This window comes from Paenibacillus farraposensis, assembly GCF_020736845.1.
Taxonomy (GTDB): domain Bacteria; phylum Bacillota; class Bacilli; order Paenibacillales; family Paenibacillaceae; genus Paenibacillus; species Paenibacillus farraposensis.
In genome coordinates this window covers 1-115,343 of record NZ_JAFFQR010000063.1, presented here as the reverse complement: position 1 = coordinate 115,343, position 115,343 = coordinate 1, and the positions used below count along the sequence as shown (strand labels likewise).

General features: G+C 46.1%; 105 protein-coding genes, 12 pseudogenes and 2 riboswitches (1 of these 119 running past the window's edge). Of the genes and pseudogenes, 45 read left to right on the top strand and 72 right to left on the bottom strand.

Annotated features, from left to right (window positions below; translation table 11 throughout):
• Positions 1-793, bottom strand: a pseudogene (locus JO375_RS09345) (helix-turn-helix domain-containing protein) (it extends 605 nt beyond the left edge of the window).
• A 220-nt stretch (positions 794-1,013) separates the two neighbouring features.
• On the opposite strand from JO375_RS09345, the gene JO375_RS09340 reads away from it, so the two are divergent.
• Entirely contained in the window at positions 1,014-1,463 is a 450-nt protein-coding gene (locus JO375_RS09340) for an AbrB/MazE/SpoVT family DNA-binding domain-containing protein (protein ID WP_229524202.1), read from the top strand.
• A 173-nt stretch (positions 1,464-1,636) separates the two neighbouring features.
• On the opposite strand, the gene JO375_RS09335 is transcribed toward JO375_RS09340, so the two are convergent.
• The 3 genes from JO375_RS09335 to JO375_RS09325 form a co-directional block, all read right to left on the bottom strand.
• Positions 1,637-2,149 (bottom strand): hypothetical protein, encoded by a 513-nt coding sequence (locus JO375_RS09335; RefSeq protein WP_229524201.1) that lies wholly within the window; start codon positions 2,147-2,149, stop codon positions 1,637-1,639.
• A gap of 137 nt (positions 2,150-2,286) precedes the next feature.
• Positions 2,287-4,050: a sensor histidine kinase gene (locus JO375_RS09330; protein WP_229524200.1), complete on the bottom strand. Its 1,764-nt coding sequence runs from the start codon at positions 4,048-4,050 to the stop codon at positions 2,287-2,289.
• Positions 4,047-5,678: a response regulator transcription factor gene (locus JO375_RS09325; RefSeq protein WP_229524199.1), complete on the bottom strand. Its 1,632-nt coding sequence runs from the start codon at positions 5,676-5,678 to the stop codon at positions 4,047-4,049. The genes JO375_RS09330 and JO375_RS09325 overlap by 4 nt, the downstream gene beginning before the upstream one ends.
• A gap of 143 nt (positions 5,679-5,821) precedes the next feature.
• Here JO375_RS09325 and JO375_RS09320 point away from each other — a divergent pair.
• Positions 5,822-5,974 (top strand): annotated as a pseudogene (locus tag JO375_RS09320) (mannonate dehydratase); the annotation flags it as partial.
• Between the two features lie 558 nt (positions 5,975-6,532).
• Here the strand turns inward: JO375_RS09320 and JO375_RS09315 are convergent.
• A complete protein-coding gene (locus JO375_RS09315) occupies positions 6,533-6,874 on the bottom strand; it encodes a cupin domain-containing protein (RefSeq protein WP_229524198.1) in 342 nt (113 codons plus the stop codon).
• Between the two features lie 261 nt (positions 6,875-7,135).
• On the opposite strand from JO375_RS09315, the gene JO375_RS09310 reads away from it, so the two are divergent.
• The 4 genes from JO375_RS09310 to JO375_RS09295 all read left to right on the top strand — a co-directional run bounded on the left by JO375_RS09310 (position 7,136) and on the right by JO375_RS09295 (position 10,541).
• On the top strand, positions 7,136-8,371 hold the full coding sequence (locus tag JO375_RS09310; protein ID WP_229524197.1) for an FprA family A-type flavoprotein: 1,236 nt from the start codon (positions 7,136-7,138) through the stop codon (positions 8,369-8,371).
• A 36-nt stretch (positions 8,372-8,407) separates the two neighbouring features.
• Positions 8,408-9,589: an NAD(P)/FAD-dependent oxidoreductase gene (locus JO375_RS09305; protein ID WP_229524196.1), complete on the top strand. Its 1,182-nt coding sequence runs from the start codon at positions 8,408-8,410 to the stop codon at positions 9,587-9,589.
• A gap of 15 nt (positions 9,590-9,604) precedes the next feature.
• On the top strand, positions 9,605-9,775 hold the full coding sequence (gene rd, locus JO375_RS09300) for a rubredoxin (protein ID WP_014278705.1): 171 nt from the start codon (positions 9,605-9,607) through the stop codon (positions 9,773-9,775).
• Positions 9,776-9,836: 61 nt separating this feature from the next.
• Positions 9,837-10,541, top strand: a complete 705-nt coding sequence (locus JO375_RS09295) for a Crp/Fnr family transcriptional regulator (protein ID WP_229524251.1) — start codon at positions 9,837-9,839, stop codon at positions 10,539-10,541.
• Positions 10,542-10,671: 130 nt separating this feature from the next.
• Here the strand turns inward: JO375_RS09295 and JO375_RS24765 are convergent.
• From JO375_RS24765 to JO375_RS09285, 3 genes and pseudogenes are all read right to left on the bottom strand, one after another.
• Positions 10,672-11,037, bottom strand: a pseudogene (locus tag JO375_RS24765) (glycosyltransferase 87 family protein); the annotation flags it as partial.
• 76 nt (positions 11,038-11,113) lie between these two features.
• Positions 11,114-11,827: an MBL fold metallo-hydrolase gene (locus JO375_RS09290; RefSeq protein ID WP_229524195.1), complete on the bottom strand. Its 714-nt coding sequence runs from the start codon at positions 11,825-11,827 to the stop codon at positions 11,114-11,116.
• A 313-nt stretch (positions 11,828-12,140) separates the two neighbouring features.
• Complete coding sequence (locus JO375_RS09285) at positions 12,141-12,740, bottom strand: TetR/AcrR family transcriptional regulator (RefSeq protein WP_229524194.1); 600 nt, start codon at positions 12,738-12,740, stop codon at positions 12,141-12,143.
• 259 nt (positions 12,741-12,999) lie between these two features.
• Here JO375_RS09285 and JO375_RS09280 point away from each other — a divergent pair, with 259 nt between their 5' ends.
• From JO375_RS09280 to JO375_RS09270, 3 genes are all read left to right on the top strand, one after another.
• Complete coding sequence (locus tag JO375_RS09280) at positions 13,000-13,740, top strand: ABC transporter ATP-binding protein (RefSeq protein WP_229524193.1); 741 nt, start codon at positions 13,000-13,002, stop codon at positions 13,738-13,740.
• Positions 13,737-14,498: an ABC transporter permease gene (locus tag JO375_RS09275; RefSeq protein WP_229524192.1), complete on the top strand. Its 762-nt coding sequence runs from the start codon at positions 13,737-13,739 to the stop codon at positions 14,496-14,498. Before JO375_RS09280 ends, JO375_RS09275 begins: the two co-directional genes overlap by 4 nt.
• Before the next feature lie 208 nt (positions 14,499-14,706).
• On the top strand, positions 14,707-16,068 hold the full coding sequence (locus JO375_RS09270) for an amidohydrolase family protein (RefSeq protein WP_229524191.1): 1,362 nt from the start codon (positions 14,707-14,709) through the stop codon (positions 16,066-16,068).
• Between the two features lie 3 nt (positions 16,069-16,071).
• Here the strand turns inward: JO375_RS09270 and JO375_RS09265 are convergent, their stop codons facing one another.
• The 3 genes from JO375_RS09265 to JO375_RS24760 all read right to left on the bottom strand — a co-directional run bounded on the left by JO375_RS09265 (position 16,072) and on the right by JO375_RS24760 (position 17,909).
• Positions 16,072-16,248, bottom strand: a complete 177-nt coding sequence (locus tag JO375_RS09265; RefSeq protein WP_229524190.1) for an SGNH/GDSL hydrolase family protein — start codon at positions 16,246-16,248, stop codon at positions 16,072-16,074.
• A gap of 812 nt (positions 16,249-17,060) precedes the next feature.
• Positions 17,061-17,204, bottom strand: a complete 144-nt coding sequence (locus JO375_RS09260) for a hypothetical protein (RefSeq protein ID WP_229524189.1) — start codon at positions 17,202-17,204, stop codon at positions 17,061-17,063.
• 126 nt (positions 17,205-17,330) lie between these two features.
• Positions 17,331-17,909, bottom strand: a complete 579-nt coding sequence (locus JO375_RS24760) for a TetR/AcrR family transcriptional regulator (protein WP_322098717.1) — start codon at positions 17,907-17,909, stop codon at positions 17,331-17,333.
• Positions 17,910-18,352: 443 nt separating this feature from the next.
• Between JO375_RS24760 and JO375_RS09245 the strand changes: the two genes are divergently transcribed.
• Positions 18,353-19,096 carry an EthD domain-containing protein gene (locus tag JO375_RS09245; RefSeq protein ID WP_229524188.1) on the top strand — a complete coding sequence of 248 codons (744 nt, stop codon included), beginning with the start codon at positions 18,353-18,355 and terminating at the stop codon, positions 19,094-19,096.
• 43 nt (positions 19,097-19,139) lie between these two features.
• Here the strand turns inward: JO375_RS09245 and JO375_RS09240 are convergent, their stop codons facing one another.
• On the bottom strand, positions 19,140-20,084 hold the full coding sequence (locus JO375_RS09240) for a helix-turn-helix domain-containing protein (protein WP_229524187.1): 945 nt from the start codon (positions 20,082-20,084) through the stop codon (positions 19,140-19,142).
• Between the two features lie 215 nt (positions 20,085-20,299).
• Between JO375_RS09240 and JO375_RS09235 the strand changes: the two genes are divergently transcribed.
• From JO375_RS09235 to JO375_RS09220, 4 genes and pseudogenes are all read left to right on the top strand, one after another.
• Complete coding sequence (locus tag JO375_RS09235) at positions 20,300-22,495, top strand: glycoside hydrolase family 52 protein (RefSeq protein WP_229524186.1); 2,196 nt, start codon at positions 20,300-20,302, stop codon at positions 22,493-22,495.
• 36 nt (positions 22,496-22,531) lie between these two features.
• Positions 22,532-24,781 carry an alpha-glucuronidase family glycosyl hydrolase gene (locus tag JO375_RS09230; RefSeq protein WP_377570868.1) on the top strand — a complete coding sequence of 750 codons (2,250 nt, stop codon included), beginning with the start codon at positions 22,532-22,534 and terminating at the stop codon, positions 24,779-24,781.
• A 235-nt stretch (positions 24,782-25,016) separates the two neighbouring features.
• A pseudogene (locus JO375_RS09225) lies at positions 25,017-25,579 on the top strand (family 14 glycosylhydrolase); the annotation flags it as partial.
• Positions 25,509-25,874, top strand: a complete 366-nt coding sequence (locus JO375_RS09220) for an alpha-amylase family glycosyl hydrolase (protein ID WP_229524184.1) — start codon at positions 25,509-25,511, stop codon at positions 25,872-25,874. The pseudogene JO375_RS09225 and the gene JO375_RS09220, both read left to right, overlap by 71 nt.
• Before the next feature lie 131 nt (positions 25,875-26,005).
• Here the strand turns inward: JO375_RS09220 and lepB are convergent, their stop codons facing one another.
• A complete protein-coding gene (gene lepB / locus JO375_RS09215) occupies positions 26,006-26,626 on the bottom strand; it encodes a signal peptidase I (protein ID WP_229524183.1) in 621 nt (206 codons plus the stop codon).
• A 331-nt stretch (positions 26,627-26,957) separates the two neighbouring features.
• On the opposite strand from lepB, the gene JO375_RS09210 reads away from it, so the two are divergent.
• From JO375_RS09210 to JO375_RS09200, 3 genes are all read left to right on the top strand, one after another.
• On the top strand, positions 26,958-28,307 hold the full coding sequence (locus tag JO375_RS09210; RefSeq protein WP_229524182.1) for a right-handed parallel beta-helix repeat-containing protein: 1,350 nt from the start codon (positions 26,958-26,960) through the stop codon (positions 28,305-28,307).
• 111 nt (positions 28,308-28,418) lie between these two features.
• Entirely contained in the window at positions 28,419-29,951 is a 1,533-nt protein-coding gene (locus JO375_RS09205; protein ID WP_322098719.1) for an MFS transporter, read from the top strand.
• Between the two features lie 49 nt (positions 29,952-30,000).
• Complete coding sequence (locus JO375_RS09200; protein ID WP_229524180.1) at positions 30,001-31,128, top strand: glycoside hydrolase family 88/105 protein; 1,128 nt, start codon at positions 30,001-30,003, stop codon at positions 31,126-31,128.
• Between the two features lie 105 nt (positions 31,129-31,233).
• On the opposite strand, the gene JO375_RS09195 is transcribed toward JO375_RS09200, so the two are convergent.
• The 4 genes from JO375_RS09195 to JO375_RS09180 all read right to left on the bottom strand — a co-directional run bounded on the left by JO375_RS09195 (position 31,234) and on the right by JO375_RS09180 (position 38,569).
• Complete coding sequence (locus tag JO375_RS09195; RefSeq protein ID WP_229524179.1) at positions 31,234-32,193, bottom strand: polysaccharide deacetylase family protein; 960 nt, start codon at positions 32,191-32,193, stop codon at positions 31,234-31,236.
• Positions 32,194-32,336: 143 nt separating this feature from the next.
• A complete protein-coding gene (locus JO375_RS09190; RefSeq protein ID WP_229524178.1) occupies positions 32,337-34,229 on the bottom strand; it encodes an acyltransferase family protein in 1,893 nt (630 codons plus the stop codon).
• A 270-nt stretch (positions 34,230-34,499) separates the two neighbouring features.
• A complete protein-coding gene (locus tag JO375_RS09185) occupies positions 34,500-35,849 on the bottom strand; it encodes a sodium-dependent transporter (protein WP_229524177.1) in 1,350 nt (449 codons plus the stop codon).
• Between the two features lie 167 nt (positions 35,850-36,016).
• Positions 36,017-38,569 carry a DUF2339 domain-containing protein gene (locus tag JO375_RS09180; RefSeq protein ID WP_229524176.1) on the bottom strand — a complete coding sequence of 851 codons (2,553 nt, stop codon included), beginning with the start codon at positions 38,567-38,569 and terminating at the stop codon, positions 36,017-36,019.
• 674 nt (positions 38,570-39,243) lie between these two features.
• On the opposite strand from JO375_RS09180, the pseudogene JO375_RS24985 reads away from it, so the two are divergent.
• Both JO375_RS24985 and JO375_RS09165 read left to right on the top strand, forming a co-directional pair.
• Positions 39,244-39,795 (top strand): annotated as a pseudogene (locus JO375_RS24985) (IS3 family transposase); the annotation flags it as partial.
• An 842-nt stretch (positions 39,796-40,637) separates the two neighbouring features.
• Positions 40,638-40,754 (top strand): YjcZ family sporulation protein, encoded by a 117-nt coding sequence (locus JO375_RS09165; protein ID WP_229524173.1) that lies wholly within the window; start codon positions 40,638-40,640, stop codon positions 40,752-40,754.
• 144 nt (positions 40,755-40,898) lie between these two features.
• Here the strand turns inward: JO375_RS09165 and JO375_RS24510 are convergent, their stop codons facing one another.
• Both JO375_RS24510 and JO375_RS09160 read right to left on the bottom strand, forming a co-directional pair.
• On the bottom strand, positions 40,899-41,033 hold the full coding sequence (locus JO375_RS24510) for a hypothetical protein (RefSeq protein ID WP_267497679.1): 135 nt from the start codon (positions 41,031-41,033) through the stop codon (positions 40,899-40,901).
• Positions 41,034-41,075: 42 nt separating this feature from the next.
• Positions 41,076-41,237 (bottom strand): hypothetical protein, encoded by a 162-nt coding sequence (locus tag JO375_RS09160; RefSeq protein ID WP_197029894.1) that lies wholly within the window; start codon positions 41,235-41,237, stop codon positions 41,076-41,078.
• Positions 41,238-41,373: 136 nt separating this feature from the next.
• Between JO375_RS09160 and JO375_RS09155 the strand changes: the two genes are divergently transcribed.
• Together JO375_RS09155 and JO375_RS09145 are read left to right on the top strand one after the other, a co-directional pair.
• Entirely contained in the window at positions 41,374-41,589 is a 216-nt protein-coding gene (locus tag JO375_RS09155; protein ID WP_229524172.1) for a hypothetical protein, read from the top strand.
• Positions 41,590-41,885: 296 nt separating this feature from the next.
• A pseudogene (locus JO375_RS09145) lies at positions 41,886-42,032 on the top strand (fibronectin type III domain-containing protein); the annotation flags it as partial.
• Positions 42,033-42,179: 147 nt separating this feature from the next.
• Here the strand turns inward: JO375_RS09145 and JO375_RS09140 are convergent.
• On the bottom strand, positions 42,180-42,518 hold the full coding sequence (locus tag JO375_RS09140; protein WP_229524171.1) for a hypothetical protein: 339 nt from the start codon (positions 42,516-42,518) through the stop codon (positions 42,180-42,182).
• 63 nt (positions 42,519-42,581) lie between these two features.
• Here JO375_RS09140 and JO375_RS09135 point away from each other — a divergent pair, with 63 nt between their 5' ends.
• A complete protein-coding gene (locus JO375_RS09135) occupies positions 42,582-42,719 on the top strand; it encodes a hypothetical protein (RefSeq protein ID WP_229524170.1) in 138 nt (45 codons plus the stop codon).
• A gap of 1,799 nt (positions 42,720-44,518) precedes the next feature.
• Here JO375_RS09135 and JO375_RS09130 read toward each other — a convergent pair.
• The 3 genes and pseudogenes from JO375_RS09130 to JO375_RS09120 all read right to left on the bottom strand — a co-directional run.
• Entirely contained in the window at positions 44,519-44,719 is a 201-nt protein-coding gene (locus JO375_RS09130) for a hypothetical protein (RefSeq protein WP_229524169.1), read from the bottom strand.
• Between the two features lie 1,139 nt (positions 44,720-45,858).
• Positions 45,859-46,026, bottom strand: a complete 168-nt coding sequence (locus tag JO375_RS09125; RefSeq protein WP_229524168.1) for an aspartyl-phosphate phosphatase Spo0E family protein — start codon at positions 46,024-46,026, stop codon at positions 45,859-45,861.
• Between the two features lie 239 nt (positions 46,027-46,265).
• Positions 46,266-47,640: pseudogene (locus JO375_RS09120) on the bottom strand (helix-turn-helix domain-containing protein); the annotation flags it as partial.
• Between the two features lie 175 nt (positions 47,641-47,815).
• Between JO375_RS09120 and JO375_RS24755 the strand changes: the two are divergent.
• Positions 47,816-47,977 (top strand): annotated as a pseudogene (locus JO375_RS24755) (AbrB/MazE/SpoVT family DNA-binding domain-containing protein); the annotation flags it as partial.
• 230 nt (positions 47,978-48,207) lie between these two features.
• Here the strand turns inward: JO375_RS24755 and hmpA are convergent.
• Positions 48,208-49,434 carry an NO-inducible flavohemoprotein gene (gene hmpA, locus JO375_RS09110; RefSeq protein WP_229524166.1) on the bottom strand — a complete coding sequence of 409 codons (1,227 nt, stop codon included), beginning with the start codon at positions 49,432-49,434 and terminating at the stop codon, positions 48,208-48,210.
• 397 nt (positions 49,435-49,831) lie between these two features.
• Between hmpA and JO375_RS09105 the strand changes: the two genes are divergently transcribed.
• Entirely contained in the window at positions 49,832-51,373 is a 1,542-nt protein-coding gene (locus tag JO375_RS09105; RefSeq protein WP_229524165.1) for a family 43 glycosylhydrolase, read from the top strand.
• Between the two features lie 93 nt (positions 51,374-51,466).
• Here the strand turns inward: JO375_RS09105 and JO375_RS09100 are convergent, their stop codons facing one another.
• From JO375_RS09100 to JO375_RS09080, 5 genes are all read right to left on the bottom strand, one after another.
• Positions 51,467-52,177, bottom strand: coding sequence for a GntR family transcriptional regulator (locus JO375_RS09100; RefSeq protein ID WP_229524164.1), 711 nt, complete (start codon positions 52,175-52,177; stop codon positions 51,467-51,469).
• Positions 52,178-52,380: 203 nt separating this feature from the next.
• A complete protein-coding gene (locus JO375_RS09095; protein WP_229524249.1) occupies positions 52,381-53,790 on the bottom strand; it encodes a glycoside hydrolase family 1 protein in 1,410 nt (469 codons plus the stop codon).
• Between the two features lie 73 nt (positions 53,791-53,863).
• Positions 53,864-55,192: a PTS cellobiose transporter subunit IIC gene (gene celB / locus JO375_RS09090; RefSeq protein WP_229524163.1), complete on the bottom strand. Its 1,329-nt coding sequence runs from the start codon at positions 55,190-55,192 to the stop codon at positions 53,864-53,866.
• A gap of 83 nt (positions 55,193-55,275) precedes the next feature.
• Complete coding sequence (locus JO375_RS09085; RefSeq protein WP_229524162.1) at positions 55,276-55,608, bottom strand: PTS lactose/cellobiose transporter subunit IIA; 333 nt, start codon at positions 55,606-55,608, stop codon at positions 55,276-55,278.
• Positions 55,601-55,918, bottom strand: a complete 318-nt coding sequence (locus JO375_RS09080) for a PTS sugar transporter subunit IIB (RefSeq protein ID WP_229524161.1) — start codon at positions 55,916-55,918, stop codon at positions 55,601-55,603. Before JO375_RS09080 ends, JO375_RS09085 begins: the two co-directional genes overlap by 8 nt.
• A gap of 350 nt (positions 55,919-56,268) precedes the next feature.
• Between JO375_RS09080 and JO375_RS09075 the strand changes: the two genes are divergently transcribed.
• The 5 genes and pseudogenes from JO375_RS09075 to JO375_RS09055 all read left to right on the top strand — a co-directional run.
• Complete coding sequence (locus JO375_RS09075; protein ID WP_229524160.1) at positions 56,269-56,502, top strand: hypothetical protein; 234 nt, start codon at positions 56,269-56,271, stop codon at positions 56,500-56,502.
• A gap of 3 nt (positions 56,503-56,505) precedes the next feature.
• A complete protein-coding gene (locus JO375_RS09070) occupies positions 56,506-56,649 on the top strand; it encodes a hypothetical protein (RefSeq protein ID WP_229524159.1) in 144 nt (47 codons plus the stop codon).
• Positions 56,650-56,720: 71 nt separating this feature from the next.
• Positions 56,721-56,888: a hypothetical protein gene (locus JO375_RS09065; RefSeq protein WP_229524158.1), complete on the top strand. Its 168-nt coding sequence runs from the start codon at positions 56,721-56,723 to the stop codon at positions 56,886-56,888.
• A gap of 13 nt (positions 56,889-56,901) precedes the next feature.
• Positions 56,902-57,159: a hypothetical protein gene (locus tag JO375_RS09060; RefSeq protein WP_229524157.1), complete on the top strand. Its 258-nt coding sequence runs from the start codon at positions 56,902-56,904 to the stop codon at positions 57,157-57,159.
• Positions 57,160-57,479: 320 nt separating this feature from the next.
• Positions 57,480-57,715: pseudogene (locus tag JO375_RS09055) on the top strand (tyrosine-type recombinase/integrase); the annotation flags it as partial.
• Between the two features lie 296 nt (positions 57,716-58,011).
• On the opposite strand, the gene JO375_RS09050 reads toward JO375_RS09055, so the two are convergent.
• The 5 genes from JO375_RS09050 to JO375_RS09030 all read right to left on the bottom strand — a co-directional run bounded on the left by JO375_RS09050 (position 58,012) and on the right by JO375_RS09030 (position 62,926).
• Positions 58,012-59,331 (bottom strand): aromatic amino acid transport family protein, encoded by a 1,320-nt coding sequence (locus JO375_RS09050; protein ID WP_229524156.1) that lies wholly within the window; start codon positions 59,329-59,331, stop codon positions 58,012-58,014.
• Positions 59,332-59,593: 262 nt separating this feature from the next.
• On the bottom strand, positions 59,594-60,487 hold the full coding sequence (gene sdaAA / locus JO375_RS09045; protein ID WP_229524155.1) for an L-serine ammonia-lyase, iron-sulfur-dependent, subunit alpha: 894 nt from the start codon (positions 60,485-60,487) through the stop codon (positions 59,594-59,596).
• 21 nt (positions 60,488-60,508) lie between these two features.
• Positions 60,509-61,207: an L-serine ammonia-lyase, iron-sulfur-dependent subunit beta gene (gene sdaAB / locus JO375_RS09040; protein ID WP_229524154.1), complete on the bottom strand. Its 699-nt coding sequence runs from the start codon at positions 61,205-61,207 to the stop codon at positions 60,509-60,511.
• 343 nt (positions 61,208-61,550) lie between these two features.
• Complete coding sequence (locus JO375_RS09035) at positions 61,551-62,225, bottom strand: helix-turn-helix transcriptional regulator (RefSeq protein WP_229524153.1); 675 nt, start codon at positions 62,223-62,225, stop codon at positions 61,551-61,553.
• Between the two features lie 563 nt (positions 62,226-62,788).
• Positions 62,789-62,926, bottom strand: a complete 138-nt coding sequence (locus JO375_RS09030; protein ID WP_229524152.1) for a hypothetical protein — start codon at positions 62,924-62,926, stop codon at positions 62,789-62,791.
• Positions 62,927-62,993: 67 nt separating this feature from the next.
• Here JO375_RS09030 and JO375_RS09025 point away from each other — a divergent pair, with 67 nt between their 5' ends.
• Positions 62,994-63,230 (top strand): DDE-type integrase/transposase/recombinase, encoded by a 237-nt coding sequence (locus JO375_RS09025; protein WP_229524151.1) that lies wholly within the window; start codon positions 62,994-62,996, stop codon positions 63,228-63,230.
• Between the two features lie 381 nt (positions 63,231-63,611).
• On the opposite strand, the gene JO375_RS09020 is transcribed toward JO375_RS09025, so the two are convergent.
• Entirely contained in the window at positions 63,612-63,989 is a 378-nt protein-coding gene (locus JO375_RS09020) for a hypothetical protein (protein WP_229524150.1), read from the bottom strand.
• A 677-nt stretch (positions 63,990-64,666) separates the two neighbouring features.
• Here JO375_RS09020 and JO375_RS09015 point away from each other — a divergent pair.
• Positions 64,667-64,903: an aspartyl-phosphate phosphatase Spo0E family protein gene (locus tag JO375_RS09015; protein ID WP_229524149.1), complete on the top strand. Its 237-nt coding sequence runs from the start codon at positions 64,667-64,669 to the stop codon at positions 64,901-64,903.
• 438 nt (positions 64,904-65,341) lie between these two features.
• Here the strand turns inward: JO375_RS09015 and JO375_RS09010 are convergent, their stop codons facing one another.
• Positions 65,342-65,908 (bottom strand): hypothetical protein, encoded by a 567-nt coding sequence (locus tag JO375_RS09010; protein ID WP_229524148.1) that lies wholly within the window; start codon positions 65,906-65,908, stop codon positions 65,342-65,344.
• A gap of 13 nt (positions 65,909-65,921) precedes the next feature.
• Positions 65,922-67,430 (bottom strand): DUF4153 domain-containing protein, encoded by a 1,509-nt coding sequence (locus tag JO375_RS09005; protein ID WP_229524147.1) that lies wholly within the window; start codon positions 67,428-67,430, stop codon positions 65,922-65,924.
• A 148-nt stretch (positions 67,431-67,578) separates the two neighbouring features.
• Here JO375_RS09005 and JO375_RS09000 point away from each other — a divergent pair, with 148 nt between their 5' ends.
• The gene (locus JO375_RS09000; protein ID WP_229524146.1) at positions 67,579-69,321 is read left to right on the top strand and encodes an ABC transporter substrate-binding protein; all 1,743 of its coding nucleotides are present in this window, start codon (positions 67,579-67,581) and stop codon (positions 69,319-69,321) included.
• Between the two features lie 211 nt (positions 69,322-69,532).
• Here JO375_RS09000 and JO375_RS08995 read toward each other — a convergent pair whose 3' ends face one another.
• Both JO375_RS08995 and JO375_RS08990 read right to left on the bottom strand, forming a co-directional pair.
• On the bottom strand, positions 69,533-70,933 hold the full coding sequence (locus JO375_RS08995) for a helix-turn-helix domain-containing protein (RefSeq protein WP_229524145.1): 1,401 nt from the start codon (positions 70,931-70,933) through the stop codon (positions 69,533-69,535).
• 205 nt (positions 70,934-71,138) lie between these two features.
• Complete coding sequence (locus JO375_RS08990) at positions 71,139-72,098, bottom strand: helix-turn-helix transcriptional regulator (RefSeq protein WP_455430490.1); 960 nt, start codon at positions 72,096-72,098, stop codon at positions 71,139-71,141.
• A gap of 108 nt (positions 72,099-72,206) precedes the next feature.
• Between JO375_RS08990 and JO375_RS24750 the strand changes: the two are divergent.
• A pseudogene (locus JO375_RS24750) lies at positions 72,207-72,525 on the top strand (Gfo/Idh/MocA family protein); the annotation flags it as partial.
• Between the two features lie 162 nt (positions 72,526-72,687).
• Here the strand turns inward: JO375_RS24750 and JO375_RS08975 are convergent.
• The 14 genes from JO375_RS08975 to JO375_RS08910 form a co-directional block, all read right to left on the bottom strand.
• Positions 72,688-73,704 carry an asparaginase gene (locus tag JO375_RS08975; RefSeq protein WP_229524143.1) on the bottom strand — a complete coding sequence of 339 codons (1,017 nt, stop codon included), beginning with the start codon at positions 73,702-73,704 and terminating at the stop codon, positions 72,688-72,690.
• Positions 73,705-74,027: 323 nt separating this feature from the next.
• Positions 74,028-74,792, bottom strand: a complete 765-nt coding sequence (locus JO375_RS08970; RefSeq protein ID WP_229524142.1) for an amino acid ABC transporter ATP-binding protein — start codon at positions 74,790-74,792, stop codon at positions 74,028-74,030.
• Positions 74,793-74,798: 6 nt separating this feature from the next.
• On the bottom strand, positions 74,799-75,515 hold the full coding sequence (locus JO375_RS08965) for an amino acid ABC transporter permease (RefSeq protein WP_229524141.1): 717 nt from the start codon (positions 75,513-75,515) through the stop codon (positions 74,799-74,801).
• A gap of 30 nt (positions 75,516-75,545) precedes the next feature.
• Positions 75,546-76,355: a transporter substrate-binding domain-containing protein gene (locus tag JO375_RS08960; RefSeq protein WP_229524140.1), complete on the bottom strand. Its 810-nt coding sequence runs from the start codon at positions 76,353-76,355 to the stop codon at positions 75,546-75,548.
• Positions 76,356-76,498: 143 nt separating this feature from the next.
• Positions 76,499-77,302 carry a nickel import ATP-binding protein NikE gene (nikE, locus tag JO375_RS08955; protein WP_229524139.1) on the bottom strand — a complete coding sequence of 268 codons (804 nt, stop codon included), beginning with the start codon at positions 77,300-77,302 and terminating at the stop codon, positions 76,499-76,501.
• A gap of 36 nt (positions 77,303-77,338) precedes the next feature.
• Positions 77,339-78,169, bottom strand: coding sequence for a nickel import ATP-binding protein NikD (gene nikD, locus JO375_RS08950; protein ID WP_229524138.1), 831 nt, complete (start codon positions 78,167-78,169; stop codon positions 77,339-77,341).
• A gap of 19 nt (positions 78,170-78,188) precedes the next feature.
• Complete coding sequence (nikC, locus tag JO375_RS08945) at positions 78,189-79,019, bottom strand: nickel ABC transporter permease subunit NikC (RefSeq protein WP_229524137.1); 831 nt, start codon at positions 79,017-79,019, stop codon at positions 78,189-78,191.
• A complete protein-coding gene (gene nikB, locus JO375_RS08940) occupies positions 79,019-79,963 on the bottom strand; it encodes a nickel ABC transporter permease subunit NikB (protein ID WP_229524136.1) in 945 nt (314 codons plus the stop codon). The genes nikC (JO375_RS08945) and nikB (JO375_RS08940) overlap by 1 nt, the downstream gene beginning before the upstream one ends.
• A 46-nt stretch (positions 79,964-80,009) precedes the next feature.
• Complete coding sequence (gene nikA / locus JO375_RS08935; RefSeq protein ID WP_229524135.1) at positions 80,010-81,635, bottom strand: nickel ABC transporter substrate-binding protein; 1,626 nt, start codon at positions 81,633-81,635, stop codon at positions 80,010-80,012.
• A 144-nt stretch (positions 81,636-81,779) separates the two neighbouring features.
• Complete coding sequence (locus tag JO375_RS08930; RefSeq protein ID WP_229524134.1) at positions 81,780-82,559, bottom strand: ABC transporter ATP-binding protein; 780 nt, start codon at positions 82,557-82,559, stop codon at positions 81,780-81,782.
• Positions 82,556-83,464: an ATP-binding cassette domain-containing protein gene (locus JO375_RS08925; RefSeq protein WP_229524133.1), complete on the bottom strand. Its 909-nt coding sequence runs from the start codon at positions 83,462-83,464 to the stop codon at positions 82,556-82,558. The genes JO375_RS08930 and JO375_RS08925 overlap by 4 nt, the downstream gene beginning before the upstream one ends.
• Positions 83,464-84,279, bottom strand: coding sequence for a nickel transporter permease (gene nikC, locus JO375_RS08920; protein WP_229524132.1), 816 nt, complete (start codon positions 84,277-84,279; stop codon positions 83,464-83,466). The genes JO375_RS08925 and nikC (JO375_RS08920) overlap by 1 nt, the downstream gene beginning before the upstream one ends.
• Positions 84,280-84,295: 16 nt before the next feature.
• Positions 84,296-85,225, bottom strand: a complete 930-nt coding sequence (gene nikB, locus JO375_RS08915) for a nickel ABC transporter permease (protein WP_229524131.1) — start codon at positions 85,223-85,225, stop codon at positions 84,296-84,298.
• Positions 85,226-85,240: 15 nt separating this feature from the next.
• The gene (locus JO375_RS08910; protein ID WP_229524130.1) at positions 85,241-86,821 is read right to left on the bottom strand and encodes an ABC transporter substrate-binding protein; all 1,581 of its coding nucleotides are present in this window, start codon (positions 86,819-86,821) and stop codon (positions 85,241-85,243) included.
• A 201-nt stretch (positions 86,822-87,022) separates the two neighbouring features.
• Positions 87,023-87,207: riboswitch (cobalamin riboswitch) on the bottom strand.
• 455 nt (positions 87,208-87,662) lie between these two features.
• On the opposite strand from JO375_RS08910, the pseudogene JO375_RS08905 reads away from it, so the two are divergent.
• Positions 87,663-87,842: pseudogene (locus JO375_RS08905) on the top strand (GNAT family N-acetyltransferase); the annotation flags it as partial.
• A 106-nt stretch (positions 87,843-87,948) separates the two neighbouring features.
• Here JO375_RS08905 and JO375_RS08900 read toward each other — a convergent pair.
• Positions 87,949-88,146 (bottom strand): hypothetical protein, encoded by a 198-nt coding sequence (locus JO375_RS08900; RefSeq protein WP_229524254.1) that lies wholly within the window; start codon positions 88,144-88,146, stop codon positions 87,949-87,951.
• A complete protein-coding gene (locus JO375_RS08895; protein WP_229524129.1) occupies positions 88,133-88,750 on the bottom strand; it encodes a xanthine phosphoribosyltransferase in 618 nt (205 codons plus the stop codon). The genes JO375_RS08900 and JO375_RS08895 overlap by 14 nt, the downstream gene beginning before the upstream one ends.
• Before the next feature lie 158 nt (positions 88,751-88,908).
• Positions 88,909-89,012: riboswitch (purine riboswitch) on the bottom strand.
• 344 nt (positions 89,013-89,356) lie between these two features.
• Between JO375_RS08895 and rhaD the strand changes: the two are divergent.
• Positions 89,357-90,201, top strand: a pseudogene (gene rhaD / locus JO375_RS08890) (rhamnulose-1-phosphate aldolase).
• A 134-nt stretch (positions 90,202-90,335) separates the two neighbouring features.
• On the top strand, positions 90,336-92,594 hold the full coding sequence (locus tag JO375_RS08885; protein WP_229524246.1) for a GDYXXLXY domain-containing protein: 2,259 nt from the start codon (positions 90,336-90,338) through the stop codon (positions 92,592-92,594).
• A 175-nt stretch (positions 92,595-92,769) separates the two neighbouring features.
• Here JO375_RS08885 and mmuM read toward each other — a convergent pair whose 3' ends face one another.
• Positions 92,770-93,717, bottom strand: coding sequence for a homocysteine S-methyltransferase (gene mmuM / locus JO375_RS08880; protein WP_229524128.1), 948 nt, complete (start codon positions 93,715-93,717; stop codon positions 92,770-92,772).
• Positions 93,718-94,010: 293 nt separating this feature from the next.
• Between mmuM and JO375_RS08875 the strand changes: the two genes are divergently transcribed.
• Positions 94,011-95,066 (top strand): AEC family transporter, encoded by a 1,056-nt coding sequence (locus JO375_RS08875; RefSeq protein WP_229524127.1) that lies wholly within the window; start codon positions 94,011-94,013, stop codon positions 95,064-95,066.
• Between the two features lie 17 nt (positions 95,067-95,083).
• Complete coding sequence (locus JO375_RS08870; RefSeq protein ID WP_229524126.1) at positions 95,084-96,103, top strand: 2-hydroxyacid dehydrogenase; 1,020 nt, start codon at positions 95,084-95,086, stop codon at positions 96,101-96,103.
• Positions 96,104-96,152: 49 nt separating this feature from the next.
• Here JO375_RS08870 and JO375_RS08865 read toward each other — a convergent pair whose 3' ends face one another.
• The 3 genes from JO375_RS08865 to JO375_RS24505 are packed head-to-tail and all read right to left on the bottom strand — an operon-like array spanning position 96,153 to position 98,648.
• On the bottom strand, positions 96,153-96,890 hold the full coding sequence (locus tag JO375_RS08865) for a response regulator (RefSeq protein ID WP_229524125.1): 738 nt from the start codon (positions 96,888-96,890) through the stop codon (positions 96,153-96,155).
• Positions 96,887-98,473, bottom strand: a complete 1,587-nt coding sequence (locus tag JO375_RS08860) for an ATP-binding protein (protein ID WP_229524124.1) — start codon at positions 98,471-98,473, stop codon at positions 96,887-96,889. The genes JO375_RS08865 and JO375_RS08860 overlap by 4 nt, the downstream gene beginning before the upstream one ends.
• Positions 98,474-98,513: 40 nt before the next feature.
• On the bottom strand, positions 98,514-98,648 hold the full coding sequence (locus JO375_RS24505) for a hypothetical protein (protein WP_267497677.1): 135 nt from the start codon (positions 98,646-98,648) through the stop codon (positions 98,514-98,516).
• Between the two features lie 143 nt (positions 98,649-98,791).
• On the opposite strand from JO375_RS24505, the gene JO375_RS08855 reads away from it, so the two are divergent.
• The gene (locus tag JO375_RS08855; RefSeq protein ID WP_229524123.1) at positions 98,792-98,974 is read left to right on the top strand and encodes a DUF2524 domain-containing protein; all 183 of its coding nucleotides are present in this window, start codon (positions 98,792-98,794) and stop codon (positions 98,972-98,974) included.
• Positions 98,975-99,071: 97 nt separating this feature from the next.
• On the opposite strand, the gene JO375_RS08850 is transcribed toward JO375_RS08855, so the two are convergent.
• From JO375_RS08850 to JO375_RS08835, 4 genes are all read right to left on the bottom strand, one after another.
• Positions 99,072-100,004: a dihydroorotate dehydrogenase gene (locus JO375_RS08850; RefSeq protein ID WP_229524122.1), complete on the bottom strand. Its 933-nt coding sequence runs from the start codon at positions 100,002-100,004 to the stop codon at positions 99,072-99,074.
• Positions 99,985-100,686: a dihydroorotate dehydrogenase electron transfer subunit gene (locus tag JO375_RS08845; protein WP_229524121.1), complete on the bottom strand. Its 702-nt coding sequence runs from the start codon at positions 100,684-100,686 to the stop codon at positions 99,985-99,987. Before JO375_RS08845 ends, JO375_RS08850 begins: the two co-directional genes overlap by 20 nt.
• A gap of 139 nt (positions 100,687-100,825) precedes the next feature.
• A complete protein-coding gene (gene rlmN / locus JO375_RS08840; RefSeq protein ID WP_229524120.1) occupies positions 100,826-101,923 on the bottom strand; it encodes a 23S rRNA (adenine(2503)-C(2))-methyltransferase RlmN in 1,098 nt (365 codons plus the stop codon).
• Positions 101,924-102,157: 234 nt separating this feature from the next.
• Positions 102,158-103,084 (bottom strand): LysR family transcriptional regulator, encoded by a 927-nt coding sequence (locus tag JO375_RS08835; RefSeq protein ID WP_229524119.1) that lies wholly within the window; start codon positions 103,082-103,084, stop codon positions 102,158-102,160.
• A 120-nt stretch (positions 103,085-103,204) separates the two neighbouring features.
• Here JO375_RS08835 and JO375_RS08830 point away from each other — a divergent pair, with 120 nt between their 5' ends.
• Positions 103,205-103,948, top strand: coding sequence for an SDR family NAD(P)-dependent oxidoreductase (locus JO375_RS08830; protein ID WP_229524118.1), 744 nt, complete (start codon positions 103,205-103,207; stop codon positions 103,946-103,948).
• Between the two features lie 60 nt (positions 103,949-104,008).
• On the opposite strand, the gene JO375_RS08825 is transcribed toward JO375_RS08830, so the two are convergent.
• Positions 104,009-104,359 (bottom strand): winged helix-turn-helix transcriptional regulator, encoded by a 351-nt coding sequence (locus tag JO375_RS08825; RefSeq protein ID WP_229524117.1) that lies wholly within the window; start codon positions 104,357-104,359, stop codon positions 104,009-104,011.
• Positions 104,360-104,569: 210 nt separating this feature from the next.
• Between JO375_RS08825 and JO375_RS08820 the strand changes: the two genes are divergently transcribed.
• Together JO375_RS08820 and JO375_RS08815 are read left to right on the top strand one after the other, a co-directional pair.
• Positions 104,570-105,121, top strand: a complete 552-nt coding sequence (locus tag JO375_RS08820; RefSeq protein WP_229524116.1) for an NAD(P)H-dependent oxidoreductase — start codon at positions 104,570-104,572, stop codon at positions 105,119-105,121.
• Between the two features lie 30 nt (positions 105,122-105,151).
• Positions 105,152-105,862, top strand: a complete 711-nt coding sequence (locus JO375_RS08815) for an SDR family oxidoreductase (RefSeq protein WP_229524115.1) — start codon at positions 105,152-105,154, stop codon at positions 105,860-105,862.
• Positions 105,863-105,968: 106 nt separating this feature from the next.
• Here JO375_RS08815 and JO375_RS08810 read toward each other — a convergent pair whose 3' ends face one another.
• Complete coding sequence (locus JO375_RS08810) at positions 105,969-106,763, bottom strand: YheC/YheD family protein (RefSeq protein ID WP_229524114.1); 795 nt, start codon at positions 106,761-106,763, stop codon at positions 105,969-105,971.
• Positions 106,764-107,034: 271 nt separating this feature from the next.
• On the opposite strand from JO375_RS08810, the gene JO375_RS08805 reads away from it, so the two are divergent.
• Genes JO375_RS08805 through JO375_RS08795 form a run of 3 tightly spaced genes read left to right on the top strand, consistent with a single transcriptional unit; the run spans position 107,035 to position 108,954 of the window.
• Positions 107,035-107,613, top strand: coding sequence for a TetR/AcrR family transcriptional regulator (locus JO375_RS08805; protein ID WP_229524113.1), 579 nt, complete (start codon positions 107,035-107,037; stop codon positions 107,611-107,613).
• 29 nt (positions 107,614-107,642) lie between these two features.
• The gene (locus JO375_RS08800; protein ID WP_229524112.1) at positions 107,643-108,383 is read left to right on the top strand and encodes an SDR family oxidoreductase; all 741 of its coding nucleotides are present in this window, start codon (positions 107,643-107,645) and stop codon (positions 108,381-108,383) included.
• A gap of 34 nt (positions 108,384-108,417) precedes the next feature.
• Complete coding sequence (locus JO375_RS08795) at positions 108,418-108,954, top strand: Crp/Fnr family transcriptional regulator (protein WP_229524111.1); 537 nt, start codon at positions 108,418-108,420, stop codon at positions 108,952-108,954.
• Here JO375_RS08795 and JO375_RS08790 read toward each other — a convergent pair.
• From JO375_RS08790 to JO375_RS08760, 7 genes are all read right to left on the bottom strand, one after another.
• Positions 108,887-109,408 carry a DinB family protein gene (locus JO375_RS08790; RefSeq protein ID WP_229524110.1) on the bottom strand — a complete coding sequence of 174 codons (522 nt, stop codon included), beginning with the start codon at positions 109,406-109,408 and terminating at the stop codon, positions 108,887-108,889. The two genes, JO375_RS08795 and JO375_RS08790, sit on opposite strands and share 68 nt — an antisense overlap.
• Before the next feature lie 66 nt (positions 109,409-109,474).
• Positions 109,475-110,419 (bottom strand): helix-turn-helix transcriptional regulator, encoded by a 945-nt coding sequence (locus JO375_RS08785; protein WP_229524109.1) that lies wholly within the window; start codon positions 110,417-110,419, stop codon positions 109,475-109,477.
• A 153-nt stretch (positions 110,420-110,572) separates the two neighbouring features.
• Positions 110,573-111,313 (bottom strand): YheC/YheD family protein, encoded by a 741-nt coding sequence (locus tag JO375_RS08780; RefSeq protein ID WP_229524108.1) that lies wholly within the window; start codon positions 111,311-111,313, stop codon positions 110,573-110,575.
• 15 nt (positions 111,314-111,328) lie between these two features.
• Positions 111,329-112,441 carry a 2-aminoethylphosphonate aminotransferase gene (locus JO375_RS08775; protein ID WP_229524107.1) on the bottom strand — a complete coding sequence of 371 codons (1,113 nt, stop codon included), beginning with the start codon at positions 112,439-112,441 and terminating at the stop codon, positions 111,329-111,331.
• Positions 112,438-113,598, bottom strand: a complete 1,161-nt coding sequence (gene aepY / locus JO375_RS08770; protein ID WP_229524106.1) for a phosphonopyruvate decarboxylase — start codon at positions 113,596-113,598, stop codon at positions 112,438-112,440. The genes JO375_RS08775 and aepY overlap by 4 nt, the downstream gene beginning before the upstream one ends.
• A complete protein-coding gene (gene aepX, locus JO375_RS08765) occupies positions 113,598-114,497 on the bottom strand; it encodes a phosphoenolpyruvate mutase (protein ID WP_229524105.1) in 900 nt (299 codons plus the stop codon). The genes aepY and aepX overlap by 1 nt, the downstream gene beginning before the upstream one ends.
• Before the next feature lie 45 nt (positions 114,498-114,542).
• Positions 114,543-115,271, bottom strand: coding sequence for a YheC/YheD family protein (locus tag JO375_RS08760; protein ID WP_229524104.1), 729 nt, complete (start codon positions 115,269-115,271; stop codon positions 114,543-114,545).
• Between the last annotated feature and the right edge of the window lie 72 nt (positions 115,272-115,343).

Here is a 115,343-nt window from a genome sequence, read left to right as displayed (position 1 = left end):
TTCCTTTCGCATCACAAGCATGTGCGCACATCAGTTCAGCGTAGGCTATGTATGCAAACAGCGGACCGGAACGCGCTTTTAACTCTGTTTCTTTTTTAGCATTATAAGCCAATTCATACTGAATCTGTCCTAACTTATGCATTTGACATGAAAATTTATAGACCTTATCCCACATGCTTAATGATCTATACACGTTGGCCAAGTCTTTCAAGGCATCCAGTTACTCAATTTCATCCAAACGATCGACAAAAGGTTCAAACCTGACAGCCGTTTGGAGATTGCGAGCCTGATCTTTTCCGATCCGGAGGCTGAACAAACGATACTGGCATACAGCAAGCCGTTCTGAATGCTGCTTTCTTTCACTCTCAGCCACACTTTCATAAAGGTAAGCCGCCGCGTCCGGGTATCCTTTGGAGAACAAGTCCTCAGCCACTTCAAAAAGTAAAGGGATGTAGACAGAAGTATCTAACAACAGACTCACAACCCGCTTGATGCAATCCAATCGGCCGAGTTCCACACAACGATATAAAAAAGGGCTTATTTTCCGCCAATTCAGAGGTGATTCTAAAATGAACTCTTCAATATAAAATTCATAGAAATGGTCTGGTGGTAACCCCATCCCGGCAGTAATGCGATCTAACTGGTTCACAGATATAGAACGATTGCCTGATACGATGCCGCTAACTGTACCTACATTCAAATCAATGATGTGGCCAAACTCGGTTAGAGTTATGTCATTCTGTTTAAGGTATTTTTTAATTTCTGTGCTGATCATAGGTGTGATTTCTTCCATGAATAAAACCACCCTTCACGTAAAATTGTGCAAATTTAATCCGAAATAAGATTTGTAAAATCTATTATATAATAGAAATTTTGTATGTTTATAATATACCATCTTCTAACACAACAATAAATACTTTTTAAGGGAAACATTGGAGATTTTGGACACAAAATCTAGGTTGAAAGAATTAGGTGAGTTTCTTTCTATAATTCTTATTTAGGAGAGATATCAATTGAGGAAAACAGGTATGACACGCTCCTTAGATTCGTTAGGCCGCATTGTTATTCCTATAGAAATCCGGGCCAATATGGGAATTGAAATTAACGAACCTTTAGAGTTCTATGCGGACGTTGAAACAGGTTTTATGGGCTTGGGAAAGTATAGTAACTGGACTTCCTGCAAACTGTGCAATTCGATCCAGAATTTAAGCTATTTCAAAAGCTCTCTATTATGTAAGCAATGTATACTCGACATGAAGGGGAACATAGGTGTTAGTCCTGTTCCTGTTGCTGCTTCCAAGGTACCTGCGGATAAAAAATATAAAGTCCATCAGTCTACATTGCAATTACTTAAAGGTCTACGGAAACTAATGCTTGAACATCCAGAAGCCAGGCAAAACGATTATGCCAAATGGCTTGGTGTGTCCCAAAGCCGAATATCTCAGCTAAAAAAATTTCTATAGGTTGGTTCTGTCAGAATGTCCTGGACTATTCGGGGCTCAAACTTCAAAGTGAGTTGATAAACGAAACAAAAAAGCTTCAGACCAGATGAAGGGGCCTGAAGCTTTACTTGTTTCGCCTGTCACTTTATCTCACAGTATAAGTATATGTGGCAGTAGTCGCTGTCCTTAAGCTATTAGAGGTCTCCAGGCTGTGAACCGGCAACTCCATTGAATTCCGCATTAACGTCATAATTGCCACTACGCCATTGAAGGGTGTAGCTTCCCGAACGTAAACCATCTGTGTAACCTTCATCAGTACTTCTCCAAGTAATTGAACTTCCAGGTGAGATTCTTGTTCCAGAGATGTATTCTTTACCTGAATCATTGTGCGTTACACTTACCCTAACTGGATAACTAGAGTTATTTTTCAGAGTAAGTTTAACATGCCCATATCCTCTAGGAACCTCAAAGGCACTTTGGACAGTTGCACCTCCTTGTACTCTACTGTCAAAAGTATTTCCGATCTTTTGAGGAGTTACTACATGGTCACCAGTAGTTGTTGTACCAGCATCTTGGGTCGCCGTAGTGGATGTATTTGCAGAATCAGTTACAGCATCTGAATCCGCAAAGATCGCATGCGGCACGGCAATAGCCCCTCCTAGTAAACCTAAAGATAAGGCTGATGCAATAATGTGTTTTTTCTTCAAAGATTATTCCTCCTATCGAATAATAATAGATTACATATCAATATCTACATGAAATTCCCAAAAAAGAAGAATACATATTTAGACAAGTATGTGAGTGGATTGCTATGAAGTTTGGCTTTTCTTGCCGCTTCAGTCACTCATTCCCGATCCGCCGGAATCATGATACGAATCTCTGTTCCCTCACCGAGCGCACTGCGTATATTAAGCTCAAAGCGGCTTCCATAATAAAGCTTCAGGCGGTAGATAACATTCTGCAAGCCGATACGCTCGCCCATTTCCTCCTGCCTTTGCATGTAATTGTACAGCCGTTGTACCTGCTTTACCGACATGCCGACTCCATTATCCCTTACCGTTAAAATCAGGCGCCCCGCCCGAAGCTCAAAATGAATCTCAATGCGTCCTCCGTGCTTTAACGGCTCAATACCGTGTATGCTTGCATTTTCAACCAGCGTTAGCACAACCATTTTGGGAAGCAAATAGTCCAGGTCTTCGGGTTGTGCCTGCACTTCGTGCCCGATTCGCTCACCAAAGCGGTATTGCTGGATTTCCAGAAAGCAGCTGATCAGCTCCAGCTCCTCTCGTAACGTGACTCGATCTTTGTTCCACACCAGCGAATTGCGGAAAATCCGCGCCATGTTATGAATAATGTGGGCTGTTTCGTCCTCACGCTTCATCAGGCTTCGCATACGTATCGTTTCCAGCGCATTGAACAGAAAATGCGGATTAATCTGGCTGTGAAGTGCATTAAGCTGGGCATGCCTGCGCTGAATCTCCACATTTTTTCGCTGAATGTCGGCTACATAAACATCATTGATCAGACGCTTGATTTTTAATGTCATCCGGTTGAATTCGCCTGTTAATTGCCCGATTTCATCGCGCGATACCGTACCGGGAATCAGCTCAAAACGCTGATTTTTCACCTTTTTCATGTGCTTGAGAATACGATGAATCCGCACGTTCAGCGAACGTGTAATCCAGATAATGATCAAGGTAGGCAGCAGCATATTCGCACAGGTTAACAGCAGAACAAAATTACGGGAGGTCTGCATTTCATACAGCACTTCATCTTCCGGCATCGCAGCCACAATGCTCCAGCCGTTCAAGCTATTCATCAGTACATAATTGGTCTTGAATTCTATGGTGTCCTTGGGCAATTGAAGCTCATTATAAGCCACAGCCTTGGCATTTGTATCCACCTTGGGATCGGTCGTATACTCGATTTCCCCCCGTTCGTTGAGCAAAAAGAGACTACCCTGCAAATTCAGATTATGGAAAATCTCTCGAATGGATGACATTCGCAGCTCTATTTTCAGTATTTTCTCATGGCCATTTTGAGAATAAAAATAATTCATCCGGCGAATCAGGCTAAAGGGATGCTGCTGCTCACCCGTACCGTCGCCGGTACGTACAAATATAGGCTTGGACTGCCGTCCGGGCGGGATTTTGCTATACCAGGGCAAGCTTTTAACCCGCTCATCGATTAAGTTGATTCCCCCGGAATTCAGCAGCGTCGGATTGTCTGTGTAGATCGTAATTCCGCCCACAGAATGGTATACAGGACTATAAGTATTGTTCAACATATGACGTAAATAAGAATCATAGGCGGCAATATAATCAGCGGGGTGAGGATAGGCTAGCTCCAACAGCTCATTGAGCTGATGATCGATGTATAAGATAGACGAGATTTCCATCGCATCTTCAAACTCACGGTAAAATTCGATTTTAATCTGCTCCAGCGCCCGCGAGATATCCTGCATACGCTGTTCCTTTACATTTTGCGAGGTGACGTGATAAAAGATAAGATTGGTCAACACTACGGGGATAAACACGCAGAGAAAATAAAGCAGCAGCATTTTATCCCGCAGCCGGACATGATCAAGCGTTGTACGCAGCATCCTCATTGTCCAGCCCTCTCCGTCTTGTCTGCGGCGTTCAAGCTGTTACGGTATTCGGTTGGTGTAGCATGCACCATCTTTTCAAACTGGGTGACAAAATAATCGGAACTGCCAAAGCCCACGCGCTCGGCAATTTCGTAAATGCGTAAATCCGTCTGCCGTAATAGACGCTTAGCCTCCTGAACGCGTAATTTCAGCAGAAATTCGTTAAAGTATACACCGTACGTTTTTCTGAATAATTGACCAAGGTAAACCGGATTCATGTAAAAGCGGGCCGCAATCCCTTTGAGACTTATATTTTCGGCAGCATGCTGCTCAATATAGGTGCGAATGTGCTGAATGCCTCCCTGCTGGCAATCCTTGCGCAGAGCTCTGATATATTTCCCGCTTTCCTCGGCAAAAGCTGTAAACAGCCGCTGCAGTTCACCCAGTGACAGGTTCATATCCTGCCAGTTCATCATCGACTCCAATGACTGAAGCGAGCGCTCATTTCCCTGCATGTTTTGAATGACCCGCACCATACTGAGCACGCATTGATGCAGGCTCATTTTCATAGCCTCAGGGGCATAACACTCCTCTCGGAAGCTGCGAAACAGATCATCCACAGTCGTAAGCAGCTCTTCCAGCCGCAGTTCCTCCACTTGCTCCAGCAAGCGGTCCAGCAAGTCCTGACAGATGGTTCTATAGTGGAGCGCTGGCATTTGCCCCTCCTCATATACCACAATACCGCTATCATCATGAATGTATTTGTGGAGCACTGCTTCCTTGGCGCAGGCATAGGACTGATGGATATCCTGCAGACGATTTACAGGGCTTCCGGCGTAAAGGAAGACCCGGCTTGCCTCCCGATCTTTTAGTGGCATAGCCCTTTCTAATTCTTGTTGTAGCGCTTTCATAAACATTTCTATCTTGGCTTCATAGCAGTTCAAAAAGTGGTCAGGTATGATAAGTCCAATCCGGTTGCGGTGCTCATGGACATAGAGAGGATGCTTGCCGTCCACTAAACGATGGAGCGCTTGCTCGGTAAGCTGTCTGAACTGGAAAAGCGGCAGCAGAGCGCTATCGTCCCCGGTACGCCAAGGATGTTGGTCATTCAGCTCGACAAGTACATAGTACATATGTGCAACTTCCCCAAGCCGAAGCTGCTGTTCCCAGCGGGCTACCACCGTATCCTCTGCTTTGTTCATCATCAGTGCCTCCAGCAGTCCGCTGGTACGGTGGTTGTGGTATAGCTGTGCATTTTGCTGCTCGCGATGGAGCCTTTCACTCAGTCTGCGCAGCACAGCCGTAAAGTCACTCTCATCAATTGGCTTGAGTATAAAATCATGAACCCCGTAGCGGAGAGCCTGCTGCGCATAAGCAAAATCGCTGTAGCCGCTCAGGATAATAAACGCAGGGTGTTCTGTACTCCGCTCAAGCACAGATCGGATCAGCTCCAATCCGTCCAGTACAGGCATACGAATGTCGGTAATGACCAGGTCCGGGTGGACACGGGCGATCAATTCCAGCGCATCCTCACCGTTATCAGCTTCTCCCACGATTTCAAAGCCGCAGGCTTCCCAATCCATGAGCTGAAGCAGTCCTTTGCGGGTGAATATTTCATCATCCACCACAATGGCTCGATGCCGCTTCATAACCTGCCTCCTCCTTTCGATGTAAACGTCATTTTTATTTGGGTTAACTATTCCAAGTAACTCCAGCAACATGGTAATGTGAAAGCATAGGAATTGGAAATTGCCGTTACACCTATCATATGACGAATGGGGCGATGCAAAGCATGCGCATGGTACTTCGTTGGTTTGGTGAAGGAAACGATACGGTAACACTGAAACAAATCCGGCAAATTCCGGGAGTCGAAGGAATCGTATAGGCGCTACACGATATTCCAGCCGGAGAAGAATGGCCTTTGGAACGTATTGTGACACTTCGAGAGTAGATTGTACAGGCGGAGTTTCACCATAAGGTCGTCGGAAGACGGTGGCTTCATGGCGTATTCCGCGGTGTAAACTTCTTTTCCTATCATTTTCCCGATTCATAGACTTCAATAACCTCTTAAGAACTGCCTATCCTCAAGGCCTCCACAACAAGATTAACCTCTGATGCACATCAGTAGGTCTGCTGGATCTCTTTTTCACTATACTAATCTATTTTCAGGAGGGAACAAAATTGTTGAAGGTTCAGGAAGGACTTATTACGGGTGCAAACTGAAAAATAGCCCCGAAAGCACCAACGACTCGTGCCGAGGCTGCCGTATTCCTGTACAGAATCTATAATCAAGACTAAAATCTGCAAATATAAATTCTGTCTGACATCTCGCACCAAATGTACAAAAGGAGACGAATCCCCGTCTGGGGTTTCGTCTCCTTCATTGCTTGGCCCAAAAATCTTCATGTCTCTCCTTCTGGGGACCTCAGACTATCGCTCAGCGATGATACTGACCGATCTTGAATCCTTCCTCTTTCAGCAGCTGTTCCCATTGTGCTCTCTTTTATATATTTTGTGCATATTTTTCACTTGGCGTTTTGGTCAGCACCACATGCAGGCTGGAATTCCCCTCTGCACCACCGCGGTAGGAAAACTGTTCATCTCCTGTAATATGAATTATATCCCCTTGAGCAACTGCCGTTTCTTCACCATTCACAGTTACCATACCGTTCCCTTCTAGAACAAGCAAATATACATTTGCTCCTGGATGATTATGTGTTGGCAGCTCGGCATTCGGGGTGAAGTTGAGGACAAAGATCACATTGTCGGCTTCCTTATGCACAATTCGTTTTGTAAACGCAGCTTCTTTATATTCCTGAAATTGAGTAAGGTTTGATATTCTCATATAGGTTCACGCTCCTGTTTGAAATTAGATTTGCTTATGATGGATTGGGTACCTGGCATGCTGCTCTCAGGCTTTTCAATCGATATGACCTTATTGTATTGAATTTTTTCGCTCGTCTTGTGATTGCAATCACTAATATAAATTTAAGTCAAAAATGCTTTTAAAAATTCAAAAATTTGATTTCAATCAACTTTTTCATCGTTACATCCAACTAGAATCGAATTGTGCTAGACAAACAAAAACGAGTAGGAGGTTGTTTCTATGAAACCAGGATTCCAACTGGCAAAGGATATTTATTGGGTAGGAAAAATTGATAATCGTGAGGTCCCCTTTCATCGTCTTCTACTATCAAAGGGTACAACATATAATGCATATCTGCTGAAAACTGGAAAACCTACCGTTGTGGATACCGTAGATATGGCGTTCGGCAGAGAATTTGCAGAGGCTGTAGCCGAATTGATCGATCCGCTGGACATTCAATATATTATCGTCAATCACACGGAACCGGATCACTCAGGCGGATTGGCGGCACTTGCTGCCAAGGCAACGAACGCTACGATTGTCTGCACGGAGATTGCCGTTCCGGAAATTCAGCAAATGTACAAGCTTCAACATCGCAATTTTCTGGTGATCCGGGACGGGGATCAACTCGATATTGGAGGCAAGACACTGCTGTTTAAGGAAACACCTTACCTCCATACGGAAGAAACCATGATTACGTATTGCGTGGAAGACAAAATCTTGTTCCCGTGCGATATTTTCAGCACACACGTGGCTGTAGAGCATCTATTTGCCGATGAAGCCGGTTTTGATATCACCGAGGACTTTATCGGATACTATCAGGCTATTATTCATCCACATCGCAGATATGTGCGTACATTAATCGAAGCTGTTTCTGATCTGGATATCGAAATGATTGCTCCTTCCCATGGCTTCGCGATTCGGCATGACATTGCCAAATTCATTGATTTGTACGCATCTATGAGCACCGAAACCAAGGATGGTAAAAAAGTAGCGATTGTTTATGCCACCTTAAAAAATAATACTAAGAAAATGGCAAACATCCTGAAAGAGTGCTTTTTGGAAAACCAAATCAAGGTGGAGCTGTGGGACGTAGATAAGGCAGATGAAACGGAGATTTTGAATAGTATTGCCTCAGCGGATGCCGTTTTCGTTGGTAGCTCTACCAAATATGCCGACATGACGGGCAAGCTGGAAGACCTGCTGCAAAAAATGCAAAAGATGAATCTGGAAGGCAAGCTAGCTGCTGCCTTTGGTTCCTACGGCTGGAGCGGAGAAGCCATCGAAGTTGTACAGGATTACTTGAACGGTACCAATATGAAGGTCCAAAGCACTTCCGGGGTCATCCAATCAACCGGTATGACGCATGTGGAATTCCCGGTGCGCATTCGCTTCTCTCCTACGGAAGATGAAAAAGTGAAGAAAATTAAAAGCGCCGCTGAATTTGTCTCGGATCTACTGCTTAGCGTCATTTGAATAAAAGCAGCTTATAGGGAACAGGAGAGATACTGCATGGGGAACAAACATTACGTTATTATCGGAGGCAGCGTTGCCGCCGTCAACGCGGCGAAAGCGATTAGAGATCATGATGAGCTGGCTGAAATTTCTATTTACGGGGAAGAAGCATCCCTTCCGTATAACAGAGTCAAGCTTTCCAAGGGACTATTCACTGATTTGCACAGCGACAAAATCTTGATCAAAAAGGAAAAATGGTTTGCCAATCAACGGATTCATGTGTATTCCGGCATAAAGGTCACTGCCATACATGCAGAGGACTCCACCATCGAAACGGCAAATGGGCAAAACGTTGCTTATGACAAGCTGCTGCTGTGTACAGGAGCCCATAACCGCAAGCTTTTGCTGGACGGAGCTTCACTAAGGAACGTTCACAATATCCGGTTCCGGCAAGATGCAGACAGAGTTAAAGCGGAATTGCAAAAAAGAGACCGGATATGCATCATCGGCGGCGGTATTCAGGGTGTAGAAACCGCCTGGTCCTTCCAGCAAGCCGGGTATTCCGTAACTATTCTGGAAGCTTCACAGCGGCTCATGTCCCGCCAGCTGGATGAGAAGGCCTCCGCTATCTTGACCCGCCGGATTACCGGACAGGGCACTGAGGTAAGGCTTGGACAAGGCGTAAAGCGCATTACAGGTACAGATCACGTAGAAGGTGTAGAGCTGCAGGACGGCTCTATCATTCCCTGCGAGCATGTCGTATATTCTATCGGAATCGTACCCAATACTGAACTTGCTCACCAAATCGGCCTTGATATTGGACACGGTATTCGGGTGAATGCACAGATGGAGACCAGCTTCCCCAATATATACGCGGCAGGCGATGTAGCCGAATTCCACAATAGAATAGACGGATTATGGGAAAGTGCCATAGAGCAAGGAAAAATAGCAGGCGCGAATATGGCGGGTGCTTCCATCGATTACCAGCGTCCCCTCCCTGTCACCCTGTCCAACAGCTATGAATGCCCCTTGTTTTCCATAGGTCTGGTAGACGAACAAGCCTGTGACACCAGCCTGACCCGTGAAAATCAAGTTTCTTATACACGTATGTTTATACAAAATGGTTCTATTTGCGGCGTGATCGGCTTTGGGGATGCCCTCGCTTCACTTCCATATAAAATAGCCATCATGCAGGGACTCAAACCGGATGCGCCAGAGCTTGCAAAAATTTTAGGATGACAAGGAGAACTAAACATGAAAAAATATGTATGTCAGCCCTGTGGATATATTTATGATCCTGCTGTGGGTGACCCTGATGAAGACGTTATGCCAGGTACAGCGTTCGAAGACCTTCCGGAAGACTGGGTTTGTCCAGTCTGCGGTGAGGATCAGAGCCATTTTGCCCCAATCGATGATACAGAATAACAAGAACACGCTATACTTTTTAGTTTCCGGTTTATGAATGGAGTGAATGAATGTGAATGAGATGTCCTGCCCCTGCCAATGCGCAAAGGAGCCCTGTGCCCGCAAAGTGCCTATCTTTTCCTCTTTGTCCTGCGAAGATTTGTGTAAGGTCAGCTCCATGATCAGACACCGAAAATACCAGAAGGGCGAGGCCTTGATTGTTGAGGAACAGGCATCCGATACGCTGTACATTATTAAAAGCGGGCATGTCAAGCTTCTGAAGATGACACCTCAGGGCAAAGAACAGATTCTGCACATTCTGACAACTGGCGATTTTTTTGGCGAGTTGAATATATTTAACAACGATGAGCTGAGCAATTTTAGTGCATATGCCCTAAAGGATACTGATATTTGTATGCTCACCAAGGATGATATGGAGGAGTTGATCCGCAACAATCCCGATATCTCTTTGAAGCTGCTCAAAACGATTACCAAACGCTTGGCACATACCGAAAAGCTGGCTCAAAGCCTGGCTACCAAAGACCCGGAAATCCGCATCGCCTATATGATTCTTGAGCTTGGGCATAAATATGGCAAACCGGACGGATCTCACATTAAAATAAACCTCCCCCTTTCACGCGAGGAAATGGCTAATTACGTGGGTGTCACGCGTGAAACCATCAGCCGTAAATTCGGAAAATTTGAAAAGCTGGGGATTATTCATATCAAGGGTACACGAGAAATGACCATCTGCGACATCCAGAAACTGAACGAGTATATGGATTGAGACCCATCAAAAAAACCGCTCTTAGAGCTTATGGCTTGTGGCGACTTGACCACTTCCATTTTGCCGAAGAGCGGTTTCATTATTTTCTATATTTTTACAATCTCCTATTTTTCCATGGATATCAAAGGTGGAACAACGTTGTCGTGTCCTGCGTATAATTGCCGTCAATCAGTGTGAAAAATGATAGGCGTTCACGGAAGCATACGGATATTCGCCAACCGTTCCCTTGTATAAATCAAGCAGCCATAGCGGCTCCTGCCCCCACGAAAATGGTAATATAACCAGAATTGTCGTCATAACGGCCCCGCCAATAGCCAGCAGCCAAAGGCTGTATTTTTCGCTGTCTCAGCAGCTCGAAGAACTAAACCGGCCCATAAATGATCCCCTGCGGCTTCATCAATACCGCTATCGTGAACATTACGACCGACCAGCCAACCCGGGCCTCCACCAGTAGCACAATCATGCTCACAATCAGCATAGTAAAGAATGAGTCTACCCAAACGGGCCTCATATTGCATCTGCCTTAGCTTAGGGCTTTGTGAGTTTCGGCTGAATGTTGGCTGAATATGGGATCATTGCCCTGTACATTGATGCTCCATCTCCTTAATTGCCCTTTCCAGTTGAATCTGCGGATGGGGTAGCATATTGCCATGCCCGACAGCCAATAAGGACGGCTTAAGGTGCGCGAGCTTTTTGGCGCTTTCCAGCGAGCTTTGCTTGTTCCATGTGGCCAATGCCGGGAATGGAAACAGCGGCTTGAGCCTTCCCGACACTGCAACGCCGCCCCGGACCTGAAAGGCATCGCCTGCAATCAACGCACGGGTACGAGTGTCCAGAAATGCCATCGAGCCTGGTGTATGTCCCGGTGCGCTAATTGCCAGCAGCGAGCCTACATGGTCCCCATCCTCCAGCAAAACATCGGGCCGGGTAAGAATACCTTTTGGCACACTGCCCCGAATGGGGGTATCTGGTTCCCCTGCTTCCAACGACACATCGCCCTGGAGCAGCCGCGCGTCCCGTCTGGAAATGAACACCTGCGCATCAGGGAGCCTTGCTTTTAAACGATCCAGCGCTCCTACATGATCCTCATGAGCATGAGTAAGTACAATTCGCATAATCGGCTTCCCCATCCGCGCAGCAGCCTGTTCAATCCTTTTTGCACTGTAAGGCAGTCCGGCATCGATCAGGGTGAGCCCATCGTCCTCCTCCACCAAGTAACAGTTCACCGGGAACATTCGGGGCATAAATGTCAATTGATGCATATGCTGCACCTGAACGATACGCATTCATCTCATCTCCTTAAAAACTAATTATATTAGTATTATAAATAATGTAGTTAGTTTAAATCAAATTTTTTCTTTCCTGTTCATCTGAAACTTGTATTTATCACATAGCGCTGAAGGAAAGGGTGATCCTTTTGGAACTGCTGTGGGGACAATCCTAATTCAAAAGTAGCAAAAAGGCAGACCCGGAATCCTGCTTCCGGGCATCAATCCCGCCGAACGGCCTCAGCAATAGGCGTACTGCCTGACACCAAATTCAATTACTCGTCGATACGTCAGGAGTTCATCCGTGTAAAGCTACGATCATAGGCTGACCTCAGGACTCCCCTGAATGCCGGGAATTCCGCTGCCGCTGCACGCGCAGACCTGCCAAAAAGGTATCCAGCATCATTTCAATGCTCCGGTCTACCTCCACAGGCAAACCAAAGCCGCCCTTCTGTTCAAGCGTGGCAAATCCATGAAGAAGACTACGAAATCCCCTTGCTGTATGAATACAATCATCTCCTTCAAATCCATAGCCACTGGACAGGACGGAAATAACAAGCGCTGCAACGCGATCCGCAGCATTCCTCAATTCAGTATCAGTGCGATCGGTTGCATACAGCATTGCTTCGTACAACCCGGGTCGCTCGCGAGCATATCGCATGTACGCTCTCCCCATAGCAGCCAAAGCATCATCGCCCGCTCTGCCAACAGCGGCACTCGTCAAAGCCACCTCTAATTGCTCCAGGCTGTGCAGTGCCAATGCTTGTCGCAGTCCGTTCAGGCCGTCCACATGGTTATACAAGGACGGAGGGCGAATGTGCAGTTGCTTCGCCAGCGTAGTAAGCGTGACCTCCCCCATTCCACGTTCATTGGCAATATCCTCGGCAGCTTGTAAAATATCTTGTAGCTTTACTCCATTTCTTGGTGACATCCATATGTCTCCTTTTATTGAAAATTTCTATGTAAGTAAATTACGACTACATACACGGACTGAATCCTATTTCCATTTTAACTAATCCTGTTAGTTTATACAAAGACAAGGCTGTTTGCAACAGTTGCCATACACCGATTCTTTTTATTGCGCCCTTTTAGAGGAAGAGTATGTCAGCCATTACTGTTATAATAAAAAAGATTATAAAAGCGGGTTTGACAACTTTTTTGATCCTCTATAAAAGGAGAAAACTATATCTATGGATTCCAAACCACTACCTGCCATTGAATTTAGGAACATCACCAAATATTTCACCGGGCCTGAGCGACAGCATGCTGCCCTGAAAGGGATTACGGCAGAAGTCTCACCCGGCAAAATCACCACGCTGGTCGGCCCATCCGGGTCCGGTAAAAGCACACTGCTTTCTTTGTGCAACCTTTTACTGACACCGGATGAAGGAGAAATCAGCGTATTCGGCAAGCCCATGTCTGAATGGGAGATCCCTGAACTGAGACGAAAGGTCGCATTGGTTTTCCAGGATGCCCCCATGCTGCAAGGGACCGTCCTGTACAATCTTCAAGCCGTAGAACGGCTGCATGGTACGGTTCTGCATGATCCGCCTGGCCTGTTGGAGCGTGTCGGACTCACTCGCGACCTGCTGGAACAAAAGGCGCAGGATCTATCCGGCGGTCAAAGACAGCGCCTGGCCTTGGCCCGGACGCTCGCCAACCGTCCGGATATTTTGCTGCTCGATGAAATTACTTCCGCACTGGACCCCGCCTCGGTCAAAGAGGTGGAGGATCTGCTGCTGCAAATGAACAAAGAAGAGGGAACGACAATGATCTGGATTACGCATCATATGGAACAAGCCCGCAGAGTGGGCTACGAAACATGGCTGATGATCGAGGGAAGATTGGTGGAACGAGCGGATACCGAGACCTTTTTCCATGCTCCGCAGCATAGTGAAACCCGCAAGTTCATCGCAGGAGAATGGGTATGACGATTGTAGCCTTGATGCTTTCTCTCGGTTTTGTATTCATCGCCATCGTCATGTCCAAATCCTTTAAGCTTGGCCTGGATCGGGATATCATCATCGCCACAATAAGAGCATCGGTCCAGCTGCTGGCTATTGGATATGTATTGCATTTGATTTTCGGGATGCAGAGCTACGGATTTATCACCTTGTTCATTCTGCTCATGATCACCGTAGCCTCGCAAAATGTAGCACGCAAAGGGCGATTTATTCCCGGCCTGATGTGGAGATCATTCCTGACGCTGCTGTGTGTGGAAATCGTTACACAAGCATTCCTGATCAGCCTGCATATCATCCCTGCGACAGCCCGGTATATGATCACGATTAGCGGCATGATCATTGGCAGCTCCATGATTTTATCGAGCCTGCTGGTGTCGCGGCTCAAGTCGGAGGTTCTGCTGCGCAAGCCTGAAATCATGCTTATTCTGGCACTGGGCGGTACACCGAGACAAGCCATTTTTCCAATACTCAAGGATTGCATACGTTCCAGTATGATTCCAACTATTGAGGGGCAGAAAACACTGGGGCTTGTCCAGCTTCCCGGCATGATGACCGGGCAGATTATCGCAGGAGCCAATCCCATTGTGGCTGTCCGTTTGCAGCTGCTGATCGTATTTACCACGATGACCTCTGCGATTTTAACCAGCGTTCTGCTTAGCCTGCTCATTTATCCGGTACTGTTCAATCGACAGCAACAACTTCGCACAGAAACATGGGAACGTTAATCCCCATCAGACTCGGGCACTTTTGCCAAAGCCTATTTGCCAGATGGATCGCAGATAGGCTTTTTAGGGTGTATTTTTTTAACCCTGCACGAAATCCATATGCTGTGATTTATATCATCAGGCATACAATATATACAAATAGGTTAAATACCTGTTTTAAGAAGGATACGAAAAAAGTCATCTAACAACCAAAAAAGGAGAGGGTAAGATGAACCATCGTATATTAATCCAAAATGGCTGTGTGCTCACGCTCGATAAGGCAATAGGAGACTTTAAGAAAGCGGATATTCTCATCGAAGGAAAAAAAATCGTCGCTATTCAACCGGGGCTGGAAGCATCCGATTGTGAAGTGGTTGATGCTACAAACATGATCGTTATGCCAGGATTCGTAGATACCCATCGCCATACCTGGGAATCTGTCGTTCGTAATGTAGGTGCCGATTGGTCTCTCGAAAAATACCTGGCGCGTATTTACTATGGGGGTATTGGAGCTAAACTGCGTCCGCAGGATGGCTATGTAGCCAATCTGCTGGGCGCACTGGAAGCGGTGAATGCAGGGGTTACCACACTGCTGGACTGGTCAATGATTATTTCACCCGATCATACCGACGAACTGATCAGAGGCTTACAAGAATCGGGAACACGAGCGGTCTTTGCCCACGGAGTTCCTGGTGATGGGGAATATTGGTCCAGAGACAGCCGTGTTCGGCAATCCGATGATAGCAGACGGGTGAAAAAGCAATATTTTTCATCAGATGACCAGCTGCTAACCATGGGGTTAGCTATAAGAGGTCCGGAATTTAGCACATGGGAAACAGCAGTCGATGAGATTCAATTCGCTCGAGAGCTGGGTGTGCTGTGTACCATGCATTTAGGTTTCGGGACATGGGGATCGGTGGATCGGTCGATTGAAAAATTGCATAATGCTGGGCTGCTTGGATCGGATCTCAACTTTACCCATGCCAACACACTCAGCTATGAGGAGTATAAACTGATTGCCGATTCGGGCGCCTCCATTTCCATTACTCCGGAAATCGAAATGATGATGGGTCATGGCTACCCGGCTACAGGGTTGTTTATGGAAAACGGAGGAAGACCTTCACTGGGAGTCGATGTCGTCGTATCGACTGGTGGAGACATGTTTGCACAAATGAAATTTGCTCTGCAAGCAGAACGCTCCAGAATCAATGAACAATTTTTATCCAGAGGAGAGATGCCGGTGGAATTCACCATTTCAGCACGGGACATCCTGGAGTTCGCGACGATTGACGGTGCTCGGGCATTGGGACTGGATCACAAGATCGGTACATTAACTCCGGGAAAAGAAGCCGATCTGATTATGATCCGAACCAACGACCTGAATATGTTTCCGGTCAATCATCCAATCGGTGCTGTTGTGCAATGTGCAAACACGAGTAACGTTGATTCGGTGTTTGTGGCCGGGAAAGCGGTCAAACGGAACGGAGAAATGCTGCATGCAGACATCCCACGTTTGCGCAGTTTAGCCAACGAGTCCAGAGATTATATTTTCTCTCAGTATGGCGTACCTGAAGAAGCATGGCCAATCTGATGACTATACTCTTTTAATAAGACAGGTAACTCCAATCCCTTTTTCATCTGTCAGTCCCTGATTCACATTAATAAACCCATAGTGATGTTCTTTTGCTAGTTCTTTAAACGCTTCATTTGCTTTAAAAATTGCTTCATTGATTCTTGTTTTAAATATTCCTATTTCTTTCGCTTCGCTCAAGGCACAAAACGTAATGAAATCATTTTGGTCCTGAGAAAATTTTGTATTTTAGACTTGCAGTGATATCAGTTAACTACAAATCACGTGGAGATGAGTGGACCGATCAGACTTATCTCCTTCTCCTTTAGGTTTAAAACCCGCTTTATTTGAAACGATTAAAGAAATACTTTTCCCATGCCAATGAGCAATAATCTATGCGACCATAAGGCTGCCGCCGCCGATTCCAAACAAACTCGAGGGGACCCGACAAGAAACTACACCGATTGAACGATGGTAGGCAAATTCGAACGTTTGTCCAAAAGCATCCGTGAATCGTCGCTGCACCGTGAGACGTAGCGGCAGGTGCTGCGTTTTTTCCAGATTGAAATAACAGTAGCAGGGAAACGAAAATTAGAAAGAGACCGAAACCCACATAGAAGGCTTTACCCGCGATGTATACCGCAATGAAAGCCCCAAGGATGGAACCCGGCACGGAAACCGCTTTACGCAACTTCAACGTGCATTTCGTCGTCGGCACTCTCATGGCATATTTACTCTCAGGATACAATAGAATTTTTAAATGGGCTTAGGGTTAAGTTCACTCAATAATTCCTCATTCGGTTAGTTTTAGTTCTGAAAATTACATATCGTATGACAATAAATATATTCTATTATTTTCCAAGTTGATCATGCTAATTATCACGTTATTATAGCTAAAATCATATACATCTCTACTCATAATTAAACCATTAGTACGATTATTTCTAATCGTGTAATAACCCTGAGTTGCTTTTAAGGGTAAAAGATCAGCTATTTCTTCACTTGTAAGTCCTTTAATTTTTTCGATCAGTGGCTCCCCCTAACCTATCGTAAAGCCACTCTACTTCTTTATTTTTTTTATAAAAAGAACCATAAAACAATGCGGCTAAAATCAAAACAGCAATTAATCCAAAGATGATCAGCTTTTTATTTCTCAACTTCACCGTCTCCTATTTCAGCATTTTGCATTATTCGATTCTTAGCGCTCGTAAGTATAATATATAGAGGAGAAAAACGCGCAAAAGAAAGAATGGCAGGTTAGGGCCATGGAGTCTGGGCAGCGTTTAACTTGATTCTCGAATTGAAAATAAGCTTTTATTAGTCATTTGATTAAAATATTCATCCATTTGAACAGCCGAAACATTCCCTCTATTTTGAATCCACCATATATTCAAGGAAGAAATAGTACTGGCATAAAACTCCGCAATGATTTCAATGGGAATTTCAAATTTTTTGCCTCTTTGCTTTAATTCTAAAAAATCAAGCATGAGTACTTCTTTAATATGATTTTTATAAAAATTCATTAATGTTTTATCATTTTTCTGTTTCAAAGCAATAATATCCATCATTTTTCGTTTGGGATTTCTCTCAATCGTTTGAAATGGTATTTCTATACGGTCTTCCAAGCTATTTTTCCGGAACTCATCCTGAAATTGCAAAAAAAACAGGTTTAGCAAGTCATATTTGTCGACGAAATGCTTGTAAAATGTTGTTCGATGCACCATGGCCTTTTCACAAATTTCATTAATGGTGATGGAGCTGAACTCTTTCTTTGGATCCAAAAGAAGCTCCCCTAGTGCACTCCAAAGCAGCTTATGGGTCCTTTTGACACGCAGATCTGTATTTGCTTTATCATTTTTCATCTACACTTCACCCTTTGCTGTAGTTTAACTATACAATCGTCGAAAATTGATTCTTACATGTATATAGCCGTAGAAGTATACTTCTTTTCAAGTAGATGTGAAGATTCAATACAAGTATAGCGAAAATTTGGAGAAGGAGTGTTCAACTATGAATTTAAATCAAAAACCTTTAATGGAAAACCTAATGGCAGATGCAACGGGGACTTGAATCCGGATTTCTTGCAGGCAAGAAATTGTCTCCGCGGTTCCATTTTTACACAAATAAGAAGGAGCAAGTTCTGTGCAAGGCACCTATAAAGGTAAAGAAACAAGGGGATATTGTTATATCGAATTAGTTGGGGAATGGAAATAGCGGATGATGGGGCAAATCGTTCCGCTAGGCACAGAGATTAAGCCTGCAAAAAACATTATAAATGATATGATCCAGTGGGAGGAAACCGGCAATGATCAAACAATTGGCAGTAATTACAAGAAGACCTGGTATGACGCATGAAGAGTATGTTGATTATGTAAAGCATATTCATGGGTATAAAATTACATGTGCCAACCCATTGACCGTTTGTGAATATATACAAAATGATGTTTATGATGCTGCATATGGTACAAAGAACGATGTATTTGAAGGTGGATATAAGATTGTATACGGCAGAGATTCTATTACCGAATTGTATTTTGAAGATCCAGAAGCTATGGCTAAAACATTTAATGATCCATACGTACACAATGTTATTGGACCTGACGGATCTAATTTTAGTGATTTAGGCAAATCATTATCCTTTTTAGTCACCGAAGAGGAGGTAAAGGTTGCCAATGCTTCACCTGGCGGTATTAAAATCTTTTATTTTATCAAGAAGAACGCTTCATTAAGTAGTGAGGAATTTGACCGCCTGTGGTTTGAGTCTCATGATGAGGTTGTGACGAGCCATGAAGTTGTGAGAAATCAATTAAGAAGATTCATTAACAATGTGCAAATATCTGTCGGAGAATCCGATTACTTCGGTTCAACAGAAACCATCACTTATGATGGAGTGGCTACTATGTGGTTTGATACTACAGCGGCGTTTAGAATGTATCAATCTGAACTGGCATTGATTGCTCAAAGAAAGGGCGACTTTATCAATCAATCCGCGACATTTTTCTTATACACGGATCCACTCACGATTTTTAAAAAGGCAGATGGAGAATAATCTGCTCCGACAGACATACTGTTCAAAAGGTCAAAATAAAATATTATTCGAACGGGCTTTCCTGCACCGTGCTTTTTCGGTAGGATGTCGGCGACTGACCGGACCAACGCTTGAATTGTCTGCTAAAATGCGCAATATCTCCGTAGCCGAGCATATCGGCGATTTGCTGTACCGACCATTGCGGATCAGCCAACAGCAGCTTGGCTTCATGCAGGACAAGCCCGGACAGATATACACGAGGAGATACGCCGAAAACACTCCTGAATACACGGTTACAATGGGACACACTAATGCCCAGCTCGGATGAAATCCCCTCGATCCCGTCCTGTTTTTCCACTGAGCCGGCTTGTCCAAAAGGCTGATTCACCCTACCCTGAAGACGACTGGCAATCTGATGGGCAAGCTCTGCCTGCACGTATCCGTGCCTCGGCAGATGTGCCGCTTCGCTTGATACCGCCTCCCACAACGTGGCAAACAGCTCAAATACAGCGGACTGAATCCGCATACGCTTGGCCACCGAATCACCGCCTGCTCCCATGCCTTCTGGCGCAGAGAGATCGAGCAGCTTGCTCAGCGCGGGTCCCATTTGCCCCGCTACCGCGCCTTCGGCCGGGAACAGCACTTGCTCCAAACGGCTCAGCAGCGAAAGAAACAGCTTGTCATCAATATCAAAATGCATGCAAAAATACGTAAAGCCTTCTCCGTTACTATGGCTGGAGTGGACGATTCCCGGGCGCAGCAGCACCAGATCACCCTCACGCTGCGTATAGCTGCGGCCATCCACGACCATGATCTGTTCACCCGTAAGCACGACGTTAATTTCATACTGAGGATGCTCATGTGGCGGATAACTCCAGTCTCTTCCGACACTTCGCGTATGGATGGCAAACAGATTGACTGTCGTCCGCACATCCGGAAAAAAGAATTCCTCTCCCGCAGCCGTAAGGTTTGGATGATCTGGACGCTTTGATATATGTGGTGATGACATGTTTTCCCTCCTGACTGCATAGTATTTACTCCAGTATATCTCGTTTGGCGCGATTTGGATAAATAGTTGAGCGATTTGACAATGGCTCCCTGACACACGACATGCTAGGCTCTATGTGAGATCAAGTGAGTATAGCATATGGTGAATATATGAGCATACTGCAAAATACTTTTGTATACGTAAGTCATTCATTATTTTGAAAGGGGTTTCATTATATGCCGGAAAAATTATTTTATAACACGCAGCATTCACCTATTGGGGCCTTTTCCAGCTTTACGCTCGGGTTTAAGGGGAACCGGGGCGGGCTTGGTCTGGAGCTGGATAAGCCTGCGGACGAAAATGTATACATCGGGCTGCAATCCAGAGACGGCAGCGTATACGAGGCCCTTCCTTTTTTTGCAGCCGCACAGGACGAAAGCACCCGCTACGATGTGGAGAAAAAGGATAAAAAAACGGAGCCGCAGCTCGTTGCCTTTACCGATCAAGATATTACGCGTGAGCTGAAAGCGGGAACGGATACGTGGCAGGCCGGGGATCTGACGTTCCGGGTGTACTCTCCGGTTCGTCCTGTGCCCGAGCCGGGAACTGCGGATATCAGCGAGCTGCGGGCTGCACTGGTTCCGGCGGTATTTGCCGAACTGACGGTCGATAACACGCAGGGGACTGCTGCGCGGAGAGCTTTTTTCGGCTATCAGGGCAGCGATCCGTACAGCGGCATACGCATTGTAGGAGAAGACCCGCGCAGGGACGAGGCGGATTCTACTCACGCCGAAAGACTCACGGGCATCGGCCAAGGGCGCAGCACAGCCATTGTGACCAACAGCAGCGAGGCAGTACCTGCCAGTGGATTCGCTCTGGAAAAGCTGCTTGGAGAGACCATGGCCGATAATTTATCGTTTGGCCTGGGCCTGACAGGTGCGCTTCTTATGGACGTTCCCGCAGGCGAAAAGCGCACGTATCCCTTCGCCATATGCTTTTATCGCGGCGGGGTTGTGACGACAGGCATCGAAGCGTCATATTACTACACGCGGCTGTTCAAGGACATTGAAGACGTGGGAAGCTATGCTTTGAAGCATTTTACCGACCTGACCGCAGCCTGTATTCAGGCTAATCGCTGGATAGAGTCAGCCAGCTTGAGCCTGGATCAGGAATTTATGCTCGCTCAGGCGATTCACAGCTACTACGGCAGCACCCAGTTGCTCAGTCACCAAGCGGACGGAGAACCGATCTGGATTGTGAACGAAGGCGAGTATCGGATGATGAATACACTCGATTTGACGGCAGATCAGCTCTACTATGAATTGATTTTGAATCCATGGACGGTGCGCAACGAGTTGGAGTGGTTTGTCCAAAGGTACAGCTATCGGGATGAGGTCCGCTTTCCGGGAGAGGAACAGACCCATCCGGGCGGCATCACGTTTACGCATGATATGGGCGTGGCGAATGTGTTCTCCCGGCAGGGATATTCCTGTTATGAGCTGGCAGGGATTGATGACTGCTTCTCTTACATGAGCCACGAGGAATTGGTGAACTGGCTTTGCTGTGCCACGGTATATATCGAGCAAACGCAGGATCGGTCATTTACGACACGTATGCTGCCTGTCTTGCGTGATTGCTTCGATAGCATGCTGCAGCGGGATCATCCGGACCCGGCACAGCGCAACGGCTTGATGGGCTTGGACAGTTCCAGAACCCGGGGAGGCGCGGAAATTACGACCTATGACAGTCTGGACGTATCGCTGGGTCAGTCCCGCAACAACATTTATCTGGGCAGCAAATGCTGGGCGGTATATGTTGCGCTGGAAAAAGTGTTTGCCACAGAAGGACTTGACTCCCTTTCACGGGAAGCTGGCCTGCAGGCAGACAAATGCGCAGCAGCGATCACAGCGCACATGACAGACAAGGGCTATATTCCTGCCGTTATCCAGGAGGGCAATGACTCTCAGATTATCCCGGCCATTGAGGGGCTGATCTTCCCTTACTTTACAGGATGTGAGGACGCACTTAAACCTGATGGACGATTCGGCGGATATATCCAAGCCCTGCGGCGCCATTTGGAAACCGTACTGGTGTCAGGGGTTTGCCTGTTTGAAAACGGGGGCTGGAAGCTGTCCTCGACCAGTAACAACTCCTGGCTGAGTAAAATCTATCTGTCGCAGTTTATTGCCCGCGAGCTGCTGGGTTTGCCCTGGGAGGAAGCCGGGCAGGCTGCAGATGCAGCCCATGTCTCATGGCTCCTCCATCCGGAGGAATCCTATTGGTGCTGGAGCGACCAAATGCTCTCCGGCATTGCCCATGGCAGCAAATATTACCCGCGCGGAGTTACCGCTATTTTGTGGCTGTATGAAGGCAAAGGCAATCGTCTGACTCTTCCGCGGCACATGAGTCAGGATCAGGAGCAGCATGCCTGAGACTAACCCTCAACCTGCCCAAAAGGAGGCTTGAATATGAGCACAGACATGCAAAAGGAGAGCGGCTATGACGCTTGGCTGCACTATCACCGCTATTGTAAAGCCGAGAATTTGCCCGCATGGTGCAGGGTCATCGTAATTCAAGCAGCAGATGAAGTGTTGCAAACGGCCGCGGCTGAGCTTCAGCTTGGATTGACCTCCATGTTCGGACAGCAGCCGAAAATCTGTACCACTCCTGTGAGTGCGCCATTCATTACGCTGGGCACGTTCAGAGAGCACTCCTTGGCGGCAGAACGATTTAGCGCAGAGGAACAGGCAGAGGTGAACGCAGAAGGCTACCGAATCCGCGGAATAGAAGTTCCTGAGCCGGCACATTCAGCTTTTCATAGTAAAGCTGATCCCCAAGGGTCGTACGTCACGGTCGCCGGGCAAACCACCAAAGGCGTATTATACGGAGTTTTCCATCTGCTGCGGTACCTGCAAGGCGGTCTGGATGGCAAGCTGAAGCCCGCCACCGAAGAATCGTTGCAGGCCCCCATTTTGGATGTGCTGTCCAATCCGGCTAATCCCATCCGCATGATTAACCACTGGGATAACATGGACGGCAGTGTTGAGCGCGGGTATGCGGGCGCGTCCATTTTCTATGACAATAATGCCTTTATTCCAAATATGGACCGCCTTCGAGACTATGCTCGTCTGCTTGCTTCTGTTGGCATTCAGGCGCTGTCCATTAACAATGTGAATGTCCATGATGTAGAAACGAAGCTGATTACAGCTGCCTTTTTGCCGGATGTGGCCAAAGTGGCTGCCATATTTCGCGCCTATGGCATTCAAATCTATTTGTGCATTAACTATGCAAGCCCTATCGAGCTAGGCGGGCTAATCACAGCCGATCCTCTGGACCCCGGCGTAGCTGAATGGTGGCAGGCCAAAGCCCGGGAAGTTTACACTGCCGTTCCCGATCTAGGCGGTTTCGTGGTCAAAGCCGATTCCGAGAATCGGCCCGGACCGTTCAGCTATGGACGCGATCACGCCGATGGCGCGAATATGCTGGCAGATGCGCTGCGGCCCTATGGCGGGCGTGTGATCTGGCGCTGCTTTGTCTACGACTGCAAGCAGGATTGGCGCGACCGCAAGACGGATCGGGCACGTGCTGCCTTTGACCATTTTCAGCCACTGGATGGACATTTTCGGGAAAATGTCATTTTACAAATTAAAAATGGCCCGATGGATTTTCAGGTGCGAGAGCCTGTCTCCCCCCTGTTCGGTGCGTTGGAGGCCACCCAGGTACTGCTGGAATTTCAGATTACACAAGAGTATACGGGACAGCAGCGCCATCTGTGTTACCTTGTTCCACAATGGAAGGAGGTACTGGATTTTGACACCTACGCACAGGGAAAAGGCTCCACCGTCAAGCGCATTGTGAGCGGCGCTCTGTATGACAAGAGCGCGTCTGGTTCCAGCCGCAGGAAAGCTGGGGTCCATGAAGGTTGCGGCGGCTTCCAAGAGGCACAGACGCCCCCCTTACTCAAGCCTGCCAACTATGGGTTCGCTGCTGTATCCAATATTGGAGCCGATGCTAATTGGACCGGACATTTGCTCGCCCAGTCCAATCTTTACGGCTATGGCCGGCTGGCATGGGACCCGGAACTATCAGCAGATGAAATCGCTGATGAGTGGGTTCGGCTGACGTTTAGCGGGCAAGAGACCGATGATGGCAGGGCAGATTTAATCAATTCTATTAAGCAAATGCTGCTCGATTCGTGGAATATCTACGAGTCCTACACCGCCCCTCTCGGAGTCGGCTGGATGGTTAGTCCCGGTCACCACTATGGGCCGGATGTAGACGGCTACGAATATTCGATGTGGGGCACATACCATTTTGCCGATTGTCAGGGAATTGGGGTAGACCGAACGATCGCAACCGGAACAGGCTATGCAGGGCAATATTTCCCTCCCAATGCCGATCATTACGAGTCAATCGACACCTGCCCGGATGAACTGCTATTATTTTTTCACCATGTTCCTTATACACACACGCTTCACTCCGGCCAAACGGTCATTCAGCACATTTATGATACACATTTTGAAGGAGCAGAACGCGCGGCTCGTCTCAAAGACACCTGGATCAGCCTGCGGGAACAGCTGGATGAGACGATGTATGAACAGGTGCTGGAACGGCTGGAGCATCAGGCTGACCATGCCAAGGAATGGCGGGATCGGATCAATACGTATTTTTACCGCAAGAGTGGGTTTGCCGACCAGAAGAATCGCCCTATATATTAGACGAATTTGTTATCTGCACATCTCGAAAAGGCATGGTCTCATTCAGACCTATGCCTTATTTTTTTAAGCTGGAATCATTTAAAAGACACAAACGCCACTGCAAGTTAGTCATATTTCTCCCCCCCTGAGGGTGCAATAAACCCTCCTTTTTATGCAACCGATTGCGCTATAATCATATTTGTCGACGTTTACAATATGTTGTTGAAATGACAATGCTTTGGGGAGGATGATCGGTTTGACCTTGTATCGAAGTTTATGGAACAAAGGGTGCCTGATTCTGCTAAGCCTGATGCTGTCTCTGACCGTCTTCATTGGCTTACCCTCCAACACGGCAAGCGCTGCGGTTGCTGATGATTTTCAGGTTTCCGTCATGGGGCCGCTGGCAAAGATCAATGACTGGAGTTCATTCAAAAAGCAGCTGCAATCACTGAAAAGCAGCGGAGTATATGCCATCCAGAAATTCAAAGATGCCGATCTGGATTTGACCTTTACTGCACTGGAGATGAATGACAGCGGCACAGCACCGAATTATTACCTGCCATCGACACTGGTGGATACCATCTCTTCGATTGCAAAGGCCTAGGGTGTACGGCTGAATGGTGAAAATGCGCTCCCCACAGGCGGCGGTGGTTTCCAAAAAATCGAAGAGAAGATTACCAAATTTGGTTACCACGGCTTCGCATCAACAATCTTGTTAACAGCGACGGCTCGCCAACCGGTGAACTGAATGGATTCAAAAAGTATATTATCAGCAAGGCCAAACCAGGCGATAACGGCGGCGGTACAGGTAATAAGGTACGGTGAGGTGGCCGGATTGGATGACCTAGATCAGGACAGCCCCGATACCGCCAACGAGCTCAGAAACTGGATCAAATGGCTGTTGAACGAGTCGGGGGTCGACGGTCTACGAGTGGACACTGTCAAGCATGTACCCAAAGGCTTTCTGAAGGATTTTGACGGAGGCTGCCATTGTTGCCGGAGCCGTCAAAGGCTGAGGCAATATACAAACCCAAAGACGAAAAAAAGAGGACTTGCGTGTGATTTACGCAAGTCCTCTTGGTTTGATCATGTTCCAGACTGCGCTTCTATATAGCGCGGCTTTAGGCCTTGAACCGCTCCAATGCCCGGAGCATTTCTTCTGTTGTCCGCTGTCAATCGGCGTAGCAGGTATTAGACGATATTACTTCAAACGAGGAACTGTGTCCCGTCTTAGGCGCTCTTATATTATCTATGCCTTACCCATTGCACATTGTCCAGCGGCCAAAAAATCGCATCCGCCCGCCCAACAATATCCTTGATGGGAACAAAGCCAATGGCACGACTGTCTCTGCTATTATTGCGGTTATCCCCCATGACAAAAATATAGCCTTCCGGAACCTTGGACTCGGTGATGGTTCCATTTGGAAAGTCGACATTGTTATACTGCTCCCCCTTGGCGTGCGCCGCCTGGACAGCCCCTTGAATGTATGGTTCCTCTACTTTCTTGCCATTTACGTACAGATGGTCGCCTTGGTATTGGATCTGATCCCCCGCAACACCAATGACGCGCTTAATAAAATCCTTACCTTCCTTTCTGACATGAAATACAGTAACCTCACCGGGCTTGGGATCACGCAAACTATAAATAAGCTTGTTCACGACAACTCGTTCATCTGTCTTGAAGTTCGGTTCCATGGATGCTCCCTCAACGATAAATGGCGCAAATAGCAGCCAACGTATAATGAACACGAGCACAATGGATGCAATAACCGCTTTAAGCCAATCTATCATCTCGCTTTTAACCAGCGGATGCTTTTCCAGCAATTCTTTAGACGTTGAATTCATCAAATCATTCTCGTTTGCCATGCGTTAAACCCGCCTTTTATCACAGATTTCATTCCTATTATATGTATAATGTTTAAGTATAATCAAATTTTCCCAGTCTGGCAAAAATGCAATTTTAGTTGAAACAAAAGTGTGAACTTTTCTTCACAATATCAAAAAAACAGCAAAATACTGTTGATGCAAACGTTAACATATATTACACTGTGCATATACATCTTAGAGCGTTTCGGACATACGTTAGACGAATCTGCGTGCCCGGGAGGTGTCCTGACTTTATTGAACAAAAAGCATGAGCCGCTTATAAATGTCCTTCAATTTCTTAGAATATGAGACCAAATAAGGAGGAATTATTATGTCCAAACGCAATGACCGTCAAAAATACGGCTTTAATGCTCTAAGCCTCGGAGTTTCTTTTGTTTTCGCTTCTTCATTCCTTATTGGAACCGCTTACGCAGATCCGTCATCCAATATTGCTGCCTCTGCTCCTTCCACAGAGATTTTCAGCACAGTTGATTCAGCTGCTGTCTCCACGACGCTAGCGGCGGGCGACTTGTATGTGGCGCCAAATGGTAACGTGTCCAATCCAGGTACGATATCCAGTCCTACCACGCTCGAAGCAGCACTTACCCAAATTGCGCCGGGTAAAACTATTTACCTGCGCGGTGGCAACTACGCTTACTCCTCAACGATTACAGTTCAGCATGGGAATAACGGCAACAAAGGTGCCCTCAAAGGACTGGTTGCTTACGGCAGCGAAAAGCCGGTACTTGATTTCTCAGCACAATCCTTTGGTTCAAGCAACCGGGGACTTCAGCTTTTTGGAGACTACTGGCTAGTAAAAGGGCTTGAAGTCAAAGGTGCCGGGGATAACGGCATCTATATTGGCGGCAGCAACAACCGTATTGAAAATGTAGAAACCCACCACAATCGAGATACTGGGCTCCAGCTTGGACGTTACTCCGTTAGCGCCTCAAACAGTGAGTGGCCTTCAAACAATTTAATTTTGAATTCCTATTCTCACGATAACGCTGATCCCGACAATGGTGAGGATGCCGACGGTTTTGCCGCCAAGCTAACCGTAGGACCAGGCAATGTGTTTGATAACTGTCTGGCTGCGTACAACGTAGACGATGGCTGGGATTTATATAGCAAAACAGAAACAGGTCCCATCGGTGCGGTAACCATTTTGAACAGTGTTGCCCATCACAACGGCCAGACCTCAGATGGTACGTCTACCAATAACAGTGACGGCAACGGCTTTAAGCTGGGTGGGGACAAAATCAAAGTCGACCATATCGTGAAAAACAGCATTGCCTTCCAGAACAAAAAACACGGCTTTACGTACAATAGCAACCCAGGTAGTATTACGCTGACCAATAATACCTCATGGGACAATGGACAAAGTAATTTCGCCTTCGACAAGGGTGATCACGTGTTTATTAACAACCTTTCCTTTAACGGAAGCTCTAGTGACAAAACAAGCGGTACAGATCGTGACAACTCCAACGTTTGGTGGAAAAACAAAAAGTCGACGAATGCCAAAGGTCTGACCGTGAGTGCAGACGACTTTGTCAGTCTCGTGCCTTCCATCACACGGGGTGCAGACGGTTCCATCCAGTTGGACAACTTCTTCAAGCTGGCCAAGGGAAGCGATCTGGTCGGTTCGGGAACTCCGAGCGGTACTAACATAGGGGCGCGTTAAAAGCCCCTTTTAATCAGGACGCCTGGCCCATCTACCAACCTAGACCATACTGCATAATATAGCGACCGGTGATTGTCCTCATAACCAGACAAAATATGAGGTGAACAGATGATGGAACGAAAAATCACACTGAAACATACTCTCGCCTATGGAAGCGGCAACATGCTGGGAAGCGGCGCACTGGCCGTCAGCGGCGCATGGCTGATGTACTTCTATACGACCTTTTGCGGACTGTCTCCAGTTCAGGCCGCGGCCATTTTCTCCGTTGCCAGCATCATAGATGCAGTCAGCAATCCGATCATGGGCTTCATCAGTGACAATTTTCATCGCACCCGTCTGGGCCGTAAATTCGGCAGACGCCGTTTTTTCATCATGCTGGGTATCCCGCTGATGCTCGTGTATCCGTTGCTTTGGGTAGATGGGTTGGGCTTCTGGTATTACCTGAGTACTTATGTGCTGTTTGAGCTGGTTTATACCTCTGTTATGGTGCCATATGAAGCGCTGGCCGCAGAGATGACCCGGGACTTTGGCGCTCGCTCCAGACTGACCGGATGGAAAGCGATGTTCGGCAAAATGGCCAACTTTGCCGCAGCCTTCATCCCTGGCCGCTTTATCGCCGCTTACGGCAAAGATTCTCCACTGCCCTTTTTGTATACCGGGCTTGTATTTGCAGCTATTCTGTTGATCGCTTTGGCATTTCTGTACAAAAACTCCTGGGAGCGTCCCGACGAGGAATTACAAAAGGAATTGGAAGGCGAGGCTCCACTCTCTTTTATTGGTTCCATGAAAAAGCTCATTGTCGATATTTCATCGACCTTCCGGGTAAAAACATTCCGTCACCATCTCGGTATGTATTTGGGCGGATTCTCAGCCGAATGGCTGTTCACCTCCGCTTTTACGTACTTTATTGTCTTTTCCCTGTTCCAAAGCTCGGAACTGGTATCCAATCTGAACAGCTTTAACTCTGTAATCCAACTGGTTTCTACCTATCTGTTCATTCAATTTTGCGTGCGCAAAGGGTTCCGTATGCCTTTCATCGCCGCACTCATCATCGTTTGCTTTAGCGTATTAGGTTACGGCATACTCTATTTGACAGGCGCCTCCAATATGATGATTTGGTTGTATATCATTACACTGTTCATGGGTCTGGGTACAGGCGGTGTCTACTACATTCCCTGGAATCAATATACGTTCCTTGCCGACGTGGACGAAGCGCTGACTGGCCGCCGCCGAGAGGGCATTTACGCAGGTATGATGACTTTTGCAGGTAAAATGGTGCGAGCCGTTGTCGTCTTCATTCTTGGCTGGGTGTTGCAGCACTTTGGCTTCGTATCCGGGGCTGATAGTCAGCCCATCGCCGCTCAACATGCGATCTTTTATGTACTCGTCGTCGGTACTATTGCTCTGGCGATCATCGGTATGATTGCTTCCGTCATCATGAAGCTGGACATTGACAGCCACAAGAAGCTCATCGCCGAAATTGATCGTCTCAAAAACGGGGGCTCCATGAAATCAGTCAAACCGGAGGCCCGGAAAGTGTTCGAGCAGCTGACAGGATTTAAGTACGAACGGTGCTGGGGCCACAATAATGTGGGCTTTAAGAGCAAACCTGCTGATCCTGAGGCACAAACGCCTTCGATGTAAACAAATAACAACCACACAATCAAACATTTATCAAAGAGGTGACTGTATCATGGCAAATTCAACATCACAAGCAGCGACTACTACGATAAAAACCGATTCCTGGGCTGTGCGTATGAGCGACTCCGTTCTGGCACGAAGCCCGGAATCTTATGAAAAATGGGAATATGACCACGGGGTCATTTACAAAGGTCTGGAATGGGTTGGCGAACTGACAGGCGATCCCAAATATATGAAATATATAAAAAAACATATGGATCATTTTGTAGACGAGAACGGCGTCATTCAGCACTATAACGTCGATGAGTACAACATCGACCACATCAATAACGGCAAACTTCTCTTCCCCCTGTATCACGTTACAGGAGATGAGCGTTATAAAAAAGCAGCCTGCCAGTTGCGCAGCCAGCTGGAAAAACACCCGCGCACAAGCGAGGGCGCATTCTGGCACAAGCAAATTTATCCGTATCAAATTTGGCTGGACGGCCTGTATATGGGTGCTCCGTTCTATGCTGAATTTATCCGGGAGCTCGGCGATCCGTCAGAATTTGACGATGTTACCTTGCAATTCAAGCTGTGCTATAAGCATACGCGTGATCCTAAAACGGGACTGCTCTACCACGCTTGGGATGAGAAGCGGGAGCAACATTGGTGCAACCCGGAAACTGGCTGCTCCAAAAACTTCTGGGGCCGCTCCATGGGCTGGTTCGTCATGGCACTTGCAGATGTGCTGGATTATATTCCGGAAGATCATGCAGACCGTCCTGCCCTGCTTAATATGCTGACAGGAACCCTCGAAGCGCTGCTAAAGGTTCGCGATGAAGCTAGCGGTGTCTTTTATCAAGTGCTTGATATGGGGCACGTGAAAGGCAACTATCTGGAATCATCCGCTTCCTGTATGATTCTTTATGCTATTGCCAAAGGCGTACGCAAAGGCTATCTGCCGGAGCATTATCGCCAAGAAGCGGAGATCATCCGCAAGGGGATTATCGATGAATTTATTACGATTACCGAAGAAGGACTTGTAAATCTGAACAAAACGGTGCAAGTAAGCGGCCTGGGCGGCAAAGATCGCCGGGACGGTACATTCGCCTACTATATCAGCGAGCCTATTGTAACCAACGATCCTAAAGGTATTGGTGCTTTTATTCAGGCGATGGGTGAAGCAGAACGCATCTAATCCAAGCGCTCGCTTACGGAATAAATACTTTCATACCATACAAAGAGGACGGTAGCTATATGCACCGTCCTCTCTGGTTACTCATTCTTTCCCTTTGGAATCGGTTCATTTCATAACCTTGAACTCATATCCCTGTTTTTTGAGATATTCAATGATGACCGGCAGAGCTTTGGCTGTCTCTTCCTTGCCATAGGTATCATGCATTAGGATCACAGCCTTTTCCCGGTCTTTTAACGACCTCATAAATTGGTTTATTAACCCGGCCGCTTTTTTGGGTGCACCCTCAGCATCCTTATTTAATACGTTCCAATCTACTTGGTGGTAGTCCTTTTGAAGCAGAACCTTATCCAGTGCAGCCATCCCCTGCGGATCTCTTCTCTTCCAAGTCATATGGCCCCCCGGGAATCGAATCATTCTGGTCGAGAAGTCCGGTCCCAGAATGCTTTTTAAGACCTGATTATTTCTTTCAATATCCTGCATAACATGCGCTGTATTTACTTTCCTGTTAGGATACAAGTACTTATAATTGTGTGAATACGTATGGTTCCCGATCGCGTGACCTTCCTTAACGATTCTTTTGATGAGGTTCCTTGTATGCTCATTTTCATTGGCTTCCTTTCCAACGATAAAAAAGGTTGCCTTTACCTTCTGCTTTTTCAGAATATCCAGTATTTGCGGTGTCACCGTCACAGATGGCCCGTCATCAAAAGACAAGTAAGCCACTTTTTTGCCATCAGCTCCATCCGGCATTTGCCCAAGCATCTGCTGTTTTAAATATTTCTCAACAAAAGCGCCGTCCTCTACCCCAGGCTCATCTTTTGGTATAGCAGCGTTACCCTTGGAATCCGTCTTTGCTGTGACTTTAGGTGAATCGTTCGATACGGAATTTGTTTTTTTAGCAACCTCCTGTGTTTGTCCGGGCGGCTTGCTACCTGAAACCTTGATTGAAATGAATATAATACAACCCACTGCAAATAATAAAATAGCGAGCAATACGAGTCTTCTTCTGTTCCTCCTGGAACGGTGCTCGCTTGCCCTGCTGCCGTATGAATAGCCTTTTTCCATTAGCTTATGTACCTCCACAGCACGATTAGTATTTCCTGTCTCCTACTTAGCAGCGAGACCTCTTGAAGTTTCATGCTAAAACGAGAAAAACCACCGCGTCTTGGGACGGTCTGCGCCCGGTGGTTTTGTATGATTGCTCTTCATTAAGATGGCTTCGTTAAAGCCTGGGCTAACAATGACGCGTATGCCTTGGCGCCTTTGGGTTTCAAATGGACTCCGTCATGCTCGAAGTATGAGTTCTTGCCAGAGCTGGCTCCGTACCAGTCGATCATTGTAATTCGCGGGTCCTGGGCCGCAGCCTCGGCAATATGTTTGTTTACAATGCTCTCCCACGGCCGGGGCACACGGGTATTGACGAGTATAATACGCTTCGCATCCTTCAAGCTGGCGAGCAGATTGGATAGCTGATCCTTGGTAAAAGCCCCGTTTGTGCCCAGCTCGATAATAACCGTCTGCCCTAGCTGTCCGTTCCGCCTCAGCTGATCCAGGACGGCGGGCGCTTCCGCCATCTGACGACCGATTTGCCCATCTACAACAGCGCCTGGAAAAGATTTTTCTATGTACGACTGCACATCCAGCATGACAGAGTCCCCAATCGCAGTCACACTCGAGCCATCGACTGTCATAGCATTGACCTCCGTATCTTTAGGCGCTTGGGGGGGTGTCGGCGCTGAGTTCTGCTCCTTGCCGCTATGAGATACTTGCGGCTTCGCTTGGGGCTCACTGGAGGCCACGGGTACCGTTCCATGAAGCGCCGGCGTCGCCTTTGACTTCGCAATAGGCTTCTCATCACTTGATGACGCCTGTATCGTTGCGTCAGGGGACGCCACGTACAGGTGAACCGTACCCGCAACTATACCTGCAAAAAGCACAGAGGCCGCAGTTGCAGGTATCCATCTCCACCGTATCTGTCTGCGAACCGCTGAACGGATGCCCGCAATCCAACTACGAAATCCCCGGTATCGAATCGGCTCCTCGATATATTTGAACGAGAGAGATGTCAGCAGCAAAGCGGCTGACATCTGCAATAGAATCCGCAAGACATGAACGCCATCCGTATCCACCTGAGGCGTCGTCAGCGTGATCACCGGCACATGCCACAGGTACAGCCCATAGGAACGGGCCCCGAGCCAGCGCAGCGGCTTGAGTCCGAGCAGTCGGGCGAGACGACTCACTGGATGCGCTAACGCTGCAACCACAACAGCACTGACCAAGGCTATGCCTAGCAAACCGCCCCGGTACATAGACGGGTCGTATTCGTTCGAGGCCCACGCCCAGTGACAAAGAAGCAGCAAGCTGGTTGCACCGACGCTATCCAAAAGCAAGCGCGCCTTTGCAGAGGTCTGCTCTTTCAGCTTGCCGCTCGGCCATACCAATGCCAGCGCTGCACCGATGAGCAGGGCGAATCCGCGCGTATCCGTGCCATAATACACCCGGCTCGGATCGCTTCCCGGTACGTAAATCACGGCCATCAGAAGCGCAGAGATGAACGCCAGACTGGTCACCCAGCCAGCGAGCACACTGCGCCTCGGCATGCATTTAAGCCCCAGCGCCAGCAGCAGCGGCCACAAAATATAAAATTGCTCCTCCACCGCAAGCGACCACAAGTGGCCAAGTGGAGAAGGCGGCCCAAAGCTTTCAAAATACGAAACCTGATGAAAAATAAACCACCAGTTGCTCATATACACTAAAGCGGCAGGTACATCTCCGCGCAAGGCTGTAAGCCTTGACGGATCAAAAAGCAACGAGCAGAGAACAATGACAGCCACAACTGTCAGCATGGCAGGCAGCAGTCTTCTGGCACGACGCAACCAGAAATCCTTCATTTTAAAGCTATGATATGTATCCCACTGACTGACCAGAATATCTGTAATCAGATACCCGGATAAAGTAAAAAATACGCCTACACCGAGCAAGCCTCCCGGCAACCAGTCCGGATTCAGATGATATATCATGACTGCGACAACCGCCAGCGCTCTTAATCCGTCCAAACCTGGCATATAACGACGTTGTGATGGCAACCGATTCGATTTCATTTCAGCCGCCGTCCTTCTTGCAAGTTCAAGCTTTCTGTCTGTTCCAATGCTCCTCTGCCCTTTCCCTCTCCTGCACATCGTCTGTGCGATGCCCTGTAGCCTTTTTGTTCATTATATAAAACTTCCTAATCGCAATGATTTCATTGAAGTTAAAATTAGTGACAATGTCTTTATTATATCACTCCTTTCCACAGTTAAGTAAGCATTGATAGATATACAAAAAAAGACATCTCTTCCCTTGGGAAGAAAGTGCCTTTTTAATTGGTTTCTTTAAAATTTGATAATTCCTGAGGTGTACAGGAAGACCAGCACCATCAGGATTGGCGCAACATACCGAAGACCGAATAGCCATACGCGGAACCAGAAAGGATTGAGATTCGCGTGCTCACCCACAGTCTTCCAGTAGTAGCCTGTGAATATAACAATCAGCAAGCCGCCTAACGGCAAGAAGATGTTGGATGCTGTGAAGTCGACAAAATCAAAGAATGATTTGCCACCAACCTTTAATTCGGGCACCAACCCCATGGACAATGCCGAAGGCAGACCCAGTAGCAAGCACAGTATCGATACAACGATAACCGAGCGAACACGGCTCCAGCGCAGCCGCTCCATGACATAGGCAACGGGTACCTCCAGCAGGGATACCATGGAGCCTAATGCTGCAACCGCCAGCAATACGAAGAACAAACCGCCGAAGAAAGCGCCGAAAGGCATAGCGGAGAACGCAGCAGGTAAAGCAATAAAGACCAGCGACGGCCCTTGAGCCGGGTTAATACCAAAGGAGAAGGTTGTAGGGAAAATAATCATACCGGCGATAAAGGCATAGATTAAATCCCCGCCACCGACTGCCAGCATCGCTCCACCCAGCGATTGTCTACGATCCACATAAGCGCCGTAGGTGATCATAATCCCCATCCCCAGAGAGAGGGAGAAGAAAGCATGTCCCAAAGCAACCAATGCAGACTCCAGGCTTAGCTTAGAGAAGTCAGGATTCAGAAAGAAGGCTACACCCGCACCGGAGCCTGGCAACATGAGCGCATTTACCATTAACACGAGCAGCAGGATCACTTTGGCAGGAATCAAAATTTTATTGAACTTCTCGATCCCGTTTGATACCCCAAGCGTAACCACGACCGCCGTAAATGCAAAAACAATCAACAGCCAAACCAACGGCGCGTAACCAGAAGAAAAGGAAGCAAACTGCCCTGCGAAATCATTATTCGTAAACAAGTGTCCGCTAAATGCCTCTACGGCATAGTGCAGTGTCCAGCCTCCCACAATGGCATAAAACGACAAAATAACAAACGGCACGATAACAAACATAATGCTCATCTTGCCCCAAATCGGATGACCGCCTACTTTTACCATGGCGGAAGCAGCGCTTCCTCGTCCAGCACGCCCAAGCGTAAGCTCCGCCAAAAGTACAGGCAAGCCTACAAGCAACAGGCAGACAATAAACAACAAGAAAAATGCAGCCCCGCCGTATTTCCCAGTAATATATGGGAATTTCCAGATATTACCCAATCCTGCCGCACTCCCGATTGCTGCCAAGATGAATCCGGCTGACGAGAAGCGTTCATTTTTATCAGACAGGCTATTCTGCCCCTTGCTCAAACTCATTATATCCCCCCTCATTCTCGCTACTTCCGCATAAACATTAGCATGCGTTCATAAATAATTTTTTCTCATTATAGCGTAAGTAGGATATAAGGTCATACACAAATTTTTAACTATTTATCTTTATTAATTTTTATATTGTCGAATATCTACATAATTCAACAAAAAAACTACATTTCTTCTTTAACATCCTTCTTTATGATGGTTTCTCCCATACGATTGGATACTTTTTGATAAATATACGAAATCGCCAGCAATGCAACCCCGAAGGAGAAGTATGCTACGATCTTGCTTCCTGCAGTTAACAGGTGTAGATCATACAAGAGCAGCTTGCCCGTCGACAGCAGGGTCACCCCCAGACCGAATCTGCGAATGTAGACCACCCGCTTGAGGAAGCCATAGACGATATACAGAATCGCCAGCAGCAGATATACCAGGCTGAATACAAGACCTGCATCCCCCAGACGGAACTGTACCCCGAGGAAGGCGGTAACGATGCCCAGCAAATACACACCCATAATGACCGGATACAGCTCTGTGCTTCTGTAATGGCGTGTCATCAGTGCGTTCAGGAAGTCTCTGCTGCTGAAGAAGACCAGTACATTAAAAGCGGCAAGTACCACCAGCGCTACATAATCCGCAGCCGTATTTTGCGCATAATAATCATGCAAGGTTGGAACCGTTACGGTAACCAGCAGTCCCAAGGCATAGCCTATAATGTACAATGCCAGGCTGTAGTATTTAATCATTCGATCGTACAACAGCTTCACTTTAGGCAGGAAATAAGCCAACACCAACGACACCAAAGTATACAAGAGTATTTTGTACAAGATGTAATGTGGAAACCCATCCGAAACGGCGATGTCATACCAGTGCCCTGCTTCATACAAGAGATAGAGGTACACGTTCACCAAAGCTGCATATTTAAACCCCTGCATGATACGCATTTCGTACAAGTGATTGTTTTTGAACGCATCCGGACGGCTGAACTGAATAGCATAAAAGACCGTAACGATCAACATCCCCAGCGTGATGAGTGTGTATTTGAGCCCAAAATAATCCGTCTCAAATCCTGACAGCAGATAAATAGGGAAATCGACGAAAAAGAATGCCCCCAAACACAGTAATAAAATGCCCCAGCCTGCACGTTCCAATTCTTTTAACCGATAGCGGAAGCCACACAATGTTAGAAGAACGGCCTCAATCAGCCAGCCCATAGATAGCCACCTCACTCCAAACTGGAATGGAACCATGAGGATAGCAAAGGTCAGTGAAGTCGCATAAAATAATATTTTCGTTTGTTTCTCCGCTGGAATATGCCGACTGACCCATTGTCCCAAGCCCCCGTACACCAAACAGAAAACAAGCGCCAGCAAGCCTTTGTAATCATCGAGACCTGCATCCCCAAAGAGAGCATACAGCACGCTGCAGCTCACAACCGTGTTAAGAGCCAGCAGGGAGAAATCCAGCCATGATAGCTTGGCCTTTAACCGGAACGGGACCCACAGCGTCATGCCAAGATACATCGTAAATGTAATAACGGCATACATCATGCTCACTGCAGCATTGGCTGATAACCAAGCCAGCACAACCATCAGGGGCGTATTGAGTAAGAAGCTGATATATTGCACAATCACCCAACGTTTGCGCAAAGATACAAGCAGAATGAGCAGGTTCAGCAGAAACAGATAGCCCATGGCGATATAAACAGCGTTTCCTTCCAGCCCGTTCGCTGCCATATAGGAAAACAGCGGAAGATATCCCCCGACCAGGCCAAAAGAACATATCGTTCGGGATTCATACCTTAATGACAATAGCACGGCAGTTACTGTAATCAATACGGACAATCCGATGCCTGTATACATTCCTATGATCTCAAGCAAAAAGTAGCTGTAAAAAATCGATCCATACAGCACAGAAATCCCGCCGCCCAAAATGCCGAGCGCAAAGGTTTGCTTCTGCTTGCGGTATAGCCATTCTCCTGCGGCCAACATCAGCATTCCGAGCAGAAAAAAGACCACGCCCTTCATATTGCCTGTAAACCAGTTCGAATATGAATATTTAAAGGTCGCTCCCACACCTAAAATAATGAGTAAAATCCCCAGCTTGTTGATCCAGTTCAAGCCCAGCTTCATTTCAAACTGATTTTGCTTCATGCGCTTCTGCATTGTTTCTTCGCTGATCTCCTCCTCCTCCAGCTGCCGAAGCTCACTTGTCGTCTGGTGAAGCCAGTCTTGCTCTGCTTCCTGAAAGCGCCCGCGTTGCTCCATGATCCGGTCGCGGATCTCCTCCGAGAACAATCGCAATCTGGCGACAATCTCGTCCCGATCCTCTTTTAACTCATGAGCAGCCTGCTGAACAAGATGATCCACCCGGTTTTTAGCCCCGTATTCAAAGGCTGTTAGACGGTTCTGCCCCTCTGTTGTTCTGGCAGCAAAATAGGTCTCCAGCTTTTCGCGTGAAATGCGGATCATATTCGCTTTTTCGCTCAACATTTGCTCCGTTAGCGAAGTACGCAGCTTGCCATTTTCCTGCTCAATATGCCGTACCCGCTCTTCCAGATGAATACAGCGAGCCTGATATTCCTCAAATTTTTTGCGCAGCACCTCATTCTCCAGAACAATATCCGAGGCCTCATAATCTTCGATTAAGATTTGATACTCCTTGAGCAGCTTGTGCTGTTCCCGGCGGATCATATGTAAACGATCTTTAAAATCTTCCATGTTCTCCTCCATGGCTGTTCATTTTGGTAATCATTGCATTTCAATTTTTATGAAATTAAAAAGGCATTATAGAGACTATAGCCCAGTTTGAACAGCGAAAACAGGATTTTAAATCAATATCATTCCAATTTCTGCAACACAGGTGAAGCAGGACGAACTTACATGAGAAATAAAGCCTACCTGCCAACTTCGTAATTATGAAAGCTGCGGTGTGTTCTTCATTTGATTTTCTGTGAAATAAATCTAACACGGCAAAAATCCCATCGGTTTATTTTTAGAGGCAAAATAGAAACGATGTAACAGTTCCATGTCATCTCCTTCTCCAAAATGGAATACTTTCGCATAGGTGTTATTTATTTTAATTACAAATCTCCAGTTCATGAAGTCGCGAAATTAGTAAAGATGAATAAAGATTATCTGGTCATACAAAGTAATCCTGCTAACGGTAGTGAATATAAAAAATTGTATATCTCATCAACATCCGTTATTCCTCATCTAGTCGTGGGGAAAGAGTATTTTTTCAAGTCTGAAAAGAGGTGTTTTGAGCCTCGATACATCAGTTCTGTAGAAGACTGAGCAGCAACAAAGGCTCTAAGTTATTTCTTCGACCCTTTGTTCTACACTTAGCAACTGCTACATTGGATCGGCTACACTTAGTTGGACAAGAAAAATAAATGCCAAAACAACAACGGCGAACTTTCACCTCAGAATTTAAAAAGCAAATGGTGCTATGAAAACGGAAAATCCCGGGCAGTCCTTGTGAAGGAATATGGACTCACAGCTTCAGCCTTGGATCGCTGGATCAAGCAAGCTCAGACGTCAGGCTCCTTCAAGGAGAAAGACAATCGTTCTTCAGATGAAAACGAGCTGATGGCTTTGCGAAAAGAGAACTAGCGTTTGAAGATGGAGTCGATATTTTAAAGCAAGCCGCACTGATCATGGAAACGAAAGTAGCTATCATCCAGAACAATCGTGATAAATACTCAGTATCAGCAATGTGTGGGCGTCCTACAAATGGCAAGAAGTACGTTCTACTATGAAGCCAGGGAACGGGTCCATGAAGATGATATGACCGAAGCGGTTGTGGATATCTTCCAAAAGCCTACGGCACACGCAAGATCAAGGTCATGCTCCATGAATGCGGATTCGTGGTGTCCAGACGCCGAATTGGCCGGATCATGAAAGAACAAGGACGAGATTGGAAAAAGAACTGTTCGGATTTTAAGCTAAATGATTCTGAACATCTTTTATTGCCTAGATTCAAAATAGGTAATCAAGTGTTCTGGAACCTTGGATATACTGGTGAATGGATTGAGAAGACCAATGGTACTCAGGCAATTGATGATCAGAATGAATTGATATGTAAGGTGCATAACCTATTAAATTCTTGCCAATCAGAATCAGAGTATAGTGCTATATGCTCTTATGCTCTGTTTAGTGATGAAAATCACATCACTATGATATCAAGAAACATATGATCTATAAGGAAATCTGGGATAGTGATTTAGAAGAACTAGAAAAAAATGTTTAGAACACTGCTTAATTAGTGGTGATGTATTAAAGCAATGTAGTGTTTAAATATTTTTGTCAATACTTATAACAACACATACGGAAGTACCGTTGTGTAATCCGAAAGCATCGGTGACACCCTGCTGGCTAAGCTGGTGGGGTGTTTTTTGCGAATTGCCGTTTAGCCCTGTCAATTTCTTTAAGGACACATACTCTATACCGTATCTTTAAAAAAGGAGGAGTTCATGTGAGTGAATATGGACATGAGCATAGGGCCAAACATTTTTGTCCTTTCACATCGACGAGTGCAATTTTGGTGCTCTTTATCCTGTTGGTTATAATCACTAAAGCATTGTGGGTTTAATTTTGTGAAAAGAAGCTGTTGAATCACCTCTTTTACTTCACCAAGTATAAGTTCGATACTGTCTCCTAAAAACGTGTTAACACCCTGCTGGCTTAAGCTTGTGGGGTGTTTTTTTGTTTACCTGTATGCCCTGTCCTCTGTCGAATTTGTACATATATTTATATTGTACTACAAATAAAGGAGGTTCAAGCAATCATGAGTGGACATGAAGGTGTAGCAGGTTATGGTGGATACGGTGGACATCACTCTATAGGTGCAATCTTGGTGTTGTTTATTCTGTTGGTTATCATTACTAAAGCATTTTGGATTTAATTCTGTGAAAAGAACTAAACACTCGAATAACAAAAAGCCCAGCCAACCTTAAATGGTCGGCTGGGGAATATTTTTAGGCTCTTTTCGTAAAGAGTGTTGCTAAAAGATATGAAAGGGAGCAATGCCTTTGCCCTGCTGAAAACATTAGTGTTTTCTCTTTTTAACATTTACGTTGAACAGATTGGCAGCCAGCGCATTGCCTTGTGCACGTGCAGACGCTTTTTGATTTGACCGGATCGAAATGCTATTTCTTTTTACATGGTGTCTTCTTCTACTCATGGAAATCACCTCCCTTCATAGGAAATGAAGGTGCGGATGGTCTTAGTGGTGCTTTTTGCGTTTGGATATTTTGATGTTCAGTGCATTGGTTGCCAGCGCATTACCATTTCTTGTTCTGGCATTTGCAGCCTGAAAAATTTTAACGACCAAGAATTTGTTTTTACCGACACGATGTTTGAACGTTTTTACTCTTGTTTTGATCATCTGCATCCCCCCTTGCTAAGGTATACTTTATTTATATGTCAGTGGCGATAGCGATGTATAAGCATGAATCTATTAACAGCAAAAAGAAACTATTACCTAACAGATAGATTCCTATATCCCATATAAACCATATAAAGTGTTGAAGTCAGATGCTGGACTATTTGCAGTTGCATTAAGCCAGGTAAGAGTATATGTAGTCCAGTCACTGAGCGAGGATATGACGGAGATTGTAGACTACGGAGGAACAGTAGAGAAGATAACGCGGGAGTCAATTAAGACTAACGGCTCTTATTTCTTCCGTGAGCAGTTTGAATTTAGAGTAGATGTGAAAAAGGACTCCGCTGGTATGTAACCAGTATGGAGTCCTTTGTTGATTATTTAGTTGAATACTCACTTACTTCAAATGTGAGTATTTTATTGAAGATTACGTAGTCTTTGCGATTACTGAATGGGCCCTTGTTGTTATTGTGCTTGTCAATGATGCATTTAAATTTTATAGCAGTAATTACTCTGTGTCACTCCATAATGGATAGGGCCTTTTTTACATTGTGACAAGCTATATGATACTTCGACATGACTCTCCATTTAGTATAGAAGACTAATATACTTCGGAGGTGTCAAATGATAAAAGAAATCGCGAAAGGGTTATGGTTCGAAGGCAAGCAGGCTGGGTCTGGATCGGCTTCATATGCCATAAATAAACACGATAATAATAAAGGTCCATTCAGCAGCCGTAAGGACTACATGCTGTATGATCGTATCCTGACGTTTGAAGTAAGTGAATACTCTAAATAAATTTGAAAAGCTCTGCTAACCTTATGGTCGGCAGAGCTTTTTGTTATCTAAAGTAATTTCGGATACTTAACAATAATGAAGCAAGACTTATTACCCATCCAGATATGGATATGGTCCATAAGATTACATCATACATATTGTTACCTCCTATAGAGGGGGATGGAACCCCGTATTATACCTCTTCATACTCATTGCATTCAGCTTTACGTAACAACTCCCTAAACTTCTGCACGTCCCGCCTGATTCGAGATAGGTGTCAATCATGTGTTTTGCCTCAACAACTGAACAGGCCCATACACCTCCAGGCATTGCAAGACAACCATTCTCCACAACGATGTAGACACGCCGTATATCATTCCCTTTTATCCGCAAAGGATTACGTCCCATGTCCAGCTTAGGCTGTATGGTGAATCCTTTGTACTCAATACGAATATCTGGAACATGAATTAATCCGTTGCTGCTGCATTCTGCTTTTTTCTTTTCCATTTCACGCCTTCCGCGTAAGGCCGCCGCCAGATTGTATATAAGAATCCGATATGTTAAGGTTCGGTGAAGAAAATCAGAGAGGCTATTTATTTCGAACCGGAAATATTGGAATGGCTGCGCGAGCGGTCAGAACCTAATGACCGGACCGTTAGCGTAGAAGTGAATCGGATATTGAGGAAAGTAAAAGAGCAGGAGGGATAAAGCCTCACTGCTATTTAAAATAAAAAAGCCCTCATAATAGAGGGCTCGTGGTATAATCTGGATTGTACAACACACCTTGAGTGGGTGGGTTCCCTCTGGAAAGGAGGTGAACCGTATGAACTTCTCTTTTTCCGATATACTTATGTTCGCAACTTTTTTAATTGCGCTGCTGACATATATTGAACGAAAAAAAGAAGTGACCCACTCTTAGGTTGCCACCGGTGAGGGTCACTTTCTTCTCGCTACAATTTGCTTGGAGGGGTATCCTACTCAAGTTGTCGTACTGGGGACGGTTGGTGGACCGTCCTTATTTATATTCTTATGTTATCACAATATGTTTATTCATGGAAATGGATTCCATTGCCTTCAATTTTAATTTTTTTTGGTTTCTTATTTCTTCGTCTGAGTATCACAAAATATAAACTAAATCAATTAAAAATGACTTTATATATAATGGATCATGCAATTGTTGAGAATAGAAAACTAGAACAACAATAAACATAGGGATAGAAACAAGTATTTTTACTATTGGATGATAAATAAACTTTATAAATTTACTATGTTCAATACTTTTTTAAGATCAATTACTAAATATAGTATGAAAATTGGTATAGTGAATAAAGCACTTTTAAGTATATCTACTATTGTTTGTGATCTAAGTGTAATAAATATAAGATATGACAAAGTAAGTACACCAAAAGTAATAATAGAAGTATTGATATTTTTAAATTTAAAAAATCCTACCAACCATCGTGCAAAAACCTCAAATTCAGCGTCCATATATACTCTCCAAATAAATCCACATCAGCTGCGGTAATTGCTTTTCATCTGTCATTTTTGTTATCGGTATTTCCCGCTATTTCATTTGGCGTATTTTTTTCCATTGATGCGATTTGGCAACTGAATTATTCAATTTTTAAGTTAATGTGTTAATACGTGCCTTGATAGCTTTAGAAACAAATAGATATAGCTATTCTGGAGGATGGGACCGAAAAAAAAGGGTTATTTTCCTTCAGTAGCTAAAAAGTTGAAGAATATAAAGCCTTAGAACGATCCAAGTTTATTTTTTGTATGATGGAAAAAATATTTCCTTGTTAAGCACAGCGATATAAAAACGGGCTAATTCTTCGCCAGTTGAGCGGTTCTTCTATAATGCACTCTTCAATGTACTGCTCATAACTCATCTCGCAAGGCGTGGCTTTCACTGCTAGCTGCTGCGTGGACAAAGGTTACAGGACGATAAATTAACACCAAAAGGACGCTCCAGATCAATCCTGGAACGCCCTTCGTTTTTCTGTTTTTTCAGTAGCATGTTTTTAGAAGACCAGAAAGTTGCTGGCCTACTCGGTTGTTATTGGTAAGCAGGTGCAAGGTAAGTATTGCGAACATTCGTAGCAACAAAATCCCATGAGCTTATTCTTTGTCCAGTGTAATTATCATACTGAACGGCTCTATACTTTTTAAGAGTTAAGTCAGCCGAAACCCCTAGTCTACTAAATCTACTCGGGTCTGCCGGGATTTGCGTCGCTACTGAATACGAGTAAGAAACTCCGACAGTAAAAGATACATCGTCGTATTTTAGCGTAGTAGAAGCGTTATATGTCTTTGCTCTAGTAACTGTATAATTACTTGCTTTGGCCCAATAAGGAGTCTCCTCATGATAATTGATAAATTGGTGATCTCTTGTAGTACCTGAAATAAACGTGTTCTCAATATGGGTACTCGAAGGCCGTATTACAGAGTCGACAGCTTCTAACTGGACTGTGGTATTTCTATCATTTGAAGCAGCTACGTATGAATCATAATCTTTCTTCTTTTGTCAAAAAGGACACTACAGCGCTGTTATCCAGAGGAACAGTTTTATAGGCTCGATCGACCACAATAGTCGCAGAAACAATATCGGGTTGGGGAACTGTTGTATCATCTTGTGCTGCATAAATGTTAGGAGCACCTACAACAAAAAGCAGTAAAGCAGAAAGAATAATCGCAAATTTTTTCATAAGATTTCCTCTTGGGCATATATTTGCTTATAATGATAACATTAGTATCTGTTTTGCAGGCGTTTTATCACACTTCATAAAGGAGAGATATACATGTATTCCGTGAGCGGCACCATAGCTTTAATAGCAAGCATGTCTATGTTTTGGCTCTTATACTATTTAAGAGTCACCCATTCCGCAGGATTTAATGATGCTTTTTACTTATTCCCACTTATCTTAATCTTTCTTTGTATCTTTTTTTATTGGAAGGATCATGACGAAAAAAAATAGATTGTCCATCAATTCATTATCCAGGCACTTATATCTCCTCCCTTCTTGACCGGACACTCTTAAATCCTACCTGATGCTCACACTAGGTCATGGGTGCACTTTCGCTGCTCATGACCCGATCACTCTCCCGATTGATCTTGCTTCGTATACCACTACATTTTCACAGCCAAGCCTCCTCTCCAAACAAGTTGCTTAAATACCTTGTTAAATGATATTTATACAAATCCCCATACACGGTTGAAGTGAATAGGAAGTGTACACTCGTTCATGTGAAGCATGCCAGGATCAAAATCATGCAGAACTTTTATACATAAAATTCTAAATTAATGTAAATTATTCCAATTTCAATTATATCACTGATTTCTATTTTTCCACGAAAATTTCAAGTGATTTCGTATATATGAATCCGCTTTCCTAGAGAAGTGACCTTTAGTTTAATAACTAACTTGTTCAAGTTTGTTTCACTGCAAATAGGGATTAAACATCCAAAATCAAGTACATCCGAAAACAGTTCATAACATATAATATTGGAGCGGGACTATGATTACTTTTCTAACTACACACCACCGCCCATTCATTTATATTTTTTGGGAAATGTTACAATGTAAATTATAACGATATATTCCTTTATTTGAGATTCCGTATTAGCGCATATAAATATAAAAATTTTCCGATATTCGCATGATAATTGATACTGTTACGTTCCTCTAATCCATCGCAGATATCTTCCTGTCAAGTGATTTATTACATTTAATTTACATGAGTATGTATGTAGCTATCAAATAAGACATTTTATAGAATAATAAATTCCGTTGCGTGAAAAAAGAATTATTTTTGCATAGAGAACTACAAGCATGATGGATTTCGGGTCACACCAGGTTGGTCTGAAACATACGATTGTATTGATTAATCAGTTCGTCCAACAACACAGACTGTTCAAGTACACAAGGGTGTCCAAAGCCATACTGCTTATACAAATCATGTAGCCGTTGCCGTGCGCTTTCCAATTGTTGATGTAACGTTGTATCTGTGTCCATTATGTATTCCCTCCTCATGAATCTCATTTTAAGGGGGCATGTCCTATTAGAGACCACCATTTTTCAGCTAAAATATTCAAAATAAAGCAAAAAGAAGACCAGCCTAAAGACTGGTCAATGGCAATAGGTCGAACTTTAAAATAGTGAATCAAGCTCCACCAATGTGTTCTTGCAGTGTGACTGTGCCGTGAGCTGGGGTGTTAGCCAGAACTGGTAATGCGAATACCAGCTCTAAGCACGTTGCTACCAATAGCAAAGCCATCTTTTTGATCATTGCTTTCCCACATGTCGTACCGAGTCAGTATTTCAGGATCAGCATACGCTCTGAAACGCTCAAACAAACCCGAACAATTGGAAATAAGTAGCGTATGATTAATTGCAGTAGCTTTTTCAAAAGCGTCTATTAAACATTTAAAACCATATAGATATCTACCTTTATTGAGACTGTATTTAGCCAGCTTGTAACAAAACCGCGCACGCTGCTGTAGTAGAAATTGTTGTGAGTATTTTTCGATAGAGGACGATTCCTGGTACGCTGCAATTTGGGATTCAAAACGTTGGAGAATATGATCTACATCTATGTTGCAGCGATTAGCGACTTCAATAACATTCAAGAGTTCGTTAAAAATGTGCTGTTCGCCCGCCATATACTCTACGTAATCTGGCAGGACACTCACATCTCCAGACATAAGTCTGTTGACATATGTATTAATTTTCGCCCAACGCTGAAATTGACCTTTCCAGTAAAGTGAATCCGGGTCCGTCTCCTGCACCCAGCTTAGATCAGTATAACCGCGGAGATGTTCTAGCGCCTGCTTATGATCTCCCTTCGCATCACAGGCATTGGCACACATTAGTTCGGCATAGGCTATGTACACAAAAAGCGGTCTGCTAAGTTTCTTTAGCGATTCTGTTCCTGTTCGCTTGGAGTTATGAACCAAATCATATTGGATTTGTCCTAGCTCGCCCATTTTCTTAGAAAATGCATATACCTTGTCCCATTGGCTCATGATCTGTACACATTCACCAAATCCTTTAGGGCATCCAGTTGATCGATCTCATCCAAACGATGGACATAGGGCTCAAATTGGGCTGCGGCTTCGAGATTCAGATTTTGATCCTTTCCGATCGCAATGGAGAACAAGCGATAACGACACAGAGCAAGTCGTTCCGAATGCTGCTGCCTTTCACTCTCGGCTACGTTTTCATACAGGTAGGCTGCTGCTTCTATATACTCATGTTGGAAACACTTCTCAGCCAACTCAAAGAGTGGAGAAAGATAGGCCGGATTATCCAGCATCAGACTGACTACTCGCTGCACGCAATCCAGCCGCCCAAGCTCCACACAGCGATATAAAAACGGGCTAATTCTTCGCCAGTTGAGCGGTTCTTCTATAATGCACTCTTCAACTGCTCATAAAAATGATCTGGTGGCAACTCCATCCCGACAGTAATGCGATCCAGTTGGTTAACGGATAAAATACGGTTTCCTGTGACAATACCGCTAACCGTACCTACATTCAAATCAATGATGTGTCCAAACTCGGTCATGCTCAAGCCTTTTTGCTTCAAATATTTTTCAATTTCTGCTCTAATCGTAGGTGTGATTTCCATGAATAAACCACCCTTCCAGCGTGAAATTTAACTTATAGCATATTTAAATAAAAAAAACTTGGAAAATCTATTGTATAATTAAATGTTTATCTTTCCATAATTGTACCACTTTTTGGAATAAAAATAAATACTTCTATTTTATTTCTTTTTATCTTGTTAATAGGAGAGTATCGTGATGAAGAATACAGGTATGACACGCGCTTTGGATTCGTTAGGCCGAATCGTGATTCCTAAAGAAATGCGGAGATCAATGGATACTGGCGTTGGTGATCCTCTGGAATTGTATGTAGATGCCGAAACAGGCTTTTTGAGTATGTGCAAGTATACCAGGGTCTCCGAGCCTGCTCGCCAGGAAAAGAGAACGCATCAGCCTTTACACATATTAACTAGACGACTAGCTGTTGGACGTTCTGCTAATGGTACGCTCTAAGGCCATGCGTACACTGGCTTTTTCCCGCTTGGGTTGGATCTGACCTATAAAAAGTACTACTCAATGAGTAGATTTCCCATTGTAATAATAAAAAAAGACGAAGGACGGCGATCCTTTGTCTTTTTTCAATGTCTTTATCATGCTTCTGCTTTCCACGCGCTGGCAGGTCCAAAAAATTCATAGTGTATATCCGAAGTAGGAATATTCCATTCCTTCAACAGACCATACACCGATTGCATGAACGGCTCAGGACCGCAAAAATAATATTGGGCGTTCTTATCCGGCACAATCGATTGCAGCCAGGACAGGTCTAGACGGCCTTCCTTGTGAAAGGCCTGTGCCAGCCGATCCTGCTCGGTTGGCTTGCTGTAGCACCACCATGCGGCAGATTGTGCATGGGCGGCGACCAGCTTGTCCACCTCATCTCGCAAGGCGTGGCTTTCACCGCTAGCTGCTGCGTGGACAAAGGTTACAGGACGATTCGATCCTGACGCCACCAAGGTAGCCAGCATGCTGACCATCGGGGTTAGCCCGACGCCAGCGCTAATGAACACGACAGGTCTGTGATCAGCCTGGTCCAGCGTAAAATCACCAGCAGGTGCAGATAGCTGTACAACATCGCCCTCTTGTACCTGCTCATGCAGGTACACAGATACTTTGCCCGCTGGACGGGAGGCAGTTGCATCCTCACGCTTCACAGATATCCGGTAATAAGGCCGCCCCGGAGCATCTGAAAGGCTGTATTGGCGGATGTGGATGTTACGCTCACCCGGAATCTGCATTTTTAGGCTGATATATTGCCCAGGCTCGAATGCAGGCAGCTCCTGCCCATCCTCCGGCACCAGATAAAAGGATGTAATTTCATTGCTTTCCTTGACCTTTTTCTGCACAACAAAGCCTTTAAAGCCTGACCAGCCCCCACGCTGCTGCTCCGCTTTCTTATACATGTCTGCTTCCACGTCCATAAATACATTGGCAATCACACCATAGGCCTCGGCCCATGCGGCGATGATCTCATCTGTAGCCGCATCTCCCAGCACATCCTTAATGGCAGCAAGCAAATATTTCCCGACGATCGGATAATGCTCAGGCCGGATTCCCAAGCTGCGATGCTTGTATGCAATCTGACGCACAACCGGCAGGATTTCCTCCAGGCGGTCGATATGCTGTGCAGCCGCATATACCGCATTGGCAAGCGCCCCTTGCTGACGGCCTTGCTTCTGGTTAGCATGATTGAATATATTCAACAGCTCAGGATGAGCTTCGAACATCATTTGGTAAAAGCGCTTGGTAATCGCAGTGCCATGAACCTCCAAAACAGGTACAGTCGATTTGATCGTTGCAATCGTTTGCTCACTCAGCATCTTTGTATCCCTCTTCTCTATAAAATAAGATGAACAAAGGGCGACTCAACATACCCCATTGTTAATCCACCATTTACTGCCCAGTATACTCACATAAAGTAACCGCTTATGTGATCACAGTCACTTTAAATTTGAATTATTCGAATATGTCAATGACAAAACGCACATTCATAAACATTTCCGGTGTAGGTAATGACCTTTCCGCAAGCAGGCAAAAAAAGAACACCCATAGGCCTGAGCCGACGGACGTTCCCCTTTTCAACCAGAACCTGGTTCACCGTTATAAGACTTCAATTTATTCCACTTGTAAACACTTCCAATTGAGATAAAATCGAAAATGAGGCACGGGACAAGTCGTTCCGGCCTATCCTATCCGTATTAGGAGGTAGATGATATCGTGAAGTGGATCAACAGCAGCAAATGGTCGGGTGCATGGTTGTGTATCATGCTCGCAATAGCCGTTACAGGTCTTGAACCCGACGCAGCACATGCCAATGCGACAGGCGTGACTCATGCAACCTACGGAACCGAGGCGATTCAGGCACGGAATGGTTTGGATGTTCCCCATGTAGAACTATCCCTGAACGCAACAGCAAGCACAGCCATTACCAACGGAACGGATTGGAAAGACACCGCAGGCAACCCGATACAGGCCAACAGCGGCAATATTCTAAAAGTAGGCTCCACTTACTATTGGTATGGCGAGCATGCCGAGAACTGGAAATTTGAAAAAGTGAACGTATATACCTCAACCGATCTGAAAAACTGGTCCTTCCGCAGTACCATTCTAACCAAAGATTCCGCCCCTGAGCTAAATTCAAGCAAAATTGAACGTCCCAAGGTTATTTACAACAAAACCACCGGCAAATATGTACTATGGGCGCATTATGAAAATGGTACAGACTATTCACTCGGTCGTGTAGCTGTCGCTACCAGCGATACACCCGACGGGAAGTTTGTCTACCGGGGCAGCTTCCGCCCACTGAATTATGAGTCCCGTGATATGACGGTGTTCACAGATACCGACGGTAGCGGCTACCTCATTACGGCTTCTCGTAAAAACGGCGGCACCAATGATACGATGGCAATCTTCAAGCTGACAGCCGATTATACGGGCGTGCAATCGTTTGTTAGCTGGATTTTTGAGAATGGCTACCGTGAAGCTCCTGCTGTTGTGAAAAAGAACAACACCTACTACCTGTTCACCTCGCAGGCATCCGGCTGGTACCCAAATCAGGGCTCCTATGCAATCGCCAGCTCCATGACTGGAAGCTGGTCTGCGCTGTCGCCCTTCGGTGATCCGGCAGCCTATGGCTCGCAAATTCACTCCATCGCTACGATTACGGGCAGCGCAGGAACCAGCTACATCTATATGGGGGACCGCTGGAACCCGCTCAATTTGAGTGACCACAAATTCATTTGGCTGCCGCTGACGCTAAATGACTCCAATAAAACAGCAACCCTGAACTGGTACAGCAGCTGGGATCTGGATGCGTCAACAGGCACGGTAAGCCTGCCGTCTCTAGTGAATCACGCGCAGGGCAAAGCGGCGATGGCCAGCTCGGCCGCATCCACTTCTCCGGCTTCACTGGCGAACGACGGCAACGCCCAAACCTCGTGGAAGGCAGCATCTGCATCCTGGCCCGCTTGGTGGCAGGTCGATTTGGGCAGTACAAAAATGATCAACGAAGTAGATATTTCATGGTTTATGTATAAAGGATCTGAGGCGTATTACAAATATAAAATTGAATACAGCACAGATGGGGTTACCTATTCCACTATTGACCGCACTGGCAATACCTCGTATGGTTTTACCAGTGACAAAGTAAATTTCCGAGCCCGTTATGTGCGCATCAATCTTGTAAATGCAGTGTTGTTTAATAATCCAAACAACTGGTATACCCCAACGGTGCATGAAGTCAGATTGCTCGGAAATTAATCTTTCATTAAAAATGATGGCAGAAAAAGCCCTGTAGCATAGACTTCTTCTGCCATGTTGATTTACTTTACCATTCGCTCTCCAGGTACTCGATTAACGCATCCGATTCACTGTGGTAAACACAAATTTATCATACCGATGCCGCGAGAATGAATATTCAAATGGTATACCCGTATCCAGATAACCCACCTGCTCAATTTCCAATATTGGATCATCCGCTGCACAGTCCAAATGCTCCCGATCCAGCCCAGTCGACTTGGACGCGCGGATTGTACGATGTGAACCGACAATATTCAGGCCCAGTTCCTCTTTAATATGTTTGTACACCGAGCCGTACAGCACCTGCTCGGTAATACCGCTGATCAGCTTCGTGGGCATGTACGTGCGCTCGATAACATAGGGCTCGCCCTCCACAATACGAAGACGAATCACATGATATACAGGAGAATTGACATCAATAAATAGATGAGCCGCTACCTCTTCAGATGGAAATTGAACGTCAAAGGCTACGATCTTATTTTTGATTTCTTTTCCGTTCAGTACGTTTGTCAGCCCCAGCATTTCATTCACGACGACGTTAACCGGGTCATTGTGGACCGATTTGACGATAAAGGTTCCGTGTCCTCTTTTACGATTCAACAGCCCTTCCAACACCAACGTATCCAATGCCCTCTTGATCGTCATCCGACTTACCTGGAATTCATTTGCCAATGAAATTTCATCGGGGATCGGATCATCAACGTTATAGGTTTTATCCATAATACGCTGCTTGACCTCTTGTGCAATCCGTTCATATTTGTTCATCTGTCTACCACCTGTACTAAAATTGTTTTATATCAGCAGTTTACCAAAAAACATCGGTAGTGCCGGTTCTCTTTGTTCTGCAGGCGGGACGTCAAGGCGTCACGGTATAAATAGTATACCGGACAATATACTTTCTCACCAGCGGTATACAGGGTAGCTCAGTTTCGAATGATGAAGAAAAAAAGGCGGCCCAGAGGACCACCTTAGAATCCGTTATTTTCGATCACCTGTTTGAACCAGTATCCACTCTGTTTAACGGATCTTTTGCCTCCGTCCTGAAGATCGACAGACACAAACCCATAGCGATTTTTATAAGCGTTCGACCAGGACCAGTTGTCCATAAACGTCCATAGGTGGTAGCCTTTCACATTGGACCCTTCCGAGATGGCCCGTTGAACCCATTTTAGATGCTCACGAATAAAATCAATGCGATAGTCATCGTGGATCATGCCGTTCTCATCCCTGAATTTTTCCTCGCCTTGGACGCCCATTCCATTTTCTGAAATGAAGCATTCAATGTTGCCGTAATTCTGTCTGACATTGGTCAGAATATCGTAAATCCCCTTCTCATAGATTTCCCAGCCTCGCATTTCATTCATTTTGCGGCCAGGCATGACGTAATAATCGAAGAAACGCTCCGGCACAAAAGGTGCGTCCGGATTCGGCAGGCTTTCACGGGCCTTGACTCTACGCGGCTGATAATAGTTAATGCCCAGCAGATCAACCGTGCCCTTGCGTATAATCTCCCGATCTCCGTCTTCCATTAACGGTAAAAAGCCCTCTTGGCGTAACAGCTCCACAAGCAAAGGATTGAATTCTCCCGTCACAGATGGGTCTAAAAAGGAACGGTTAAAGAACGCATCACATATTTCAGCGGCTCGCACGTCTGCAGGGTGCTGACTACGCGGATAGGTCGGGGTCAGGTTCAAAATAATACCGATTTTGCCCTTGTAGCCCCCTTCTTTGTAAGCCTTAATGACACTTGCGCTCGATAACAGGGTATGATACCCAACCTGTACAGCTTTGCTGAAATCCACGATATTCGGATAATGGAAATCGTACAGATAGCCGCCTTCCACCGGGACAATAGGCTCGTTATGTGTAAACCATTTGGCTACACGATCCCCGAACAGCTCAAAGCAAGTGTTAGCGTAATCCACGTAGGCTTCGACTGTCTCTCGGTTCACCCACCCTCCCTTTTCTTGTAAAGCCATCGGCAAGTCAAAATGATACAGGTTCACAAACGGCTCAATATCCGCCTGCCGCAATTCTTCAATGACGGAATTATAAAATTGAACCGCCTGCTGGTTCATTGCACCTCTTCCCGCCGGAAACAGGCGCGACCAGGAAATAGAGAACCGGAAAGAGTTGTGGCCAAGCTCTTTCATGAGTGCAATATCCTCTTTGTAACGGGTATAGAAACGGGATGTATCGGCAGGGCCGACCCCGTCATAGAAACGGTTCGGCTCCTGCTCAAACCAATAATCCCAAATGTTTGGTCCTTTGCCGTCTCCCTCCACGGTTCCTTCTGTCTGGGTAGCCGAAGCCGATGAACCCCACCAGAAGTCGGACGGAAAACGGTATTGAATCGTTTGCTTCTTTATATCTTTCATTTCGGTATGATTCACAGCTCTACTCCTCTCTCTTTTGCAATGAACAAGCTGCTAATTCAGCAGCTCACTCATGTTACATTCCAACAGTTTGATCCTTACCTGCAAGGGCCGCTTGGCTAAGCTCCTCTTCCTGCTCTTTACGAACGTTGATCCGGTCGATAAATTTCAGGAACGGGAACCAGATCACAAAGACGACAGCCATATTAAACAGTTGCAGCACGCCACCCATCAGGGAGCCCGTACCCATCATTCCACTAAAGAACAACGGCATCGTCCAAGGAACCAGTATCCCGTTTGGCGGCGGTACAATACCCGTGGACATGGCAAAGTAAGTAATCAGCGTAATGATCATGGGAGAAATGACCCATGGAACGAAAATAAGCGGATTCATCACAATCGGCAGACCGAATATGACGGGTTCGTTGACATTAAACAGGCCTGGTCCAAGGGCCAGTTTACTGACCTGCTTCAATTGCTTGCTCTTCAGGAAAATCAGAATCGTGAGCACCACAGCCAGCGTCATACCTGTACCACCGATACCTACTGTATAAATATCGACAAACTGCTTGGTGATAATATGCGGCAGTTCCGCTCCTTTGGAGTACGCTTCATAGTTTTCAAGTGCCAGCGTATTCCAGATCGGGTCCATGACCGAGTTGATAATAATTTGACCATGAAGCCCAAAGAACCATAAGAGCTGGACAAAGAAAATAGCAATCAATGTCGGTATAATACCACTGCCCAAGTGCACCAATGGTGCCTGTACAGCATGATAGATCAAATCATGCAGATTATTGTGAAGCGTCAGGGTAACTACAACATTGATAATCAAAAATATGCCCAATGTGATACACGCCGGAAGCAAAGCGGCAAACGATTTGGCAACTGCCGGCGGAACGCCTGGAGGCATTTTAATGATAAAGTTCCGCTGCGTCACTCTCCGGTAAATCTCACCCGCTATAAAAGCGACGATCATGCCGAGGAACATGCCCTTGGCTCCGATCCGGTCGACCGGAATGACACCAGCAATCGTGGTACCGCTTTCTTGAGTCAGCACGAATGGGGTGAGCATCAAGAAGCTCGCCAAGGCGATCATGCCGCCGAATATGGGCTCGACCTTATAACTTCGGGATAGATAATAGCCAATCCCGACGACCACGAATAAGGTCATGATATTCAGTGTGGCATTAGGCGCAATATTCAGCAGATTCTGAAAAGTCGTCAGATTGCTCTCGCCCATCCACCCTTTTAGAAACGGCAGATTGATAATAACAACGATAATAGAACCAAAAACCGTTAACGGAAATGACAGCATAAATGCATCACGCAGTACAGTAAGATAGCGGTTGTTGTTCAGTTTACCGGCAATAGGTATCAGTATCCGGCTTAATTTCTCAAACAAAGCCTATTCCTCCCCGCGAAGTGACTTGCATCAAATGGTTGTAAGTATTTCATGTCACAATTTTCACAAACCTACAGGTCCAGCTATAACTTTCTGGATTTGAACAGCTCCAGCAGCTCTTGAACCAAATCCTTCATAGTAACCGTGGACATCAGATGATCCTCAGCATGCATCAGAAGGAGCGATAATGAAGTTGGGGTTCCCTCGGCTTCCTTCTTGACCATCTGAAAATGAATATCATGCGCTGCACGCAAATCCTGCTTTGCCTGCTTGAGCAGTTCGTCCGCACCTTCCGCATTCTCATTCCGGTATTCGGTCAGCGCTTGAATTACTTTACTGCGAGCGCTTCCACTATGAAGAATAAGTTGAAAACTAATTTGTTCTTCCGACAGCTCGGCTATGTTTACTTTATCCATTTTTACGTTCCACCAGTTTCGTCGCCTGTTCATAGGCTTTCTTACCGTCAACCATTCCGTATGCCATCATGTCAATCACTTCTACATGAATACCATATTGAGCTGCTTCCTTTTCCAGCTGTCCTTTAAGAAAACTCATTTGCGGGCCAATCAATACCGCATCAGCCTTAGCCATGTCTTCTGCTGCCTGATCTTGGCCTACTGCCCAAATTTCAGCCTCGTCTCCAATGGACTTGGCATAATCCTGCATCTTGGTAACCAGCAAGCTTGTGGACATACCTGAGCTGCACGCCAGTAAAATTTTTTTCATCATTGTTCCTTCCCTTCATGTCTGATTGGAATGCTAACGACTAGAAACGTTTGCCAGAAAACGTTTTCAAAGTAATTATAAATCCGTTTTTTAAATTTGTCTATACATTTAAATTATATGTATATACTTTTGTGGAGATGACACTTTTTTATTTTTTCTCAAAATTAACGCGTTCATCGCCATGAATGTAACCGATAACAACACTCCTTTATGGCTGCGATTTGAACCTTACCTGATGTTTGATCACAGGGGACCGTTTTCCCGGTACAGCGGGGTGAAGGCGAAAACAGTGGACAGGCTGGTATTCTTCGCAGAAAGAGAAAACCGTATATCGTCAGCTCTGGAAAAAAATGAAAAAAGGGAGCAAAGCATTAGCAGCCGTTATCATTCTGGGGGCGACCCTGGTCGCACCCGCCGTGGCTCCGTCTAAAGCAGCAGCAGGTCTGAGCGCATTCGAGCAATCCAGGCTTGCGGAATACTGGTCGCTTGTGGAATCAAATACCCACTGTTTCATCGGCTACAATCTGTTCTACGCAACGCATGATCCACGTGGAACGTTGGGAGATCATGAAAATGATATATAAGGCATGATGTTCACGATCCGCAAGCCGGGCACAGCCAAAAAAGACGGCACCAAAGTTGCTAATCCAAATGGTGAGCTGGAACTGGCCTTAATGCCAAGACACGCCAAGCTGGGTATGTACGGTCCCGCCAACAAAGCGGTTGTATGATCCTGGAATAGACTCGGTTTGACTATGACAGCAGCTTCACCACCGAAACGGACGCCTCCGGCGTTCACCCTTTGGTGTACAGCGCGCAAAATGACGAGTCCTTCCTCGAATCGGAAGGTGATTTTGGACATGCACTCAAGCCTTACAACGGTAAAGGTGCCAAAGGCAAATCCGGATCACCGGTGAATCTTAACGATTCCGGTGGACAGCTATGGGACATCCAAAATCGGCAATTTTGACAACAGAAAGCGTATGGGCTACGAGCTGATCCCGTTGGAAAGCTCGCTGTGGCCGCTGCGGAACGACTTCACAAAGGATCTGTGGAGCAGCTACGGCACGTTCAAGGGCGCTAACGCCGCCAATGCGCCATGGGGCTGGAGCTTCGAGAACTATCGTGATCTGGGATCAGGTCGTATGTTGTATGATCCTGCCTATCTGGTGGACAAGCTCTTCGACGGATTAGGTGAGTTTTCACAGACCTACCGTATCAACCCGTATAGCGGGCAATAAATAGTCACGATCGTCTTTGTCATCCAATCCCGACGGCTCCTGTCCATCCACATACGGGAATGGCCAGATAAAGGCGATCGCAGCTTTTTTATACCACAGATATTGTGAGGTTTTCCTGTTTTAAAACAAGCTAATTGATACAGTACATCAGCCTCTCCTGATCCGTAGGGTTCATTTCAACAAATATAAGCCCGTATGCAATAAAAGGCTGGCTAATATGCGCCTCTTTTCGAATTAAGTGTCCCTGCAAGGCAAAAGGCTATTCGCCTAGCCCGAACCCAACTTGGATGAGGATGGTTTTTTTTAAAGGCAAGTCATAATCGCAAAAGATAACCCCTCACTGGTTTCGCCGCACAAACGCTACATTGACCCTGATTCAGGGTGCATCGTTACAGCAGATACAGAAGATCTGGGACACTCCCACATCAACACGACACAACGATACCTCCATACGGTTAGCCAAAAGCAAAAAGCAGCCCTCGACTATGTGAAAGACTGCTTAAAAGATATGTTATGGGTATATATTCATAAAAAGGAGTTGAAAAAATATCCTTAAATAACTAAAATAAAGGCAAAAGCTTCTTTTTAGTTCATTTTACATATTGCACAACGAATATTGTACGCTATCCATTTATAATATTTTCCATCGGAAGAGTGCCTAGATCGTTCTTGAGATATAGAATTTCTCTTTACAATTATGCCCTTTGAGCAAAACATTAGTCGATAACATAATTATGAACAAAAAAGGACAAACTCTCCAAGGTGAGAAGTTTGTCCAAAAAAGATATATCTAGGAATCTTTCGTTCTTTTTCATAACTCGCTATTTTTACACTAGAACCAACGATAGTGAATTAGAATAATGACATAATACTTGCTAGGACAGTAAGTAAACCTATAACAATGACAAATACATTGCTTATTTTCCCTCTGTATTTAGCTAGTACTGGTACTTTACGGATCGCATACATTGGTAATAGACATAAGATAGCAGCAACTAACGGACCGCTAAGGGAATCAATGATTCCAAGAATACTTGGATTTGCATAAGCAACATACCAGCATGATAATACGACAAAAGCAAGGATCATTGTCTTAACTGTTTTTTCTTCTACATTTTTTCCGCGTGTTTTACTGAACTTGATAATCACGTCACGCATTACCTCATATGCTCCTATATAATGGCCAAGGAAGGACTTTGTTATGGCCATAAAAGCAATGATAGGAGCTGCAATAGTGATTAGAGGCGAATTAAGCCGATTAGCAAGATATGATAGAATTGACAAGTTCTGTTCTTTTGCCATTATAAGATCATTTGGAGTCAAACTCATGACACTGCTCCAAACAAAGAACATAACAACAGCGAATGTCATGATATAACAAACTTTTTGTATTTGAGCACATTTGGCATCAGAAGCTAATGTTCCATAGGTAGCTCTCTGTTTCGTAACAAATGACGAAATAATAGGAGAATGATTAAACGAGAATACGATGATTGGTAGTATCATCAATATCGTTCCAAAATATCCCGATCCTGTTGAAGCAGTAGAAACACTTGAAAAACTAAGCATTGACGTATTCCACTGTGGAATCAAAGATATTGCGATAAAAAGTAGAGAAACTATAAAAGGATATACTAGCATGCTCATTATTTTTACAGTAATATCTTGACCAAAATTCAGTATAGCTATAAGACCGAGTACTAATACAAGCGATAAAATGGCCCTTGGAGGCTCCGCCATGTGTAATTGATGCACGATAAAACTATTTGCCGTATTTGTAAGTGCAACTGAATACATCAGCACAATAGTATAAATTGAGCAGAAATATACTATGTTAAAAATTATACTTGCCTTATTTCCGAAATACTCCCTTATTGTACCTGTAATCCCATCATTTCCAGCATTGGAGGCGTTTATCATTTTAGCAAGCGCCCTATGTGAAAAATACATTACAGGAAATGCAAGTATAGTAATTAACAGTAATGACAATAAACCACCTGAACCTGCATTAATAGGTAAAAAGAGTACTCCTGCTCCAATTGCTGTTCCAAAAAGGCTCAATGCCCAGGTAGTATCCTGTTTATGCCACTTTTTAGGGTCTGGATATTTCCCATTTTTTACTTCAGTATTTTCAGGTTGAAATTCTACTTTTTTTGCAGCATTCCCATTCATATAATAATTCCTCCTTGTATCCTGTTCTTACGTCTCTTGCTAAGGCATAGGAATATAGATCATTCTTGAAAAATGAATTGCTTACAAGGTGCGCCACATCATGTGTCCTTCTTCTAAGTTGATCAAAATCGGAAAACTTGCTAGCCACCAACCTGATGGATTTGTTAGCGTTCACAAAACATTTTAATTGTATAGTAGTATATTTTTAATAGGAGAACAATAGAGAATAGAATTGTTAGCTATTTCGTAATGTTTCCAATAACTATTTATTGTTTACTTGGATTTCTCCAAAAATTTTACTTTTAATGGTAATCCCTGTAGGTGTAGCCGCAATTCCGCCTAAACCTGTCTCTCTTAATTCGCGAGGCATCTGTCTTCCAACTCTATACATCGCTTCAATAACTTCGTCCGCATTGATGATATTGTTTACGCCGGCTAATGCAATGTCCGCTGCTACTAAAGCATTTGCCGTCCCAATAGCGTTTCTCTTTACACAAGGGATTTCTACCAAACCAGCGACCGGATCACAAACTAAACCGAGTAAATTTTGTAATGCGGTTGAGAAAGCTTCAGAAGATTGCTGTGGCGTTCCCCCGGCAGCTTCTACCGCTGCTGCAGCCGCCATTGCTGAGGCACTGCCTACTTCAGCTTGACATCCGCCGTACGCTCCTGAAATACAAGCATTATTTGCGACTATCATTCCAAATAAAGCTGAAGTGAATAGGAAATGGACCATATCTTCATGGCTTAACTGCAACGTATCTTTAATACTAAATAAGACTCCCGGGATCGTCCCACTCGCACCTGCTGTTGGAGTTGCACAAATAGCCCCTAATGAAGCATTTACTTCATTAACACCGATAGCACTTTGAACCCCTAACACCATCAAATCTCCAGAAAGAGTTTTTCCTCTTTCTCGATATTTTTTTATTTTAACAGCATCACCTCCGCTTAAACCGGTCGGAGAAAATACCCCGTCGCCCTCGGTACTTTTATTTATGGAATTTTCCATAGTTGCTAAATTTCTTTCCATTTTACTCCAAATTTCTTCATAAGAAGTTCTAGTTTGTTCGATTTCCTGTTCGATTGCCAATTCATAAATTGGTTTTTGCCTTTTATTAGCTGCATCTACAATTTCTTTTATGGTCATATACATATTTTTTCACTCCCTAATGTACTAAAGGACAATGATATTAGCTACGCTGCTTAAACTTCCCAATTCCTTCTGAACATCACCGGGCAATAGCGAATCCAAAGCGAATGCATATAAATATTTTCCGTTTTCTTCTAAAATATGATAGTTGTTAATTTCTACATCATATTGTTTAAAGATCCTGCGTAAAGCAAGTTCAAAGTCAGTTCTTTCGGAAATCGCAATAATAACTGGCAAAGGCCCCTGCAGATCTAAGCTAAATCCGTCAATTTCAACATGTTTGACTTCAATTAATCCGCCGCCGACCGATATACCCATCGTTCTAATACTTCGACTTTCATTCTCTAAATATACATCTGCCGTATTAGGATGACAAGCAGGACTATCACCTGCTTTTTCAATAAAGGTAATGTCAATGCCTTTAGATTCTGCTATTTTAATAGCATCTGGCACTTTGCTGTCATCGGCAGCAAATCCTAATATCCCAGCTATAATTGCAAAATCAGTTCCGTGCCCTTTATGGGTTTCAGCAAATGACTCATAATATTCTACAACGACTCTTTGCGGAATTCCTTGGAATAATTTACTAGCAACTGTTCCGATAGCTAAGGCACCTGCAGTATGTGAACTTGAAGGACCTATCATTACCGGCCCAATCACATCAAAACAACTTTTATATTTAACAACCTTTTTTTCTTTAATTGATGTTACATTCATGTTCATATAAGCATCCCCATAATCTATTATTTGTCAACTTTCCGTAAAGAAGTCATCGGAAATGCTGGTTGAATTACTTAAAGAAGCGATCCAAACCGGAGTCAAAGCTTCTTACGTTTTTTTGATAGCTGGTTTAGCTTTCCAGTAACCATCTTAAATGTTCTGGATCCCGCCGCAGCATGCCCATTCCGGCACAAGCGGTACCCATCATCAGGGAATATACGGGTGAAACGCCCACGGCCAACGTAACGAGGGCGCGGCAGCAACGCCGTTCTGGATCGTTTGCATGAGCAACTTCCTCCCTAAACGATTGACCGGTGTATACGCTTTCTTGTATTTGATTAGAAAATTACTCTTCCCCTTGATTGTTGTTATAATTTCTTAAATGCAAGTAGACCGTGTGCTTTGAGATCTTAAGCGCATTGGAAACGATAGCCACCGAATCGCGCATTTGAAAGACGCCGCGTTCTAAGAGCAGCCTGATAATTTCTTTATTCCGATTATGATGCGGGATCTCTTGGGAAGCGTCGACCTCATAAATCGTCGTTTCTATGGTGTTCTTCAACAGATCTTCAACAGAGTTAGCGAAATTCTCCTTCACATTGTTTTCAGGGGATAGGAGATGGTTCGGCGTAAACATGTTAAGAAAGTTTGACAGGGAACCGTCAAGATTCATATTGATGCACAACAAGGCGATAATTTTATTATCTTTCCCCCGAATAGCGATGGTGCTGGACTTCATTAGCTGGCCGTTCTTGCCACGGGTGAAGTAGCTTTTAGATTGTTTAGCTCCTGAATTCTCAAGCTCCTTAAGCATACGCAAGGCCAAGTCGGTAATAGGAGCGCCTACCTTTCTTCCGGAGTGGTGACCGTTGGCGATTACGACAGCAGACTGATTATAATCGTGCAAGCTGTGCAGAACGACTTCGCATTCCGGTCCTAAGTAGTCCGCAATACCATAAACCAGAGCTTCATAAGACTTTATAATCAGGTGATCCTCGTCTGTAAAAGATAAGTATGACATCGTATAAGGATTACCTCCCTCCTTGGATGATAACCTGGAAGTTGAGTCAATCAAATTTAGTTAATTCAATCAACTTGTCGTAATTGTATACAAAAAAATTGATTCCTGCAAGAGGCTTCACAACAATGTCACTATCTTTTTATCTTTCCTGCAAAAAACCTTGGGAGCCCAAACTTATAAATCCTTAAATGTCAAAAAAAGCAATACATACAGCTATGCCGTGTGTCCTGTTTTCAGCCGCTTGGTGCGGCTGTTGTTGTATGGATCTTTGTTTAAAGTACACCCCTTAGAGTGGGCATTGGAAAACGATGGATGAGAAAATATCTCTAACAAGGCGAGTTCGGACTACTCGATCAACATGGACGCCGGGAAGAGTATATCGCCCCAAATAGGTGCATCCAAAAGTTGAACCGAGAAAATGGACTTGCTAAAAAAGGGTTTGAAAATCTGGATGCGGGAGGAACGGGAGAACGCTTCAAATTCATTGAACAAGCGGCTAGGACAGGGGGAGTAAAGAAGCTGTGACTCTATTTGGTATCTCCAGAATTGGATACTATGCGTATTTAAAGCGAAAAGGGAACGACGATGATGCCGAGGCCAAACACCTCATCTGTAGAGTACATCGACGTTTCGATGGGAAGTACGGTTATCGCCAGCTCCAGTTGTCCTTGTTGCAGGATGAAGGCGTGTGAATGAACCATAAGGAGATATTGCGTCTTATGGAAAAGCTAAGCTTTAAGCCAGCATTCGTCGGAAACGTCGAATAAAATGACGTACCGGGCAGCAGAACGTGTAGCAGCCAACCTGCTTGAGCGGAAGCTCATAGCTGAGGAACCAAACCAGAAATGGCTCACAGATGTCACCCAGTACCGAGTGAGTGAGCGCTGGCTATATCTTTCAGCGGTGAAAGATTTGTTCAATAACGAGATCGTGGCCTACCAGCTCACCGAACGTAACGACAACGAGCTGATTTTGCAAACATTCAGCAAAGCGTTTGCCAAGTAAAAGACATGACCGGGCTGATCGTTCACCGCGACCAAGGATTCCAGTACACGTCTCACGCTTACCACGACATGCTGCCAAAGGTTGGTGCCCAAATCAGATGTCTCGTCGGGGCAATTGTCTAGACAACGCATCCGTGGAGAGCTTCTTCTCGCATCTCAAAACGGAAGGGCTCCGCCCTTATTAAAAAAACTGACGGCGGTAGAGTATCAACAAATTACTTATAGTGTTAGAAGCTGAATTCTGTGTTATTGTAGGTAGATTGGCTTCTTCACTTTTAAAACACTGAATCACATATATGGTTATAAAAGTAAAAACGAGTGCAAAAAAAAGTATACTCGCTATTCTTTTACTTAAGAATTTCAATATTCCACCCTCACTTAGTTATTTTTTATAAATCACTTTACCTTGATCATCTCGTATAACTAGTTCTGTTGGTTTAAAACGAGTATCAGAACTATCACTTATGAAGATGTATGCCATTTCCTTAACATTCATTTTTCTTGTCTGTGTACGCTGATCGGGAAAGGTAATAGATATAGTTTTGCCACGTATAAGAATGTCCCCACTGTTAATAAAAAGAGCCAGATACGGAGAACCACTTGTACGTCCAATGGTTTGCACTACCTGCCCCCTATCTTCCTGAATCTCTAATTCTCTTACGAAATTCTCTTGGCCATTTACTATAGTTAACATTCCAACTCCGATACGCTTATGGTCTTTGTAAGCTATTAGAGAAAATGGCTTGTCTACACTATTCACTATTTTGTAGATTAGTAGTTCAAATGTTTCTTTGCCTACAACTTTCTTGATTGTATCCTCATTAGTGACGGTGTATTTATCTCTTGTAAAGTAATTTGAAACTATAACAATGATTGTTTATACCCATTCATTTACTTTTCTATATGCTTGATATGACAAGTATTCTGTAATATTTAAATCTATTACACACACCAAGATTTGAATAATATTAAATGTCTTCAAAATATTCGCGAAAAACTTTATGAAAGAATAATCTTTTTGATCGTTGGCTTAATCAATCGAAATAACCTACTGACTCAAACACTAACTTAGCTGGACACAGTATTATCTCCTTTAAGAGACAAAAAACTCATGTTTGCATGGGAAATGGGTAAATTTGGAGGGATACTTTTTATGTCTAAAAAAGGACAAGGCTTTCAAACATTTGGCTTTTGCGCCAAGAAGTTCAGAAACGGAACGAAGAGGAGCCATGACTTCACCGGGTTCCACTCGCTCTTAAATATATAAACTGTACAATTCTCCAAAGTCACTATCTTCATATGCTTCCAAACACTTTTTAAGATGTACTATACGTTGCTTTGAATAGGAGATTCTTTAAAGCTGCATTTTGCACTTTCACTTTTCCCATAAATACACATGACACCCTAAAATAAGTATCATCTAAGGAGGGATGTATGATGGGAAGTGGAAAAACTATACAGCAACGGTTAGAGAAGAATCGAAAGCGGCTCTATGATTTGCACGCAAAATACGGACTAGGTCATAACTATGTACTCCGGCAATCTATGGTTTTGGACGAGCTGATTAATCAATATAATCGGATATATTATGCCAAATTAAAAAAGCCGATTGCCAGCTTTATCATTTATTTTTCAGTTCATTCATACAGAGGTTACATATCCAAGCATTTTTAAAGTATGTAAGATACTCAAGCTTACCACATAAAGCACAGATCTTCCCCGTGTACTTTCGCATGATCAAACCACTCTCCGTCGCCCAAAACTCCATGGTTGTATGCTTGCCAATCCCTAGACGCTTCCTTATATCTACGGGGATGACTATCCGACCTAAGCTATCTAAGTCTCTGACCATTCCTACGCGATCCAAGAAAAAACCTCCTTATTCCAAAAATATAAGCAGACCAAAAATAAGCATAAATGCTTGAAATAAGGAATTATTTATCATGACATGGCTCGAATTGGAAAAAACTACGTTCGATATAAGGAAACATAAAGCGCCTTGCCGGAAAAGAAAGTCCCAGCAAAGCGCACAAATTTACTCGAAGCTTATAGTTCTCTTGTTAACTAATGCTCACCGATCTGCATCATTCACGAATGTATTATTATATAGCCTCACTCTCCACTCCGCCCGTTCAGCCACTTGAACCAGTGGAGCAGGTGACTAAATCGGTATTCATGCTGCGAAGCATATGTCCATACCTCCGGCTCTCCATCAGGCTCCTTCCAGATGAGCATGGAGAAGTGGCCCTCCTCCTCGCTCGTAACCGACAGCAGCGAAAGACGATCATCCCCGAATCGGTAAGGAGCCGATTCTATCCAGTAATTTCGCATATCGCTGATCCAGCCGCGAAACTGTTCTGTACCGGCAATCCGCCGGACTTCATCAGGCAGGAGCAGATGCTCGCCGATGTCCTTCCAATCCCCCGCATACCGGTACCTCGCTGCCAGCAGTGGACTGAGTGGCCGGGTTTTACCGGGAGCTAACGTAGGCATGCAGGCGACGGGAACGACCGGACCGATGTTCTGGATAGCATAGGAGCCGGCCTCCTCCTCACTCATTCCGCAGGACATAGCCTCCGTAATAAACTCGTTCCGTCGTATACCAAACTGATGCCGATACTGTGACATTTCATGGTGCAGCTCTGATACCATACCCTGTACTGCATCTGTTCCAATCATCCCCAGGCACCTCTCATTTCAAAATATAGTCTTGCAGCTCCTGCTGCGCTCGATACGTAGCCCAGTTGAACGCAGGCCACGCCTTTTCTTCCCTTGTCAGGCTCCTTAGGCGCCCCTGTAGAAGCTCATCCATCGCTCCATGTTCCTTGCGGCTAAATTCAATCAGTAACGGAATGGCGTCCGCTGATAATCCACTCAAGTATTCCTTATCTATTACGCTTGTAGTGCGATAACGTTCGAGATTATTTTCGGCAATCCGTACGTCAACCCCTACATAGTTCACAACGACATAAGCCACCAGCACCAGCACCATATAATATTTCGCCAGCGGAAGCTGACGAATATGAATGCGTACTGCTGCAATGAGCAGCAGCAAGCCCAGAAAAATCATAAATGCGTGCACCAGATAACGTGTGTACGTATATCCGTATGCCTCTTCATACATAACCAGCCGGGTATATCCTGAATAGAGCATCACACCCGAGCAGCCAACAAGTACATACAGCAGGCCGCTGTTCATTTTTTGCAATATGCCGGAGCCGGCTTCAGTCCACTTCAACACACTGATCATCAGCACAAAATTAATGCCCGTGACCATGACCAGCTCACCGAATCCCCTTCTCGCATACTCTGCGTACGAGATTCCTTCAGGCAAAGCGCCTTGCCATGCGCCAAACAAATACCCGAACTGCAGCACCACAAACACAACATATACCAGATTCATGACGATCAGCACTGTCGCTGTAATGACCGGATCAAACTTGATCGCTATCGGCTCATAATAAGGGTTCCTCGGCTGAACCTCCTGCTCTGTATCACGCGGTGCAGGGTGTACGAATCCCCACAAATAACAGAAGAAGCAGAAGGTAAAAAAGCAGATCCACATTAGCCGCAGCGTACCGCTCCCAAAGGACCATGTGCCGATCCATGCAGGTATGCCTGATAATAGCGCCTCAAACATCCCGTCAGCCGAAGCCAGCAAAGACACAATGATGAACAGCAACGGCAAGGCGATGAGCAAACCGATTGCCACTTTGCCCAATACACGCTTGCGCTCATCCTGTACATTGGGAAAGGCTGCCCTTTTGAACATCCGAAACGGGGTCACGATATGGCGCATATTGTGATAAAACCAATGGCTTAACGCCTGGCCGATCATACCGGGCTCCGACCAATCATGCTTTTTCTCCCCAAACAGCAGCACCATATGTACGCTAATCAGAGCAGGGATAGCCAGTGCATTTAACACATATAGAATCGGATTATTGAACAGCACATACGTCAATGCCAGCATGATAATGATGACAAATAGCAAGCGGCCTATCCACGAACTAGGCGGAGTGCGATCTCGATTAAAGGCATACATATAGGCGTAAAACACAATGACAAAAATAGGCATAGACACGCCCAGCCCATGTCCGAAAAACAGATACTGATGAACCAGCGCCAACACAATCGCGGCAATAAAAGCGGCCCAAAACGACGTTTTTGGCAGAGACGTTCTACTCATCTTGTCATGCATAGTAAATACCTCCACAAATATGCTTTATAACCCTTATTGTAGATGATAAAATAAGAAGATAAAGAGAAATTAATCGGCACGAAATTTCCTATTTTATATAAAGGCTGCGCTTGGACCATCATGAATATAAGAAACGGAGCTACTAAAAATGAAACTTCATGCTCAATTTTTGCAGCTCCACTCCCATACGGCTGACCTTAAAGACGAGAATCATACCGTAGAGACTACGCTTGATGAACTGGCGGCTATTTTGGACTGTACTCACCGCAATGCCTTGATGATCGTTCAGAAAATGGAACAGCATGACTGGATTGAATGGACGCCCCGCCGGGGACGGGGTCGCCGCTCCAGCCTGCGCTTCCTCATTCAGCCAGAGGGCATTGCCGTGCAATCTATGATGCAGGCCATTGACCGCCATGACATTAAGCGTGCGCTGGACGAAATCCGGGCCCATTCACGCTCCTCCACGATGCAGGAGCATTTGCAGGGCTGGCTGCTGAATTACTTCGGGCATCACGCGGAAGTGCGCAGCGATCAGCACCAGATCGACACGCTGCGTCTCCCCATTCGCCAGCAACTCTACACGCTGGACCCGTTGTACCTGAACTGGCTTGCCGAGTCCTTCGTATCCAGCCACGTCTTCGATGGGCTGGCCCGGCGTGCGAACGAAAGCGGCGAGATTTTGCCGGGGCTGGCACACGCCTGGGAGGTGGACGCTACGCGGACGAAGTGGACCTTTTTCCTGCGCAAGGAAGTGCTGTTTCATAACGGCAAAATATTGACTGCCGAGGACGTCGTCTATACCTTTGAACGGTTGCGTCGCGCACCCGGAAGAAGACTGTACCATTTTATCGTCCGGCAAATCCGGCACGTGCAGGCGCTAAGTCCAACAATGGTAAGCTTTGAGCTGAAGGAGCCGAATGAGCTGTTTCTGTCCTTCCTGTGTACCAGCCGGGCCGCGATTGTGCCTCGTGAGCTGAATCAGGCAGGGGAGGCCGCCTTTGGCATCCGCCCTGTCGGTACAGGAGCGTTCAAGGTTACAGAAATGAATGAAAGCCTCTGTATACTGGAGGCTTTTGCACCTTATTTTCAAGGCAGAGCCCATCTGGATCGGGTGGAGATTGTACAGCTTCCGTGGGCTACGAAGCTGGAATCGTCAGATACAGAAGATACCGCATCTTCTTTTCATATTATCCACAACCCCATATCGGAGGGAGGTACGGACGCCGCATGGAGCCAAATTCACTCGGCGGCTTCGGTATGCAAATTTATTACATGCAACACTCACAAGGATGGGCCGCTGCGCAATCCGGACGTGCGCGCCCGAATCGCAGCATGTCTGGAGCAGCGCAGTCTTCCTCCGGAAGAGGTGGAGGTGCCTGACGATTCAATCGAGCACCTGACGGCATTACAAATTGCCACCATTCCTGAATATAGAGCAGATGCGGAGCGGGTCGCGGCTCAGCTCGAATCCTGGGGATATCCCTGCAATATTGTGGCCGCAGCTATGAATGAGTTCAAAAGCTCGTCGATCCGTATGGAATCGGATCTGATCATTTTTTCTCTGTTTCGCGACCGCGATGAACAATTGCGCCTGTACGATCTGTATCTGAATGTATCCGGGCATGTTGAGCCGCATAGCCGTGTTGATATCGAAAGACTGCTACGCGAAATTGCACGCGAAGCTGATCATACAGTCAGGGCACGTCTATTTGAACATATCGAGGCACAGCTCATTCAGGAGCACCAGTTGCATATTTTATATGAAAAACCTGTTCAGACCGCCTACCTCCCTTCTGTACGCGGTGTATCTTTTAACAGCCAGGGCTGGGTGGATCTCCGTCATGTATGGTTTCCACCTGCCTTATCTTCATCACCCAATCTTTCATAGACATGCAGTCCATTCGAGTGTAATGGGATAAACCAAAAAAGGTATCCTCTTTTTTACAAGAGAATACCTTTTGGGTTACCATCGATCCAGACCTTTTTAAGCTGATGTATCAAGGGATGAAAACGACCATCCCCCCATTCCATGACTGCGAGCGTTGCTGGCATCTTCTACTCGGGGGCAAATAAATGAAAAATTTAATATGACAAAAACATTAAATACGAGCAAGGAAAAAATGATCTTTTTTATCATGAATGTACTCTACCTCTCTAAGTAATTTTTTATATTCCGCTTTGTCTTCAGAAGAAGCAGCATGCCGATACTTTTCGAATAATCCTACACATCTGATTGTGACAGGATTACCATTCAGTACAACCGAATAGGAAAGGCTCTCCAGCAAGAATTTCATACCTTTGCTATAACGATCTTTGTTCAGGTCATAACAAGCTATCTCTGCCAAAAATCGTGCATAGAGATCTGCTGACATTTGTTCCGTATAGGTGCCTACCTTGACATGCTGATCTGCAAATGCTTCAATTTGTTTTTCAAAACGCTGCAGCACTTGATCTACATTAAAATCATAACGATTGGCCGCTACCATAATTTTGTGCAGCCCTACCAGAATTTCACCTTTGTTTTTTGCCAAATAATCTACATACTGAGGAATGACGTCCAGGCTGCCGGACATCAATTGATATAGATACCCGTTGCCCTCAGCCCAGTTCCTACACTGCTCCTTCAAATGGCGTGCTTCCTCCGTATCTTCTTGCACCCAGCTCAGATCAGAGTATAAGGATACATATTCCAGCGCCTTTTGATAATCCCCTCGCTCATCCCACACCCCGGCGTGCAGCACATAAGAGTATACAATGTACATAAACAAGGGACCCTTCGGTTCCTTGCCGCGCTCTGATCTTTTGGTATTTCCGTATTTTTGCTCGTATTGTACCTTGGCTTTTTCCCTCATTTTTTCAGCTAAACATTCTACTTTATCCCAACGACGCAAGGAGGCATAGGCATTGGCCAAGTCTCTTAAGGCATCCAGTTGGTCAGCTTCACCCAGTCGGTCCACAAAGCTTTCAAAGTGGGTGGCCGCCCATAAATTTTCATCCTGATCATCACCGACAGCAATCGTAAATAACCGATACTGACAAAGCGCCAAACGCTCGGAATGCTGATATTTCTCGCTTTCCGAGACATTTCTGTAGATAATGGCCGCAGCCTCAAACTTGCCCTCTCTGAATAATTCTTCTGCTGTCTCAAATAAAGTCGGAGCGTAAATGAGATAATCCATCATAAACTCCAAGACCTGCTTAATACAATCCAGCTTATTCAGCTCAGCACAGCGATACAAAAATGGACGGACCCGGCGCCAATTCGGTGCTGTATTCCGTATAAACTCATCAATGTATAGCTCATAGAGGCTCCCTTCCTCAAGCCCCATTCCTGCTTCGATTCGGTCCAATAGCAGCATCGCAATTGGCCGATTACCGTTAATAATGGCACTGATCGTTCCTGCATTAATACCCGTGTTCTCTCCAAACTTGCTAATCGTAATTCCTTCTCGTCGGATATACTGTTCCAGCTCTGCGCGAATTGTGGTTGTTTCCTTCAAAGTTCAGGCACCCCCAGGGATTACTTGCATGTTTCCAATACAAAAAAGAAAATTACCGTGAATATTCCCTTAATTATACAAAGGAAATCCCATTTCGCCAACTGCCTGAGTGAATTAATTTCAAGAATTTCAATAATTCACCGAATTACGTTACTATAAGGAGACGAACCGAACGGCTGCACCCATCAGTCTGGTTTTTTGGGGCTTATGCATATATCTTCTGGAGCCGATTGACTTGTTCCTTTACGAACTGCCGAAGTGCTGCAGGCTCCATAATTTCACCCCGTCCAATCCAATCCATAGCATCACGGCAGGCCGCCTCATAGCTGTACATATTGACCGTCAGATACAAATGGCTCTCCTCCTGCACGGACTGAACCATTTCCAGTCTTTTCGCTATAACTCCAGCCTGTGTCTTATTCGTTCGGATCACTACGGGATAGTATTCATTCTCTGTACATAGCCGCTTAAACCTTTGCTTTATCCAGTGCTGCTCCAGCGAGAAATCCGCAGGCACCTCAAAGCATTCCGCAGATGGCTGGGCCTCTATGATGCGTTCACACTTGAAGGTCCGAATCTCCTGTCCGGCCTCACAGAAGGCAATGAGATACCAATCTGCCTTTTTAACCACCAATCCATAGGGATGTACACGGCGGGAGGAATAGGACCCGTCCGCTTTCCGGTATTGAATGGTTATTTTATAGGACCCCCACACCGCAGCTCTCACGGCCTCCAAACAGGGAATGGCCACCCGTTCTGTCCACCAGGGCGTATCATCAAAATAAAACCGCGATTTGGCTTTTCGAATATCTGATTGGTAAGGAGCCGGCATCGTCTGTTCCAGCTTGAGCAGCGCATTCTTTAATTTTAAACCCGATTCTGTGGGCCCGCCCGTATAAATGTCTATGCCTGTTAAATAAAGCTGAAGCACATCTGCGCCATTCAACTGTTTCAGGCTGGCCGTATACCCCTCCATCAGGTAAATTCCGCCCTTCGGGCCGGATGCGGTAACTATCGGAACCCCCGCCTCGACCAAAAGATCGATATCCCTGTAAATCGAGCGCACTGAAGTTTCAAGCGCCAACGCCAATTCCTTGGCTTTCATTCTCCCTCTGGATTCGATACATAATAAAATCGCGATTAAACGATGCAGTCTCACAATCATACCTCCACAATAGATGGTTAACCCGAATTGAAAAGTTGATGCAAAGGTTGTTGATACCCTGTTGGCAGGAATAGGGTTCTCATAGAAGTAAAGGGGTGTAATGGTTGATCCAAGCTGCAAAAGCGGAAAGAGGAGCTGAACGTAGAGGTCACACAAAATATAGAGGATATTTTGCTGAATCCGGACGTGGATGTGGTCGATCTATGCCTGCACTCCCACCTGCATAGGACATATGCCGTTGCGCCGAAGCACGGTAAGCATGTGTTTTGTGAAACCGCCGGTTTGCTTTGATCTCGAAGATGCTCTCCTTATGCAGCAAGCTGAGAAGCAGTATGGGAAAAAGATTTTGGTCAACCAGTTCGTTAAGTTTGATCCCGCTTATACCTATCTGTACGAGGCTCACCGCCAGCAAAAATATGGGAAGCTTAACATGCACTCGAATTCGTTGCTGGACGATCTGAGCGCCTGCTTCCACTGAAACAAGCCATACAATCGCTGGAGATGGAGATCAAGATTCAAGCGTAGACCGAGGCAAACTCAAACTCAGCGTTAGCTTCAATATCCCCCGCAGTACGGCGGTCAACCTCCCTTACAGGGAGGTTGAGTCCGCAGGCAAGGACACCTCGTCCACGTAGTTCGTGGCCATAATCTTGGCTACCCCTTCCGGGTCAGTGGTCTGGCCCAATGCCCACATCATTTTGGTCACAAGTGCCTCTGTTGTCATGTCATACCCCGGAATAACGCCCTTTTCCAGTACCTTCTGCCCCACCTCGTAAATCGTCAGATCCCCGCCCTCATAGGGGCATTGAGTGGTCACGACAATACTCATACCGTCCTTCATCAGTTCCTCGATTTTGCTGATCAGGCTTCTTTCCTTGAAGGGCACACCCCCCATGCCAAAACCCTCAATGACGATGCCTTTATAGCCCAAGCTCCGAATGGCATCAAAGATCGCCGGATTCGTCCCCGGAATCAGCCTGAGCAGAAATACCTCCGCAGCATATCTGTCATTATACGGGTGGCGAACGGTACCGCGGTTTGCCAATACGCCCTCCGTATAGGCCACCTTTCCGTTCTCTACAAGACCGATGTACGGATAGTTGATGCTTTCAAACGCGTTATAGCTGCGTGTTCTGATTTTGGAACTACGGCTGCCGTTGATAATTTTGCCGTTAAATACAACAAAAACCCCAGCCACCTTGCCACATGCGGTCAGGAATGAGTCGATTACATTTTTTTTGGAATCGCTGTGCTCCGCCAAAATGGACACCTGCGAACCTGTCATAATGACGGGCTTGTCTACGGTTCCCAACATGAAGCTCAAGGCCGAAGCCGTATAGGCCATCGTATCCGTACCGTGCGCAATCACGATGCCATCGTATTGATCAAGAGAACGATGCACCATCCGGGCGATGGACGCCCAATCCTCCGGCTGCGTATTTGTGCTATCAATGCTCATCAGATTATGGGCATCAATTTCGCAAATTTCCTTGAGTTCCGGAATTTCCGCTAAAATGTTTTCAGCTGATTGGGTCGGTGTCAGGCCGTTTTCCTGATAGGAGGAAGAAATAGTACCTCCGGTATTAATGAACAAAACCTTTTTCATGTGCCAATGTTCCTCCCGATCACATTTTCACTTTATTGTTCTTAGAATTTATCACGAATAAGTGTGATAAGCTACTTTGCAATGGAAAAGATTTAATGAAGGATGGGTGCATTCATAAATCAGGAGCAGCCAGTCTGCGTGTCTATCGATATAACGCCCAAAAAGCACGTCAGACAAACGCGGGTTTTCCTTGCTCCTACTTTTTGTCTACCGTGCTTTTTTATTGTAATGCGAAAGATGCAAACAAATCTCGTGGCGCTGCTGCACCTCGATTTAAGAGTGAACCGGAGATGCTTATTGTTCCCCAGTCCACACGTTTCTTATCAAAATATCGGTTGCTCCTGCGGCGCTCTTTGTCCCAATGCTTTGCCCAGGAATTGCCGTGTCCGCTCTTCCTTTGGATTAGTAAAAAACTGCTCCACTGGACCCTGCTCCACAATGACGCCATGCTCCATCAGCACGACCCGGTCCGCTACATCCCGCGCAAAGCTGAGCTCATGCGTGACAATAATCATCGTGTTACCTTCACTTGCCACCTTTTGAATGACTGTCAGCACTTCATCCACCAGTTCAGGGTCAAGCGAGGAGGTCGGTTCGTCAAACAACAGGACCTGCGGTTTCAGTGCCAACGCCCGGGCAATGGCAACACGCTGCTGCTGTCCGCCCGAAAGCTGGGCCGGATAGTGACTCATGCGGTCCTTTAACCCGACCTTTTCCAAAATCCCTTCACTAATTCCCCTCGCCTGCTTGCGATCCAGCTTTTTTACACTGGTCAGACCGATCATCACATTATGGAGCGCATTCAAGTTTTTAAACAGCTGGTATTGCTGAAATACCATCGCCGTAGCCGTACGCAATCCGAGAATATCTTTTTTGCTCGCCTTGGCTGCATCTACTTGTACACCGTCAATTTCAATGATACCGCTGGTCGGCTGCTCCAAAAAATTAATGCTGCGCAGCAAGGTGGACTTGCCCGATCCGCTCGGGCCGAGGATGACTACGACTTCTCCTTTGCCTACGGTCAAGTCTATCCCTTTGAGCACGTGCTGCTGCCCAAAATGCTTATGGATTTGATGAAGTTGAATCATATACTCTTACTCACTTCTTTCGTAAATTCGAATACGCTTCTCCAGCACGACAAGCCCGCGTTCAATCACGATGCACACCAGCCAGTAGATCAGAGATACCGCCACATACACCTCAAAAAAGGCTAACGCCCGCGCGCCCATAATTTTGGCCTGTCCCATCATATCGACGACACCAATCATAAAAATAAAAGACGTATCCTTCACCGTACTGATCAGCGTGTTCCCCAAATTGGGCAAAGCCGCCGTCAGCGCCTGCGGCAGTACAATTTTGAGCATAGTTTGCGTCTGACTCATGCCGATGGAATGGGCAGCTTCAAATTGCCCGCGGTCCACGGAGTTAACCGCCGCCCGGAACGTCTCCGACAGATAACCGCCGAGATTAAGCGAAAAGGACAGCAGTGCAAACAGCTCGGGTGGAATCACATAGACATTAAATTGCTGCAAGAACCCATATTCGCTCTGAAAATAATACAGAAACTTGGGTATTCCATAATACACGAGGAACAGCTGCACGATGAGCGGCGTTCCCCGGATGTACGAGACATACAGCGTAGACAATGGTGCCAACACAGGCACCTTGTATATCCGAATTAAGGCTGTAGCCAACCCGATGATCGAGCCGAGCAGCATGGACAGCAGTGCAATCCATAGTGTTACAGGGAGATGCTCGATGATCTGGGGAAGACTTTTCAGCATATAATCAAGGTCAAACAGCTTTTCCATAGGAACCCCACTTTACCCTTTGCATTGTTGTTACTGTGGAATAAATTCTCCGCCTGTCCATTGTTCAGACAGCTTTTTCAGCGTTCCGTCCGTTTTAAGCTTTTTAATAATCGGGTCAATTTTCGCTTTCAGCTCTTGGCCCTGCCTATCCTTTTTGAAAACCAGATTGATATCATCCGTTTGCACAGGATCACCTACCGCTTCGACCTGCAAGCCTTCCTTCTTGATCGTCGCCGCTGTCATAACCGGATCATTCACGTAAGCGTCTACCCGGCCATTCTGCACATCCTGAAGGTTGTCAGACGAAGTGCCTGCATCATTGTATTTCAAAATGATTTTATTTCCATGTTTCGCATTATACTGTTCAAGCAATTGCGTATAGGAATCGCCTACCGAAGCGGCTACCTTCTTGCCTTCCAAATCCTTGAGGGAATGAATATCGGTTCTGCCCTTTTTCACAATAATCACGGACTGAGCCGAAAAATAGGACTCATCCGAGAACAAATATTTTTGCTCTCGCTCGGGATTTTTGGCAATTTCATCAGCCACCACCTGAATTTTGTTCGCATCCAGTGCAAGGAATATCGCATCCCAGCCCGAGGGTACAAACTCAAACTTGTAGCCGTCCAGCTTCTTGTCAATTTCCTTGATGACATCCACATCGTATCCGGTCAGTTCATTTTTATCATTCACAAAAGCAAATGGCGGGTAGTCATTTTGTGTACCGACATAAATCACCTTATCCCCCGATGCCGCATCCTTCGAGGAGCATCCACTCAGGGCACCCGTGATTAAAACGAGAAATAGGCCAATCGCCGCAACGAAAGCAGACTTTTTCATATGTGATACCCCTTCTTATTCCAAGTAATTTACTATGATTTTATATTATAACGGGTTATTCAAATAATACAATAGATAAAATGGATTCCAATAACTTACCCTGGTGCTGCAATAAAAAAGGACCCTTGCGGGTCAACTGTCATTCATGAAGGAAGACGGTCTGCTGGATGCTCGGGCAAAATGGACGCAATCAACCGCTGTACGGCCGGATGAATGGATTCAAAAATCCCGTCCTTGTCATCACAATACTCGATCAATTCCCCCTGCTCCATTACAGCAATGCCATCACAGACGGTGTAAGCCGCCCGAATATCATGCGTGATGAACAGATACGACAATCCAAGCGAGGATTTCAGTTCTCCCAGCAGCGATAAAATATGCATCTGGTGAACCATATCCAGACTGCTGACAGACTCATCCAGCACGATTAGCTTAGGCTTGAGGGCAATGGCTCGGGCAATGTTGATCCGCTGCAATTGTCCACCGCTAAACTGATGCGGAAATTTATTCCGATCTTCTGGCCTGAGACCAACTCGTTCCAGAAGGTTCTCAACTGTTCTCTTTTGCTCCTGCACCGATAGCCGTTCGTAATTATCCAGAGGCTCCCCGATAATCTGCCCAGCAGTCATCCGGGGATTTACAGCGGAATAGCAGTCCTGAAATACGACCTGCATATCCCGTCTCAGCTCCCTGCGGACCTGTGTACTTCCATGATAAATGTCCTGCCCCTGAAACAGCACCTGACCCTTCTGCGGCTTCTCCAGCCCCAGAATGACCTTGCCGAGCGTGCTTTTACCCGCTCCGCTTGTCCCAAGCAGCCCCAGGCAAAATCCGCTCTCTATGGTGAGTGAAACGCCGGACAGCACGGGGGGGCGTAGTTCAGAGCGGCCCAACCATTTGCGCCTTCCATAGCTATGAGTTACTTCCTTCACTTGCAGCACGCGCATTCGCTCCCTTTTGAAAATGTAACCGTCACAGGGCGCCTAACCCCCTGCCTGATTCATGTCCCGGAGGGACAACCTGGGCCTGGCATGCAGCAGCATTTTCGTATATTCATGCTGCGGCTGATCGAACAGCCGATGAACCTCCGCCTGCTCGACGATACGTCCCTGCTGCATGACAGCCACTTCGTCTGCCATTTGGGAAATGACACCCAGATCATGCGAGATCAGCAAAATGGAAGTGCCGTATTCCGTACGCAAGCGATCCAGCTCTCTCAGCACCTGTAGCTGATTCACCACATCAAGCGCCGTCGTCGGTTCATCCGCAATCACCACCGCCGGCCGCAGGCACATGGAAATGGCAATCATGACGCGCTGCAGCATTCCCCCGCTGAGCTGAAACGAATATCGCTTCATCAGCTTGACTGGTTCAGGCAGATTCATCTTTTCCAAAGCTGTTACGGCAAGATCACGAGCCTGTCGTTTGGTCAATTCGGTGTGAGTGCGGATGGTTTCCGTAAACTGAGCTCCGATCGTATACACAGGCGTAAAAGCACTCATCGGATTTTGCATAATCAACGCGATGTCCTTGCCGCGAACACGCCGCATTTCCTCAGCCGTCATTCCGTTCAGCTCGCGACCATTCAGACGAACACTGCCTTTCACGTCCATCATCTGGCGATTCAGCAACTGGAGCAGCGCGTTACAGGTCAGCGTTTTGCCGCTTCCACTCTCGCCAACAAGACCCAGAATCTGTCCCTTTTTCAGCTCAAAATAAATCGGCTCAAGCAGAGATACTGCTCCTGCATCGGTCTTGAGTTTGACCTCCAAACCGTGGACCTCCAGCACCTTCGACTTCTTCCCGTCATCCATCGTTGTTCTCACTCCTGTTTTACTGCTGTTTGGAAATTCCGTATCGGTCGGACAGCGCCTCTCCTAATATATTAAAGACCATGACCACCAACAGAATCATGATGCCCGGGTAGATCATTAATTCCGGATGGCTACGGATGTACCCTGTACCCTCATGAATCATCGCTCCCCATTCGGGAGTTGGCGGCTGGATACCCAGACCGAGGAAAGACAGCGCCGAAATATCCATAATGGCCCAGCCCATCTCCAGTGTACCTATGACTACAATCGGCCGGAGCACATTCGGAATAATATGCCTCTGGATAATGGCCCATGAAGAGGAGCCGCTAATTCTTGCGGCAGCTACAAAATTCCGCTCTTTCAGACTCACGACCATATTGCGGCACATCCGGGCATAATACACCCACTGTACCATCATCAATGCAAGCAGTACCTGCATAAGACCAGGCCCAAAAATACCGACAATACCCAGCACAAGCACCAGATTCGGGAACGCCATAATCCCTTCGCAAAGCCGCATCAGCACACTATCGACCCAGCCGCCCAAATAACCGGCCACCGATCCGATCACGACACCGATGCTAAGCGAGGATAGGAAGATTAGAGTCGCGAAGCCAAGCGAAATCCGAGCTCCATACAGCAGTCGGGAAAAATTGTCCCGACCCAAGTGGTCGGTTCCCAGCCAATATTCCTTGGAGGGGCCTTCCAGCTTGTGCAGTAAATTGACTTTAACCGGATCATGGGGAGCCAGCCACGGGGCCAGCGCCATAATGATAAAAAGAGCCGCTAGCACGACTGAGCAGACCACGATTACTTTTTGATCCTTACACATTGTACGCAACCTTATCATCACTGCTCTGCTCGTCCCTTCGCTGAAATTCGGGGGTCCATATACAAATGCACCAGATCAACGAGCAAATTGCATACGATGAACAGGCATGCCGCCAAAAACACATAGCATTGTATGACGGGAATGTCCCGGTTAAAAATCGCTTCTACAAAATAGCGGCCAAAACCGGGCCATGAAAACACCTGCTCCACAATAATCGTTCCGGTCAGCAGCTTGCCCAGATTCATACCCATACCCGTAATCAGCGGGGCAATGGCAATTTTGAGCACATGCTTGAGCACGATCACCCGTTCACGAATCCCTCTCGTTCTGGCATACTGCACATACGTCTCTTGAAGCTGCTCCAATACACTGGAACGCAGCAAGCGCGTATATAGAGCAATCAGAACGAACGACAGGGTCAACGTAGGCAGCACCAGATGCTGCCACGTCCCCCGCCCCTCTACAGGCAGCCAATCCAGCCGGACGGAAAAAAAGAAAATCAGCAGATACCCAAGCCAGAACTGGGGAATAGACGCTCCAATATATGAAACTCCTCGGCTTAGCATATCGATCCAGCCATTTTTATGTATCGCCGCCAGCACGCCGAGCGGGATACTTGCCACGATGGATAGCGCCATGCTGCTCAATGCCAGCTCTACAGTGGCAGGCAATCGAACCTTCACCTCATCCCACACCGGCTTGTTCGTCAGGTATGAAGTCCCGAAGTCCAGCCGGCTGATTCTTTGCAGCGTGTGCATATACTGCATCAGCATAGGCTGATCCAACCCGAATTCATGCCGCTTCTGCTCCAGAATTTCCGGTGTCGGGTAGATGTGAGCTGCTGTCAAATAGGCCTCAGCCGGATCAACCGGTGAAATATGGATGAGTGCAAAGGTAACGAGGGTCGCAAAGAGAACAATAGGAATGACCGCCATCATTCGCTTCCCGATATAGCTGATCATGAGCTGTCCTCCTCTTCTATAAACGAAAGTTACCCTTCGATTTCAACTACTTCCCGATTGCAATCCCACCAAACGGATTTTCGTCCCGGTTGGCCGGGAATACAAAATTCGTAATCTTTTTCTGATATACCGCGGTTTTCTTAATATATGAAATAGGCACAATCGCAGACTGCTCCTGCAGCGTCTTCAGAATCGAACCATACAGCTCTTGACGCTTGGTTTCATCTGTCGATGAGAGTGCTTCGTGTACTTGCTGATCCAGTTCCTTCTTCATCGGAAGAGCGCTTAGCGTCTCGGAAATTCCGAAGCTCTTTTTGGCAATGACGTTAATAAAGGAATGCGGATCATAAGGTGCACCATAGTTGTACCAGAAGTACAGATCAAACTGGTTGGATCTCAGACGCTTGATTTGAACCGTAAGCTCCAGCCCGGTCAGGTTCACTTTGACCCCCAGCTCTCCCCATTCCGCCTGAATGGTTTCAGCCATCGCCTTTTGGATCGGATCGGTCTTATCAAAAATCAGTTCAAAATCGAGCTGCTGTCCATCCTTCTCCCGCACCGTACCGCCAGCAGGCAGCTTCCAGCCAGCCTCATCCAGCAGCGCTTTGGATTTTTCCACATCATAGCTAACAGGCTGCAAGTCCATATTCGTATACGGATAATTTTTGGATAAAACCGTATCCGCTTTTTCCTCCAGCCCCGAAGTCACACCTTCCACCATCGCTTGCTTGTTAAACCCATGCTGGAGGGCCAGACGCACACGAAGGTCTGCCAGCTTGGGATTGGAGGAATTGAGCAACAGACTTCTGGTGCCGACAGGCTCGGACAGCTGAGTAACGTACTTATCCGTGTCACGAAGCTGCTTGAACGCATCCAGACTAATGACACCTTCACCGTAGATCAGATCCAGATCACCTTTCTCAAAGGCCATGACACGTGTCTCGCTATCGGGAATGATTTTTACGATGATTTTATCTACTTTCGGTGCAGTGCCCCAATAATTGGGATTGCGCTTAAAGGTCGCATATTCATCCTGCTTGTATTCATCCAGCATCCAAGGTCCTGTACCTACAGGTTTCTTGATGCCTTTGGAGGTGTCCCCATCATCCGGGAACCCGGCCTCACCCAAAAAGCGGAACGGACGAACAACGGACAAATCCTGAAGCACCGGATAGTACGGCTCCTTGAGCATCAATCGGAAGGTGCTGTCATCCACGACCTCCGTTTTGTCGAGAACGCCTACCACTCCAAGCCAACTGTGCGTCTTCTCATTTTTCATGATTGCGTCAAAGTTCTTCTTGACAATAGCCGCGTTAAACGGCGATCCATCTGAAAATTTCACACCTTTGCGAAGCTTGAACGTATATGTTTTGCCGTCCTTGGAAATCGCCCAGGATTCAGCCAAAGCAGGCTCCAGCTTGCCTCCTTGCTTATAGCTGACTAACGGCTCGTAAATCATGGATTGTGCAAAAAGCTGGGAAGGATTGTATACGTGTGGATTCATCGTACCAATGTCACGCGGCCACGATAGCGTGATCGTCTTTTCATTGGCAGCTCCGTTCATTGAGGTGGATACAGGCGTGTCCTCCTGCTTTGCGCAGCCTAAAATAACGGATAATGAGAGGATTGCCACCAACATAAGGGTGGCAGTCTTGCGGTGTCGAACGGACATCAATGGTTTCCCCTTTTCTATATATATTGTGATAATGATTATCATAATCATATTCAGAATAGGTATCACATCTTACTTTGTCAACAATATTCAGCAAAGGAAGCTTATATTTATTTTAAATTTGTATAATATGGTATACATAGATCATTCCACCAACGTTTGAAACAGGGTACGCGTGTATTCATGCTGTAACAGGTCTTCATTCCATTCCTTAAATACCTCCACGATTTCTCCCTGATACATGAAGGCAACTCGATCACAGAACGTACGGGTGGATTGAAGATCATGCGTGATGAAAAGATAGGATAACTGGCGTTCTACCTGGACTTTCTTGAGCAATTTGAGCACGGAGGACTGCGTTGCGGTATCGAGGCTAGCGACCGGCTCGTCAAACAGGATGATCTCCGGCTCCACCGCCAGCGCACGGGCAATGCATACCCGCTGCTTTTGTCCGCCGCTTAGCTGCGATGGGTATTTCTCCAGACTCCCTGCCTCCAATCCTACGGCTTCCAGCAGGGACAGGCAGATATCAGGCGCCTGCGCCTTTCGCTCAGGAAAATAGTTGCGGAGCGGCTCCATCAAAATATCCCGAATCGTCATGCGGGGATGCAGTGAGGAAGACGAGTCCTGAGCAACTAGCTGGATGCGCTTGTACAGATGGACATCCTTCACCTTTCCGGTATGAATGGGCTGACGATCCAGCCAGATCTCCCCTGAGGTCAACGGCTCCAGCCCCAGGATACATTGCGCCAGCGTACTTTTGCCGCTGCCGCTTTCGCCGACCAGTCCGAGGCATTCTCCCCGCTGTAGCTCCAGACTTACTTGCTTCACGGCGGCCTGCTCGCTATCCTGCTTGTTGAACCAGCCTTTTCTCCGTCTGCGGACAGGATAAGCTTTGGTCACTTGCTTCAATTCCAGCATCATCCGTGCATCCTTCCTTCCGGCCCCATCTTCAACACGCGATCTGCAACACGGTTTATGCCCCGACGGTCATGAGATATCAGCAAAATGGTGAGATCAAAGTCTTGTCTCAACTGCTGTAGCAATGCCAGCACCTTGTCCCGGTTGATGACATCCAGGGCCGTAGTAGGCTCGTCGGCAATAAAAAGGCGCGGACCGGAACTTAACATAGCAGCGAGCAGCACTCTTTGGCACATTCCACCGCTTAACTCAAAAGGATACGACGACAATATGCGCTCCGGGTCTGCAAACCCGACCTTGCAGAGCAATGCGTGCAAATAAGCCTCCTGCGCTTGAGTAGTGCGGCCTCCAGCCATCTCGGCTGCACGGCTCATCAGTCGCCTCATCCGCGACACGCCCTGTAGAACGGCTTGCCGCGGCGCGGAGAAAGATCGGGCCGTTTCAATGTGGCCCGGCTCTTGCTGCTCATACGGCATCTGACGCCGCCTATGCAGCCTCAACGTATCCGTCAACTGTGCACGGACGGTACGGATCGGGTTCAACCCGCTTAGCGATTGTTGAATGAGCAAAGCAACCTCCTCACGGCGCAGCCACTGCCAGCGCTGTTCATGGAACGGGACCACATCCTCCCCGTCATAGTAAATATGCCCTTGCGTAACACCGATTCCCGGCTCCAGCATGCCTGCGATTGCATGTGCGGTCAAGCTCTTGCCGCATCCACTCGCCCCGGTCAGAGCCACAATTTCGCCCGGATACACAGAGAAGCTTACGTCGCGCAGCAGCGGTTTGCTTTCGCATATCGCTGAGCCCGTGCGGCATATCTCCAAATGTTCCACGTGTAACAGTGGTAGTCGTCCGTCTACTCGCTCTATCGTATCCCTACATCTTATAGGTGCGCGATCTTCCACTATTTCGCCGCCCCCTTTTCCGAAAAGCGGTCGCCTAACAGCTGACACGCAAGCACAAACAGCATGATCGCCAAGCCTGGAAAAATCATGACATGCGGAGCCACCTGGAAATATGAGGTGGCATCATGCAGCATCACGCCCCACTCTGGCTTGGGCGGCTGCACCCCCAGTCCAAGAAAGGAAAGTCCGGCAATCATCAGCACCACACGCCCGACATCCCATACCGCATATACCAGTAGCTGCGACAGTATCTGCGGCAGCACATAGCGTCTCAGTATACGGAGATGTGAGTTGCCGGATAAACGGGCATATCGCATATAGTCCTCCTGACAGGTTTTTTGAACCAGGCTGCGAATATAGCGGACGTAGCCTGCCCACCGTACCGCAATAACAGCCAGGGTCATGTTAACAAACCCCGGCCCCAAAATCCCTACAATTGCCACCGTCAAAATAATATCGGGAAAAGCAAGCACGCCGTCAATGCCGCGCATGATCAGCCGATCCACACGCCCCCGCACATAACCAATAAGCAAGCCTATCGGCAAGCTGACGAATAGCGTAGCTGCCGTAATTACGCACGCAATTAACACGCTTGTCCGAATCCCGTAAATAAGCCGTGACAGCACATCCCGGCCCAGATGATCCGTACCAAAGGGATAGGACTGGCTAGGGGGTGCCAAGCGTTTAAGAAGATCCACTTGAAGAGGATCATGAGGAGCAACCCACGGGGCCAGTACCCCGAGCAGCACGATCAAGCCAAACAGCACGCCTCCTGTCAGCAGGCTCCCTTTAAAGGAAAGCCGTTTCCTTTTCATTACCAGCTTCCTCCCTCTAACGCAAACGCAGCCTCGGGTCTATCGCCGTCTGGATCACATCTACCAAACACTGAACGCCTACAATTAAAACCGCGGCAAAAATTACATACCCCTGAATTACCGGGTAATCGCGCTGCGTAATCGCATCTATAAAATACTTGCCCAAACCTGGCCATGAAAAAATCGTCTCTACAATAACATTACCCGCAAGCATAAATGACAGATTCGTACCTAATAGTGTGATTACAGGCAAAATAGCATGCTTAAATATTTCAAAAAAAAGAATATGCATACGAGAGAAGCCCCGGGCTTTCGCCGCCTTCACAAAATTCCGATCCCCCAACTCCAGTATTTGCGTACGTAACACACGAGCTTGCACGGCTCCCAAGCCTGCACCAAGGGTCAGCGCTGGCAGCACGAGATGTGTCCAGTCCTCCCTTCCCATGGATGGAAGCCAGCCCAGACAAACAGAAAACACATAGATTAACAGAAAGCCAAGCCAAAAGGAGGGAATAGAACTTCCTAACAGAGCCAAAAGTCTGCCCAGGCGATCCAGCCACCCGCTGGATTTTACCGAGGCGGCCAGTCCCATCCCGAGCGTCAGCACGATCATAACAGTAAAGCCCGCCAGGGCCAGCTCCACGGTAGCAGGCAGTCTGTTCCACAACTCGGTCAGCACCGACTCCTTGGATACATACGAGGTGCCCCAGTGCCCTGTGAACACATCCCGAAGCCAGTTCACATACTGAACATGGAGCGGCTCGTTCAGCCCCAGCTCCTTCCGCAGCGCTGTCAACGCCTCCTCAGAGGCAGGTACATTATGCGCGGTAAGCAGAATGGTGGCAGGGTCTCCCGGGGCCAGCCTCATTAGCACAAAAGTCACCGTAGAGACAACAAACACAATAATGACCAGCTGCACCGCACGTTCCAGAATAAAACGAATCATCGAATTCGCAGCCCGCTATTTCGCAATATCGGATTGCGCTGTAATGTAGTAATACTCAATCGGATGAGGTGTAAAGCCCTCTACCCCTTTTTTCACACCAAATACATTGTCAGGATGCACAATGAATGACTGCGGCAGATCAGTATTAATGATATCTAAGGCTTGCAGTGTCACCGCATTGCGCTCCGCTGTATTCTTCGCTAGCTTCAACCTGCCGAGAATGTCCTCCAGCGGCTTGGAGACATATCGGCTTACATTGGCCTTGCTTTTGGAGGAATAAAACGTGTCCATAAAATATTGCGGCTCCCCTGTATGGGCCGTCAGCATACTGTACATGGCAAAATCCCAATCGTTTTTGCTTAACGCCTCGTCGATATTTTCCACTTTGCGTATCTTGACCTGGATGCCCTCTTTCAGCAATTGGCTTTGAATGACTTCAGCCATCACGGAGAGCTCCGGGCGCTGAGGGAAGGTGAGCAGCGTAACCTCAAACGGCTTGCCCTGCTTGGTCCATGTGCCCTGGGCGTCTTTTTGCCAGCCATCTTTGGTCAGCAATTGCTCTGGCGTTCCATCCAGTGCTTTACGCTCAGCCTTGCCAAAGGGGAGAATGCTCGGGAACGGACTGCTAGCCTCCGTACCGTAGCCTCTCATAACCGCACTCACAATGGATGCGCGCGGAATCAGGCTGTCCACCACCTGGCGGTTAGCTGCATCCTTGAACACAGGCGACCCCATATTGTAGACGATCATATGGGTACGCACGGAAGGAGCCGACAACACCTGCAGCTTGTCGTTCTTCTTCAGTACCTCCGCATTATCCACCGGAATATCCGTCGCTACATCTACCTCGCCGGACTGCAGCGCCATCAGACGCGAATTGCCGTCCGTAATGAACTTCATCGTCGCTTCGGCCAGCCGGGCCTTCTCGCCCCAATATCCGTCAAAGCGTTCCACAACCAGGGATTGGTCCTTGTTGAAGGCTTTGATTTTAAAAGCACCTGTCATCGCAGGATAGCTCTGTTCATCTTTCATAGATGCCACATCCAGCACAATCGTCGACGGATCAGCCAGATTGGATACCAGCGCCGCGTTCGGCTGATTTGTCGTAATTTTCAACGTCAGCGGCCCGCTGGCATCTATGGACTTCACATCCAGCAAGTCCTTCGCCAGATGGCTTTTCTCAATAGAACGCAGCAGGGAAGCCTTTACGCTTGCTGCATCCATGCTTTTTCCATCGTGGAAAGTCACTTTATCCTGCAAGCTGAGCGTCCAGACCGTAGGACTGTCCTGCTTCCAGTTCTTCGCCAGCCAAGCCACAGGCTCCAGCTTTTCATTCAAGCGGACCAGTGTCTCACCTGCACCGGAACGCATGACGTCCCAGCTATTGTCTCCGTGCGGGTCAACACCTGACGGCTTCCAGGTGTAAGCCATCACCAGCTTTTTATCCGTTGCCGCCTGTTGCCCAGATGAGCTTTCGCCCTTGGCAGATCCATCTGATATTCTATCCGCTGCAGAGCACCCCGCCAAAACCAGAACGGCTATGAGCAGCAGCCCTGTACATAAGAACCATAAGTATCGATTGCAATTGCTTTTCATTCTTGATCCCCCTGATCCTGTATTTCTTTATATATCCAACACAAAAAAGCATCTCCGGCCGCTTGTTCAGCAATCAGAAATGCTTTCATTATAAAATGCCAAGCACACCCTCAGCCCCCTCCAAAACAAGGGGATCGGATCGGTTCCAGACATTCCCGTATGAAGCACGCCCAACCACCTCCCCAGCATCCCGTGGGTCTGACAGTGATGTTAAAACAGGCAGGTCTCCTGACTCCAGGCTTGTCCTTCAGTCCTTCCCGGTTCTTCACAGTTCCAGTGGCTATTCTGAAAGCTACAGCATGTTCCTGCTGATGCCTGTATACAGTGGCGGGCCCGTGTCGGAATCTACCGAACTTCCCTTTTAAGCGAGCGCGAACAGCAAGGCAGCAAGGTCTCAATAAAACCCTGTACGTAAAAGTCCGGCTCGTACCTGTTTTCTTCCTTTATTCCTTTATATTACGATTTAGGATTATCTTATTTTGTTGTTACAGGCTTGTCAACAAATGCAGCGTAATGTCTTGAATTTGAACGATACGATAAGAATTAAGGCTGTGGCTTTTCAATTGTGTGCACGCAATTAAAGTGTCAAATTAGGTATATAGATACCCATCGTTAGGCGCCTAACCTAATTACGCGGTGGGTTTTCAGTGCTTAATGGGCTTTCCGCTCGGCTGGACCAATATCAGTGGCCTGCCGGATTAGGGCAACCGCAACATGATTGGGAACCACCTCGTACAGCAGTCGGTATGAAGAATCGTGTTGGTCGCCTGAAGGCACTAGGGAATGCAGTAAATCCGTTACAGATTTATCCGGTAATAGCTGCGATAAGCCATATCCATGCCGGGAGATGCTTTTTTATTGGGAAAATGAAATGAAGCAGCGGGGGTTCAAACGGCTGATGACCTCGACGATGTCCAATGAAGGGGCGCAGCATTTTTACAGAAAACTAGGGTACCGGGATGCCGGCGGACTGTTGCTTGACGATGAACCATTGGAGATTATGCTGGCCAAAACAATACTTAAATGTGCAGCAAACGGGTGCTGTCCCTGTGAGGGCGATGCAGCCGTTTCTTTTTGCGTCCAGCCCTTTGTTCTAACGGAAATAGGCGTCGCTAATCACTGCAAAATCAGCTAATCTGTTCTGTAACGCAACACAGCGTTGTTATAAGAGCTGGCTGATGTCCCGTATACCTCTCAATAATCTGCGCTGGTGTCAGGTGCAACGCTCCCCCTACAATCAGAGGTACAGCAATGGCCCAGCGTACATCGCCATGACATGCTGGAAGCCCAGCGCGAATATCTTTTGCTTGCTTAACATCCCACATTCTTCTTAGCGGGAAGAATCACTGCACCAGCTTCCTCTATAAAATGAACTTCGCCCGGTGCCATAGAGGCGATACGCGCAAGAGAGCGAACAGCAATGCCTCTTTGCTCCAACAGCCCGCGACCTTCCTGAAAGCTCTTTTCGATAACGCAGCCCACCCCTGCCAGCTCCGCCCCTGCTTCCTTCACAATATCGGCAAGCCCAACCAAGGCTGCGCCAGTAGCCAGAAAATCATCCACGATCAGTACATGGTCACTGGCATCGAGATATTTTTGGGAAATATTCACCTGAAAGGTTTCCCGGCGTGTGAACGAATGAACCTCAGCGAAGTATACCTGCTCGCTCAGCGTAATTGCCTTCTTTTTTTTCGCATAAATGAACGGAACACCCAAGGCAATAGCTGTAGCCATCGCAAACTGAATACCACTTGCTTCAATCGTAAGCACCTTGGTAATCGGGGCACTGCCGAAAAGCCGTGCGAACTCCTTCCCGATTTCCAGTGCCAGCGCTGTATCTACCTGATGATTCAAAAATGAATCTACCTTTAATACAGTGTCGGATAAAATCTGCCCTTCTTGACGAATACGTTCCTCCAAAGCTTTCATTACGCCAATATCACTCCTTCTGTACTTGAAAATGGAATCAAACCTGCCAAAACCAAAAAAGGACAGGCTCACTTGAGTTGTTTCTCAAGTGAAGCTTGTCCTTGGGGTTATCGTCCCTTGACGGTTTGGGGCACCAATAAATGTCCGTATTCATCCGAAGCCGATGTGCTATCACTCATAGTCGGACGATTTCAGTGGTCATCCGGTAGAAACCTTTGGGCCATATCCCCAATATTATACGAGTCATATGAAATTGATATCTTGTATACTACACCCTCTGGGCGGCGGTTTCAAGACTATTTTTCATATAGACAGCAACACCCGAAGAACCTTCCACCATTTGAAAATCCGATATTCCCGTCATCCACCATTTAAAAATCATATATAGTAGAAAACAGATGGCAAGAAACGGGAAAACCACACAAAACAACATTTTATTTTATCTATAATTTTAGAAACAAAGATAAACGCAAGCATATATTTCTGTTTATGTTGACCACACAGATAAACGGAAGTAGTATGGGATTAGTTAGCAAGTATTGCTAAAACGTTAATGGCTGCATTGATAAGCTTGTATTTTATATCACCCAAAGGGAGAGATCATCCATGACGACTGTGCTGGAGAATCAAAAGGAACGGAGATTAGGGTTTGATATCCCGTTCGTTCGCGAGGTGGCCCAGATTACACAAAATATGTGGAAATTCGGCTGGGATGAACGCAATGGAGGAAATGTCAGCTATATACTGGATGAAGCCGAAGTTGTAAAATATATGGATATTCATCATATCATCCGTACGATCAAGCCTGCTTTTCCTGTAAACGAACTGGCTGGCAAATATTTTATTGTCACCGGATCGGGTAAATACTTCAAAAACGTGATTGCCGATCCCGAGGCAAACCTGGGTGTCCTTCGTGTATCCGACGATGGTGAGCAGTTGGAGCTCTTGTGGGTCTCAAGGATGAGGCGGTTCCTACCAGCGAATTGCCTTCCCACTTCATGAGCCACATTGAGCGCTTGAAGGTTGACCCTAACCATCGTGTCGTGATTCATAATCATGCCACTCATGTGATTGCGATGACGTTCATTCATAGTCTGGATGAAAACCAATTCACCAAAACCCTGTGGGAAATGTGCACTGAATGCATCGTGGTCTTTCCGGACGGCATCGGTGTGATCCCCTGGATGGTACCGGGTTCCAGTGAAATCGGACGCGAAACGGCCAAAAAAATGAAGGCTCATCACGCTGTATTATGGCCTCATCACGGCATTTTCGGAACAGGCAGCTCAATTGATGAAGCGTTTGGCCTGATTGAAACGATTGAAAAGGCTGCACAAATCTATATGCTCATCGCTCACCATGAGAATCAGCAGCGAATTACAGATCAGGAATTGGCCGATCTGGCCAAAGCCTTTAACGTTACTCCAAAAGAGGGAATTCTGAACGTATAAGCATAAGCAAGACTTATCCTGCAGCTAAAAAGGCTCCACGGCTTATCTTCTTTATATACAATAAAATCAAAATTCACTTACCTCCACCAAAGTAGAGGTGAGCATCAAACCAACAGGAAAGGTACGTGAACTTCATGCTGCGATTCAATGCGATACGTACAGGTTATCTGCTGGGCATCTCACTGGTACTGGCTGCGATTATTTATTTCTTTGCCTCTAATTGGGGAGGACTGGATCGGGCGGTCAAAATTGTGCTGGCTGCTGCGCTTATTGTTCTGTTCTATGGCTTATCCTTTGTCTTTGCACGTATACGCACCATTCCCGGTCAACAAACTTTTCTGTCCAATATATTTCTGGTGGCCGGCTGTATAGCCTTTGGCGTTTCTGTGGCGTTGCTCGGTCAAATCTACAATTCCCACGCAGACAGTTACGGGTTGTTTTTGATTTGGTCTGTTCCGGCGCTGCTGCTTAGCTGGATTACCCGATACAACCCTTTTTACGTGCTGTCCTATGTACTGATCCACCTTGGCTTGTGGCTTTATTTTTACCCGGCGCTGCAAAGCGCGTCTTATAGCAAATTGGAATCACTGTCCATAACCGGGGTGTTCGCACTGGTCAATCTGGTATTGTTTTTGTTCACGTTCCTTCGCCGTTCAGGTGCGGCATCGCTAAAATATATGAGCTTTATCGTGTTCCATATCGCCCTACTGGCGATGACCAATTCCTTTGCTTTTGATGAATACGGCCTAGTTATGAACATACCGTGTATCGCTGTGATTGCTACTGGATTTTATGTATTCATTAGGATTCGGCTAAACAAAACGTTGCTAACCTTGAACGCGTTGGCGGCCTCCGCTTTTGCGGTCTTTAAATTCATCGAACTGGCAGAGGCGTACTCTTCTTCTCTGTTCTTTGTTTTTGGTCTAATTTTTGTAGCGCTGCTGCTGACGGGTAATGTATGGTTTTTCCGTTATCTTAACCGTTTGGGCGGGTCGTCACCGGACATGAATGCAACGGAGGCTGAAACGCTCGTTCCTGAGGAACGCAGCAGCGAATGGATCAGCAAAACCGTATCCCGCATCATCAAGGTGGTCGGAGTGCTGATCGGCAGTATATCTCTGATCGGGCTGATAACCATTAGCTCGAATGTAAACCACACCGAATATGTACTGTTGGGTGTATCCTTGCTGCTCATGATTTCAATGATCCTGATCCCGGACTCCAGGCTGGATTCTGTAATCCGCCATACCTTGCTGACAATCAGCTATATTACAGGCTGGGCATCCATTTTATGGTCAGACCAGACGTTGCTTTCAATACTGTTTCTGATCGTTTCTATCGCGGGATGGTTTCGCTCTAGCGGGAAACGGCAGTTGTTTTTCGCCTACGCCTTTGTGAACCTGAATCTGGCGACTATACTATTTCAGCAGTTTCGGGAATGGGAACGATGGAACTGGACCTTGGAGTCGATCATCTTGTCCCTTTTCTTCATCAATGCCGTGTTATATGGGGTAAGCTTCGTGGTCTCCAAAGCTGGTTTACGGGAGCACCTCCGGGACAGCTCGTTGTTTTTCAGCCTGTTGTTCCTGCTTTGGGCAACGTTTTTCGGGGATATCTTTCCACACTCTTATATGCTGATTAACATACTGTATTTTGTAGTTGTTACAGGGATGGTCTTCGCTTTTATCCGTTTAAAACGACATTCGACCGCCATAACGAGCATTGTGTTCTGGTTTGTTTTTATCGGCTTCAAATACTATGACCTGTTGTGGACGTTATTGTATAAGTCGTTTACACTGGCGCTGCTGGGCATCATTGTACTTGGCATTACTTGGTGGGCAGATTGGCGAATGGCCTACAGCGGCAAGACCGCGTTCGGGGCTGACCACCACAGCTTTAGCTTCATGCGCCTAAGCCCGCTGCTCATCGCTATCGTTATCGTATTGCAGCTTGGCATGATCGGCTATCAAACCGTCAGAAGTGAGACCATGCTCGCCACAGCTGCTTCCGTAAAGCTCAAACTGGCTCCTGTAGACCCGCGATCCCTACTGCAAGGCGATTACGTTGTACTGAGCTACGACATTTCTACTCCACCTCCTTCAAAGTCCACTCTTCAAGAGGATGATGGGAAGCGAGGTAAGGTTAAAGTCGTCCTCAAGCCGGGTGACCAAGGAATATACATCGCAGATCGCCTGTATCAGGATGGTGAAAAGCTGGCCAATCATGAGATTGTGTTGAACGGCCAGTGGAGTGGTTCTCGTATTCAGTACGGTATTGAGAATTATTTCATTCCCGAAGGAACCGGACGTACTATTGAACAGAACGTCCGTTACGCCTATATTCGGGTCAGCCATAATGGCGATGCGTTGCTGGAGCGTCTGGCGGAAAGCTGATTGCATCGGCAAAACAGCGAGGGATATTGGCCCCGAAAGCACTCATACCACAAAAAGCAGGCTGATCCAAGCTTCTCCATTGCTGGAGTGTAACTTGGTTCAGCCTGCTTTTTCAGGTCAGCCAGGGGTATCTTCTTTATGGATCGCCTACGCCCATCCCTGCGTTCTCCCACGTCTATACGTCCCGCGACCATACCGCTATTTCTTTAATGTCCTGCGGCCGAGTTCGGCAGCAGCCGCCAATCAGACGGGCACCTGCATCATACCACTGGCGGGCGCTCTGCCCGAGCGTCTCTGTACAGGCGGTACCGTGCCATGTTTTGGTCTCCGGGTCATATTCCTCCCCCAGGTTAGGGTACACCACCACAGGCTTGTCTGTACGGCTACGTATTTCATGAATAAGCGATGGAATGTGCTTGGGCAAAGTGCAGTTGATTCCTACAGCCGCCACTTGCTCATGCTCATTCAGCCACTCCGCGCATGCGGCGGCAGATTCCCCATTGCTGATGTGCTGCCCGTCCCTTGCACTAAAGCTAATCCAGGCATAGGTGCCGGGGAATTCTTTGAGCAGTCGGGCAATGGCCTTGGCTTCAACCAGACATGGTATGGTTTCACAAGCCAGTATATCCGCCCCTGCCTCGATGAGAGCCTTCATTCGCGGTCTGTGAAACTCGGCCAGCTGTTCCTCGGTCAGCTTGTAATCTCCGCGATACTCGGAGCCATCCGCCAAAAACGCACCATAGGGTCCGACAGAGGCCGCGACTAACGGCTTGGGACGATGCTGCTGATTGGCCGCAGTCGCAGCTTCAGCCCAAAATTCATCCCGTGCCTGCACAGCAATCCGCACCGATGACTGAATCAGCTCCAGCGCCTCATGTTCGCTCAGACCCCGCCGAACATAGCCTTCAATGGTAGCCTGATAGCTCGCCGTAATCGCGCAGTCTGCGCCAGCTTCAAAATAATCCCTATGTACCTGCTTGATCGCCTCCGGGTGCTCATAAAGTATTTTCGCTGACCATAAGCTGTCGTTCAGATCATGCCCATGACGCTCCAGTTCGGTCGCCATGGCCCCATCCAGCACAATCAGCGGAAATTGGTTCAGTATATGTTGTATCGGATTCATGCGGACCCTCCTGCTCGTCTTTTCTATTTAACCCACTAATCAAGTATGGTTTAATGATTTACATTATAGCATGTATGTTAATGAGCACCTCCCATTTGCCCATCTGATGTAACGTATAATTTTTTTAAATTAGTTTCATAAGTTAAATTAATTAGATATTGTTCTTTTTTTCACAAAGTTTTTTTACTATAAAGATGCAAACCAACCACTTTGGCCAAAAGATCAGGGAATTGCATCGTCACATTTTGGAATCGTCATTTATGTGAAAAAAGGTACAAGAGAGGGTTTTAATTATGTCTTTACTAGAAATGATTACAGCGACCTTAACAGATAACAAAATTGTCAGCTCTATCACTTCCACCGTTTTTATTATCCTGCTTGGTTTCTTTTGCCGCAAGAAGGGGATTTTTACCGCAGCCGTAGGAAAGCTGCTATCCAAGGTTGTCCTAACCGTGGCTCTACCAGCACTAGCCTTTAATTCTTTTATGCAGGATATTAATCCAACAATGTTAAAACAAGGTATAAATGTTTTAATATGGGGTGTTCTAATTTATATTATTCTCATCTTTGTTTCAAAACCTTTCTTTCTGAGCTACGACAAGGATAAACAGGATGTTTTGCGGGTGTTAACCATTTTCGGTTCTACTACTTTTTTCGGAATTCCAATTGTCGGGGCCATTTACGGTCCTACCGGAGTTATGTACAGTTCCATTTTTAATATAGGCTACCGCATTTTCTTATACTCCTATGGCTATATCAAAATGAGCGGCTTAAAAATGGAGCTTAAAAATCTCAAAACCATGTTTTTAAATCCGATCGTTATCGCCACTTTTCTAGGCTTGTTTGTTTGGTTGTTTCAGGGTTATTTTCCACAGATGAGCGTAGCTACAGAGGATGGGGCCATTCAGCAGTTCGCTTTTCTAAGAATTGATCAAACCGCTGTCTGGTTGTTCAAGCCCATGACCTATCTTGCTGGGCTAGCTTCTCCATTAGCCTGGTTATCGATTGGCTCGACATTGGGTGAGATCAGCTTCAAGTCGGCAGCTACTGACAAGACCTCTTGGTATTACAGCATAGTTAAGGTTTGGCTTGTACCCATTGTGAACATCGTTTTGCTGGCTTTGTTGACTGTATCTCATATTCTGTCAATCGATACTGTCGCTTTATCTACGATTGTCATTATGATGGCTACTCCTACAGCCACCGTAGCCGCAGCCTATGCCATCAGTTTTGATAAGGAAGCCGTACTGACCTCCAATGCATCGCTTCTATCAACTATAACTTCTGTCGTCATGATTCCAGTGTGGATCATTACGCTAAATATCATCGATAAAATTGGCATTTTCTAAATCAGGGGGAAAACAACATGTTAAAAATCATTTGCTATGGTGTCCGTTCTTATGAGAAGCAATATTTCCATAACCTCAATAAATACAACTTCCAACTAACGCTGGTAGAAGAGCTGTTAACCTCCAGCAATGCAGAATTGGCACAGGATCACGATGCAGTTTTGTTAAGAGGAAACTGCGCTGCGAATCGAGAGAATCTCACAAAATTCAAGGGATATGGCATTCAATATGTTTTCACCAGAACGGTCGGAATCAACCACATTGATTTGGATGCCTGCAGCGAATTCGGAATGAAGGTCGCACGCGTGCCATCCTACTCTCCGAATGCCATAGCGGAGCTCTCCTTAACTCTGGCTATGATGTTGTTCCGTCACACAGCTTATATGACTACCAAAAGCTCGTTCAAAAATTTCATTGTGGACGAGCATACATTCAGTAAAGAGATCCATAACTGTAAAGTTGGGATTATTGGGGTCGGTCGCATTGGCCTAACGGAAGCCAAATTGTTTAAAGGCTTAGGAGCCTCTGTTATTGGCTATGATGTGTACCAATCCGACGCAGCCAAGGAAGTCATTCCATTCACAACCTTAGATAAGCTGCTGGCAGAGAGTGATGTCATCAGTGTGCATGTTCCTTATCTGCCGGGACAGAACGACAACATGATTAACGCCAGCTTTTTAGCAAAAATGAAAAAGGGATCTATTCTCATCAATACTTCACGTGGAGAATTACAAGATAACCAAGCCATTTTGGACGCTTTGCTCAGCAACCATCTGGAAGGCTTCGCTACGGATGTCTTCCCTAAAGAAGATGAATTATTTTTCAGATCATTTGACCCATGGCAAATGCTCCCCGATCCAACGGTTCAGAAGCTTCTCGAGCTGTATCCAAGAGTCTTGGTTACGCCTCATGCTGGCTCGAATACCGTTACGGCGTTATCCAACATGATTGAAACCAGCTACGACAACTTCCATGATATACTTACGACTCAATCTTCGGATAATCTGGTCCCACTTCCTGTTCTTTCTATAAAATAATTAGAAAGCTCAGTATTCTCGTTGAAAAAAAAGAACCGCCATTTCCAGATTACAGTGGAAACGGCGGTTCTTTTAAATTAGGATTCAACTGATAAAGCATTAGCGGCCTGCCAACCTTGTGGTATTCTATGGATTCAATCAGGAAGCCATCGTCCACCAGAAACTGAATATATTTTTTCACCGTAATACGGGACAAGTCCACTTCTCTGGCTAAGGTTTCGACGGAAAATGGACCGTCCAGTTCTTTGATACTCTTTAGTATCGTGGTCATGGTCAGTTTGGACAAATTTTTGGACAGGTTTTTGGAAAGATTTTGGGATACTTTTTCAGGAGGTTCTTTCTTCTCCATATCCGTGTGCTCTTCTTTATTAAAATAATGATCAATGACAGCTTGGTTAATTCCGTTCCCTTCCTCCATCACCGTGGCCAGACGCTGGATTTTCTCAACAGCCAGCTTAAAGCGTTCGAATGTAAAAGGTTTAATTAAATAGTCAGCAACTCCATAAAAAACAGCTTCCTTCACCGTCTGAATGTCCTTTGCAGCCGTAATTAAAATAACCGACGCATGATACTGATGCTCCTGCATATGGGATAATAAAGTTAATCCGCTTTTTCCGGGTAAATAAACGTCCAGCAATACCAGATTCGGTGTCCATTTTTGAAGACAGTCCTGTGCTTTCTTGACGGTATCTGCTTTACATACAACATCCAAGTTGTCCATGCGCTCAATAAACTGTTGATTAAGCTCGGCAACCATAGGATCATCCTCAACAATCAGAACCTTCATTCATTTGTCACCTCCAATGTACAGGGTAACTCTACATATATACTTGTTCCCAGACCCGGTTGGCTGTCAAGCTCAATGATCCCCTGATGATTTTCCACCATGGTTCTAACCAGATTCAAGCCGTAGCCTCTATCTTCTCCTTTGGTTGAGAAGCCATGCTCGAATATTCTTTTTTGCATCTCAAAATCAATCCCTATACCATTATCTTTCACTTTCAGAATGAATACATTTCCCTCACACTCATAGTTCAATTTCAACTCAATTCTACCGGGTTGTTTCTTCTGTAAAATCGAGTCTATGGCGTTGTCAAAAAAATTGCCCAGTATGTGTATGACGTCATGAACGATGTCCTGCATCTCCACATTGGAGACATTCGAGCTTTCTTCAAGAAGAACCGAAATATTCTGCTCGCGTGCTTCGTTGATTTTACCCATAATAAAACCTGCTAATGCCGGAACTTTAATTCTTTCGGTCAGAAAGCCTACCTCATTTTGATACCGGTGATTTAGCTGCTGAATATACTGACTGACCTCTGCATATTGCTTCATCTCAATCAGTCCGGATATCACGTGCATTTTGTTCATAAATTCATGGGTCTGTCCGCGAAGGGAGTTAATATAATATTTTGTACCACTTAACTGGTTGCTAAGATGAATCATCTCGGACTGGTCGCGCAGCGTTGCAACGGCCCCAAAAAACTCATTTTCAATATATATAGGGGTTACTGTCGCAATGACTTCTATACCATTCACATAAAATGAGCGATCCTTGATCTTCTTCTTGTCATCAAACACTCTCTTGAAGAGTACATTATAAAAGTTGGTATCCATCTGCTCGCCAATCGGGGCTTCTATGTCTTGGTTTGCCAGTTGATACTTGGCCTGAGCTTCTTTGTTCATGAGCATAATTTTCTTGTCAGCCGAAATGGCTATAATTCCTTCAGCGACCTCATTTTCAATAATTTCTTTTTCGCGTAATCGTGCTGCTATCTCTTGCGGCTCAAGCCCAAATAAAATCGTTTTGATTTTTTGAGCCAGGAAGATGGCGCCCAAAACTCCACTAAAGAGTCCAAGCATCAGTCCCCCAAAAATAGTGTATTGCGCCTGCATCAAATCATAATTTAGGGTTCTCATGGTCAGTCCTACACATACAATGCCAATGACCTCATGCTGTTGATTAAATATCGGGGTAAAATATCGGTAGCCTTGGCCCAAAATACCTATATTTTCAGAAAAATGCCCCTGACCTAACAGCGTTCTTCTGGCATCATTCAAATCAGAGAACGGTTTGCCAATCATCGTTTCATTCGGGTGGGATAACCGAATTAAATCCCGGTTCAGAATGACAACAAAATCCACATTAACGTTTTTCATTACTCTCAGCGAATAGTCCTGAATCTGCTTCACAGGAACTCCCTGCTCGACATTTCGAATAACATCGCTGTCACTTGCAATGACCTTGGCAATACCCGAAAGTTTTTCCTTCGTATTATCAAAATGCTTGTTAATTACGAAATTACGAATGAGAAGCAAAGAAATGATCAAGGAAATAATGATAACTAAAACAACCAAAATAATAATCATGAACTGTAGCGAAACTTTGAATTGCCGTCTCGGTTTCGACTTACATGTGAACTGCAACCCCATCACCTAGCTTCTTTCTCAAGCTCTCCATTGGGAAGAAGAGCATGTCTTCTGCTTCTGCTTCTGCTTCTGCTCCTGCTCCTATAATTCCTTGATATTCGACATCGTTTGACAAATTCCTTCTTAATCTGCAAGCTCTAAAAAAACCTCCAACGACAACAAACGCAGCCTTTATCTGAAATAAAACAATATACTGAATAAGGAAGAATCAATTCTCCATAATAAGGACGTATACCTAACGAAATGGAGGACAATCGGATGATTGACAATCTCGAGAGCAATTACAACTGCGCCAATGCAGGACAGGATCTTCATCAGCTCAAGCAGGAACTCGCTGCGCTTCAGGAACAAGGTGCACACGACCAAGCATCCAAGGAAGCCATTCATCGGCTGGAAAATCAAATTTCATTCATCTTGAACAAGTGCGATATTAACCACTAATTAAGCTTGGCTGTTTCGGTAAAATAAAATACAAAACCGGCTTGCCTAGAAAGACAAGTCGGCTTTGTATGCTTAAGTTTATGCAAACATACGAAATTTACAGGATTCCTCGTATCTCATCCAATGACTGCACCTTTTCCTGCTGCATCCATTGCTCAAGCCCGTGTACCAGTTCAGCCCCGGCATACAAATGGACAAAATTGTACGTTCCCACCTGAACCGCCGCAGCTCCTGCCATGGTGAATTCAATAATATCCTCCACCGAACTGATTCCGCCCATTCCGATCACCGGAATCGACACGGCCTGAGCCACCTGATGAACCATGCGCAAGGCAATCGGCTTGATTGCCGGGCCGGAAAGACCTGCATACGTATTCGCGAAAACACTGCGGCGCCGACGTATATCAATTTTCATCGCAGAAAATGTATTGATCAGCGAAATCCCGTCTGCCCCTTCTTCCTCGCACATCACCGCCATTTGCGTAATGTTCTCTGCATTGGGAGACAGCTTGACGACCAGCGGGAGCGCGGTTACGTTGCGCACCTGCCGCACGACCTCACGCGCCACCTCCGTCTGAATGCCGAATTGCATCCCGCCCTGCTTGACGTTAGGGCAAGAAATATTCAATTCCAGCATATCGACACCACGGCGATTCATGGTGCGGCGTTTTTGCGCGTTTTCCGTAATCATAGCCACCGCCTGAACGTATTCCTCCAGATTGGAGCCGCCCACGTTGGCAATAACAGCCGTGTTCCAGCGAGTCATTTCATCCAGCTCATCCTTCAAAAAAGCGGCTACACCCGGATTCTCCAACCCCACGCTATTAAGCATGCCGGATGCCGTCTCGTGTACCCGCGATCCCGGATTACCGGCCTTTGGATGAAGGGTTAGCCCCTTGCCGACAATGCCGCCCAGCAGTTCGGGAGAATAAAATTCCGCATATTCTCGTCCGAACCCAAACGTACCGGAAGCCATAATGATCGGGTTCTTGAACGGTACACCCGCAATATTACACGCCATGGAGATCATCAAACTCCACCTCCTCTACCGGGAATACAGGCCCTTCCTTACACACCCTGCGATTACCTTTACGAGTACGCATCGTACAGCCCAAACATGCGCCGATACCACAGGCCATGTGCCTTTCTGTTGAAATATATAAACTGGAGGATGTCCCCACCGTTTTCATCGCGAGCGCTTGTAGCATGGGGGTCGGCCCGCAGGAGAACATATTCGCATAAAGATTCGGATCGACCTGCTCGACGATGCTTCCTCCGACCTTGACCTGCACCGATGCTGCGACAGCCTCGAAGGCCTCGACCCCGAAGGCTTGCTGGGCAAACCCCAGATAAACGTGCGCATGCGGGTAATGCTTGGCAGCCAGCAGCAATGGGGCCGTCCCCATGCCGCCGCCAATTAAAGCCAGGCTCCCTTCTACCTGGGGAAAACCGTTGCCGAACGGCCCTTCCAGTTGAATCTCCTGCCCCGGCTGTAGCCGGGAAAACAGGCTTGTCCCCTCTCCAACAACCCGGTATAAAAAGGAAATATGATCTTCCCCGATATCATAAATGCTAATAGGTCTGGGTAACAGTGGATAATTCGTCCCGCTGCGCAGCATGTAGAACTGCCCCATTTGCCCCCTGAAATTCCCCTCTACTTTTATCACATAGATGCCCGGAATGAGTGCCACATTCGAAATTACGTTAGCCATATAACCCCTCCACTAACCATTCACTATAACGTAAAAGCGGCAACTATTACGTGACTATTTTCACATTTGCAGATGATGTTTTGCCCTTAAATTCGTATGCAAAAAAAGCGTACTCCTGTAAGAGAGTACGCTTGCGCATTTAACTAATTGCTTCGCGTTCCAAATTGCGGCTGCCTTGGGCATCCTTGCGGATTTGCTTGCTGCGAAGCTGTCCGCAGGCCGCGTCAATGTCGGCCCCGTGCTCTAGCCGAACGCTACAGCTAATGCCCTGCTTTTTCAATACATCATAGAAGCCGGTAATGGATTCAGGCTCGCTCCGCTGGTATTGGCTGTGCTCATCCACCGGATTATACGGAATCAGGTTCACGTTCGCCAGATTGCGGCGATGGCCTACCAGCTCAGCCAGCTCCAGCGCGTGCTCCTTGCCGTCATTAACATCCTTTAACAAAATGTATTCGAGCGTAATGCGACGATTCGTTTTGTCCAGATAATAGTCAATCGCCTGCATAAGCTTCTCCATCGGAATCGCCCGGTTGATCTTCATAATACGGGTGCGAAGCTCATTATTAGGCGCATGAAGGGAAATCGCCAAATTGACATGCAGATCGGAATCTGCAAATTCAATGATTTTATCGGCCAGCCCACTGGTAGAGACGGTAATATGCCGAGGGCCAATCGCCAGTCCTTTGTGATCCTTAATGACCCGAATGAAATCGGACAGATTCACAAAGTTATCAAACGGCTCGCCAATCCCCATGACAACGACATGGCTGACCTGGTCGCCCGGACGCTCCTGATCCAGATACAGCTGCACCTTCATAATTTGCCCTACAATTTCACTGCTGGACAGGTCACGGCTCTTCTTCAGCAGTCCACTAGCACAGAAGCTGCATCCAATATTACAGCCTACCTGCGTCGTCACACATACAGACAGTCCAAACTTATGCCGCATCAATACAGTCTCAATCAAGTTTCCATCCTGCAGCCGGAACAAAAACTTGACCGTCCCGTCCGCCGACTGCTGCTTCACATGCTCTTCCAATATTTCTATGGAAAAATACTCTTCCAGCAGACGAGTACAGTTCTCATGAACCTCTGTCATCGCTGCAAAGTCAGTGACCCGCTTCCGATACAACGCATCCCACACCTGCAACGCGCGAGATTTCTTATGGCCATGCTCCATGAGCCATGCTGCCAATTGATCCAGCGTTAATCCATAAATGGATTCCTTTTTCATGTTTGATCCTCTTTTCAAAACTTAAAATTTCGTATTCCTCTATATAAATCAAAGCCATCGCCATTCGTCTCAACTATCATTGCATCATAGCATGTTTAAGCTTTCTGCGCTATTCAGGCACTTCGTTATTGTCCCAAATTTTAATTATGAGCACAAGGGGCAAACCCATTCTATTCCCGAAAGTTCAGTGTAAAATCAGGTGATGCGATTGGAATGGTTGCCTGCAAGCAATTATTAGCATTCAGGCGGACCTGAGCTGGAAGTGTACACGATGGGGGATATTTCCCCAAGCTCCTGTTTCAACGTGGCGTACAGTCTTGAGCTCGCCAGCTTTAGCGGCGCCTCTGATGCTTTACAAAGGATTCCGAAGGTCATATCGATCAGGCTTCCACTTAATTCCCTCACCGCTGTCCCTTCCGGGACAGGGCAGACCAGAATTTGCGGCACAAGAGCTATTCCCAAATCGCTTTCCACATAAGATTTCAGAGCCGTCATGCTGCCAATTTCCATCGTGTCTAACGTGGTTATTCCATATTCCTTCATGACCATTTCAAGCTTGCGACGATAAGGACAGATGGTCGATGTAATAAGCAAGCGATGGCCTTGCAAATCCGCTGGTCCAATGCATTCCTTTTCTGCAAGCGGATGATGTTCAGGCATCAAAACCACAAAATTCTCCTTAAATAAAGGTTCAAAATAAAGTGCTGTGCCCAAATCCGGTGCGGAACATAGCGCCACATCTATATCCCCGTGGAGTATACGCTCGCTTAGCGTGGGGGTATTCCCAAACTCAACCGAAATGCGAATGTTCGGGTAATTCGATAAGAATCGTTTTAAAATTCTCGGTAGCCGATAACTGGCGGTCGGTTCGGTCACTCCAATACGAATGTGACCTGCGGTCCCCATTTGCAGCTCCTCCATGTTTTTTTGTAATTGCTCCATGTCCTGTACAATATGCAGGCTCTGCTCGTACAACATCCTGCCCGCTTCGGTTAGCTTTATTTTCTTGCCCCGTTCAATCAGTTGAACTCCCATATCGGCTTCGAGCTTCTGCATTTGCATCGTCACTGTAGATTGTGCGTATTTCATCTCTTCCGCTGCACGAATAAAGCTACCGTGATTCACAATCATTTGAAATGTTTTCAGCGTTCTAGTATCCATACGCATACTCCTTATAGGCATTCAATTTTATTGAATCATTTGTTCGATTAATTCAATTATACAGAATTCAGTGCATCCTCTACAATGATAAATATCAGAATAAATAAGGAGTGTTTAGAAATGGATTTACAACAAACGATAGCACTGGTTACGGGTGGAGGTACAGGGATCGGGAGAGCCATCAGTCTGGCGTTGGCACATCGAAAAGCGACGGTAATCGTCAACTACTCCCGCTCTAAACACGATGCGGAGGAAACGGTGCGTACGATCCTTGAACAAGGTGGACGTGCTGTCGCACTTCAGGCGGATGTTTCCCAGGACAAGGAAGTTCGAAACATGGTCGATCAGATTGTTCAGCAATTTGGAACGGTTGATCTGCTCGTGAATAACGCCAGTATTACACAGCATATTCCTATGGATGATTTGGAAGCAGCCACCGAGGAAGTATGGGATGCACTTTGGGATGTAAATGTAAAAGGCATGTTTTACTGTGCCAGAGCCGTAGCTCCTTATATGAAGAATAATAGACGAGGGGCTATCGTCAATCTAGGAAGTATAGCGGGACAAACGGGATTAGGCTCCTCACTTCCCTATGCCGTATCCAAAGCGGCCGTTCACGGGCTGACGAAATCGTTAGCACGGGCTTTGGCACCGGATATTCGGGTCAATTGCATCGTGCCGGGAGCGGTAGCGACCAGATGGTGGGCAGGCAGAGAGGAACAAATGAAACAGCTGGCTCCCCATTTGCTTCTACAGTGCATTTCCACACCTGATGATATTGCCAGCATGGTGTGTTTTGCCTTGGAGCAGGAAGCCATGACAGGCCAGATTATTACGGTAGACAGCGGACAAACACTGCAATGACAACAACCGCCTTCCCAGCAAGAAGACGGTTGTTGTTAAGAGCCCCTCTCGGACAATCTCTCAATGATCTGCTTTTAATTCCAGTCCAAATCTCTTTAGCTCAATAAAAATACCCTCCAGTCGCTTCCCTTTTTCTGTTAATGAATATTCAACACGGGGGGGAACCTCGGGATAAACCTTCCTCTCCAACAGACCATTGTCTTCAAGCTCCTTCAGGCGTAGAGAAAGCGTTTTGGGACTAATCCCCTTCATAGATTTTAAAAGCTGGCTAAATCGCAATGTTCCTTCGATAAGAAGGTCACGAATGATTAAAAAGGTCCATTTCGTACCAATCAAATCAAGCGTTTGGGCAATAGGGCATGGCTCGCCTGGTATCCCTTTGGTTAATTCAATTGGCTCTTGAACGTGCATAGGAACCATCCTCCCAAAAACATCTGTTAACCCAATAGTATCACAATAATTCCTTTAAGGAAACTATATGAATTAAATAATACTACTTCCCTAAATGAATTTAATATATATACAATATCGATGTAACAAATAACACTTTCTCTAACATGAGAAGGTGATTAGCCGTTGGGAACAGGGACAACAAAGACAGTGGGAAAAGGAGATGGAGCAATGAAAAATATACTCATCATTAATGGTCATCAAAAGTATGATGCAGCCGAAGGGAAATTGAATCAAACATTGATGGACAATATGGTGCGGCTCTTAAGTAAAGAGAACAACATCAAAACAACGACTATCCAAAACGGCTATACGATTAGCGAGGAACACGAGAAGTTCCTATGGGCCGATGTGGTCATCTACCAGACGCCTATCTATTGGTTCAGTGTTCCAGGATCATTGAAGACTTATATGGATGAAGTTTACGCTTACGGTGTATTCTTCACGGGTGCTCGTGAATATGGAAGCGGCGGCTTGTTAACCGACAAAAAATATATGTTCTCAACGACCTGGAATGCCCCGGAAAAAGCCTTTAATGATCCAGCTCGCTTTTTTAATGGCGATAGCTTGGAAGTAACGCTCCGTCATTTGCATTCTGCACATACATTTCTCGGCATGAAGCCTCTGAAGAGCTTTGCATGCTATGACGTTGTTAAGAACCCGAATATCCCCCAATTTATTACTAACCTTGATACACATCTACAAGCCGTATTCAATGATTAATACATTAAGCTAACATAGGAGGTTATTGAATTGAAAAATCAAAAAATTGTGATTATTGGTGGAAGCTCTGGTATTGGTTTAGAGACAGCCAAGCAAGTCATTTCGCTTGGTGCGGAAGTGGTTATCGCCAGCCGTTCGGAAGATAAATTGCACAAGGCCAAAGAAATGCTGGGCCCACGGGCTGCAGCATATGTGCTAGATACGACAGATGAGCAGCAGGTAAAATCCTTTTTTGAACAAGTCGGCAAGTATGATCATCTGGTCATTAGCGCAGCAGAAACATCTGGTGGATCATTCCTCCAGTTGGAAACGGTTCAAGCGCGCAAGCTATTCGAGAGCAAGTTTTGGGGCCCATATTATGCAGCCAAATACGGAGCACCCAAGCTCTCAGCCCAGGGGTCCATAACCTTATTTTCCGGTGTAGTAGCATATAAACCGATGATTGGGTCCTCAGCACTTGGGGCTGTTAATGCAGCCGTTTCGAATCTTGGTCAAACCTTGGCGCTGGAGCTTGCTCCTATCCGCGTGAATATCGTCTCACCCGGTATTATTGATACACCTTCCCGCAGCAAAATGCCCGAAAATACACGTAATCAGTTCTATGCTACGGTGGCAGATAAGCTCCCTGTAAAACGAGTGGGACATCCCGAGGATGTTGCACAAGGCGTGCTTTATTTAATCCACAATCATTTTGTGACCGGAACTGTTCTCCATGTGGACGGAGGACACACTCTGACCTAAACGCTTTGTCAAAAATCATGTTAGTGCAGAGCACAGATTGACTTAAAAACGGAGAGCACTCCCGCGCTTTTGCTTGGGTGTTCTCCCTCTCTTCCTCCTGATCTCATCAATGATATTTCTCCCAATGCCGAATCCGGCGTTTGTTTTTCAAAATGTTGCGAACCATCCCATAATTGGGTAACTGCTTGAACAATTTATGACCGGGATGCGGATTGGCCTCAATAATCCAGATTTGACCACTTTTCTCAATGGCAAGATCAATACCCAGCTCGCGATATGGGTAATTTTTATCAATCGTGTCAGCAACCATTTTGGAAAGCTCAATGATCTGATCCAGCGTTTCTTTCATTTTCGTCCTGTCATTCTCAAAGACCTTTAAAAGCACTTTGGACAATGGTGCCGCATGTCCTCCTTTGCGGTAATTGGTAACCACTTTTCGGGGTGCGGCAACACGACCGGTCATTCCTGAAATGACCCATTCTGATTCGGGCTTCTGCATGTATACTCTGACATCAAAGATCGATCCTTGGTATTTTGCCAACCGAAGCCCTTGTTGTACCAAATAGCGGCGATGTGACCTCCGATAGGTTCGGATCGCTTTTCTCACCGCGTGGGATCTGACAATTCTGCGGTTAGAGCCGCACCGAATCTCATATCTCCTCCCCAGCTTTTTTGCCCGTATAACACCTGTTCCTCCGCTTCCATAATTGGGCTTAATGTAAACCGTCCGATATTCATCCAGCATGCGAAAGGTTCTTGCTTTGCTAATCCAATTCGTTTCCGGCAAATGAAAACGCAAAACGGGATGTTCTTGCATTTCCCTATATTGAATCATCTTTCCAATGGGCACGAATATCCCTCTATTCTGTTGGGTTTTTGCACACAATACATGAATATGCATCCATATTCTATCTTGGTAACGGCGAATGCCATCCTTTGCTATAAAAGAGGCTGCCCCCCTATAACCTACCTCCTTTGATTCAAGAGAGATAAATCGATATATTCATTAACATGACGCATTATTGTATATACCTACGACGGGGTCAAGTGGAACTTCTCCAACTTTCTGATTGATCGTGTCGAGTGACAAATATTATTTTTTGTCATTTGATACTTTTTTGTGTTATCCTGATACAAGGAGGTGAATTACACGGCGAATGAGTCGTGTCTCTATGGAAAAAACCTTAGATGTGTTGACTAAAGAACAGATTCTTGTCGCGACAGAAGATACACTCAGGCGGTTTGGTGTAGCCAAAACCTCTGTGACTGATGTTGCTAAAGTATTAGGTGTGAGTCATGGCAGCATCTACCGACATTTCAATAGCAAAGCCGAGCTCCTCGAAGGCGTGACCGCAAAATGGCTGAATGATAAGATTATCGCCCCGCTGTCGGAGGTGTGCCATGATTCATCCTTAAAAAGCACATCCCTTTTAAAGCAATATATTCAGACTTTAGTCGAACTCAAGCATGATTACGCCCGTGATGATGAGGAAATGTTCCAGATGTACACCCGCGTCACTGAGCAAGCAGCAGATGTAGTCGAGCAGCATATAGACCACATTGTCAAGCAACTTGCTGATATCATTACACGGGAGGGCATCGCATCGGATCATCCCGTTCAACTGGCTCGTACCCTTTTTTATGCGACAGCACGTTTTCATCATCCTGCTCATGCCTACGAGTGGAAGAATCCTCTCATTGATCAGGAATTTTTGAATGTATGGACGCTGTTGGAACATGGAATCTCTTAAGCATATAATGGAAAGGAGGTTAAACAGTCATGAAGCAGTTGGATGGAAAAACAGCGATTGTCACCGGATCATCGAGAGGTATTGGACGTGCCATCGCAGAGCAGTTGGCAGATTTGGGCGCCCGTGTCGTCATTAATTATGCCAGCAGCCCGGATAAAGCCCAGGAGGTCGTAGATAGTATTATTCAAAAAGGCGGCAAAGCCATCGCGCTTCACGCCGATCTGGGCAAAATAAGTGATATTGAAGCATTATTCACGAATACCCTGGCGGCATTTGGCAGATTGGATATTCTGGTTAACAACGCCGGACTGATGATCACCAAGCCGCTTGCAGATGTAACAGAGGCCGATTTTGACAAGCAATTTGCCCTGAATGTAAAAGGCACCTTCTTTGCTTGCCAGCAGGCGATGAAGCACATGGAGGACTATGGAAGAATCGTGAACCTGTCCACGTCCGTTATTGGACAAATGTTCCCGGCCTATAGTGTATATGCGGGCACCAAAGGTGCTATTGAACAATTTACCCGCCAGCTTGCCAAAGAATTCGGGAATAAGCAAATTACGATTAATGCCGTGGCTCCGGGCCCTGTAAATACTGAGCTTTTTCAGGCAGGAAAAACAGAGCAGCAGATCGAAGGCATGAAAAAAATGAATGCATTTGGACGTCTTGGTGAACCCGGAGATATTGCAAATGTGATTGAATTCCTGGTCAGTGCCAAGTCACAATGGGTTACCGGGCAGACGATCCGCGTCAATGGCGGATTTATCTAAAAAGTAGTACATGGAATGGAGGCTGTTCACGTTCATGATATTACACAAAGGCGAAACCCTGTTTCGACAAGGGGAATCCGGCCCTCTGTATCGGCTAAAGAGCGGCTTGGTAAAAATCATCCGAGTCCACGAAGATGGCTCGCAAATTTTAGTTAACGTTATTGTGCCTGATGAAATCATCCCGCATCATTCCCTGATCAGCCCCAATCCGTATTATGGTACAGCGATGGCGCTGGTGACCAGTGAGATTGAGGTCCTATCACAGAAGGAATGGTATCAGTCACTGGAGAAAGACCCGGCTCAATGCCGGGCCATTGCCTTGCAGCTGCAGGAGAAGCTGCGCATGATGCAGCAACGGATCGACCAGCTCACCGAAGTTTCACCTGCCGAGAAGCTGCACAAGCTTCAGCGCTGGTTCCACTCCTATATTGCACCGGCTACGCTGACAGACGTGCTGACACAGGAGGAAATCGGGCAATTCATCGGGCTGCGTCGGGAGACCATTAACCGGCTATTGCGCGCTTCAAACGCTCCTTCTGCAAAAGGTGGTGCCGATAGTGCATCTCGATAAGCAAAAACCACTCCCTGGCATTCAGTGCACCAAAGCGGGGGTGTGAAATGGTATATCCCCCTGAAGATTCGCGGAGGACGGGCTCAATCTCTCTCATGCGGTGAATCACCGTGTGTAATCTCTCCACAATGTCTTCTTTGCTGGTCGGTTGCGGAGGAGTGTATTGTGGAGATGGCGGGACCTGGATACGCATGGGCGGAAACCCTCCCAGATTAAATATAGCTGTACCCGTCTCGGTTTTAAGCCCCATCTCTCCATCCGGCTTTAGACAGAGCTCCATATTTTTAAGATGCATATGAAGGGCGGAATCCACCAAATGAAGGTACATTTGCCCAAGTGACCATTCTCCTTCCTGCGGTACATATTGCAGCTGCTCCAAGCTAAAGCTGTCCAATTCAAGGAGATAGTGTTGTACCGTTTCTTCAAAACGCTGTAATGTTTCAGTAGTATTCATATCCTATTTAAGTCCCCTTCCCTTTAAGTAGCTTGATTATACACAAATGCTACTGACAGCATTATGTCAGTAGCATTTCAACATTTTTTCCACTTCTGCGCGTATCCGCTCCCGGAGAGACTCAGGCTCCAGTACGACCATGTCCGCTCCCCATCCGAGTATCCATTGCAGTAATTCCTCCGGCTGCCTAACGCGGAAGAGTACGTGCAATCCATCTGCACGCTCCTCCATGGCCTCCAGGTAGAAATTGCCGGATTCCTTCACTTTATCTGCAATTGCTGAATGGGCTAGTATGCAAACATATACATGGCGGTCATCGGTTTGCTTGTAATCCTGCAAATTAAAATCCTCAGGAAGCTGAAACCTGTCCTCCAGCACGATCAGTTCGTTCATACGGGACAAGCGGAAGTGCCGGAGCTGCTGACGTAATTCGCATTGCCCGATCAAAACCCAGGAGCCATGCATCAGCACAAGACCGTAGGGTGCAACCACACGCACACTTTGACGATTCCCGTCTGCCTCCGGCATTCTTTTGGAATAGCCAAAGCGCACCTTTCGTTTTTCCAATATAGCGAGACGCAGCATTTCCAAAAATGTTTTTTCCGTACGATTTACTTCTTTCCCTCCTGTGAGCAGCCTGATGGTTGTACGCACCCGGGAAACCTCTGTGCGAACACTCTCTGGTAAAATGGCTTCAATCTTCCTGCGGGAAGTTTGCGCTCTGGTGCTGTATTCTGTATCAAACTTCTGTTCGACAAAATCGGTTCCTATTAGCAGTGATACGGCCTCTTCCACGTTAAAACTCACCGGAGGCAAAAAATATCCCTCCATCAGGGAATATCCAACCCCCGGCTCGCCTACAATCGGTACACCCGATTCGCTCAAAGCCTGTATATCCCGATAGATAGTTCTTACACTCGTTTCGAATATAGCTGCCAAATCCTCAGCTCGCAAAATATCCTTGCGTTGCAATTCTAGCACGATGGCTAGCAAACGGTCTGTTTTGTTCATACCAGGCACCCTCTCTGAAAGAATCTGCGCAGCAATATGAAAGAGCAATAAGGGCAGTCCTGTATACTACTGCGGCTTATTGCTCTCTTTTTTACGCTCGTGTCACTACTTTATTCTAATTTGTTCAAAGAAAAAGTTACAGTTCATTTTATGTCAGCCGTTTTTGTAATCCGCAATGCGGTAGTACATCGTTTTATCCTTCAGCTTACGGAAATGGGACATTGCCGGATAAAGATTGGCTTCAATAATCCCGATCCGCCCTTTTGGGTCTAATGCAATGTCCAGTCCATACATACGGTGTCCCGGGAAAAAAGCGCTTAATCTCTTGGCAGAACGGATGGAAACACGATCAATATCGGACTCTAATTTACGGGCAGACAGGTGCCAAATGGAAGATTGCCGGATGCCGGGTTTAAAGTGGAGCAACGTGCCTTTACTCCGTGTATTATTGGAAACAATATAACCTTTGCCTGCAACTTTGATAACCTTTCCTGTGACTACCCATACAGATGAGTCAGTTCTCCGTTGAATGATGACTCTCATATCAAAAGGACGATTGTTGATGGTCGGACGGGTAATTCTGCGTTGAACCATATAACTGGCGTTCCCGATTTTTCTTCTAATATAATGATACGTATTGGTCCTACCCCGTACTAAAACTCTTATATTCTCGTAATGTACAATGTACTTATGTCTTCCTATCCGGGAGACCTGAAAGATCCCCCGGCCACGACTCCCCCACACCGGTTTCACCATCACATGCCTGTACTTGGAGAGAAGTTCCGAAAAATGATACCTGTTCAGGAGCTTCGTTTCCGGAACATAAGATCTTAGAGACGCATGCCTTCTCAATAATAAATACTTGTACCACTTATCTTTTGTTGCTGATGCCATGAGACTCCACCTTTCTCACCCGCATTTTATACTACTGAGATAGCGTTCAAGCAATTCCAAAAATAACTCCATCTCCTTATACGTGATATCACCTATATTGGCAATCCGGAACGTATTTAGTTTCTCAAGTTTGCCGGGATAGATCATAATGCCTTTACGGTAGAAATAATCATGCATCGATTGAAAATCATAGCCTGCATAATGGGGTTCAAGAATGGAAGTAATGATTTTGGAATGATGCTCTTCGGGAATGATGTAGGTTAGACCTAAGCGGGCTAACCCGTGAATCAACGTTTTCCATGATGTCGCGTACCTTTCGTACCTTTGATCCACCCCTTCCTGCTTTAATTCCTCAATCGCTTGTCTAAGCGCATATAAGGTTTGGACTGGAGGAGTAAACCGCATCTGCCCATGTTCCACAAAATAGCTGTATTGGGCGTACAAATCCAAATAATAGCTTCTAGGTTTCTGGCCTTTCAAATTCTCCAATTTGCTTTTTTCGGCGATCACAAACGAAACCCCGGCCATTCCCTGCAAGTTTTTGTTGGAGCTTGCCGCCAGGAAGGCAATGTTCATTTCCTTCAATTGAATTGGAATAGCCGCAAATGAGCTCATGGCATCCACGATCATGTCGATTTGATACCTTTTGCACAATTCCCCAATATCCTTCACCTTGTTGAGCAGGCCAGTTGTCGTCTCGTGATGTACGACGGCCAGATGGGAGACGGCGCGTGCGGAGGATTGGATATACCTTTCCAATTCAGCCAAATCAATCGCATCATCGGGAGGACTTTTGAATTCAAAATAATCTACTCCATAAACATTTGCTATCTCGCACATCCGTTTTCCATAGGCTCCATTGTTGACAATAATTACTGCCTCGTGATTTGGAACCGAATTGATGATGGACTCCACCGCTGCAGTACCCGATCCGCCAAACAATACGGTCGAATAATGATCCGGATCTGCGACCAGCCGGGTAAGCTCTGTCGAAATATACTTCATAATTTGCCCAAATTCGGCTTCGCGTGGACAAATATCCGGAACTACCTGTGAACATTTCACACTTTCGGTAGTTGTGGCCGGACCAGGGGTAAGCAAAATGTTTTTCTTAACGAGGGGACTCATGAATCACCCGCCTCCTTGCCTTTCCAAGAACCGTTATGAATAAAACGCTGCAGACGTTCTTTTACTTCATGAGGCTTCATATGCGGACGAGCAAGCTGATGCTTGGAATACTTGGATATTTTCAGGTACAAAAATGTAAGCCCTCTATTTACTTTCCACTCTTGTAAAGAGGCTTTCAGTTCCTCGAGACTGTGAACATAAATCGACTTCGCATACCCGCAGGAAGCCGCTATGTCTATAAAATCGACATTATGGGATACCGTACTTTGCCCGCCTGTTGATTCATGTGCGTTATTATCAAGCAGAATATGAACCATATTGGGCGGATGATAATACCCATTGGTTGCCAGACTTCCCATACGCATCAACAGAGATCCGTCTCCGTCAATCACGACGATATCTTTGCCTGGTTGGCTCAGAGCCAAACCAAGTCCAAAGGAACTGATACAACCCATCGAACCTACCATGTACAGGTTGTTCGCTGCATCTTCAATTTCATACAGCTCACGCCCGGTTTTACCAGTTGTTGCTATCTGTACGGTATTACCGTCTTTCATGGAGTTAATCGCAGATAATGCATCATACCGTGTTGGCATTGGATGGTCTGCATGAACATGCTGCCGGATCTGATTTAAATGATTGGGGGTTTGCAGTTTTTGCAATGGCTCTTTATCAAAAGTCCCCTTCTTCACGACAAAAAAGAACGAGCGATGCCGCGCAATTTGTGCATTAGCCTGAATTAACTGATTTTTTGCATCATTTAAATCTTTGGAGAGATACTGCCATTCAATATCCATCATATCCAGCATTTGTGTTGTGATCCGGCCCATCAGTTCATGTTGAGGTTCGTCAGATACCCCCGGTTCCCCGCGCAGGCTGACAAATCCAAGCAGCGGGATATGAAAAGGGTAATTAAGGGAGGTCAATGGCGAAACAGCATTGGTTAATCCTGAATTTTGCATAAGAACTACCGACTTCTTCCCCCCTACATAAGCCCCGGATGCAATAGCGACGGCATCCCCTTCATTAGCCGCTGCAACATAATCGCATTCGTTTATGGCATAATTAATCAAGCTCTTCAAGAAAGAGCATGGAACACCGCTGAAGAAGGTAAATCCTAATTTCTTCAGCTCCTCTCCTAACAATTTCGTGTCCATTATACATGCCCACCCGAACCCGATTCTGACGACGGAAAGTATTGCCGCTCCGCAGCTTGCAGTTCCTCGACTCCTTGAAGCCGAAATACTTCTTCGAGGGTGGCGACACTCTTTTCAATATGAACAAGGCTTTCATCCCGATAAATTCGGTTAGATAAATGTTGCATGGCTTGAATGGATGCTCTTAAATTATGGTTTGCCCAAATCACAAGGCTAATCCCCAGCTCCTGAAACCTGGCGGTTGGAGTCGTATAGTATTTGGTAGGCACGATTACTACCGGCAATCTTCCCGCCCATTCCTTCATGAACGTTTCAATCTCTGCGGCGTCCGTTCTTTTACTGTGTATGAAAACGGCATCGGCTCCTGCCTTCCGGTACGCCTCCGCCCGCTGCAGCGCCGCTTCAAGCCCTTTCCCGGCAATAAATGCCTCTACTCTGGCCACGACGGTAAAGTCCTCGTCGGTTTGCGTGTCTTTCATCGCTTTTATTTTCCCGGAAAACTCCTCGATATCAGCCAAAGCCTGCCCTTGACCGTTAATGAGCGAATTCATTTTGGGGAACCGCTTATCTTCAATGCATACCCCTGCAATAGAATGCTGCTCCAGCTTCTTCACCAGCCGCCTTGCGTTATTGAAGTTGCCGTACCCCGTATCTCCATCCAGCAAAATTGGAATGGACGTAGCATCACTCATGAATTCCAATACATCCAGAACCTGCGTCCAGGAGGCCTCGTTGCTGTCCCTTACTCCCATCGCTGCAGAGATGGATAACCCGCTGGCCCAAATTCCTTTAAACCCTGCCTCCTCCACAATTTTGGCCGACAGACCATTATGGGCTTCCATGATAAACTCCAGTTTTGGCGAATTCACCAAATTTCTGAGCTGCTTTGTTTTTTTCATTGGAACCTTCTCCTTCTCCCCTAAAAATAACGTGCCAGGAATAATCTACTTCCAAATAAGACGCTTATTTCCCATGATTGTGTTGATCATAGTAGGATCGGAAAGCTGAGTGAATAGCATATGTCCGGGATGGGAATTGGCCTCAATAATCCAAATGCGGCCTTTTTTATCTATGGCAATATCGACCCCCAATTCACGAATCGGATACCGTTGATTAATCGTTTTGGCAATGATGACGGATAGTTCGGAGATTCTACGGTAATAGGCATCCGCTTTCGTGCGGTTATGCTTAAAAAGGCTGAAAAGCACTCGATACAAAGATGCTGCATGCCCTCCTTTATGATAATTGGTAACATACTTATGGGGTGCCGCAACACGGGCGGCCGCGCCGGAAATAACCCATTTCCTCCCTGGTTTCTGCAAGTAAATCCTGGTGTCAAAAATCGACCCGTGGTACTTAGCTAACCGCAGCCCCCTCTGTACTAAATACATGTGTCTGGTTTTTTGGTATGACTTGATTGCCTTTAAAACAAAACGGAATCTGACAATCTTTCGCCTTGAGCCCCTGCGAACCTCATATCCTTTCTTTAATCTCTTGACCCGGATGATCCCGCTACCACCACTCCCGTGATTGGGCTTTATGAAGACTGATGAATAGGTATTCAGCATCCGCGAGGTCCTCGAGTCTGTAAACCAGTGGGTTTCGGGTAAATGCGGACGCAAAACGGGATGTTGCAACATTTCTTTATGCTTTTTCATTTTTCCAATAGGCACCATTCATCCCTCTTATCTTTTGGGTTTTTTGCGCATATCGTATGCATATGCACCCAAATCCCCGACTGCGTG

Coding starts and splice junctions, on each gene's coding strand:
- JO375_RS09000 (WP_229524146.1), top strand. CDS start 67,579: ATGAAACTTCATGCTCAATTTTTGCAGCTCCACTCCCATACGGCTGAC.
- JO375_RS08910 (WP_229524130.1), bottom strand. CDS start 86,821: ATGAAAAGCAATTGCAATCGATACTTATGGTTCTTATGTACAGGGCTG.
- rlmN (WP_229524120.1), bottom strand. CDS start 101,923: ATGAAAAAGGAATCCATTTATGGATTAACGCTGGATCAATTGGCAGCA.
- JO375_RS08850 (WP_229524122.1), bottom strand. CDS start 100,004: ATGATCTCCATGGCGTGTAATATTGCGGGTGTACCGTTCAAGAACCCG.
- JO375_RS09325 (WP_229524199.1), bottom strand. CDS start 5,678: ATGAAGCGGCATCGAGCCATTGTGGTGGATGATGAAATATTCACCCGC.
- aepY (WP_229524106.1), bottom strand. CDS start 113,598: ATGGACACGAAATTGTTAGGAGAGGAGCTGAAGAAATTAGGATTTACC.
- nikD (WP_229524138.1), bottom strand. CDS start 78,169: ATGGATGACGGGAAGAAGTCGAAGGTGCTGGAGGTCCACGGTTTGGAG.
- JO375_RS24510 (WP_267497679.1), bottom strand. CDS start 41,033: ATGAGTAGAAGAAGACACCATGTAAAAAGAAATAGCATTTCGATCCGG.
- JO375_RS08885 (WP_229524246.1), top strand. CDS start 90,336: ATGCTGCGATTCAATGCGATACGTACAGGTTATCTGCTGGGCATCTCA.
- JO375_RS08875 (WP_229524127.1), top strand. CDS start 94,011: ATGTCTTTACTAGAAATGATTACAGCGACCTTAACAGATAACAAAATT.
- JO375_RS08860 (WP_229524124.1), bottom strand. CDS start 98,473: ATGATTATTATTTTGGTTGTTTTAGTTATCATTATTTCCTTGATCATT.
- JO375_RS09125 (WP_229524168.1), bottom strand. CDS start 46,026: ATGGACACAGATACAACGTTACATCAACAATTGGAAAGCGCACGGCAA.
- JO375_RS08800 (WP_229524112.1), top strand. CDS start 107,643: ATGAAGCAGTTGGATGGAAAAACAGCGATTGTCACCGGATCATCGAGA.
- JO375_RS08805 (WP_229524113.1), top strand. CDS start 107,035: ATGGAAAAAACCTTAGATGTGTTGACTAAAGAACAGATTCTTGTCGCG.
- rd (WP_014278705.1), top strand. CDS start 9,605: ATGAAAAAATATGTATGTCAGCCCTGTGGATATATTTATGATCCTGCT.
- aepX (WP_229524105.1), bottom strand. CDS start 114,497: ATGAAAAAAACAAAGCAGCTCAGAAATTTGGTGAATTCGCCAAAACTG.
- JO375_RS08970 (WP_229524142.1), bottom strand. CDS start 74,792: ATGATTCAACTTCATCAAATCCATAAGCATTTTGGGCAGCAGCACGTG.
- JO375_RS08795 (WP_229524111.1), top strand. CDS start 108,418: ATGATATTACACAAAGGCGAAACCCTGTTTCGACAAGGGGAATCCGGC.
- JO375_RS08845 (WP_229524121.1), bottom strand. CDS start 100,686: ATGGCTAACGTAATTTCGAATGTGGCACTCATTCCGGGCATCTATGTG.
- JO375_RS09080 (WP_229524161.1), bottom strand. CDS start 55,918: ATGAAAAAAATTTTACTGGCGTGCAGCTCAGGTATGTCCACAAGCTTG.
- JO375_RS08830 (WP_229524118.1), top strand. CDS start 103,205: ATGGATTTACAACAAACGATAGCACTGGTTACGGGTGGAGGTACAGGG.
- JO375_RS08930 (WP_229524134.1), bottom strand. CDS start 82,559: ATGATGCTGGAATTGAAGCAAGTGACCAAAGCTTATCCTGTCCGCAGA.
- JO375_RS09010 (WP_229524148.1), bottom strand. CDS start 65,908: ATGATTGGAACAGATGCAGTACAGGGTATGGTATCAGAGCTGCACCAT.
- JO375_RS09035 (WP_229524153.1), bottom strand. CDS start 62,225: ATGTCATACTTATCTTTTACAGACGAGGATCACCTGATTATAAAGTCT.
- JO375_RS09235 (WP_229524186.1), top strand. CDS start 20,300: ATGCCGGAAAAATTATTTTATAACACGCAGCATTCACCTATTGGGGCC.
- JO375_RS09205 (WP_322098719.1), top strand. CDS start 28,419: ATGGAACGAAAAATCACACTGAAACATACTCTCGCCTATGGAAGCGGC.
- JO375_RS09290 (WP_229524195.1), bottom strand. CDS start 11,827: ATGCGTATCGTTCAGGTGCAGCATATGCATCAATTGACATTTATGCCC.
- JO375_RS09200 (WP_229524180.1), top strand. CDS start 30,001: ATGGCAAATTCAACATCACAAGCAGCGACTACTACGATAAAAACCGAT.
- JO375_RS08835 (WP_229524119.1), bottom strand. CDS start 103,084: ATGGATACTAGAACGCTGAAAACATTTCAAATGATTGTGAATCACGGT.
- JO375_RS09230 (WP_377570868.1), top strand. CDS start 22,532: ATGAGCACAGACATGCAAAAGGAGAGCGGCTATGACGCTTGGCTGCAC.
- JO375_RS09285 (WP_229524194.1), bottom strand. CDS start 12,740: ATGTCACCAAGAAATGGAGTAAAGCTACAAGATATTTTACAAGCTGCC.
- JO375_RS24760 (WP_322098717.1), bottom strand. CDS start 17,909: ATGAAAAATGATAAAGCAAATACAGATCTGCGTGTCAAAAGGACCCAT.
- mmuM (WP_229524128.1), bottom strand. CDS start 93,717: ATGAATCCGATACAACATATACTGAACCAATTTCCGCTGATTGTGCTG.
- JO375_RS09075 (WP_229524160.1), top strand. CDS start 56,269: ATGAAAAAAGGGAGCAAAGCATTAGCAGCCGTTATCATTCTGGGGGCG.
- nikC (WP_229524137.1), bottom strand. CDS start 79,019: ATGATAAGGTTGCGTACAATGTGTAAGGATCAAAAAGTAATCGTGGTC.
- JO375_RS09245 (WP_229524188.1), top strand. CDS start 18,353: ATGATCAAACAATTGGCAGTAATTACAAGAAGACCTGGTATGACGCAT.
- JO375_RS09140 (WP_229524171.1), bottom strand. CDS start 42,518: ATGGAAAAGAAAAAAGCAGAATGCAGCAGCAACGGATTAATTCATGTT.
- JO375_RS09275 (WP_229524192.1), top strand. CDS start 13,737: ATGACGATTGTAGCCTTGATGCTTTCTCTCGGTTTTGTATTCATCGCC.
- nikB (WP_229524131.1), bottom strand. CDS start 85,225: ATGATTCGTTTTATTCTGGAACGTGCGGTGCAGCTGGTCATTATTGTG.
- JO375_RS09305 (WP_229524196.1), top strand. CDS start 8,408: ATGGGGAACAAACATTACGTTATTATCGGAGGCAGCGTTGCCGCCGTC.
- JO375_RS09095 (WP_229524249.1), bottom strand. CDS start 53,790: ATGAAAGATATAAAGAAGCAAACGATTCAATACCGTTTTCCGTCCGAC.
- JO375_RS09070 (WP_229524159.1), top strand. CDS start 56,506: ATGATGTTCACGATCCGCAAGCCGGGCACAGCCAAAAAAGACGGCACC.
- lepB (WP_229524183.1), bottom strand. CDS start 26,626: ATGGCAAACGAGAATGATTTGATGAATTCAACGTCTAAAGAATTGCTG.
- JO375_RS09280 (WP_229524193.1), top strand. CDS start 13,000: ATGGATTCCAAACCACTACCTGCCATTGAATTTAGGAACATCACCAAA.
- sdaAB (WP_229524154.1), bottom strand. CDS start 61,207: ATGAACATGAATGTAACATCAATTAAAGAAAAAAAGGTTGTTAAATAT.
- JO375_RS09295 (WP_229524251.1), top strand. CDS start 9,837: ATGTCCTGCCCCTGCCAATGCGCAAAGGAGCCCTGTGCCCGCAAAGTG.
- JO375_RS08855 (WP_229524123.1), top strand. CDS start 98,792: ATGATTGACAATCTCGAGAGCAATTACAACTGCGCCAATGCAGGACAG.
- JO375_RS09220 (WP_229524184.1), top strand. CDS start 25,509: ATGGATTCAAAAAGTATATTATCAGCAAGGCCAAACCAGGCGATAACG.
- JO375_RS08965 (WP_229524141.1), bottom strand. CDS start 75,515: ATGGAAAAGCTGTTTGACCTTGATTATATGCTGAAAAGTCTTCCCCAG.
- JO375_RS09025 (WP_229524151.1), top strand. CDS start 62,994: ATGACGTACCGGGCAGCAGAACGTGTAGCAGCCAACCTGCTTGAGCGG.
- JO375_RS08960 (WP_229524140.1), bottom strand. CDS start 76,355: ATGAAAAAGTCTGCTTTCGTTGCGGCGATTGGCCTATTTCTCGTTTTA.
- JO375_RS09195 (WP_229524179.1), bottom strand. CDS start 32,193: ATGGAAAAAGGCTATTCATACGGCAGCAGGGCAAGCGAGCACCGTTCC.
- JO375_RS08895 (WP_229524129.1), bottom strand. CDS start 88,750: ATGAAAGCTTTGGAGGAACGTATTCGTCAAGAAGGGCAGATTTTATCC.
- nikB (WP_229524136.1), bottom strand. CDS start 79,963: ATGATCAGCTATATCGGGAAGCGAATGATGGCGGTCATTCCTATTGTT.
- JO375_RS08900 (WP_229524254.1), bottom strand. CDS start 88,146: ATGTGGGATGTTAAGCAAGCAAAAGATATTCGCGCTGGGCTTCCAGCA.
- JO375_RS09190 (WP_229524178.1), bottom strand. CDS start 34,229: ATGAAATCGAATCGGTTGCCATCACAACGTCGTTATATGCCAGGTTTG.
- JO375_RS08990 (WP_455430490.1), bottom strand. CDS start 72,098: ATGATTGTGAGACTGCATCGTTTAATCGCGATTTTATTATGTATCGAA.
- JO375_RS08865 (WP_229524125.1), bottom strand. CDS start 96,890: ATGAAGGTTCTGATTGTTGAGGATGATCCTATGGTTGCCGAGCTTAAT.
- JO375_RS08825 (WP_229524117.1), bottom strand. CDS start 104,359: ATGCACGTTCAAGAGCCAATTGAATTAACCAAAGGGATACCAGGCGAG.
- nikE (WP_229524139.1), bottom strand. CDS start 77,302: ATGCGCGTGCTGCAAGTGAAGGAAGTAACTCATAGCTATGGAAGGCGC.
- JO375_RS09270 (WP_229524191.1), top strand. CDS start 14,707: ATGAACCATCGTATATTAATCCAAAATGGCTGTGTGCTCACGCTCGAT.
- JO375_RS09030 (WP_229524152.1), bottom strand. CDS start 62,926: ATGGTTCATTCACACGCCTTCATCCTGCAACAAGGACAACTGGAGCTG.
- JO375_RS09005 (WP_229524147.1), bottom strand. CDS start 67,430: ATGCATGACAAGATGAGTAGAACGTCTCTGCCAAAAACGTCGTTTTGG.
- JO375_RS09130 (WP_229524169.1), bottom strand. CDS start 44,719: ATGAAAAAATTTGCGATTATTCTTTCTGCTTTACTGCTTTTTGTTGTA.
- JO375_RS09165 (WP_229524173.1), top strand. CDS start 40,638: ATGAGTGGACATGAAGGTGTAGCAGGTTATGGTGGATACGGTGGACAT.
- sdaAA (WP_229524155.1), bottom strand. CDS start 60,487: ATGTATATGACCATAAAAGAAATTGTAGATGCAGCTAATAAAAGGCAA.
- JO375_RS09060 (WP_229524157.1), top strand. CDS start 56,902: ATGGGCTACGAGCTGATCCCGTTGGAAAGCTCGCTGTGGCCGCTGCGG.
- JO375_RS09180 (WP_229524176.1), bottom strand. CDS start 38,569: ATGGAAGATTTTAAAGATCGTTTACATATGATCCGCCGGGAACAGCAC.
- JO375_RS09015 (WP_229524149.1), top strand. CDS start 64,667: ATGGGAAGTGGAAAAACTATACAGCAACGGTTAGAGAAGAATCGAAAG.
- JO375_RS09100 (WP_229524164.1), bottom strand. CDS start 52,177: ATGAACAAATATGAACGGATTGCACAAGAGGTCAAGCAGCGTATTATG.
- JO375_RS08775 (WP_229524107.1), bottom strand. CDS start 112,441: ATGAGTCCCCTCGTTAAGAAAAACATTTTGCTTACCCCTGGTCCGGCC.
- hmpA (WP_229524166.1), bottom strand. CDS start 49,434: ATGCTGAGTGAGCAAACGATTGCAACGATCAAATCGACTGTACCTGTT.
- JO375_RS08870 (WP_229524126.1), top strand. CDS start 95,084: ATGTTAAAAATCATTTGCTATGGTGTCCGTTCTTATGAGAAGCAATAT.
- nikA (WP_229524135.1), bottom strand. CDS start 81,635: ATGTCCGTTCGACACCGCAAGACTGCCACCCTTATGTTGGTGGCAATC.
- JO375_RS08810 (WP_229524114.1), bottom strand. CDS start 106,763: ATGCATATTCATGTATTGTGTGCAAAAACCCAACAGAATAGAGGGATA.
- JO375_RS09330 (WP_229524200.1), bottom strand. CDS start 4,050: ATGAGGATGCTGCGTACAACGCTTGATCATGTCCGGCTGCGGGATAAA.
- nikC (WP_229524132.1), bottom strand. CDS start 84,279: ATGAAAAGGAAACGGCTTTCCTTTAAAGGGAGCCTGCTGACAGGAGGC.
- JO375_RS08790 (WP_229524110.1), bottom strand. CDS start 109,408: ATGAATACTACTGAAACATTACAGCGTTTTGAAGAAACGGTACAACAC.
- JO375_RS08785 (WP_229524109.1), bottom strand. CDS start 110,419: ATGAACAAAACAGACCGTTTGCTAGCCATCGTGCTAGAATTGCAACGC.
- JO375_RS09085 (WP_229524162.1), bottom strand. CDS start 55,608: ATGGATAAAGTAAACATAGCCGAGCTGTCGGAAGAACAAATTAGTTTT.
- JO375_RS09240 (WP_229524187.1), bottom strand. CDS start 20,084: ATGTCATCACCACATATATCAAAGCGTCCAGATCATCCAAACCTTACG.
- JO375_RS09185 (WP_229524177.1), bottom strand. CDS start 35,849: ATGAGTTTGAGCAAGGGGCAGAATAGCCTGTCTGATAAAAATGAACGC.
- JO375_RS08820 (WP_229524116.1), top strand. CDS start 104,570: ATGAAAAATATACTCATCATTAATGGTCATCAAAAGTATGATGCAGCC.
- JO375_RS09315 (WP_229524198.1), bottom strand. CDS start 6,874: ATGAGAATATCAAACCTTACTCAATTTCAGGAATATAAAGAAGCTGCG.
- JO375_RS08975 (WP_229524143.1), bottom strand. CDS start 73,704: ATGAAAAAGGTTTTGTTCATTAATACCGGAGGTACTATTTCTTCCTCC.
- JO375_RS09160 (WP_197029894.1), bottom strand. CDS start 41,237: ATGATCAAAACAAGAGTAAAAACGTTCAAACATCGTGTCGGTAAAAAC.
- JO375_RS09310 (WP_229524197.1), top strand. CDS start 7,136: ATGAAACCAGGATTCCAACTGGCAAAGGATATTTATTGGGTAGGAAAA.
- JO375_RS09210 (WP_229524182.1), top strand. CDS start 26,958: ATGTCCAAACGCAATGACCGTCAAAAATACGGCTTTAATGCTCTAAGC.
- JO375_RS08780 (WP_229524108.1), bottom strand. CDS start 111,313: ATGGCATCAGCAACAAAAGATAAGTGGTACAAGTATTTATTATTGAGA.
- JO375_RS09050 (WP_229524156.1), bottom strand. CDS start 59,331: ATGAATGGGAATGCTGCAAAAAAAGTAGAATTTCAACCTGAAAATACT.